General features: G+C 62.5%; 102 protein-coding genes, 2 tRNA genes, 2 pseudogenes and 1 riboswitch (1 of these 107 running past the window's edge). Of the genes and pseudogenes, 51 read left to right on the forward strand and 55 right to left on the reverse strand.

Going from position 1 to position 113,052, the window contains the following annotated elements; translation table 11 throughout:
- Positions 1–563: 563 nt before the first annotated feature.
- The 7 genes from QB898_RS00515 to QB898_RS00545 all read left to right on the forward strand — a co-directional run bounded on the left by QB898_RS00515 (position 564) and on the right by QB898_RS00545 (position 8,419).
- Complete coding sequence (locus tag QB898_RS00515) at positions 564–1,022, forward strand: hypothetical protein (RefSeq protein WP_279523368.1); 459 nt, start codon at positions 564–566, stop codon at positions 1,020–1,022.
- A gap of 287 nt (positions 1,023–1,309) precedes the next feature.
- Positions 1,310–2,539 (forward strand): phosphoglycerate dehydrogenase, encoded by a 1,230-nt coding sequence (gene serA / locus QB898_RS00520; protein WP_279523369.1) that lies wholly within the window; start codon positions 1,310–1,312, stop codon positions 2,537–2,539.
- 260 nt (positions 2,540–2,799) lie between these two features.
- The gene (locus QB898_RS00525) at positions 2,800–3,396 is read left to right on the forward strand and encodes a flavin reductase family protein (protein WP_102284423.1); all 597 of its coding nucleotides are present in this window, start codon (positions 2,800–2,802) and stop codon (positions 3,394–3,396) included.
- A complete protein-coding gene (locus QB898_RS00530) occupies positions 3,383–4,150 on the forward strand; it encodes a class I SAM-dependent methyltransferase (protein WP_279523370.1) in 768 nt (255 codons plus the stop codon). Before QB898_RS00525 ends, QB898_RS00530 begins: the two co-directional genes overlap by 14 nt.
- 342 nt (positions 4,151–4,492) lie before the next feature.
- Positions 4,493–6,331 carry a type IV pilus assembly ATPase TfpB gene (gene tfpB, locus QB898_RS00535; RefSeq protein ID WP_279523371.1) on the forward strand — a complete coding sequence of 613 codons (1,839 nt, stop codon included), beginning with the start codon at positions 4,493–4,495 and terminating at the stop codon, positions 6,329–6,331.
- Positions 6,332–6,437: 106 nt separating this feature from the next.
- Positions 6,438–7,562: a Dyp-type peroxidase gene (locus tag QB898_RS00540; protein ID WP_279523372.1), complete on the forward strand. Its 1,125-nt coding sequence runs from the start codon at positions 6,438–6,440 to the stop codon at positions 7,560–7,562.
- A 47-nt stretch (positions 7,563–7,609) separates the two neighbouring features.
- Positions 7,610–8,419 (forward strand): family 1 encapsulin nanocompartment shell protein, encoded by an 810-nt coding sequence (locus QB898_RS00545; protein ID WP_050715947.1) that lies wholly within the window; start codon positions 7,610–7,612, stop codon positions 8,417–8,419.
- Positions 8,420–8,740: 321 nt separating this feature from the next.
- Here the strand turns inward: QB898_RS00545 and thiD are convergent, their stop codons facing one another.
- On the reverse strand, positions 8,741–9,598 hold the full coding sequence (gene thiD, locus QB898_RS00550; protein WP_279523373.1) for a bifunctional hydroxymethylpyrimidine kinase/phosphomethylpyrimidine kinase: 858 nt from the start codon (positions 9,596–9,598) through the stop codon (positions 8,741–8,743).
- 183 nt (positions 9,599–9,781) lie between these two features.
- Complete coding sequence (gene scpC / locus QB898_RS00555) at positions 9,782–11,332, reverse strand: succinyl-CoA:acetate CoA-transferase ScpC (protein WP_102282900.1); 1,551 nt, start codon at positions 11,330–11,332, stop codon at positions 9,782–9,784.
- A 633-nt stretch (positions 11,333–11,965) separates the two neighbouring features.
- Between scpC and QB898_RS00560 the strand changes: the two genes are divergently transcribed.
- The 4 genes from QB898_RS00560 to QB898_RS00575 all read left to right on the forward strand — a co-directional run bounded on the left by QB898_RS00560 (position 11,966) and on the right by QB898_RS00575 (position 16,165).
- On the forward strand, positions 11,966–14,269 hold the full coding sequence (locus QB898_RS00560) for a tetratricopeptide repeat protein (RefSeq protein ID WP_279523374.1): 2,304 nt from the start codon (positions 11,966–11,968) through the stop codon (positions 14,267–14,269).
- Positions 14,270–14,278: 9 nt separating this feature from the next.
- Positions 14,279–14,665 carry a hypothetical protein gene (locus tag QB898_RS00565; protein WP_102282898.1) on the forward strand — a complete coding sequence of 129 codons (387 nt, stop codon included), beginning with the start codon at positions 14,279–14,281 and terminating at the stop codon, positions 14,663–14,665.
- A gap of 167 nt (positions 14,666–14,832) precedes the next feature.
- Positions 14,833–15,573: a hypothetical protein gene (locus QB898_RS00570; protein ID WP_279523375.1), complete on the forward strand. Its 741-nt coding sequence runs from the start codon at positions 14,833–14,835 to the stop codon at positions 15,571–15,573.
- 349 nt (positions 15,574–15,922) lie between these two features.
- Positions 15,923–16,165, forward strand: coding sequence for a hypothetical protein (locus QB898_RS00575; protein ID WP_050715952.1), 243 nt, complete (start codon positions 15,923–15,925; stop codon positions 16,163–16,165).
- A gap of 247 nt (positions 16,166–16,412) precedes the next feature.
- Here the strand turns inward: QB898_RS00575 and QB898_RS00580 are convergent, their stop codons facing one another.
- From QB898_RS00580 to QB898_RS13315, 6 genes are all read right to left on the reverse strand, one after another.
- A complete protein-coding gene (locus tag QB898_RS00580) occupies positions 16,413–17,501 on the reverse strand; it encodes a PstS family phosphate ABC transporter substrate-binding protein (RefSeq protein WP_279523376.1) in 1,089 nt (362 codons plus the stop codon).
- Between the two features lie 68 nt (positions 17,502–17,569).
- Complete coding sequence (locus QB898_RS00585) at positions 17,570–18,652, reverse strand: PstS family phosphate ABC transporter substrate-binding protein (protein WP_279523377.1); 1,083 nt, start codon at positions 18,650–18,652, stop codon at positions 17,570–17,572.
- A 223-nt stretch (positions 18,653–18,875) separates the two neighbouring features.
- Positions 18,876–20,150 (reverse strand): AbiH family protein, encoded by a 1,275-nt coding sequence (locus QB898_RS00590; protein ID WP_279523379.1) that lies wholly within the window; start codon positions 20,148–20,150, stop codon positions 18,876–18,878.
- A 157-nt stretch (positions 20,151–20,307) separates the two neighbouring features.
- Positions 20,308–21,351, reverse strand: coding sequence for a TonB-dependent siderophore receptor (locus QB898_RS00595; RefSeq protein ID WP_279523380.1), 1,044 nt, complete (start codon positions 21,349–21,351; stop codon positions 20,308–20,310).
- On the reverse strand, positions 21,282–22,454 hold the full coding sequence (locus QB898_RS00600) for a TonB-dependent siderophore receptor (RefSeq protein WP_279523381.1): 1,173 nt from the start codon (positions 22,452–22,454) through the stop codon (positions 21,282–21,284). Before QB898_RS00600 ends, QB898_RS00595 begins: the two co-directional genes overlap by 70 nt.
- Positions 22,455–22,647: 193 nt before the next feature.
- Positions 22,648–23,037 (reverse strand): hypothetical protein, encoded by a 390-nt coding sequence (locus tag QB898_RS13315; RefSeq protein ID WP_346429787.1) that lies wholly within the window; start codon positions 23,035–23,037, stop codon positions 22,648–22,650.
- 263 nt (positions 23,038–23,300) lie between these two features.
- Between QB898_RS13315 and QB898_RS00610 the strand changes: the two genes are divergently transcribed.
- The 6 genes from QB898_RS00610 to QB898_RS00635 all read left to right on the forward strand — a co-directional run bounded on the left by QB898_RS00610 (position 23,301) and on the right by QB898_RS00635 (position 27,976).
- Entirely contained in the window at positions 23,301–24,563 is a 1,263-nt protein-coding gene (locus QB898_RS00610) for a tyrosine-type recombinase/integrase (protein WP_279523382.1), read from the forward strand.
- A gap of 47 nt (positions 24,564–24,610) precedes the next feature.
- Positions 24,611–24,823, forward strand: coding sequence for a hypothetical protein (locus tag QB898_RS00615; protein ID WP_279523383.1), 213 nt, complete (start codon positions 24,611–24,613; stop codon positions 24,821–24,823).
- Positions 24,824–25,023: 200 nt separating this feature from the next.
- A complete protein-coding gene (locus QB898_RS00620) occupies positions 25,024–25,278 on the forward strand; it encodes a hypothetical protein (protein WP_279523385.1) in 255 nt (84 codons plus the stop codon).
- Between the two features lie 456 nt (positions 25,279–25,734).
- Positions 25,735–26,598: a hypothetical protein gene (locus QB898_RS00625; RefSeq protein ID WP_279523386.1), complete on the forward strand. Its 864-nt coding sequence runs from the start codon at positions 25,735–25,737 to the stop codon at positions 26,596–26,598.
- Between the two features lie 116 nt (positions 26,599–26,714).
- The gene (locus tag QB898_RS00630; protein ID WP_279523387.1) at positions 26,715–27,218 is read left to right on the forward strand and encodes a hypothetical protein; all 504 of its coding nucleotides are present in this window, start codon (positions 26,715–26,717) and stop codon (positions 27,216–27,218) included.
- A 359-nt stretch (positions 27,219–27,577) separates the two neighbouring features.
- Positions 27,578–27,976 (forward strand): helix-turn-helix domain-containing protein, encoded by a 399-nt coding sequence (locus QB898_RS00635; RefSeq protein ID WP_279523388.1) that lies wholly within the window; start codon positions 27,578–27,580, stop codon positions 27,974–27,976.
- A gap of 62 nt (positions 27,977–28,038) precedes the next feature.
- Here QB898_RS00635 and QB898_RS00640 read toward each other — a convergent pair whose 3' ends face one another.
- The gene (locus tag QB898_RS00640) at positions 28,039–28,503 is read right to left on the reverse strand and encodes a zinc-ribbon domain-containing protein (RefSeq protein WP_279523389.1); all 465 of its coding nucleotides are present in this window, start codon (positions 28,501–28,503) and stop codon (positions 28,039–28,041) included.
- A 99-nt stretch (positions 28,504–28,602) separates the two neighbouring features.
- On the opposite strand from QB898_RS00640, the gene QB898_RS00645 reads away from it, so the two are divergent.
- A complete protein-coding gene (locus QB898_RS00645; protein WP_279523390.1) occupies positions 28,603–28,887 on the forward strand; it encodes a helix-turn-helix domain-containing protein in 285 nt (94 codons plus the stop codon).
- A gap of 24 nt (positions 28,888–28,911) precedes the next feature.
- On the opposite strand, the gene QB898_RS00650 is transcribed toward QB898_RS00645, so the two are convergent.
- The 6 genes from QB898_RS00650 to QB898_RS00675 all read right to left on the reverse strand — a co-directional run bounded on the left by QB898_RS00650 (position 28,912) and on the right by QB898_RS00675 (position 33,713).
- Positions 28,912–29,352: a lysozyme inhibitor LprI family protein gene (locus QB898_RS00650; RefSeq protein WP_279523391.1), complete on the reverse strand. Its 441-nt coding sequence runs from the start codon at positions 29,350–29,352 to the stop codon at positions 28,912–28,914.
- Between the two features lie 224 nt (positions 29,353–29,576).
- A tRNA-Ser gene (locus QB898_RS00655) sits at positions 29,577–29,669 on the reverse strand.
- 54 nt (positions 29,670–29,723) lie between these two features.
- Positions 29,724–31,001, reverse strand: coding sequence for an aspartate kinase (locus QB898_RS00660; protein WP_279523392.1), 1,278 nt, complete (start codon positions 30,999–31,001; stop codon positions 29,724–29,726).
- Between the two features lie 259 nt (positions 31,002–31,260).
- On the reverse strand, positions 31,261–31,689 hold the full coding sequence (locus QB898_RS00665; RefSeq protein WP_102282884.1) for a DUF4149 domain-containing protein: 429 nt from the start codon (positions 31,687–31,689) through the stop codon (positions 31,261–31,263).
- Between the two features lie 21 nt (positions 31,690–31,710).
- A complete protein-coding gene (gene greA / locus QB898_RS00670; protein ID WP_050716003.1) occupies positions 31,711–32,187 on the reverse strand; it encodes a transcription elongation factor GreA in 477 nt (158 codons plus the stop codon).
- 1,187 nt (positions 32,188–33,374) lie between these two features.
- The gene (locus QB898_RS00675; RefSeq protein WP_279523393.1) at positions 33,375–33,713 is read right to left on the reverse strand and encodes a hypothetical protein; all 339 of its coding nucleotides are present in this window, start codon (positions 33,711–33,713) and stop codon (positions 33,375–33,377) included.
- Positions 33,714–34,261: 548 nt separating this feature from the next.
- Here QB898_RS00675 and QB898_RS00680 point away from each other — a divergent pair.
- Positions 34,262–34,417: a hypothetical protein gene (locus QB898_RS00680; protein ID WP_279523394.1), complete on the forward strand. Its 156-nt coding sequence runs from the start codon at positions 34,262–34,264 to the stop codon at positions 34,415–34,417.
- 110 nt (positions 34,418–34,527) lie between these two features.
- On the forward strand, positions 34,528–34,770 hold the full coding sequence (locus tag QB898_RS00685) for a hypothetical protein (protein WP_279523395.1): 243 nt from the start codon (positions 34,528–34,530) through the stop codon (positions 34,768–34,770).
- Positions 34,771–34,839: 69 nt separating this feature from the next.
- On the opposite strand, the gene QB898_RS00690 is transcribed toward QB898_RS00685, so the two are convergent.
- Together QB898_RS00690 and QB898_RS00695 are read right to left on the reverse strand one after the other, a co-directional pair.
- Positions 34,840–35,259 (reverse strand): ExbD/TolR family protein, encoded by a 420-nt coding sequence (locus QB898_RS00690; protein ID WP_279523396.1) that lies wholly within the window; start codon positions 35,257–35,259, stop codon positions 34,840–34,842.
- Complete coding sequence (locus QB898_RS00695; RefSeq protein WP_050716005.1) at positions 35,256–35,897, reverse strand: MotA/TolQ/ExbB proton channel family protein; 642 nt, start codon at positions 35,895–35,897, stop codon at positions 35,256–35,258. The genes QB898_RS00690 and QB898_RS00695 overlap by 4 nt, the downstream gene beginning before the upstream one ends.
- A 417-nt stretch (positions 35,898–36,314) precedes the next feature.
- Here QB898_RS00695 and xseA point away from each other — a divergent pair, with 417 nt between their 5' ends.
- The gene (gene xseA / locus QB898_RS00700; protein ID WP_279523487.1) at positions 36,315–37,709 is read left to right on the forward strand and encodes an exodeoxyribonuclease VII large subunit; all 1,395 of its coding nucleotides are present in this window, start codon (positions 36,315–36,317) and stop codon (positions 37,707–37,709) included.
- Here the strand turns inward: xseA and QB898_RS00705 are convergent.
- Together QB898_RS00705 and QB898_RS00710 are read right to left on the reverse strand one after the other, a co-directional pair.
- Complete coding sequence (locus tag QB898_RS00705) at positions 37,694–38,002, reverse strand: hypothetical protein (protein ID WP_279523397.1); 309 nt, start codon at positions 38,000–38,002, stop codon at positions 37,694–37,696. The genes xseA and QB898_RS00705 overlap by 16 nt on opposite strands.
- A gap of 60 nt (positions 38,003–38,062) precedes the next feature.
- Positions 38,063–40,990 (reverse strand): LysM peptidoglycan-binding domain-containing protein, encoded by a 2,928-nt coding sequence (locus tag QB898_RS00710; RefSeq protein WP_279523398.1) that lies wholly within the window; start codon positions 40,988–40,990, stop codon positions 38,063–38,065.
- A 388-nt stretch (positions 40,991–41,378) separates the two neighbouring features.
- On the opposite strand from QB898_RS00710, the gene QB898_RS00715 reads away from it, so the two are divergent.
- Positions 41,379–43,124, forward strand: coding sequence for a LysM peptidoglycan-binding domain-containing protein (locus QB898_RS00715; RefSeq protein WP_279523399.1), 1,746 nt, complete (start codon positions 41,379–41,381; stop codon positions 43,122–43,124).
- A 168-nt stretch (positions 43,125–43,292) separates the two neighbouring features.
- On the opposite strand, the gene QB898_RS00720 is transcribed toward QB898_RS00715, so the two are convergent.
- The 5 genes from QB898_RS00720 to QB898_RS00740 all read right to left on the reverse strand — a co-directional run bounded on the left by QB898_RS00720 (position 43,293) and on the right by QB898_RS00740 (position 48,708).
- The gene (locus QB898_RS00720; protein WP_279523400.1) at positions 43,293–44,492 is read right to left on the reverse strand and encodes an amino acid aminotransferase; all 1,200 of its coding nucleotides are present in this window, start codon (positions 44,490–44,492) and stop codon (positions 43,293–43,295) included.
- A gap of 378 nt (positions 44,493–44,870) precedes the next feature.
- Positions 44,871–45,665 (reverse strand): BPSS1780 family membrane protein, encoded by a 795-nt coding sequence (locus QB898_RS00725; RefSeq protein WP_279523401.1) that lies wholly within the window; start codon positions 45,663–45,665, stop codon positions 44,871–44,873.
- Positions 45,662–46,684 (reverse strand): homoserine kinase, encoded by a 1,023-nt coding sequence (locus QB898_RS00730; RefSeq protein WP_279523402.1) that lies wholly within the window; start codon positions 46,682–46,684, stop codon positions 45,662–45,664. The genes QB898_RS00725 and QB898_RS00730 overlap by 4 nt, the downstream gene beginning before the upstream one ends.
- Positions 46,685–46,696: 12 nt before the next feature.
- Positions 46,697–47,020, reverse strand: coding sequence for a hypothetical protein (locus QB898_RS00735; RefSeq protein ID WP_279523403.1), 324 nt, complete (start codon positions 47,018–47,020; stop codon positions 46,697–46,699).
- Positions 47,021–47,199: 179 nt separating this feature from the next.
- Positions 47,200–48,708, reverse strand: a complete 1,509-nt coding sequence (locus QB898_RS00740; RefSeq protein ID WP_279523404.1) for a mechanosensitive ion channel family protein — start codon at positions 48,706–48,708, stop codon at positions 47,200–47,202.
- 362 nt (positions 48,709–49,070) lie between these two features.
- Here QB898_RS00740 and QB898_RS00745 point away from each other — a divergent pair, with 362 nt between their 5' ends.
- From QB898_RS00745 to QB898_RS00755, 3 genes are all read left to right on the forward strand, one after another.
- On the forward strand, positions 49,071–49,238 hold the full coding sequence (locus QB898_RS00745; protein WP_279523405.1) for a hypothetical protein: 168 nt from the start codon (positions 49,071–49,073) through the stop codon (positions 49,236–49,238).
- A gap of 249 nt (positions 49,239–49,487) precedes the next feature.
- Positions 49,488–50,021, forward strand: a complete 534-nt coding sequence (locus QB898_RS00750; protein ID WP_279523406.1) for an Ivy family c-type lysozyme inhibitor — start codon at positions 49,488–49,490, stop codon at positions 50,019–50,021.
- 282 nt (positions 50,022–50,303) lie between these two features.
- Positions 50,304–50,762: a hypothetical protein gene (locus QB898_RS00755; protein WP_279523407.1), complete on the forward strand. Its 459-nt coding sequence runs from the start codon at positions 50,304–50,306 to the stop codon at positions 50,760–50,762.
- A gap of 311 nt (positions 50,763–51,073) precedes the next feature.
- On the opposite strand, the gene QB898_RS00760 is transcribed toward QB898_RS00755, so the two are convergent.
- A complete protein-coding gene (locus QB898_RS00760; RefSeq protein WP_050716015.1) occupies positions 51,074–51,535 on the reverse strand; it encodes a YbjN domain-containing protein in 462 nt (153 codons plus the stop codon).
- A 138-nt stretch (positions 51,536–51,673) separates the two neighbouring features.
- Here QB898_RS00760 and QB898_RS00765 point away from each other — a divergent pair, with 138 nt between their 5' ends.
- From QB898_RS00765 to QB898_RS00795, 7 genes are all read left to right on the forward strand, one after another.
- On the forward strand, positions 51,674–51,895 hold the full coding sequence (locus QB898_RS00765; RefSeq protein ID WP_279523408.1) for a hypothetical protein: 222 nt from the start codon (positions 51,674–51,676) through the stop codon (positions 51,893–51,895).
- A 57-nt stretch (positions 51,896–51,952) separates the two neighbouring features.
- The gene (locus QB898_RS00770) at positions 51,953–52,102 is read left to right on the forward strand and encodes a hypothetical protein (protein WP_279523409.1); all 150 of its coding nucleotides are present in this window, start codon (positions 51,953–51,955) and stop codon (positions 52,100–52,102) included.
- Complete coding sequence (locus QB898_RS00775) at positions 52,080–52,256, forward strand: type I CRISPR-associated protein Cas7 (RefSeq protein WP_279523410.1); 177 nt, start codon at positions 52,080–52,082, stop codon at positions 52,254–52,256. The genes QB898_RS00770 and QB898_RS00775 overlap by 23 nt, the downstream gene beginning before the upstream one ends.
- A 108-nt stretch (positions 52,257–52,364) precedes the next feature.
- Positions 52,365–52,583: a hypothetical protein gene (locus QB898_RS00780; RefSeq protein WP_279523411.1), complete on the forward strand. Its 219-nt coding sequence runs from the start codon at positions 52,365–52,367 to the stop codon at positions 52,581–52,583.
- Between the two features lie 501 nt (positions 52,584–53,084).
- Positions 53,085–53,678, forward strand: coding sequence for an Nmad2 family putative nucleotide modification protein (locus tag QB898_RS00785; RefSeq protein ID WP_279523412.1), 594 nt, complete (start codon positions 53,085–53,087; stop codon positions 53,676–53,678).
- 268 nt (positions 53,679–53,946) lie between these two features.
- A complete protein-coding gene (locus tag QB898_RS00790; protein ID WP_279523413.1) occupies positions 53,947–54,081 on the forward strand; it encodes a hypothetical protein in 135 nt (44 codons plus the stop codon).
- 346 nt (positions 54,082–54,427) lie between these two features.
- A complete protein-coding gene (locus QB898_RS00795; protein WP_279523414.1) occupies positions 54,428–55,180 on the forward strand; it encodes a TIR domain-containing protein in 753 nt (250 codons plus the stop codon).
- A gap of 1,536 nt (positions 55,181–56,716) precedes the next feature.
- Here QB898_RS00795 and QB898_RS00800 read toward each other — a convergent pair.
- The 8 genes from QB898_RS00800 to ybeY form a co-directional block, all read right to left on the reverse strand.
- Positions 56,717–57,493, reverse strand: a complete 777-nt coding sequence (locus QB898_RS00800; RefSeq protein WP_279523415.1) for an endonuclease/exonuclease/phosphatase family protein — start codon at positions 57,491–57,493, stop codon at positions 56,717–56,719.
- A 15-nt stretch (positions 57,494–57,508) separates the two neighbouring features.
- A complete protein-coding gene (gene aspS / locus QB898_RS00805) occupies positions 57,509–59,308 on the reverse strand; it encodes an aspartate--tRNA ligase (protein ID WP_279523416.1) in 1,800 nt (599 codons plus the stop codon).
- A 15-nt stretch (positions 59,309–59,323) separates the two neighbouring features.
- Positions 59,324–60,019, reverse strand: a complete 696-nt coding sequence (locus tag QB898_RS00810) for a DUF502 domain-containing protein (protein ID WP_279523417.1) — start codon at positions 60,017–60,019, stop codon at positions 59,324–59,326.
- Between the two features lie 20 nt (positions 60,020–60,039).
- Positions 60,040–60,366 (reverse strand): FmdB family zinc ribbon protein, encoded by a 327-nt coding sequence (locus QB898_RS00815; protein WP_279523418.1) that lies wholly within the window; start codon positions 60,364–60,366, stop codon positions 60,040–60,042.
- A gap of 549 nt (positions 60,367–60,915) precedes the next feature.
- The gene (locus QB898_RS00820) at positions 60,916–61,161 is read right to left on the reverse strand and encodes a hypothetical protein (RefSeq protein ID WP_279523419.1); all 246 of its coding nucleotides are present in this window, start codon (positions 61,159–61,161) and stop codon (positions 60,916–60,918) included.
- Entirely contained in the window at positions 61,161–61,805 is a 645-nt protein-coding gene (locus QB898_RS00825) for a sigma-70 family RNA polymerase sigma factor (protein ID WP_279523420.1), read from the reverse strand. Before QB898_RS00825 ends, QB898_RS00820 begins: the two co-directional genes overlap by 1 nt.
- A gap of 199 nt (positions 61,806–62,004) precedes the next feature.
- Positions 62,005–63,255 (reverse strand): branched-chain amino acid ABC transporter permease, encoded by a 1,251-nt coding sequence (locus QB898_RS00830; protein WP_279523421.1) that lies wholly within the window; start codon positions 63,253–63,255, stop codon positions 62,005–62,007.
- A complete protein-coding gene (gene ybeY / locus QB898_RS00835; RefSeq protein ID WP_102282864.1) occupies positions 63,255–63,722 on the reverse strand; it encodes an rRNA maturation RNase YbeY in 468 nt (155 codons plus the stop codon). Before ybeY ends, QB898_RS00830 begins: the two co-directional genes overlap by 1 nt.
- A gap of 587 nt (positions 63,723–64,309) precedes the next feature.
- Between ybeY and QB898_RS00840 the strand changes: the two genes are divergently transcribed.
- On the forward strand, positions 64,310–64,474 hold the full coding sequence (locus QB898_RS00840; protein WP_158241595.1) for a hypothetical protein: 165 nt from the start codon (positions 64,310–64,312) through the stop codon (positions 64,472–64,474).
- 19 nt (positions 64,475–64,493) lie between these two features.
- On the opposite strand, the gene QB898_RS00845 is transcribed toward QB898_RS00840, so the two are convergent.
- A complete protein-coding gene (locus QB898_RS00845; protein ID WP_050716024.1) occupies positions 64,494–64,751 on the reverse strand; it encodes a SemiSWEET family transporter in 258 nt (85 codons plus the stop codon).
- Positions 64,752–65,088: 337 nt separating this feature from the next.
- Between QB898_RS00845 and QB898_RS00850 the strand changes: the two genes are divergently transcribed.
- The 7 genes and pseudogenes from QB898_RS00850 to QB898_RS00880 all read left to right on the forward strand — a co-directional run bounded on the left by QB898_RS00850 (position 65,089) and on the right by QB898_RS00880 (position 76,562).
- Complete coding sequence (locus tag QB898_RS00850) at positions 65,089–65,961, forward strand: DNA ligase (protein ID WP_279523422.1); 873 nt, start codon at positions 65,089–65,091, stop codon at positions 65,959–65,961.
- A gap of 673 nt (positions 65,962–66,634) precedes the next feature.
- The gene (locus QB898_RS00855) at positions 66,635–68,971 is read left to right on the forward strand and encodes a DEAD/DEAH box helicase (RefSeq protein WP_279523423.1); all 2,337 of its coding nucleotides are present in this window, start codon (positions 66,635–66,637) and stop codon (positions 68,969–68,971) included.
- Between the two features lie 705 nt (positions 68,972–69,676).
- Positions 69,677–70,384: a sulfite exporter TauE/SafE family protein gene (locus tag QB898_RS00860; protein ID WP_279523424.1), complete on the forward strand. Its 708-nt coding sequence runs from the start codon at positions 69,677–69,679 to the stop codon at positions 70,382–70,384.
- A 398-nt stretch (positions 70,385–70,782) separates the two neighbouring features.
- Positions 70,783–74,310: a transcription-repair coupling factor gene (mfd, locus tag QB898_RS00865; RefSeq protein WP_279523425.1), complete on the forward strand. Its 3,528-nt coding sequence runs from the start codon at positions 70,783–70,785 to the stop codon at positions 74,308–74,310.
- Positions 74,311–74,427: 117 nt separating this feature from the next.
- A pseudogene (locus tag QB898_RS00870) lies at positions 74,428–74,608 on the forward strand (IS5/IS1182 family transposase); the annotation flags it as partial.
- A gap of 89 nt (positions 74,609–74,697) precedes the next feature.
- The gene (locus QB898_RS00875; RefSeq protein ID WP_279523426.1) at positions 74,698–75,546 is read left to right on the forward strand and encodes a creatininase family protein; all 849 of its coding nucleotides are present in this window, start codon (positions 74,698–74,700) and stop codon (positions 75,544–75,546) included.
- Positions 75,543–76,562: a Bug family tripartite tricarboxylate transporter substrate binding protein gene (locus QB898_RS00880; RefSeq protein ID WP_279523427.1), complete on the forward strand. Its 1,020-nt coding sequence runs from the start codon at positions 75,543–75,545 to the stop codon at positions 76,560–76,562. The genes QB898_RS00875 and QB898_RS00880 overlap by 4 nt, the downstream gene beginning before the upstream one ends.
- Before the next feature lie 343 nt (positions 76,563–76,905).
- Here QB898_RS00880 and thiC read toward each other — a convergent pair whose 3' ends face one another.
- Positions 76,906–78,798: a phosphomethylpyrimidine synthase ThiC gene (thiC, locus tag QB898_RS00885; protein ID WP_279523428.1), complete on the reverse strand. Its 1,893-nt coding sequence runs from the start codon at positions 78,796–78,798 to the stop codon at positions 76,906–76,908.
- A gap of 57 nt (positions 78,799–78,855) precedes the next feature.
- Positions 78,856–78,975, reverse strand: a riboswitch (TPP riboswitch).
- A 97-nt stretch (positions 78,976–79,072) separates the two neighbouring features.
- On the opposite strand from thiC, the gene QB898_RS00890 reads away from it, so the two are divergent.
- Positions 79,073–79,148 (forward strand) — tRNA-Asn (locus QB898_RS00890).
- Positions 79,149–79,202: 54 nt separating this feature from the next.
- On the opposite strand, the gene QB898_RS00895 is transcribed toward QB898_RS00890, so the two are convergent.
- Both QB898_RS00895 and QB898_RS00900 read right to left on the reverse strand, forming a co-directional pair.
- Positions 79,203–79,418, reverse strand: a complete 216-nt coding sequence (locus QB898_RS00895) for a hypothetical protein (protein ID WP_050716032.1) — start codon at positions 79,416–79,418, stop codon at positions 79,203–79,205.
- Positions 79,419–79,444: 26 nt separating this feature from the next.
- A complete protein-coding gene (locus QB898_RS00900; RefSeq protein ID WP_279523429.1) occupies positions 79,445–80,638 on the reverse strand; it encodes an FAD-dependent monooxygenase in 1,194 nt (397 codons plus the stop codon).
- Positions 80,639–80,744: 106 nt separating this feature from the next.
- On the opposite strand from QB898_RS00900, the gene QB898_RS00905 reads away from it, so the two are divergent.
- Positions 80,745–82,400 (forward strand): DUF1631 family protein, encoded by a 1,656-nt coding sequence (locus QB898_RS00905; protein ID WP_279523430.1) that lies wholly within the window; start codon positions 80,745–80,747, stop codon positions 82,398–82,400.
- 63 nt (positions 82,401–82,463) lie between these two features.
- Complete coding sequence (locus QB898_RS13535; RefSeq protein ID WP_279523488.1) at positions 82,464–83,273, forward strand: DUF1631 family protein; 810 nt, start codon at positions 82,464–82,466, stop codon at positions 83,271–83,273.
- Positions 83,274–83,647: 374 nt separating this feature from the next.
- Here the strand turns inward: QB898_RS13535 and rsgA are convergent, their stop codons facing one another.
- The 3 genes from rsgA to QB898_RS00925 are packed head-to-tail and all read right to left on the reverse strand — an operon-like array spanning position 83,648 to position 86,472.
- Positions 83,648–84,649 (reverse strand): ribosome small subunit-dependent GTPase A, encoded by a 1,002-nt coding sequence (gene rsgA, locus QB898_RS00915; RefSeq protein WP_279523431.1) that lies wholly within the window; start codon positions 84,647–84,649, stop codon positions 83,648–83,650.
- Positions 84,650–84,707: 58 nt separating this feature from the next.
- A complete protein-coding gene (locus QB898_RS00920) occupies positions 84,708–85,088 on the reverse strand; it encodes an ACP-like domain-containing protein (protein WP_102282853.1) in 381 nt (126 codons plus the stop codon).
- Between the two features lie 58 nt (positions 85,089–85,146).
- Positions 85,147–86,472, reverse strand: coding sequence for a M48 family metallopeptidase (locus QB898_RS00925; RefSeq protein WP_279523432.1), 1,326 nt, complete (start codon positions 86,470–86,472; stop codon positions 85,147–85,149).
- A 266-nt stretch (positions 86,473–86,738) separates the two neighbouring features.
- On the opposite strand from QB898_RS00925, the gene QB898_RS00930 reads away from it, so the two are divergent.
- Complete coding sequence (locus tag QB898_RS00930) at positions 86,739–87,974, forward strand: cobalt-precorrin-5B (C(1))-methyltransferase (protein ID WP_279523433.1); 1,236 nt, start codon at positions 86,739–86,741, stop codon at positions 87,972–87,974.
- Between the two features lie 297 nt (positions 87,975–88,271).
- Here the strand turns inward: QB898_RS00930 and hemN are convergent, their stop codons facing one another.
- Positions 88,272–89,660 (reverse strand): oxygen-independent coproporphyrinogen III oxidase, encoded by a 1,389-nt coding sequence (gene hemN, locus QB898_RS00935; RefSeq protein ID WP_279523434.1) that lies wholly within the window; start codon positions 89,658–89,660, stop codon positions 88,272–88,274.
- Between the two features lie 51 nt (positions 89,661–89,711).
- Positions 89,712–89,885: a hypothetical protein gene (locus tag QB898_RS00940; RefSeq protein WP_158241594.1), complete on the reverse strand. Its 174-nt coding sequence runs from the start codon at positions 89,883–89,885 to the stop codon at positions 89,712–89,714.
- Between QB898_RS00940 and QB898_RS00945 the strand changes: the two genes are divergently transcribed.
- Complete coding sequence (locus QB898_RS00945) at positions 89,884–90,603, forward strand: helix-turn-helix domain-containing protein (protein WP_279523435.1); 720 nt, start codon at positions 89,884–89,886, stop codon at positions 90,601–90,603. The genes QB898_RS00940 and QB898_RS00945 overlap by 2 nt on opposite strands.
- 149 nt (positions 90,604–90,752) lie before the next feature.
- Here the strand turns inward: QB898_RS00945 and QB898_RS00950 are convergent, their stop codons facing one another.
- Positions 90,753–91,277, reverse strand: coding sequence for a hypothetical protein (locus tag QB898_RS00950; protein WP_279523436.1), 525 nt, complete (start codon positions 91,275–91,277; stop codon positions 90,753–90,755).
- Here QB898_RS00950 and QB898_RS00955 point away from each other — a divergent pair.
- Together QB898_RS00955 and QB898_RS13365 are read left to right on the forward strand one after the other, a co-directional pair.
- A complete protein-coding gene (locus QB898_RS00955) occupies positions 91,271–92,635 on the forward strand; it encodes a hypothetical protein (protein ID WP_279523437.1) in 1,365 nt (454 codons plus the stop codon). The two genes, QB898_RS00950 and QB898_RS00955, sit on opposite strands and share 7 nt — an antisense overlap.
- Before the next feature lie 90 nt (positions 92,636–92,725).
- Positions 92,726–92,848, forward strand: a pseudogene (locus QB898_RS13365) (IS481 family transposase); the annotation flags it as partial.
- Between the two features lie 304 nt (positions 92,849–93,152).
- On the opposite strand, the gene QB898_RS00965 reads toward QB898_RS13365, so the two are convergent.
- From QB898_RS00965 to QB898_RS00990, 6 genes are all read right to left on the reverse strand, one after another.
- Positions 93,153–94,523, reverse strand: coding sequence for a hypothetical protein (locus QB898_RS00965; protein ID WP_279523438.1), 1,371 nt, complete (start codon positions 94,521–94,523; stop codon positions 93,153–93,155).
- Positions 94,524–95,337: 814 nt separating this feature from the next.
- Positions 95,338–97,506, reverse strand: coding sequence for a TonB-dependent receptor (locus QB898_RS00970; protein ID WP_279523439.1), 2,169 nt, complete (start codon positions 97,504–97,506; stop codon positions 95,338–95,340).
- A gap of 444 nt (positions 97,507–97,950) precedes the next feature.
- Positions 97,951–98,823, reverse strand: a complete 873-nt coding sequence (locus tag QB898_RS00975) for a metal ABC transporter permease (protein WP_050716050.1) — start codon at positions 98,821–98,823, stop codon at positions 97,951–97,953.
- 192 nt (positions 98,824–99,015) lie between these two features.
- Positions 99,016–99,918, reverse strand: coding sequence for a metal ABC transporter permease (locus QB898_RS00980; RefSeq protein WP_279523440.1), 903 nt, complete (start codon positions 99,916–99,918; stop codon positions 99,016–99,018).
- Positions 99,915–100,811 carry a manganese/iron ABC transporter ATP-binding protein gene (locus QB898_RS00985; RefSeq protein WP_279523441.1) on the reverse strand — a complete coding sequence of 299 codons (897 nt, stop codon included), beginning with the start codon at positions 100,809–100,811 and terminating at the stop codon, positions 99,915–99,917. The genes QB898_RS00980 and QB898_RS00985 overlap by 4 nt, the downstream gene beginning before the upstream one ends.
- Positions 100,808–101,797 carry a metal ABC transporter substrate-binding protein gene (locus tag QB898_RS00990; protein WP_279523442.1) on the reverse strand — a complete coding sequence of 330 codons (990 nt, stop codon included), beginning with the start codon at positions 101,795–101,797 and terminating at the stop codon, positions 100,808–100,810. The genes QB898_RS00985 and QB898_RS00990 overlap by 4 nt, the downstream gene beginning before the upstream one ends.
- Before the next feature lie 171 nt (positions 101,798–101,968).
- On the opposite strand from QB898_RS00990, the gene QB898_RS00995 reads away from it, so the two are divergent.
- Positions 101,969–102,364 carry a DoxX family protein gene (locus QB898_RS00995; protein ID WP_279523443.1) on the forward strand — a complete coding sequence of 132 codons (396 nt, stop codon included), beginning with the start codon at positions 101,969–101,971 and terminating at the stop codon, positions 102,362–102,364.
- Positions 102,365–102,623: 259 nt separating this feature from the next.
- Here the strand turns inward: QB898_RS00995 and QB898_RS01000 are convergent, their stop codons facing one another.
- A complete protein-coding gene (locus tag QB898_RS01000; RefSeq protein WP_279523444.1) occupies positions 102,624–102,866 on the reverse strand; it encodes a hypothetical protein in 243 nt (80 codons plus the stop codon).
- Between QB898_RS01000 and QB898_RS01005 the strand changes: the two genes are divergently transcribed.
- Entirely contained in the window at positions 102,859–103,347 is a 489-nt protein-coding gene (locus QB898_RS01005; RefSeq protein WP_279523445.1) for a hypothetical protein, read from the forward strand. The two genes, QB898_RS01000 and QB898_RS01005, sit on opposite strands and share 8 nt — an antisense overlap.
- Positions 103,348–103,666: 319 nt before the next feature.
- Here QB898_RS01005 and QB898_RS01010 read toward each other — a convergent pair whose 3' ends face one another.
- Complete coding sequence (locus QB898_RS01010) at positions 103,667–105,127, reverse strand: N-acetylmuramoyl-L-alanine amidase (protein WP_102282844.1); 1,461 nt, start codon at positions 105,125–105,127, stop codon at positions 103,667–103,669.
- A 3-nt stretch (positions 105,128–105,130) separates the two neighbouring features.
- Positions 105,131–105,736: a tRNA (adenosine(37)-N6)-threonylcarbamoyltransferase complex ATPase subunit type 1 TsaE gene (gene tsaE, locus QB898_RS01015; RefSeq protein WP_102284418.1), complete on the reverse strand. Its 606-nt coding sequence runs from the start codon at positions 105,734–105,736 to the stop codon at positions 105,131–105,133.
- 88 nt (positions 105,737–105,824) lie between these two features.
- Between tsaE and queG the strand changes: the two genes are divergently transcribed.
- Positions 105,825–106,937, forward strand: coding sequence for a tRNA epoxyqueuosine(34) reductase QueG (gene queG / locus QB898_RS01020; RefSeq protein ID WP_279523446.1), 1,113 nt, complete (start codon positions 105,825–105,827; stop codon positions 106,935–106,937).
- Positions 106,938–107,143: 206 nt separating this feature from the next.
- Here queG and pgi read toward each other — a convergent pair whose 3' ends face one another.
- A complete protein-coding gene (gene pgi / locus QB898_RS01025) occupies positions 107,144–108,715 on the reverse strand; it encodes a glucose-6-phosphate isomerase (protein ID WP_279523447.1) in 1,572 nt (523 codons plus the stop codon).
- Entirely contained in the window at positions 108,712–109,665 is a 954-nt protein-coding gene (tal, locus tag QB898_RS01030) for a transaldolase (RefSeq protein ID WP_279523448.1), read from the reverse strand. The genes pgi and tal overlap by 4 nt, the downstream gene beginning before the upstream one ends.
- A 280-nt stretch (positions 109,666–109,945) precedes the next feature.
- On the opposite strand from tal, the gene dnaX reads away from it, so the two are divergent.
- Positions 109,946–112,219 carry a DNA polymerase III subunit gamma/tau gene (gene dnaX / locus QB898_RS01035; protein ID WP_279523449.1) on the forward strand — a complete coding sequence of 758 codons (2,274 nt, stop codon included), beginning with the start codon at positions 109,946–109,948 and terminating at the stop codon, positions 112,217–112,219.
- Positions 112,220–112,790: 571 nt separating this feature from the next.
- Here dnaX and QB898_RS01040 read toward each other — a convergent pair.
- Positions 112,791–113,052: the 3' portion of an ABC transporter permease gene (locus QB898_RS01040; protein WP_279523450.1), read on the reverse strand. It continues 2,342 nt past the right edge of the window; only the last 262 of its 2,604 coding nucleotides appear in the window; its start codon lies beyond the right edge, outside the window; it ends in the stop codon at positions 112,791–112,793.

Here is a 113,052-nt window from a genome sequence, read left to right on the forward strand (position 1 = left end):
AGCTATGAAACTGACAATTTTAGTGTAGAGTTTTGACTTGGCAATGGCAAATTTGACACGCCTGTATGGCTGTCTATAATTGAAGTTACCTACGTTAAATTAGGAGGAGGCGCCTTGGAAGAGGGATATAGACGAAGGTGGCAAGGCAAGAGAAGCCATGCAGACGATCACAGGGGCGCGAGGTGATGGTATTTCTCGAGATCAAGCGTTTGCAATAGGGAAACCAAGAGTATTGAAGCGCGTGTCAGGCAAGCCTTGCAAGAAGGGCGCCCTGTTACTTTGCCAACAGACCTGGAATATATATCCAATTGGTTTTTCGTCGCTTATTTTGTGACAAGAACGCTCCACAGGATGATTTGGTGGATAACCATGTCTATGTGGTGGATGGAGTTCGTTTTGATCAAAATGACGAGGCTGTATTTCGTTTGCGGAATCCTTGGCAACGCAATAATTCGAGTCTTGTGAATGAAAATATACTGGTTGACAGTAGTGATTCTTTTGTTGAATGAGAATGAGAAATATGATAGGAGGACGGGGATTGAATATATCGATATGGGGTTGAAATGAATTGGTTGAAGAAATTTCTACGCAATGCTGGCGTGATGACTTGTTTATTTTTGGGTGCAGCAATCTGGGCAGCAGATATCGATACCATGTCAAATCCACCTCCCTTTTCTTTTCTGCAAGAGTCTGACGCGAGCCATTTTTCGGAAGCAGCCAGTCGTCTGGAAGATGAAGCAATGGCCTTTTTGGGCCACGCCTATGCCATCAAATCGCGCCGTTTTTTCTTGACCCCCGGCACTTGGGTGGCCTATGTCAAGCAGGCAGACGCTGCGGCCAGCGACTGGAACGGTACCCGACAGGAAATTAAGGGCCGCCGCGTAGGCAAAGACTTGCTGGAGCTTTGGCTGGATGGCAAAGGCCAGCGGGCCGAAGCCCTTGCCATGAGCGAGCAGCCGATTGATGAGAAAGGGCGCTATTTGCTGGGCTATTTCACCTTATCGCCTCTGGCTGGGCGCTGAGGGTCTGTTTTGTAATCTGCCCGTGGGCGTTGCAAACGCCTCGTCGGGCAGCAAACGGACAGTAAAGTCCATCAGCGGTTTGCACCTACCTTGCAGATAGCCCTGATCTGCGCTTTTGCCTCTCGCGGCCAGGCCATAAACGGAGTTTGAACGCAGAAGGGCTGGCGCGTGTCAGGGCTATTTCAGGCGTTGGTGCTAGCATCCCGCGCTTGTCTGCCGGGGCGGCGGTTCAGTTGAATCCGCCGCCCCTTTTTCGTTTCATCCCACTTCAAAGGCAAGGTCACATCATGAGCAAGACGTCGCTGGACAAAAGCAAGATCAAATTCCTGTTGCTCGAAGGCATACACCCTTCGGCGGTGGAGGTGCTCAAGAACGCTGGCTACACCAATGTGGAGACGCTGCCGGGCGCGCTGCAAGGCGATGAGCTGAAAGAAAAGATCGCCGATGCGCACTTTGTGGGCCTGCGCTCGCGCACGCAACTGAACGCCGAGGCGCTGGCGGCGGCGCAAAAACTGGTGGCCGTGGGCGCGTTTTGCATAGGCACCAACCAGATTGATCTGGAGGCGGCGCGCCACAAGGGTGTGGCGGTGTTCAACGCGCCTTATTCCAACACGCGCTCGGTGGCCGAGCTGGTGCTGGCCGAGGCCATCTTGCTGCTGCGCGGCATTCCCGAAAAAAACGCGGCGGCGCATCGCGGCGGCTGGATGAAATCGGCCACGAATTCGTATGAAGCGCGCGGCAAAACACTGGGCATCGTGGGCTACGGCTCCATTGGCTCGCAGCTTTCGGTGCTGGCCGAGTCGCTGGGCATGAACGTGCTGTTTTATGACGTGGTGGCCAAGCTGCCGCTGGGCAATGCGCAGCAAGTGGGCAATCTGCACGATTTGCTGGGCCAGTGCGACATCGTTTCGCTGCATGTGCCTGACCTGCCTTCCACGCGCTGGATGATTGGCGCCAAGGAGATTGCGGCGCTCAAGCCGGGCGCCATTTTCATCAATGCCTCGCGCGGCACGGTGGTGGAAATTGAGCCGCTGGCGCAGGCCATCAAGTCGGGCAGGCTGCTGGGCGCGGCGGTTGATGTGTTTCCGTCCGAGCCGAAGTCCAACAAGGACGAATTCCAGTCGCCCCTGCGCGGGCTGGACAATGTGCTGCTGACGCCGCACATTGGCGGCTCCACGATGGAAGCGCAGGCCAATATCGGCCTGGAAGTGGCCGAAAAGCTGGTGAAGTATTCGGACAACGGCTCGACCATCACCTCGGTGAACTTCCCCGAAGTGGCGCTGCCCGAGCACCCGGGGCGCGACCGCATCTTGCATGTGCACAAGAACGTGCCGGGCGTGATGTCGGCCATCAACCAGGTTTTCTCCGACGCGAAGATCAACGTGGCCGCCCAGTACCTGCAAACGGATGACGCGCTGGGCTACGTGGTGATTGACACGGACGCGGGCGCTTCCGCCAGCGTGATTGACAAGCTGCGCGCCGTGCCGGGCACGATGCGCGTGCGCGTGCTGTTCTGATCCGGCCTGCGCGCCTTGCCCCCGCGAGCTGCCCGCGCCTGTTTCGCCCTGGCGCGGGCAGTTTGTTTTTTGGCGCATGGCGGGCGGAAACAGGGCGCGGCGGCCAGGCGGGTTCCAGCGTTCAGAAGCGCCTGAAAACGTCCCAAAGCCCGCCAGCGCCCGCCAGTCCGGCGCAAGCCGCTCTCTTTTCCGCAGCGCCGGTCGCTTTGGCCCGCCAGCGCGTTCTTTTTCTTTCACGCTTCGCTCTTTCCATCACGGCCATGCCATCCGCCCCGCTTCCCCCTTTCATCGCCCCTGTGCCTTTGCCCAAGGCCGTGCGGCTGCTCAATCACGGCCCCACGGTGCTGGTGTCTGCGCGCAGCGGCGGCCGGCAGAACGTGATGGCCGCCGCCTGGGCCTGCGTGCTGGACTTTGACAAGCTCTCCGTGGTGATTGACAAAGGCGCGGCCACGCGCGCGCTCATTGAAGAAAGCGGCCACTTCGTCATTCAGGTGCCCACGGCGGCGCAGGCGCCGCTGGTGCGCTGGCTGGGCACGCACAGCCTGCATGCAGACGCGCAAAAGCTCGCCCACTCCGGCGCGCGGCTGTTTGATTTGCCTGGCTGCCCCGCGCCGCTGGTGGCGGGCTGCTCGGCCTGGCTGGCGTGCCGCGTGCTGCCGGAAAAGCGCAACGAGCTGCTGTATGACCTGTTCATGGGCGAAATCACGGCGGCCTGGGCGGATGAGCGCGCCTTTCGCCAGGGCCGCTGGCAATTTGAAAGCGCGCCCGAGTGGCGCAGCCTGCACTATGTGGCGGGCGGGCAGTTCTACGCCACGGGCGCATCCATCCAGACGGAGCCGGTTGATGACAGCGACTGATGCCATGACCGGCGGCCTGCCCGAAGTCAGCATTTCGGAAGATGGCCCGGTGCGCCACCTGCACCTGGGCACGCCCTGGGTGCAGGGCAGCATGAACCTGCGCCAGCCCTACGCGCTGGAGCTGGAATACGTGCAGCGCATGATGGGCTGGATGCTGCTCGCGCCCGATCTGGATGACGCCGTGCAAGGCCACGCCATGCAGCTGGGCCTGGGCGCAGGCGCGCTCACCAAGTTCTGCTGCAAGCAGGTGGGCATGTGCACCACGGCCATCGAGCTGAACCCGCAAGTGCTGGCCGTGTGCCGCCACTGGTTTCGCCTGCCGGAAGACGGCCCCACCTTGCGCGTGGTGCTGGCTGATGCCGCCGAGGAAATCCGCCGCGAAGAGTGGCTGGGCACGGTGGACGCGCTGCAAGTCGATTTGTATGACCACGAAGCCGCCGCTCCCGTGCTGGACAGCGCCGCCTTCTATGCCGACTGCCGCCGCCTGCTCACCGCCCACGGCGTGATGAGCGTGAACCTGTTTGGCCGCTCATCCAGCTACACGCGCAGCCTGGCGCGCATGGGCGAAGCCTTTGGCGCGCGCGCCCTCTGGGCCTTCAAGCCCACGCGCGAGGGCAACACCGTGGTGCTGGCCGAGCGCGCGCCCACACGCCCCGCGCGCGAGGCGCTGGCCGCGCGCGCCGAAGAAATCCGCCAGCGCTGGGGGCTGCCCGCGCCGCAGTGGCTCAAGTGGCTCAAGCCGGTGGAGAAGTAAGCTGCTGGCCTTGCTGGCAGGCGCGCATGGCTGGAGCGCGCCTTTTTTCGCTCCTTGATTGATAGCATGATGTCCTAGTAGATATTGCGCGAAAGCCGTTTTTGGACCCCTTGAATTTGCTCCTCTTTCTGCGAACCTGCCCAAAGCCTGCCTGCGGATGCGAAAAGCGCGGAGCCGGGCGCTCGCGGGCCTTGCAAGCCTCCAGCAGGCGGCAAGGCCCGTCTGCGGATTGCGCTTTGCAGCCCATCCCGATCCGCCGATCCGCCCGATCCGCCGCCCTTTGCGGCCAGATGCTGAACAGACTCTGATGCCCGCGCCGCGCGTTTTGCCCTGCCCATTGCCATGACCACCCCGCCGCCCGTTCCTCACGCACACCGCCATCACCACGCCCCGCACGCTTTTGCCGCCGCGCCAGACCCCGAGTACTACAGCGGCCCGCTGCAATGGCGCCACCTCATCGAGTGGATGCGCCAGGACGGCGTGATCACCAACGAAGAAGCCGAGCGCACCGTGGCCCGCATCGGCCAGGCCGAAAGCTCGCAGCACGCGCTGGTGCGCCTGGCCGCCATTGGCGTGACCGACGCGCAGGGCAACGTGATGGACGTGGAGCGCCTGACCGAATACCTGGCCGGGCGCGCGCGCCTGGGCTACCTGCGCATTGACCCGCTCAAGGTGGAAGTCGGCAAAGTGGCCGAAACCATGAGCGCCGCCTACGCCGAGCGCCACAAGGTGCTGCCCGTGCAGGTGACCAGCGGCGAAGTGGTGGTGGCCACCAGCGAGCCGTTCATCACCGACTGGGTGGCCGAAGTGGAGCGCCAGAGCAAGCGCATGGTGCGCCGCGTGGTGGCCAACCCGGCGGACATCCGCCGCTACACGGCTGAATTCTTCGCGCTGGCCAAAACCGTGCGCGCCGTGCAAAAGTCCAGCGGCGGCGTCTCGGCCACCGCCAGCTTCGAGCAGCTGGTGGAGCTGGGCCGCAGCAACAAGCAGCTCGACGCCAACGACCAGGGTGTGGTGCAGGTGGTGGACTGGCTGTGGCAATACGCCTTTGACCAGCGCGCCAGCGACATTCACCTGGAGCCAAGGCGCGACCAGGGCGTGATCCGCTTTCGCATCGACGGCGTGCTGCACCCCGTCTATCAGGCCCCGCTGGCCGTGCTGGCCGCCATGACCGCGCGCATCAAGCTGCTGGGCCGCATGGACGTGGTGGAAAAGCGCCGCCCGCTGGACGGCCGCATCAAAACCCGCAACCCCGCCGGGCAGGAAGTGGAAATGCGCCTCTCAACCCTGCCCACCGCCTTTGGCGAAAAGCTGGTGATGCGCATCTTCGACCCCGAATCGGCCTCCAAGTCGCTCGAAGCCCTGGGCTTTGCCCGCTACGACGCCGCCCGCTGGGAGGCGCTCATCGCCCGCCCCTACGGCATCATCCTCGTCACCGGCCCCACCGGCAGCGGCAAAACCACCACGCTGTATTCCACCCTCAAGCGCGTGGCCACTGAAGAAGTGAACGTCAGCACCATTGAAGACCCCATCGAAATGATCGAACCGGCCTTCAACCAGACGCAAGTGCAGCCGGCCATCGACTTCAGCTTTGCCGAGGGCCTGCGCGCGCTCATGCGGCAAGACCCGGACATCATCATGATTGGCGAAATCCGCGACCTGGAAACCGCCGAAATGGCCGTGCAGGCCGCCCTCACCGGCCACCTGGTGTTCAGCACCTTGCACACCAACGACGCCCCCAGCGCCCTCACCCGCCTGATGGAGCTGGGCGTGCCGGCCTACCTGCTCAGCGCCACCATCCTGGGCGTGCTGGCGCAGCGCCTGGTGCGCACCCTCTGCCCGCTGTGCCGCCAGCCCAATGAAGACCCGCACGCCGTCGAACTGCTCAAGGAAGCCATCCGCCCCTGGAAACTCAACGCCGAGCCGCACCTGTACAAGCCCGTAGGCTGCGTGGAGTGCCGCATGACCGGCTTCAAGGGCCGCCTGGGCCTGCACGAGCTGCTCACCGTCAGCGAGGAATTCCAGGCCAAGGTGCAGCACGGCGGCGTCCTTGCCGAGCTGCGCAAGCAGGCCGTGGCCGACGGCATGCGCCCCCTGCGCCTGGCCGGCGCCCTGCGCGTGGCCGAAGGCGTGACCACACTGGAAGAAGTGATGGCCGCCACGCCGCCCCTGAGCCAATAATCAAGGCGGGCGGCGAGCCAGCGGGGCAGGCCCCGCGCTCGCGTCCCGCTTCCATCACGAACCAACCGCCTTGAAAAACCGGCCCCGGCGGCCACATCATCCCGCCATGAACACACCAGACGCATCCCACGCCTCTTCTTCCTTTTCCATTCCCCAGCCCCAGGCCGTCACGGCTGGAGCGGGCGGCGCAGCGCACTATGTCGTGCTGAACATCGCCCCCGGCGAAGAAGCCGAAAACGCCGTGCGCGCCTTTTTCGGCAACGCCGCCGGACTGCGCCGCAGCGTGGGCCACCGCGACGATGCGCGCCAGCTCAATCTGGTGGTGGGCATCGGCTCCGACGCCTGGGACCGCCTCTTCGGCAGCCCCCGCCCCGCGCATTTGCACCCCTTCAAGGAACTGCGCGGCGCCAAGCACCACGCCCCCGCCACGCCCGGCGACTTGCTTTTGCACGTGCGCGCCGACACGGTGGACATGTGCCAGGAGCTGGTCATGCAGGCCATGCGCGCGCTCGATGGCGCCGTGCAGCCCGTGGACGAAGTGCACGGCTTTCGCTACTTTGACGCGCGCTCGATGGTGGGCTTTGTGGACGGCACCGAAAACCCCGAAGGGCAGGAAGCCTTCGAGGCCACCGTCATCGGCGAAGAAGACCCGGACTTTGCCGGCGGCAGCTACGTCATCGTGCAGAAATACCTGCACGACATGAAGGCGTGGAATGCCCTGACGACCGAAGAGCAAGAGCGCGTGATGGGCCGCACCAAGGCCGACGACATCGAGCTGCCCGACGAAGTCAAGCCCGCCAATTCGCACGTGGCGCTGAACGTGGTGGAGGACGAAGACGGCAACGAAATGGCCATCCTGCGCGGCAACCTGCCCTTTGCCACGCCCTCGCGCGGCGAATACGGCACCTACTTCATCGGCTACGCGCGCAACCCGGCCGTGACCGAGCTGATGCTGACCAACATGTTCATTGGCCGCCCCGAAGGCAACTACGACCGCCTGCTCGACTACAGCACCGCCGTCACCGGCACGCTCTTTTTCGTGCCCTCCGAACCCCTGCTGGAAGCCCTGGCCGAAGGCAACCCGCTGGCAGATGAAGCCAGCGCCGGTGACGCCGCCGCAGCGCCTGCTGATGCCGCCGCTGCCGCCGATACCGCCGCCAGCGGCGCGCTCGCCATCGGCTCGCTCAAAGGCCAGCCGCAAGAGCCGCCGCCCGCCCGGAAACGCGGCTGAAGCCGCCCCGCTTTTTTCCATTCACTCCACCCAAAGGAACCCATGCCATGAACAACCTTCACCGCGAACTCGCCCCCATCTCCAGCGCCGCCTGGGCGCAGATTGAAGAAGAAGTCGCCCGCACCTTCCGCCGCAACCTGGCGGGCCGCCGCGTGGTGGACGTCATCCAGCCCGAATCCGGCGCGCAGTGCCCGGCCGTGGGCACCGGCCACCTGGCCGCGCTCAAATCGCCGCAAGAAGGCGTTATCGCCCGCCAGCGCCAGGTCATGCCCATGATCGAGCTGCGCGTACCCTTTGAACTCTCGCGCGAAGCCATCGACGACGTGGAGCGCGGCTCGCAAGACTCCGACTGGCAGCCCGCCAAAGACGCCGCCGAACAACTGGCCTACGCCGAAGACCGCGCCATCTTCCTGGGCTACAAGGCAGCGGGCATCACCGGCATCAGCGAAGGCAGCTCCAACCCCGTGCTCGCGCTGCCCGCGCAAGCCGCCCAGTTCCCTGACACCACCGCTGCCGCGCTCAAGCAGCTCAAGCTCGCGGGCGTGGACGGCCCCTACACCGCCGTGCTCGGCGCCGACACCTACACCGCCTTGCAAGAAGCCAACGAGCAGGGCTACCCCGTGCTCAACCACATCCAGCGCCTGGTGGGCGGCATGGACAACATCGTGTGGGCGCCCGCCATCGAAGGCGCCTATCTGGTTTCCACGCGCGGGGGCGACTTCTCCCTGCACCTGGCGCGCGATGTCTCCATCGGCTACCTCAGCCACACCGAAAGCGCCGTGCGCCTGTATCTGGAAGAGGTCTTCACCTTCCAGCTGCTCACCGCCGAAGCCGCCGTGGCAGCGCTCAAGAAGTAAAGACGGGCGGCCCGCGCGGTCAAGGAGCAAGGCCGCGCTCTCAAAGCCCATTCGTGACCTGGCCGATCAGGCCCCCGGCTGGGGCCGCCTGTCTGAAGCCTCAAAAAAAGAAGCAAATTCAGACGGCGAAAAATGGCTCTCGCGCTCATTGCACCAAAAAACGATCCCTAAATCGGGCTGAATAGCCAAATTCCCTCATGTACCCAATGACATGAGCGGTATGCAGTGGCATGTGCTGGCCAAACATTTTGCTGAAATGAGCAAAATGACTTGTATTTGGCGCAAGACCAGACTTTGGGAATGATTTTTTAGGACGGTCTTTTAAAGCGCCAGCGTGCGCATGGGCAGCGGCGCGGCGCCGTGGTTCAGCGGGCCATTGCCGTGCCCTGTGCGCACGACTGCGCCAGCGGCAATGGCCTGGTGCACGAAATCGCAGCCGGCCTGCACGGCTTCTGCCAGCGGCTGGCCCTGGGCCAGAAAGGCCGCGATGGCCGATGACAGGGTGCAGCCCGCGCCGTGCAGGTTGCGCGTGGCAACGCGCGGGTGGCTGATGAGCAGGGGCGGCTGGCCGCTGGCGGTGAAAAGCAGGTCGTGCACGGCTTCGTTTGCGCCCAAATGCCCGCCTTTGAGCAGCACGGCCTTAGCGCCCAGGGCCAGCAGGGCCTGGCCTGCCGCGTGCATGGCGGACACGTCGGCGGGCGCGTCCGCCACGGGGCGGCCCAGCAGCATGGCGGCTTCGTCCAGGTTGGGGGTGATGACTTCGGCCAGCGGGAACAGCTCGCGCACCAGGGCCGCCACGGCGGGCGGCTCAATCAGCGGCGAGCCGGCGTTGGAGACCATGACGGGATCGAGCACCACATGCGCCAGCGCGTGCTGGCGGATGGCGGCGGCCACGGCCTGCACGGTTTCCACGGAGTGCAGCATGCCGACTTTGGTGGCGTGCGCGCCGATGTCGCTGACGACGGCATCAATTTGCGCGGTGAGGATGGCCGTGGGCGCGGCGTGGATGGCCGTGACGCCGCAGGTGTTTTGCGCCGTCAGCGCCGTGAGCGCGCTCATGCCGTAGCAGCCCAGCGCGGCGAAGGTTTTGAGATCGGCCTGGATGCCCGCGCCGCCGCCGCTGTCAGAGCCGGCGATGGTGAGGACGCGGATGTATTGGCGATCGGGTTGGGTGTTCATGGCAGGGCAGGGCGGATACGGAAAAACCGCCCAAAGGCGGTTTTTGGTCAAAAAAGAGGAGCGAATTCAGGTACTTAAAAAGCGTTTTGTCGCTTTGTTTACGGGGAGATCATGCTATTGGAAAAGGAGCGAAAGCGGCCAGCGGGCGGATGGTGCGCTGGCCGCCGTGTTTCGCGTGGCGCTTCAGCCTTTTTTGCGCATGTCGCCCGTTTGCACAAAGCGCTGGTGCCACGAGAGCGACTCTTGCAGCAGGTGTGGCGTGTGTTTGCCGGGCGCGCCGCCAGCCAGGGCGCGGTCCAGGTAGTCGGTGAGCGCGTCGCGGTAGTCGGGGTGGGCGCATTTTTCAATCACGCGGCGCGCGCGCGGCACGGGCGCCAGGCCGCGCAGATCGGCCAGGCCCTGCTCGGTGACGATGACTTGCACGTCGTGCTCGGTGTGGTCGGTGTGCGAGACCATGGGCACGATGCACGAGATGGCGCCGCCCTTGGCCGTGGAGGGCGACATGAAGAAGGAGATGTAGGCGTTGCGGGCGAAGTCGCCCGAGCCGCCAATGCCGTTCATGACGGTGCTGCCCATGAGGTGCGTGCTGTTCACGTTGCCGTAGATGTCGGCTTCGATCATGGCGTTCATGGCGAGCATGCCCATGCGGCGGATCAGCTCCGGGTGGTTGCTGATTTCTTGCGGGCGCAGCAGAACGCGGCCACGGAATTCGTCCAGGTGCGTGGTGAAGTACTGCGTGGCCTCGGGGCTGAGCGACAGCGCCGTGGCCGAGGCGAAGGTGAGCTTGCCGGACTTGATCATCTCCAGCATGCCGTCTTGCAGCACCTCGGTGTAGGCGGTCATGTTGTTGAAGGGGCTTTCGTTCAGGCCCGCCAGCACGGCATTGGCGATGTTGCCCACGCCCGATTGCAGCGGCAGCAAGTTGGCGGGCAGGCGGCCCGCCTTCACTTCGTGCTGGAAGAAGTCAATCATGTGCTGCGCAATGAGGCGCGAGTTTTCATCGGGCGGCGAGAAGGGCGAATTGCGGTCGTGCGCGTCGGTCTGCACGATGGCGATGATTTTTTCCGGATCGCAGTGCAGGTACGGCTCGCCAATGCGGTCATGCGGCGCGGTCAGCATGATGGGCTGGCGGTGCGGGGGCAGGCGCGTGCCGTAGTAGATGTCGTGCATGCCTTCCAGGCCTGTGCTCTGCCAGTGGTTCACTTCCAGAATCACGTGGTCGGCAATGTCCAGCCAGGTTTTGTTGTTGCCGACAGACGTGGTGGGAATCAGGCGGCCATCGGGCAGGATGCCTGCCACTTCAATTACGGCCACGTTCAGGCGGCCAAAAAAGCCGGCCCAGGCCATGGGCGCCACATGCGACAGGTGCATGTCTGAATAGAACATGCCCCCCGCGTTGATTTGGTTGCGCACCGTGGGGTCAGACTGATAGGGCAGCCGCATGCTGATGCCTTCGGCCTTGGCCAGCGCGCCGTCCAGCTCCGGCGCGGTGGAAGCGCCCGTCCACAGGCCCACGCGAAACGGCTTGCCCGCCGCGTGCGCCGCTTCCATTCGCGCGGCCAGCGCCAGGGGCACAGCCTTGGGATAGCCTGAGCCGGTAAAGCCGCTCATGCCCACATTGAAGCCTGGCTGGATCAGCTCCGCCGCCTGCTCGGCCGTCATGATCTTGCTGCGCAAGCCTTCGTGCTGAATGCGGGCCTGGGTTGCTTCGGGGGTAAACGCCTGGGTAGTCATATCCGGGTGCCTCGTGATAGTTAAACAAATAAAAAGGGAAACCGGGAGCGCCTTCCGGCAGGCTGGTCAAGCCAATCGTTGAATGCGTCCGAACGGTGTTTTGAGTGTAGGAGAGACAGCCTGTTTTCCGGCCTTGAAAACAATAGGGTTTTCCCTTCTGTGCAGAGGCTTTGTCCAGCCGTTTAGCGAAGGCATGCGCGCGCCCAGCCACTGCCTTGCACGGACTTTTGCCTTGGAAGCAAATCGGCCGCAAGCCCTAGTGAAATCAGCGCGGGCAGCTATGATTTGCATAGCGCCGCCCACTCTTTTCAGGGCTATCCCTTATGCCCACCCGCAAGCCTGCCGCTGCATAGGCGGCTGAACCGTCCGCCGCCACTGCTCCTGCGTTTTCTGCCCATGCCCAGCGCCAGCATGCCGGCAAGAACACACGGGCAATTTGGATTTGAAAAACTGCACTGCTCGCCGCAAAGACGAACACAGGGCTTCCTTCGTGGCAGCCAGGTGCGCACTACCGCAATGAAGCAACTGCCAAGTATTTCTCGGCAGTTGGGAATCACAAAGAAATTCTGATGGATTGCGTGAAATGCAAGGTAATATCTCAATTCTGTCTGATCATTGAATTGGAGAATAATGATGAAAAAAATTAGTGCAGATGAAATCCTTCAGCGGGGAATTGATCTGATGAAGAAGAAAAGGTTCAAAGAAGCAGAAAATGAGTTTGAAAGCATAAATCAATGCGATACTGTGCAATATTTCAAGGCGCAGTGTTATTTGATTGATATATATATCGTAGAAGAGCAGTGGATCGATGTGATAGAGGTTTCGATGTGGATTCTTGAAAAATACTGTTCTGATATATCCAAAGAAGAAGCAGAAAAGATTCGATTTAAATTGGGTTACTCTTATTTAAGGACTGGAAGATGGAAGAATGCGGTTAATATATTAATCCTCGTTGAAGAGCACGGTTGTAAATTTTATGATGCGGTGCGAATTGGATTGGCTAGTGCTTATATTGAATTGGACCGACCGCAAGAGGCGGTGGAATTATTGCTGCAAGTTTCGGGCGATAACCAAAAACGCTTTGATGAAGCAAGAAATCTGCTCGGGGCATGGTGCTTGCAAAAAGGATTGGGAATACAGGCCATCAAGGCCTTTGAGAGTGTTTCGATTAAAAATTATAGGCTATATCTTGGCTCCAGAATAAGTCTAGGTTTCTTGTATTTCCGGTCCAATCAAAAGAGTAAGGCCATCAAGATATTGAAAAATATCAGTAAAGAAAATGATGCCGATATCTTTGACAAATTATATATTGAGGCAATATTTGAAAGCAATGGATTGTACAAAGAAGCAGTGCAGTGTTGCGAAGATGTGCTTAATGCAGCGAAAGGTGAATCAGATGTTTGCGCTCTTGTTCAATATATTCTTGTAGAGATTCTTGCAAAGAGGGAGGTTTGGGAAGATGAGTTATTAAGGCAGAAAGTAAATGGTTTAATTGAAAATATAATAAGCTTCATGCCTCAATTTGATAAGGATGAAGCTTTTCTTCATCATGCAAATCAGTTAGCAACAGGCAAAATGCATTTGATAAATAATAATTTCACTAAGGCCGAGGATTTATTTAAAAATCAAGAGAACGTTTCTTACCATGACTCGACATGTTTTTTGGAGTTGGCTAGGCTTCTGGGAAAAATTGGGCCGGAAAAAGTGGAGGGAATTAAATGGAATTTAATTGAATTTTTGGGAATAATAGATAAAATTGAAGCTAAATTACTTTGTGCGCAAAATATGAATTATCATGATAATGATGTGCTTGATGCAAGTTTGGAGAATTTCAAGGAGGCTGGTTCTGAAGATGTCAAATTGGAAGATTTCGAGTTTGCCGAATACCATGGTTATGAACATAAATTTGCTCATTATAGCCGTTGCGAGACTGCTTTTAAATTAATTGGCAACTCACAAACGGGTTCACCTTCTGCATTTCGGCTTGGTTCTATTGGCAATGTGAACGACCCTAAGGAGGGTGTTGTCCTAGGGCAATATTTAGGAAAATGTTGTAAGCTGGCTTCAGATATCTTCATTGACAATGAACCTTATGCAACGTTCGTTGGTTGTTTTACATTCAATCACGATAGCTTGAACCAATTCCGCCTTTATGGAAAGGAAAATAATCAGGAGGCGTCAGGCGTGAGTCTGGTTTTCCTAAGCGATTTCTTTGGTCGAAGCAACCGTGCCATGCATATTAATAACCCTATGCGTGTGGACGATCAGGATCACAAGTTGAAAGATGAAGATGATGAAGCAAATGAGATTCTGAAAATGCCAGAGTTTTCAATGAACGCAAGAGGCGACAAAGCAAATAAAGATAAACCAATAAAATACAATCTGTACAGATGTATATATATTGACCCGGAGACAGGCTATCTGTCATTGGCGCGCCGCGATAAGGCGACTTTTTATCAAGAATGCGCCAACAGTATGAATTCGAAAAATTTGGATTCAATCCGAAAAATGGCCGAAGCCCGATGGGAAAATTATTCCAAAATCATAGAACGAAAGGAAAATGGTATTCGTGATTTGATGGGAAAGCTTGCGCGTCTGATTAATGAAATCTATGAGGACGGCGCAAAAGCGAAAGAGTTTGTCGATCGGTTCATGCGGATTGGGTTATTGAAATTGCAATATCTGGTCAAACATGCCGCCTATCAGGAAGAGCAGGAGTGCCGAATGATATATGTTACCGGCTGGAAAGACGAAAAAATTCAGTCCGACTACAAGTTGAAAACCATATATGTGGAATGCGATGGGTCCGTCGTTGAACATTTGGATGGAATCTATTTGTCACCGGGGGCAAAAGATGCCAAGGATCATTTTCGAGTTCTTTTGAGGGACACAGAAATCAAAATCCGGGAATCCAGAAATCCTTTCCGCCATAGATGATGATTTTTGATGTGCCTGCTGCTTTTCCGCCTCGCCATTCTTGGTCGCTGCCATAGCTCCGCCTGCGCCAAACTGGCGGCGCATCTGATCGCACGGCTGCTGCCAGTGGTGTTGATGGAAAGGCCGGGCGCTTTCAAGGCCCGCATGAGGTTTATTTGCTTTGCGCCTTGCAGCCCATTCCGATTGGCTTTTTTGCCTTCGCGGCCAGATTCTTTGAACAGGCTCTCACTGGCGATGTCCGTGGCGCGCTGGCGGCCGCCTTCTGGGCGTGACGGCCCGCACACCTTGCGCGAAGGCCGGGCCCTCTACCTTCAGGCCTGCCAGATCGGCCACATCGCAGCGCAAACTGTGATCTGGTGCGATGAATGCGGGCTGACGGATGGGCTGCGTGAATAATCGCTCCCTCGCGCCTTGTCTGTAAGAGCCTGTTCAAAGTGTTCGTCCACGGAGACAAAAGTGTGGATTCGGGCGGTCTGCGGCCCCCTTGCAGCCAGACTCTGAACAGGTTTCTGAAAACACAAGTGCCCGCTTTTGTTCAACCCATTGCCCCCAAGGAGCCAGCCATGCCCGCCATCCCAGCCGCCGCCCTCGCCTGGTGGGAAAAAACCGTCGAATACGCCTTTCTCCAGCAAGCCTGCCGCAAGTGGGGCGTCAATTTCCTTGCGCCGCTGGGCGTCATCACCTTGCAGGCGGGCGATGAGCCGCCCCGGCAAACCAGCCCCGCCCTGCACTCGGGCGCGTACAAATGGCTGCTCATCGAATTCAGAAAAGACAAGGCCGCTCTTGAAGCCGAAAAAGAGCGCTTCTACGACTACGGCGTTTCCCTCAACGTCATTGAAGACATGGAGCGCGCGGGTGAGCTTCAGAGCCACTTTCATCGCGTGGTCTATGGCAAGCAAAACGCCCAGGGCCGCTTGTGCCTGGGTTCCGCTCCCTACTGGCCCACGCCCCTGGCGCAGCGGGGCAGCAAGGCGGCTTTTCTGGAAAACGGCGTCGGCCTGCCCGCTTTCATCAACTACGTTGAAATCCTCATGCCCATGAAAAAGCCGGGGGAGTGCGGCGCGGCTTCCGCAATCGTTTTCGGCATCCATCGCCACGACCGCACCTGCTTTTGCATGACGCTGGATGAGTTTTTCAGGCAAGTGCGCCTGCTTGCCAGCCCGGTGGAGCTTGAACCCGAACCTGAACTCGAACTCGAACCTGAACCTGAACCTGAACCTGAACCTGAACCTGGCTCTGAACCACCCCAGACGCCAGCCAGCGCGGAAGCTGCGCCTGAGCCTGCGGCGCAGACCATGACGTAGTCGGCCTGATTTGCTCCATCGACTGACAGTTGTAGTCCGCCTTGGGTGCGTTGTTCGCTGACCAGCAGACAGACGGCGAGCCACCACTGCCGCAGAAAGGCCTTGATCGGCGGCGTACGCCGTTGGGCGGCTTGCCAGTCATCGCCCAGAAAGGCCAGCGTGGTGCAAGAGAGTGGGTCGTGACAGACGAACATGGGCACTCCTGACGCGCAAAGCAGGTTGTTGCGGGCAATTCAAAACATTACGCAACAGATAGACAACAATAGAATCTCCAAGGCTGTCCAAAAGAACACGACATTGCGCATCGCGCAGGTTGTTTCAGGCTTGGTTTCTCACGGCGATTTCTTCCATGCGCATTGCCTTTGGCTTGATTGGCCTTCTCATTGCCTTGTTCATCGTGGCCAAACTGGCAGGCCGCTCTGCCCAGGTGCTGACGCAGCCCGTGGCTGTGCCCGGCGCGCCCGCTGCCAGCCAGCCGGCGGGCAACGCGCGGCAGCAGGCGCAGCAGATTCAGCAGCAGGTGCGCCAGCAGTACGAACAGGCCATGCAAGAGATGCAAAAGCAGCGGCAGGCGCTGGAAGAGGCTCAGTGACGAGGCAGGTCTTTTGCGGGAAGCAGAAAGGCCGCCTGCTGGCTTTATTTGCTCCTTGTTTAATAGCAATGTGTCCTAGTGGAATGAGCGCAAGTGCTGTTTTTCACCCCCATTTATTTGCTATGAAAAATGATTGATGCGGAAGCGAAGGGGCGTGATCATCTGGCCTTGTTGATCTGGCTGCGTGGCGGGGCTTGAAGCGCTGTTCAGGCCGGCAGGTTCTTGTAGCCAGAAGACAAACAGCTTTTCAGGGCGCCGCCTGCAATTTGCGCCGTTCGGCGGCCAGGTCGTCTGCGCTCAGGGGCACGTAGCCTTCGGCGCTGCCTTGCTGGCTGGCGACGATGGCCTGGCCTTCGCTGGAGAGGGCGAACAGCAGGTATTGGCGCGCGAGTTCGTCCAGCGGCTGGCGCGCGTAGAACTGCACGTGGTGCGAGAGCGGGTAGCGCCCCTGGCGCACGGATGGCAGATCGGGGCCGTAAAAGGGCTGGCCGGGCTGGGCGGCCAGGGGCAGCGGCCGCACGTTGGCGGCCACGGCGCTGGCGTTCATCCAGCCGATCAGGCCGATGCCGTAGGGGTCTTGCGAGACGGCGCGAATCACGTCTTGCCGCGAGGGCAGCGGTTCGTATTTGACGGAAAAGGGCCGCCCGCCCAGGCGGGCCGTGCGCACGCCGGTGGCAAAGCCGCCGTCATCGCGCAGGCCGTAGGCGTGGATGCGGCGGCTGGCCCAGCCGGGCTGTGTCAGGCCCAGCTGGCCCCAGGTGTTGAGGTCGCCGCCGGGCTGGCCGTCGGTGAAGATGCGGGCCACTTGCGCCATGTCCAGCCCGGCCAGCGGGTTGCTGGCATTGACATAAACGGCGGGCGGCGTTTTGTGCGGCGGGCGCGGGCCGTAGCCGCTGTAGCCGATGCGTACGGCCAGCGGCTCTTGCGAGCCTTGCGCTCCTTGTGATCTTTGCAATTGCCGCCAGGCGGCGCGGTCGCCGGGCCACATGTCGCGCGTCATGGGCGCCAGCAGCGTGGCGTTTGCCGCCAGCGCGGGCATGCCGGTGGATGAGCCTTGCAAGGTGGCGGCAAAGCGCACGTTCGGGTGATGGCGGCTGAAGGCGGCGTTGAGCGCGTCAATGAGCGCCTGCATGCCGTCGTTGCCGATGATGTGAACGCGCCCGTCGGGCAGCACATAGCCGGCCTGCGCGGGCACGCTGACGGGCCGGGGCGCGTAGGCGGGCGCGCCGTTGTCCGCCGGTGACGGGCTGACGGGCGTGGAAGTGGCGCAAGCGGCCAGCAGGCAGCAAGCCAGAAGAGAGCAGGCCAGGCGCAAAGGGTGTGGGCAAGCGGGCATGGGTTGAACCGGAGAGATGGGGGAAAGCGCGAAATCCGAAAGCAAAAGGGGCGCGGCCGGGCGCAGCATCAATCGCCCTTTTGGGCAGCGGGCGCGGCTTCGTCCAGCTTGCGCAATTCGGCCTGCGCCTGTTCGGGCGTGAGCGGCAGGTAGCCGCCAGAGCGCGCCGCCACCAGCGCCTGCCCCTGGGGCGAGAGCAGAAAGCGCAGATAGTCGCGCGCCAGCGGATCGGCGGCCTGGCCGGGCAGCCGCCGCACGTAAACCAGCAGGGGGCGCGCCAGCGGCCAGTCTTGCGCGGTCACTTCTTGCGCCGTGCCTTGCAGCGGCTGGCCGCTGGCCAGGCCCAGCAGCGGCACGGCGCGCACGCCTTCGCGCTGCATGCCCAGCGCGGCCACGGCCACGCCGCCTGCGTTTTGCGCCACGCATTCCAGCAGCGCGGCGCTGTTGCTGCGCTGCTGTGCGTAGGCAGTCAGCGGACGGCCTTGCAGCACGTGCTTTTGCAGCCAGTCGCCAAAGCCCGTGTATTCGGGCGTGGCGCAAATGGCAATGCGCTGCTGGCCTTGCGGCCCCGTTAGCCCCAGCTGGCTCCAGTGCGAAAAATCGCCCAGCGGGTGGCCCGTGGACAGCATGCGCGCCAGCTGCTCCACGCTCAATGCGGGCAGCGGATTGCCGGCATGCACGTAAACGCCCAGATGGGTGGCCAGGCCCCCGGCAGGGCGCAAGGCGGCATGCGCCACGCGCACGGCCAGCGGCTCTGCCCCCACGGTTTTGCGCCAGGGCACGCGCTCGATGTCGTTCATGGCCCGCCCCATCACGGCCAGCAGAACGCGGCCATGCATCAGCAGCGGCACGGCGCTGCTGGTGCCTTTGCCGTCAAACGCCAGCCGCACGCCCGGGTGCTGGCGCATGAAGGCGGCGTTGGCCGCTTCCATCAGGGCGCGCGCGTGTTCAGCGCCGCCTATCAGCGCCGCGCCGCTGGCGTTGCGATAGCTGTCTTCGGGTTGCGATGGCGCGGGCGGTGCGCTGCCTGCCGCGCCAGCCGCCAGGGCCGGGCCGGTCAGCAGGCAAAGCAGCGCCAGGGCAGGGCGCTTTTTCAGAAAAGAGCAAAGGGCAGGGCGCTTTTTCAGAAAAGAGCAAAGGGCAGGGCGCATGGGCAGCAATGGAAGGCAGAGGTGGATAGGACGGCCTGATTCAAGAGCATCTAAAACAGGAGCGAATATGAGGGGTGGAAAATAGGCTTCTGCGCCCGTTTGACTAGGACCTATTGCTATCAAACAAGGAGCGGAAATAAAGCGTGAAAATCCAGTGCCGCGAGGCCGCTGGCCGCTGCTTCTTTTCGTCTGGAGCGCGCTCCGCCTTTCTGGTGAGCCTGATTCACGATGCCTTGGGGGGCCAGAAAGGTGGAGGCGGCAAAACGCGTGGGCTTGGCACGGCGCCAGCTTTTTGCATGGCGTCATCTGGCTTGGCAGTAGCGTAAAAATGAGCTGTTTGATTGAATTCAAATGCGCGCGTATTCAGCCAGACGCGATCCATTGTTGAATCATCATACAAAACAACGTGTATTTGGCTTGCGAGCATCTTTTGCACCTTCTGGTCAAAAGCGAGGCCGGCCGCTTTTGCGAATCTCGATCGAAGATTTTCTGCGGTCAATTGGGCCTCTTTGCTTCCTTTTCGCCAGTAAAGAAGCAATTCGGGCTTTTCTTGATCTTCCGTTTCCTTCAAAAGGGCATCGGCAATGGATCTCCACCACCACCGGTCCGTATGCCCGAGCGAACACCCGAAAATGATGAACAAATCGGTTTCAGGGAAGAGATCCTTGTATCGCAATTCATTCTGGGACCAATAAGGTTTGGAAAACCGTTCCGCAGGCCCTGTCGTTTCGTCTATTCCGAAAAGAAGCGACCTTGGCGTGTACAGAATTCCATGCGGATGCACGATATTGCAGGCAAGATAAATTTTAAACCATGCATCATGGATGTCTTTTTTATATTCCTCCAGGCGATAAGAAAATGTCTTGTGCTCGCGGGGATTGGCATAAAAAGTCGCATTCCTGTCAGAATGCTCATAAGGATGCGGATCAAATTGCTTCTGGTCGAGGTAGATGAAATCATCCAGAAGGGTTGTGAAGTTGAAATTGATGAATTGAAAGTTGATGGCATGGCAGTGTTTCATCCGCCTCGGGAATCGTATTCTTCCGAAGTCTGTTGCGTTTCTGATGTCACCCAAAAATTTCATGAGGCTTGTGATGGCCCATTTATTCTTCATGGATGATTCGCCCAGGTTCGTGAGAATATCAGGGGTTACAACCTGGTTGAGAAAATTCGCGAATTCCCGTTGTATTGCTCCCAGGTCTTCAGACAGTTTCTCGGGGCTGATTTCCCTGCGGGTTAGCAGGGATTCGATGGCGAATTCGACATCGCACCAGTTTGTTTTCCCTTCCGAGAGGAGAAACTCCATTTCCTGAAATATATGGTTGTCTGGGCTGAATCTGCGATACTTCAGATAATGAAAGAAGGACTCATATCGCGTGTCAGAGGGCGCTCCGAGATCGGATAATGCCTGGATGTCGAAGCCGTTGCCCACCAGGGCCATGATATTGTGCTGCCGCTTGACGTCGTTGAATTTCTCTTTCAGGTTATCGTATGGCATGGATCAGCTCCTGTTTCTGTCAGCGGGCAAGGTAATGACTGAAAAGGCGGTCGAGATTCGACGGTATTTGCGATCATCAGCGCGGCTGATGCCATTGCCATTCAAGCCGTGCGATGAATTATGACGAATTTTCCGGAAAGGGTTTCCGGGCAGGTTTTCAGAAATCCACTTTCAGCGCCAGCTTCACCGTGCGCGGCAGGCCCGCGCTCAGGCGGTTGCCGCCAGCAGCCCAGTAGCGCTTGTTGGCGGCGTTGTCCACGTTGAGCTGCCAGGTGTAGGCGTTGCCGCCCATCTGGTGGCGGTAGCGCGCGCCCAGGGTGTAGAGCGTGTTGCCGCCCAGCCAGCCCTGGTTCAGGTCGTCCATGGGGCGGCGGCCCGTGTAGTACGCGCCCGCGTTGAGCGACAGGCCCTGCAAGGCACCATCAAAGGCATAAGTCAGAAACAGGCTGGCGGTTTTCTTCGAGGCGTTTTCGGGCAGCTTGCCGTTGTAGGCGGCGTTGATGTCGGCAAAGCGCGGGTTCAGCCACTGCCAGGCGGTCTGCCAGCCCAATTGGCGCGTGATTTGCCCCTGGTCCGATAGCTCCAGGCCCGTGTAGAGCTGCCGGCCATCGGCGGTGTAAACGTTGCTGGCGTTGGTGTAGTAGTCGGGGCGCTCGATGTCGAACACGGCCGCTGACAACAGCGTGCCCCAGGGGGCCTGCCAGCGCGCGCCGATTTCCTTTTGCTTGCTCACGCCGGGGGCCAGGCGCTCGTTCTGGTTGGCGGTGCCCGCCGGGGCGGCTTCGCCTTCTTCCAGCCCTTGCGCGTAGGAGGCGTAGAAGGACAGGTCCTCGCGCAGCTTGTAAACAACGGCCAGCATGGGCGTGGTTTTGCGGGCGTTATAGAGATTGGCGGCTTGCGTGCTGCGGTAGCGCGAGTGGCGCAGGCCCGCAATCAGCTGCCACTGCGGGCCCAATTGCATGCGGTCCACCACATACAGGCCCTGGTCGCGCGTTTTCAGCAGCGCCGATGTGGGCGTTGTGGGCACAGGCTCGTAAGTGACGCGCGTGATGGGCACGGGGGCATACAGGTTCTGCGACGAAATGTTGTAGTTGCGCTGGTAAATGGGGTCTTGCTCTTTGCGGGTGTGGCTCAGGCCCAGGGTGAGGCCGTGCTCCACAAAGCCGCTTTTGAAGCTGCCGAACAGCTCGGCGCGCCCCATGTCGGATTCAACCTGATGGTTTGCATGTTGCCCCGGATGAAGCCTTGCCCCGTGGCCACGTCAGCCGCCCGCGCAAAGCGGAAGATGGGCAGCCGCCGGTCGCGCTCCATTTCCGAGTGGCCTGCCTCCACGGTGAGCGCCCAGTTGTCATTGAGGGCGTAGTCGGCGCGCAGCAGCGCGTTGATGGTGGTGGCCTCGAAATCAGCCCAGGCCGGGCCGACCAGTCGCGTGGGATCCACGGGGCGGGGCAGGGTGATGCGGCCATTGACGGCGGCGGGCAGCCCCACGGCGGCCTGCTCGGTGATGCGGCGCTTGTCGTATTCAAAGTCGGCCTTGAGCAGCAGGCGGCTGCTGGCGCGCCAGTCGAAGGCGGCAGAAAAGAAGGCGCGCCGGCCTTTGCGCACGCCATCCAGATGCGAGCCGAGCACGCCGCCAGCGGCATTCACGCGCAGGCCAAACTGCTCTTGCGCGCCAAAGCGGTGCCCCACATCCACTGAAGCGACGGCGCTGCCGTGTTCATTCACGCGCAGCCCCAGCGAAGTCACAGGCGCTTTGCCCGCGCGCTTGGTCACGTAATTGACCACGCCGGCAGGCGAAGTAAAGCCGTAATACAGGGCCGATGCGCCCTTGAGCACTTCCACGCGCTCTTTGTCTTCCATCGGCACTTGCGAGAAATTCATGATGGGCATGGCGCCGTTGAGGCGGTAATTGGTGCGGTTTTGCACTTCCATGCCGCGAATCACGATTTGGTCATACGTGTCGCCCGCGTTTTGCTGGCGCGTCACGCCGGCGGTATTGCGCACGGCTTCATACAGCCCCTCGACGGCCTGCTGCTCCAGCGCCTCGCGCGTGATGACGTTCACCGTGGAAGGCACTTCCATGATGCTGGCGCCGCGAAAAGTGCCCGCCTCCACCGTCTGCGGCGCCAGCCCCTGGGCGCGGGCGCTGGTCACGGCCACGGTTTGCAGCGTGGCTTCATCGGCGCTTTCCTCCTCTTCATCATGGGCCTGCTGCGCATGCAGCGGCGCGCACAGGCTGGCGGCGGCCAGCGCCAGGCAGGAAAAGCGAAAGGTGGAGCGGGAAAAAAGAGGAGCGGGGTTCATGGCGCAAGGCGGAATCAAAAGAGAACAATTCTCGTCAAATTGACTGTTTTTTTGCGAGCCTTGCGTTTCTTGTGAACTTGAATCCCGCGCGCGCCGGGCCAGGCGACGTTAAAAAAGGAGCAAATCTGAAGGGCAGGAAAACCGCCTTCGCGCCCTTTGTTCTAGGACCTCATGCTATTGAAAGAGGAGCTGATCAGGCGCTGCCTGCGAATTGGCGCATGCCTACTTCATCGCTGGCGGCCGTGCCCTGCCCGCCTTCATGGATGGCCTGCGGGCCGGCTCCTGGGGCCTGTTTGGCGCCAGCGCTGGCAACGACAGCACTGGCGCTTTCGGGCGGGTTGATGTGCAGCACCCGCTGCGGGTAGGGAATGTCCACGCCCGCGCCGCGCAGGGCATCCAGAATGGCCAGGTTCACTTGCGAGCGCACGCCGCCCAGGCCGCCGTTTTCAGGGTCGCCCAGCCAGTAGCTCAGGGTGAACTCCAGCCCGTCGGCGCCAAAGTTGTTCAGCAGCGCGGCTGGCGCAGCCCGGTATGGGCTGCATTGGCCTGCTTGCAGGGGCTGTTCTAAACGTCGGAATTCCAAAGAAAAACCCGCTTGCGGCTTGATCCGCAAGCGGGTTCGTTTCTGGCGGAAACGGAGTCCGCCTCCGTAGAACTTTTGGAGATTTCCAGTCATCTCCCATGGTTACGATAACTTGTTGTCAAACAAGGAAAAATACCCAAAAACATATCTCCAGACGTTTACGGAAATCTACCCTCTAGCGTAAAATTTTGGGCGGGTGTTTGGGCGGGTGGCTACGGCCCTCCGCTGCAATCAATTGCAGAACGCATATGGGAGGGCAGAGCATGCCGAAGGTAGCCAAGGAACTGTCAGCGCTGGAAGTGAAGAACCTTCCGCCCGGTAGCCACGCGGTGGGCGGTGTTGCTGGCCTGATTCTTGAAGTCACACCCACAGGCGGGAAGACCTGGGTTCTTCGTGTCAGGACGGGCACCAAGCGCCGGGAAATCGGTTTTGGGGGCTACCCGTCAACCTCCCTTGCGGAAGCCCGCAACAAGGCCAGAGAGACACGGGAAGCCATCGGCAAAGGTGTTGACCCGGTTGCAGAGAGGCAGGCAGCAAAGGCCGCATTGCTGGCACAACAAGCCAGCTTGAAGACCTTCGCATGGTGCGTTGATTCCTACCTTGCTGGCATGGAAGGCCAGTGGAAGAACGCGAAACACGCCGCCCAATGGCGTAGCACGCTGGAGACCTACGCCAATCCGATCATTGGCAAACTGCCCGTGCAATCAATTGCATTGCCGCATGTGTTGGAAGTGCTGAACCAACCCCAGCCCGATAAAGCCAATGCGGCCCTATGGGACAGCAAAAACGAGACTGCTTCACGCTTGCGCGGGCGCGTTGAAAAGGTGCTGGACTGGGCGACAGTCCACGGCTACCGCGATGGCCTGAACCCTGCCCGCTGGAAAGGACACCTTGACGCCATCCTGAAGAACCCCGGCAAGGTACAGAAGACCGAGCACCATAAATCAATCCCTCACGGGGAAATGCACGCCTTCATGAGTGCCCTACGCCAGCAGAAGGGCACAGCAGCAAAAGCCCTCGAATTCGCCATCCTGTGCGCCAGCCGTAGCGGAGAGGTACGCGGGGCAACGTGGGCTGAAATCGACCTGAAGAAGGGACTATGGACTATCCCCGGTGAACGCATGAAGGCAGGTAAGCCGCACACCGTGCCGCTGTCAAAGCAGGCCCTGCAATTGATTGCAGCGACTGAGCCCACGGCGGGGACCGACCTCGTTTTCCCAAACCCACGCGGCAAGGTGCTGTCCGACATGACCCTAACCGCAGTCATGCGCCGCATGCAACTTGATGCCGTGCCTCACGGGTTCCGGTCAACCTTCCGCACCAGGGGCGGGGAGCAGACAGCCTACCCCCGAGACCTCCTGGAGACTGCCCTCGCCCACACGTTGGGAAGCAAAGTGGAAGCGGCGTATATGCACGGCACCCAAATTGAAAAACGCAGAAAACTAATGCAGGAATGGGCTGATTATGTGGATTTGGCACAGGCACAGGGAAATAATGTAGTCCCACTCAAAGCGGTTAGTCATTAGTTATTGACTGTCGTAGAGATGTTGATATAATCCGACCGTCCCACGCAATGGAGTGCACCGGGAAAGCCGCAAGGGCTTTTTCGCGTACTCTTTTTTTGCGCCATAAGCCTTTGCATTTGAATGCAGACACGCTAGAAGGTGCAAAAAATGGCAATTTCGTTTGTGAAGAAAGCGGCGGCGGGAACCGCAACAGCAGAAAAAGAAAAGGCCGTAACCACGGCAAAGAAGAAGCCGGGACAGGCAAAGAAGCTACCCATTGACGGGTTGAACTTCAACCAGCCGCAACGGTTGCGAGTTGGACACCTGCTAACCCTTCTCCAAATCAGTGCGCCGCAACTGTACAAAATGCGTGCCGCTGGAAAACTCCCAGAACCAGCGGGTCACTTTGGCACTGGCACAAGGCCAACACCATATTGGCTAACTACCCAAATGCTTCCCTACATCACGGGGGAAGCAAGCAATGGATAAGCCAACCACAAAGCCTCTTCGCCGCCTACAGGGAAAGATCGTGGCACGCCTTTGCAATCAATTGCTGGAAGGCAGCGGCTTGATCGTGAGGGACTGGCAGCTACCGGGCACAAACCCATTGCCAAAGCATCGCCGCTTCACGCTGGAAACGCTGGATGGCGACGACTGGGACGAAATACCGTGCATCTATGAACTGCACCAGGAGCTACAGCACGACGAAGAAGAGAAGACGCAGGCAACCGGATAAGGAAGAAAAAAATCCCCTCGACCATTACTGACCGAGGGGTAATTCCGATCCATCAATTGAGGGACGCCGGGCGAGCAAACCCGGCACCTGAATTGTGGTCTCCCCAGAACCTCCGAGCAACCGCGTCAGCATTTGAAACATGTCCCTGAAATGTCCCCCTTCCGGGACGAATGTCCCCTTAAAAAGGTAGGCACATCAAACCTTCAAAACGTATGGTTTTGAGCTTGTGTAGCGAGAAAAATTAGCTTTTCAGAAATCTAACAACAGCCCCAGTCCCAGCATGTCCCCCAGAGTGGAAGGAGGTAGGGATATATAGGGGCTAGATAAGCAGGATTGAGCCATGGAACCCCATACTTTCCCAGTTGAGCGAGCCTACAGGGCATCCCTACAGCAGCGGGAGCTATACGAAGGCAAAGCCCTTGCGGCAGATGCTTACCGGGCATCCTGCCATGCCCTATGGGCCTTGTTGGACAAGGAGGCAAGGCCCAATACCCTGAAGGGCACGCCCTTTGCTTTGAATACCTCGCACGGAAATTCAATAACCTACGGGAAGAAGCAAAGAAAAAGCCTGGAAAGCTAGACCCTGCTTTTAGGGACTGGTACACCTTCGCCTACCACGTAGGCCCCCGACCCTTAGATAAACATCAGCTAGACCGAATCAACGATTCCGATAACTACCGCGTGGGCAATGTCCGATGGCTTCATGCTACCCGCCAAAACTCGAATAAGCGGGGCAACAGGCACCACCTATACAGGGGAAGAAGATTCACCGATGCCGAGCTTTCCACTCTGCTTGCAAAGAACTTCAAGGACTACTCACCCGAGGCTATAAAGAAATACCGTCAACGCAGAGCAAAAGAGGGTTTCTCCAATGAGGACATCACACGGGAGATTTTCAAGCGCCACGGCTTGCCCTATGAGTCTTCAGGCAACCCGCTGGAAGATGCCGATTTTTCACCAAAATACTACAAAAAACTATCGGAAGCCTACCGCACCTCAAGCAGTGAACTAACCCGCATTGCCTTTGAAATCGCATGGCTAGAGGGAAAAATCATCACTCTTAAGACAGATCGACAGAATGAAATGGATGGCCTTGTTACCCTCAACAAGGAAGATAGCTACAAACTTTTGTGTCGAATATCTGACCTAGAAGACGACCTTCAGAAAGCGAGAAATCGTGCATCAAAACTCGGAGTGCAGAAGATCAAACAGGACATAGAGAGCACAGAGCCGGAAACAGACTGCGGAACACTCACAAAGGCAATGAAGCAACAAATCCAATGGGCAGAGGACGCAAAGACCCTGAGTGCCAACCTATAAATGGTTAGTCAGATCAATGTCCTGCAATCAATTGCAAACGACATATAGATTGAATTTCTCATAACAATTTCATATAATGAAATTCATCCATCAACTTCCACTGACGAGGCCCAGCCGTGAGAGTGAAAACGACTATGCGCCAGATGAAAGAAGCGAAAGTTGCTTTCATTTCTCTGGTTACCCGTGGTGCAAATCGCATCCCCTTCCGCGTCCTCAAATCCGACAAAGGAGAAGACAACATGCTCGACCTGACCCAACTGCGCCACGTATTCAAGGGAGATGCGCCCGCCCAGTCCAAGCCCACCGGCCTGGGGTTCGCTGAAATCCTGCGTGGTAGTGAGCCCGCGCCGCAGACCGTGGCGAAGGCGGCACCCGTCCTGCAATCAATTGCAAAGGCAGCGCCCGTGCAATCAATTGCAAAGCCGAACCAGCCGCAGCAGCGCCAGCAAGTGGAAGAGGAACGCCAGCGGCAAGGACTCGCACCGAATCAACCTCAGCCCACCGCATTAGCACCGCGCCGCGCCGCGGACACCCCCCAAGGTGCCCGCCAAACCCTCCCGCGATACCGTCACCCTGAAGGAGTTGCGGGGCGAAATCGACAACGCCCTGGCCCGCAGTAAGAAGCAGGACGAACAGGAGCAGTTCAACGCCAAGCGCAGCGCCTTTGCACAGATCGCACCGACCCGACAAGATCAAGTTCCACAGGGTGGCCGTGGGGATGCGTGGAGCCTCCGCAATCATGGTGCTCAACTGGCTGTGCAGCTTCTGGGAGGCACTGACAAACCCTTGCCAGCGAACACCGCTTTCCGACCCTTCAGCGCTGCGGGCACCAAGGCATAACCAAGACGCCCAGGGGTAGACACCTTCAACGCCATACGCGCCTATCCCTGACCTCTTCCAGAGTGACAAACAGCCGCGCTATTCCAAGGTAGGGGAACGCTATTCCACAGGTTGAAGTACCCAGAACAAAGGTGAAGCTATGACCGTCGCCTATTCCAAGCCCAGCCCGCAAAAACTCTTGTCAAATCGACAGATAAAAGCCATCATTGCACTGGCGGAAGGCATGACTCAGGCAGCAGCAGCCGAGTTTGTGGGCACCAGTCCCCAGACAGTCACAGCATGGATGCAAGACCCCATATTCCATGCCCGCCTGGAAGACGAGATTTACTCCCGTAGCCTGGACGACGCGGCATTCCACAAGCACTTACGCCGCAAGGCACTGCGAGTGTTCACGGATGGCCTCTCCTCCCCGAACCCATCGCAACGCATGTGGGCAGCGAAGGAGGTGCTGGCCCGCATCCCTGCCGATCCAGAAGAGGAAGAAGCCGCCTTGAACAGGTCTATCTTTGAATCTGTAATGGCGACCGAAAGGCCGTAGCCACTCGCCCCAGCAATGGGGCTTATTGCTGTTTGCAATTGATTGCACGCAGTGCAGCCCTACTACTTGAAGGCCGTTCGCGCCTCTTGCTTGAATCCAATCTCGCAAGATCGAACACAGGCATCACCCGTCTTCTGTTCCTCTGCAACTTTATCGCAGCCCTCCCGCATGACATCGGATGCCATCACGTCAGCACTCGCCATCTTTGAGAAGTTCGCAAGGTACACACCGGCCAGCGCCTTACCTCGATAAAAACATTGATCCGTATTGGGTGCTTCGGCCTTCGCCTCTGCCTTCTTTTCCTTGGGCTGTACCGCCACAGCTTTCGGCGCTGCACTCGATGCGGCAGCCTTGTCGTTCTTCGGTAAGACGGCGGCGACAACGCCGATAGCGAAAACAATCAGCAGCCACTTGCCCATCCCTCCCTTGGCCTTCTTCTTCGCGGGTGCCGCTGCCCCGCAGTGCGGGCAAGCCTTCGCCTCTGTACTGACCTGCTTCCCGCACTCTTTGCACGTTGTCATTGCCATACCGCCTCACTCCTCATAGTTGCTTCACAAAATTCTAACTATAGGTGGAAGACCAGCGCGCGACAAAACTAGATGCTTTGCTCACTTTAGTGGGCATAAATGGCAGGACTGGAAAAGGCTTTTGGTAGTGCGTTGCGCGAGTTGCGCAATCAGCGGGCGTTGTCTCAGGAGGCGTTGGCCTTCGAGGCTGAGCTTGCCCGCAACTACATCAGCCAACTTGAGCTGGGCAGCAAGTCCCCGAGCCTGCGAACTATCTTCAAGCTATGCAAGGTATTGGATGTCAGCCCTAGCCACATGATCGACACAGTGCAGCACATGCTAAGCGTGACAGAACCGACTGCCGACATTGCTCGAACATCGAACAGCACAAAAAAAACCGGCTAGTACGCCGGTTTTTTTCTTTACGGATTAGCTGCCTTCAGGGCGGTTTTCCAAATCTTTCAGTTCCTTAAGCTGGCGTCCATACTCGCCATTTAGGCAGACACCGATCACAAGGCCCTGCATGCTTCCGCCTGCATAGCGCTGCCCCTCAACTTCACACATGGCATCCGCATAGGCATCACTAGCCTTGAACCACTTGTTCATGGATTTACGCATGTCTTTGTCGGCGGCTTTCAGCATCTTTTGCCGTTGCGCTTTCAATTCCTTCTCTGTCTTGGCAAGCTCACGTCCCGCGCAGACCTTCATGCCCAACATCGACTCCTGCTCTTTAGAGCAGTCGATGTCAGAAAACTGGTCTGATTGAGGCGCAGCAGATACCGTCGTCACACCTCCGGCACAACATGCCGCAATCAATGTGGTTGCCAGGACTCGCTTGAACGTCCCGTTCGCTGACTTCATGATGGCCATAGCTCTTCCCTCCATGGAAACACGGGACAACCCCGCGCATGTGAAGTATGGATGAAAACACAGTTTTCAAGGGAAATCTTCGTGCCTTTCCTCAACAGATAGCTGTGCAATCAATTGCAGAAGACCAGGAAGCCCTAGCGGGTAACTTTTGGGTGGATGTTTGGGCGGGAAGTCCAATCGCCAAAGAAAAAAGCCAAGTGAAATCAATCACTTGGCTTCGATCTTGGCGGAGACGGAGGGATTCGAACCCTCGATGAGGCTCTACACCCCATACTCCCTTAGCAGGGGAGCACCTTCGGCCACTCGGTCACGTCTCCTAGGTAAGCGGCGGATTCTAGCAGAGAAAAGGGCGCTTTCGGCCGTTTGCGGCGTCAGGCCGGCGAGGATGCCGTTTGGTCCAGGCCGAAGGCACGGTGCAGCGTGCGCACGGCCAGTTCCATGTACTTTTCGTCGATGACTACGGAGGTTTTGATTTCGCTGGTGGAAATCATCTGGATGTTGATGCCTTCTTCGCTGAGCGTCTGGAACATCTTGGCGGCCACACCCACGTGGCTGCGCATGCCGATGCCGACGATGCTGACCTTGCAGATGTGCGTGTCGCTCACCACTTGCGCTTCGCCCAGCCGGGGCAGCACTTCGTTTTTGAGCAAGTCCAGGGCGCGCGCATGGTCGTTGCGGTGCACGGTGAAGGAAAAATCGGTTTTGCCGTCCTTGCTCAGGTTCTGGATGATCACATCCACCTCGATGTTGGCCGCCGCCACCGCGCCCAGTATCTGGTAGGCGATGCCGGGCTTGTCGGGCACGCCCAGCACCGAAATCTTGGCTTCATCGCGGCTGAAGGCTATGCCGGAAACAAGGGCTTTTTCCATTTTTTCGTCTTCCTCGAAAGTGATGAGGGTGCCGGAGCGGGCCTCTTCGTTGATGTCGATGTCCCAGGGCGTGAAGCTGGAGAGCACGCGCACGGGCACTTTGTATTTGCCGGCGAATTCAACCGAGCGGATTTGCAGCACCTTGGAGCCGAGGCTGGCCATTTCCAGCATTTCTTCAAAGCTGACGGTCTGCATGCGGCGGGCCTTGGGGGCCACGCGCGGATCGGTGGTGTAAACGCCGTCCACGTCGGTATAGATCAGGCATTCGCTGGCCTTGAGGGCGGCGGCCACGGCCACGGCGGAGGTGTCAGAGCCGCCACGGCCCAGCGTGGTGATGTTGCCGTCCGCATCCACGCCCTGAAAGCCGGTAATGATGACCACCTTGCCCGCTGCCAGATCGCGGCGCACGCGCTCCTCGTCAATGCTTTCAATGCGGGCTTTGGTGTAGGCGTTGCTGGTTTTGATGGGCACTTGCCAGCCAGCGTAGCTCACGGCGGGCACGCCTTCGGCTTGCAGGGCCAGTGACAGCAGTCCGACGGAGACCTGCTCGCCTGTGGAGGCGAGCATGTCCATCTCGCGCAGGCAGGCATCGGTCAGCTTTTCGGGGGCCAGCTCCTTGGCCAGGCCCAGCAGGCGGTTGGTTTCGCCGCTCATGGCGCTGGGCACCACCACCATTTGGTGGCCGGCGCGCGCCCACTTGGCCACGCGCTTGGCGACGTTGGCGATGCGCTCGGTCGAGCCCATCGACGTGCCGCCGTATTTGTGAACGATCAATGCCATCGGGAAATCGGTATGGGTGAAGGATGAAGAAGCAGGGCGGGCATCACGCGCTCACCCCATGTGCGAAAGGGGCGAATTCTAGGAGGAGCGCAGACCTGCCCGTCTGCGTTCTTTCTGGCCAAGCCAGGCGCGGCCCAAGAGTTCAGGAGTAGAAGGGTGGCGTATTTCTGCTCTTGTTATGAGAGCATTGGGTCCTGGTGGAAAGGGCGCAGAAGCCATTTTTTCACCCTTCAAAATTGCTCTTGTTTTTGATTCTGGCTCAGCGCCGCGCCAGCCGCCACAGCACGACAGTGGCGCACAGCCACTGGCCCGCGTAAAGGAGTGTGCCTGCCGTGTGCCACAACGGCAGGTTGATGCGGGCTGCAATGCGCGGGGCGGCAACGTGCTGAACCAGCAGCGCCAGCAGCATCCCCAAGGCGGTCAGGCTGATGAGCGCCGTGTCTTGCCGCTGCGGCTCACGGGGGCGCGTGAGCAGCAGTACGGCGCCGCAGCCCAATGCCAGCCAGGTTTGCGCGGCAAAGAGGTGAGGCGTGATGCGCGCGGCCAGCGCCACGCTGCCCGCGTGCTGGAACACCAGCGGCACGGCGACGAAGCCCAGGCAGATGCCGCTGCTCCACCACAAGGCGGCGGCCATCAAGGGCAGGCGCGCGCTCAGGGCGCTGGCGAAAGCACTGAGAACGCTGGGCATGGGCGTTTCAGAACAGACGACTCAGATGTAGGCAACGCTGATGATCTCGTAGTGCTTGAGGCCGCCAGGGGCCTGCACTTCGGCGCTGTCACCTTCTTCCTTGCCAATGAGGGCGCGCGCGATGGGGCTGGAGATGTTGATGAGGCCCTGCTTGAGATCGGCCTCGTCTTCGCCCACGATCTGGTACTTGACCGTCTCGCCCGTGGCTTCGTCTTGCAGCTCGACGGTTGCGCCGAAGACCACGCGGCCTTCGGCGTGAATGGCGGCAGGGTCGATGATTTGCGCGCTGGCAAGCTTGCCTTCCACTTCCTTGATGCGGCCTTCGATGAAGCCCTGGCGGTCCTTGGCGGCTTCGTATTCGGCGTTTTCGCTCAAATCGCCCTGCGCGCGTGCTTCAGCAATGGCGTTGATGACTTCGGGGCGGTCTTTGGTTTTGAGGCGGTGCAGTTCGGCCTTAAGCTTTTCTGCGCCGCGCTTGGTCAGGGGGGTGGTGGCCATGAGGGTTCCTCCAAAAGCAAACCGCCGCGCATTGCTGCGCGGCGGCCGGTCAAGAAATTTCGGGCGGATTATGCCTGCGCCCGCTTTTTTGCCAAGCCTTGACGGGCAGGCTGAAAGCTGCTGGCGCATGCCGCGCAGCCGGTTGCGGACGGCGTGGAAATCCCGCTGGGTGGATGCAGGCCGGGAGCAGCGCGCGAAGCGCGTTCGCGCCGACGCGCCCATCCTTTTTTCAGTTGCCGCCAGCTCTTGCTACCGGTAGCCTGCGCTCAGCGTCACGCGGCGCCCTTGACCCAGAAAACGGGAAAAGTCGCCAGCGCAGGAAGCCACGTAGCGCCTGCCAGCGAGGTTTTGCGCGTTCAGCTGCACGAAGCTGCCGCACAGGGCGGGAAAGGGCTGGTTGGGGTTCCGGTCGAGCCAGGCGTTGATCAGCGAAAAGCGGACACGCGGAAGGTGCTGGCGTTGTCACCCCACTGGGCAGGCGCATCCTCCTCTTCGAGCGAGGCCTGCGGCGCGCCTGGCACGAAAGCGGCCCCTGCGGCGGCGGGCAGCGGGGCCTGGGTTCTGCGACGGCCCCTGGATGGATTGGGTTTTCATCACGCTCAAAACTCCTTGGTAGTGGATGGAGAACTGCCCGCATGCCGAGTGCGGACGGGCGGACGAGGCGATGAAGGGCAATGGCGTGGCAAAGCGATGGCACCGTGCACAAGCAGACAAGCTGCCTCGTGTCAGGGGCATGAATTTGCTTCTGCTTTGATAGCGGGGGGTCTTAGTGGAATCAGCGCTGATGGCATTTTTAATGGCTTGAATTTGCTTCTATTTTTGATGCGAGGCGTGCCTGAATGCGCCGGTGGGAAACAGACGGAAAAACGGGCGGATCATGGCGCGTCAGGGCCGGGTGGCAGAGGGTGCGCCCGCATCGGCCTATCGGCTATTTGCAGGTTTTTTCATGGTGCGCCTCGCGGCCCGCCGCCTCATCTGCCGCCAGCAGGCTTGGCAGACCCGGCGGCACTTCCTCACTCCAGGCGTAGTAGCCGTGGCCGCTGGCGTATTCAGCGTGCGATCACGGGCAGGCCGCGCGCTTGCTGCACGTGTTGGCTGCGGTTGTTGTTTGTCAGGCCCTCCATGCCATTGGCGGATTGCTCCAGCAGGCCCGGGGCGGCGTTGCACAGTGAGCCAACGGCGGAATGTCAAACAGCGAACGCCAGGCGCGGCGGGGCCGCATCGCCTGAAGGCGCGGGATGGCGGGTGGTGATTGGCTTTGGCTCACCCGCTGGCAGGCGGACGCCGCGCGGGCCGCTGGTCAGCAAGCGCCAGACCGGGGCGCTGACGGCATTGCACGCTTCATCAGCCACGGGGCAGGCCAAAGCAGCCCCCAGCCGGTAAATGCCTTCCTCGCGCGCGATCCATCCAGTCCAGTCGTCGCTCCAGCGTGTGCCTAGCCAGCGGCAGACCGAACGGCACAGACGGTTTGAGTGGCCAGTCCGCCGCAGGCGGCCAGCGTGCGGCCAAGCCGTGGGCGTGTTCATGAAAACAGAAGTAGATTCAAGGGCATGGAAACAGCCCTTGTCGCAATAAATACGGGGAGTTTTCGCTATCAAACAAGGAGCAAAAAGGTGGAGCAAGAAGCTTCGCTTCTCCCTTTCACGTCCCCCACAGCGTTCCCCTTTTCGCCCCCTTCCCACGCTGCCGCTTCAGCAGAGAGCCAGCGCAAATCAATCCTGGATGTCAAGACGCTCGCGTCTTTGCCGCCCTCGCGCGCAAACGGCCATGCCTGGATTGCCGCTGCTTTTTCTTCTCCGTGAACAGCTTTACGCCCGCTTGGCTCGTGCTGCGCGCGCCGCCGTCATCGCCTTCACCTGCGCCAACTGCTTCACGCGCCCCGGCGATGACCGAGTAACTGCACGACAGCTTGCAGCATCAAAAACAGAAGCAAATCCAATGGGGCAAAAATATCCTTCTGCGCCCGTTCTACTAGGACATATTGCTATTGATAGTAGAGCGAAAAGATCCCTTGGAGCCTGCTTGAAATCTGCTTGTGGGAGGGCGGCGGATTGAATGGGCAGCAAGACGCAGAATGAAATCCGGCGAAAGCGTGTTATCTGGCCGCACCGCCAATGCATTGGCCCAGGCTGAACGGACCTTTGACGGGAGGGCCGCTGAAAAAGTCTGCCATCAGCATTTTGGGAATGATTTGGCAGAAGCGGGCGCCGTCGGCTGGCTGTGGATATAGAGAAATTCATGGGTTTCATCCGGGCCTGCATACGGCGCACGCGGAAACTGGAAACGCTGCCGTAAATGGCGGTGTTTTCATGCGTCCATTGCCTTTGCGCGTGATGAACGATGGGCCGCGCCAGCTTGTGGTTGAAAACGCCGCAGCCCGGCAAAAGCGCGGCTGCCAGCACGATTGCGGCCATTGTTTTTTATTTCATGGCCTGTTTTGGAAACGCGCAATTGGAAAACTTCTTTCCAATTAAAGCCAATAAGGCCATGTCTGCCAAAGCCTGGATGGCGCGGTTCCTTCTCACCCGCCGCGCTTGCATCGTGAAGGCGGCAGGCCAAAGCGCTGGTGCAAGGCGGCAGTGAAGCTGGGTGGAAAAGCCGCGCAAAAGCCGCGCGGTGCTGCGGCCGCCTGCCGTCTGGGCGGCCTGGCGGCTATTGCCCGCCGGTTTGCGCGGCGAAGGTCAGCTGCGTCAGGCCCTGGCGGCGGGCGGCTTCCATCACGGTGATGACGGACTGGTGGCTGGCCTGTGCGTCGGCGCTGATGACGATGACGCTGCCTTGGCCCGCCGCGCTGGCGGCGCGGCTGAGGGCTGCGGCCACGGTGTCGGTGTCGCGGGCGAGCAGCTCCTGGCCAGCAATCATGTAGCGGCCATCGGCGGCGACGGAGACAACGACTTCCTTCGGCCGTGTCTGCGAGGCGTCGGCGCTGGCCGAGGGCAGGTTCAGTTGCAGCTCGGTGAATTTGCTGTAGGTGGTGGTCAGCATCAGGAAGATGAGGATGACCAGCAGCACGTCGATGAAGGGGATGAGGTTGATCTCTGGATCGGCGTGGGGGCGGGGGTTGAATTTCATCGCTTGCTGCCTTTGCAAAGCGGCTCCAGATGGTGGGCGAAGCGCTCGGCGGCCAGCTCCAGCGCGAGCACGTAGCCATCAACCCGGGCGCGGAAGTAGCGCCAGAAGATGAGGGCTGGAATGGCGACGATGAGGCCAAAGGCCGTGTTGTAGAGCGCCACCGAAATGCCGTGCGCCAGCTTGGCCGGGTTGCCGCCCGCAAGCGAGCCGGCAGGCGCTTGCGAGCCGAAGATTTCAATCATGCCGATCACGGTGCCCAGCAGGCCCAGCAGCGGCGCGGCCGAGGCGATGGTGGCCAGCGCGGGCAAGAAGCGCTCCAGCTTGTGCGCGGCGCTGCGACCAGCGGCTTGCAGCGCCGCGCGCATTTCTTCAGGGCTGCATTGCGGGTTGCTGTTGAGCGCGCGCCAGCCTGCGGCCAGCACTTCGCCCACGGTGGAATGCTGCGCGAGCTGATTGACGGTGTCAGGCCCAGGCACGCCACGGTGCGAGACCTTGATGGCTTCGTCCACCACGCTGGGCGAGTAAATGCGCGAAGGCTTGAGGCTGATGAAGCGCTCGATGATCAGCGCCAGCGCGATGATGGATGCCAGGATGAGGGGCCAGATGGGCCAGCCGGCCGCTTGTATGATGGAAAGCAAAACGGTTCTCCGTTGCAAAAATACTGTATGAAAAAGCAGAAACCGGCTGTGCCAGAGCCTGCGAAGCGTGATAAGGGGCAATTATTACCCACGCATTACCCGCGTTTCAGCCTGTTGCACGGCCCGAAGCGGCGGGCCGGGGGCTGGCTGGCATTCATCCACACGCTCTGTGGACAACTCTGTGAAAAACCGGGTGGAAAAGCCTTCGCAAAGCCTGATTTGATGCGGTTTTGGGCGCGTCGATGAAATTTTTGGCATGAAAAAATCATTTCAAATCAAGCAGTTGCTACGCCGGGTCGTCATTTGCGCGGAGGCGCGCCGCGCCTGCCCCGGGAGCGCGCTTTCTGTGGAAGAACGGCAGGTGTGGCCGTGGCAGTGAGCGTTCGCGCCGGTTTTTCCGCTGCTGCGCAGGGTGGTTTGCAAGCCGCCCTGCCTCAGTCCGATGTGTGGCCCGTGGGCCAGCTGTGCCAGGCCATCGCGCAGGTGCTGGATGCGCGGCTGAACCCGGTGACGGTGCAGGGCGAAATCACTGGCTTTTCGCGTGCGGCCAGCGGGCATTGCTACTTCTCGCTGAAAGACGAAACGGGGCAGCTGCGCTGCGCCATGTTCCGCCGCGCGGCCAGCGGGCTGGATTTCGCGCCGCGTGATGGCGAGCAAGTGCTGGCGCGCGGCCGCTTGGGCGTGTATGAGGCGCGGGGCGATTTGCAACTGGTGGTAGAGACCATGCGCCGCGCCGGGCAGGGCGCATTGTTCGAGCAGTTTTTGCAGCTCAAGGCCCGCTTGCAGGCCGAGGGATTGTTTGACGCTGCCCGCAAACGGGCGCCGCCCGCGCAGCCGCGCGGCATTGGCGTGGTCACTTCATTGCACGCCGCTGCCTTGCACGATGTGCTCACGGCCCTGCGCCGCCGCGCGCCGCACGTGCCCGTCATCGTCTCGCCCGCTGCTGTGCAGGGCGCGGGCGCGCCGGCCGAACTCATCCATGCCATGAACGCGCTGGCCCGGCTGCATCGCCGTGCGGCGGCGTCAGAAAAACGGCAGTGGCCGCCCGTGGACGTCATCTTGCTTGTGCGCGGCGGCGGCTCCATTGAAGACCTCTGGGCTTTCAACGACGAAGCATTGGCCCGCGCCATTGCCGCCAGCCCCATTCCCGTCATCAGTGGCGTAGGGCATGAAAGCGACTTCACCATTGCCGACTTCGTGGCCGATCTGCGCGCGCCCACGCCCACTGCCGCCGCCGAACTGGCCTGCCCTGACCGCACCACTTTGCTGACCGCCTTGCAAACGCAAGCCGCGCGGCTGGCCCGCGCCGCGCGCCACCGCATCGATACGCAAGGCCAGCGGCTGGATCACCTGGCGCTGCGTCTGGGCCGCCCTGCCAGCGCCTTGGCCGCCGAACGCCTGCGGCTGGAGCGCCATCAGCAACGCATGCTGCATGCCCTGCGCCTGCGGCTGGAGCGCGAAACCGCCCGCCTGGCGCACGCCTGCCAGCGCCTGCCCGCCGCCAGCGCCCCCGCGCTGCAAAGCGCCCGCCAGCGCCTGCAAAGCCTGGCGCAGGCATGGCCTTTGGCTGCTGCCCGCGCCCTGCAAGCCGAACGCGAGCGCCTGACCCGAGCCGCCTTGCGGCTTGACCTGCTTGACCCGCGCCACACCTTGGCGCGCGGCTACGCCCTGCTGCAAACCAGCGGCGGTCTGCCCCTGACCCGCGCCGCCCAGGCACAGCCCGGCCAGCCCGTGCGGGCCACGCTGGCCGACGGCGCGCTGGCGCTGACCGTGCAGAGCGCGGAGGTTTCGCCTGTTCAGCGAGGCAGCTGATCGCCCTGATCCTGGCCGCGCGCCCTGGCCACGGCGCGTGGATCAGTCAGTTGCGTCCTGATCAGCGGAACAGCCCACAGGTGCAGCACAAAAGAAATCGACAAGGCCACAACGCCCAGCATGATCATGAGGGCAGGATCGCGCACCCAGCGCAATGTGACCGCCAGCACCACGGCCATGCTTGGCAGCATGGCTGCTACGGCAGGCAAGGGTGAAACCGAAACCCGCAGCCCGCACGCCTTGCAGGGCACGCTGCGTGCCCAGCCGAGAGCGAGCTTCTTCAATGAAGACATGGCGGGTTGCCCGCAGTGGGGACAGGTAGTGGCTGACATGTGCGATGACTTTGTTTGCCGTCAAGGAGTGAGCACGGGCAGACCCAGGTGGGTGAGCACCTTGTCCATTTGCGCGGCGGAGCTGGGGGGTATATTGACATCCATTGTTCCGTAACCAGGGCCTCCTGTTGGCACTTTCTGGACGGGCTTCCAGCGATCGTCGCCCTCCTTGGCCGCCGGGAATTTCTCCATGTTTCCGTCGTTGTAGTCAAGCGTTTGGTGCAGGCGGTCACGCAAATTGACCAGCTTGTCATGAGGCATGTGGTTGAGCCAGTCAACGAACTTTTTCTGGTCTTCCGGTTTTTGCATGTCCAAACCCTTGTGTTCGGCATAACGCAGCAGCAGCGGCACCGGGCTGTGGCCCTTTCCGTTCTGATTGACCAGTTCCTGGGCCGCTGCTTCGGAAATGCCTGCGTTTTGCAGGAACCGCAAAGATGCGCCGCCGTCACTGCCGGGTTCGTGCTTGTTGGCTTCTTTCACGGAGTTCCATATGCCAAGGCCAATCACGGAGACCACCACCAGCCCGATGCCGATGGGGCCGGCCATGCTGCCTGCGCCAAACGTGGCCATCAGGCCGCCTGCGGCGCTAGTGCCGTACAGCACGCCGGAAGGAATATCGCCAGAGGCAAACGATTCGCCCATGCTCCAGACGTCAAGGGCGGCACCTACAGCCCCCAGCACCTTGCCTGCGGTTTTGCCGCCCAGCTTGCCCAAAGCCGAGTCGGCATCCACCTTGCCTATGGCCACCAGAAGCTCACTGCCGCGTTGGCCCAGACCAGCAGCGCCCACGATGGCCTGCAGGCCATTTTTGACGGTGGGGTCATTGATGGCCTTGCCTGTGGAAGCCAGGAAGCTCACGCCAGAAAGCGCTATGCCCAGCCCGCGTATCAGCCGCCCGGCTGCCGTGGAACCATTCAGCCCCTTGATGCCGTTGAGCTTGGTGTCCAGCGCGCTCGTGCGCTTTGCGATGTCATCAGCCGATTCGCCTGCCTTGGGAATGGTGTTTTCCAGCGCTGAGACAACTTCGTCCATCTGCGAGGGCGAAAGCCCCAGCAGTTTGGCAAAGCGTGAGTCTTTCAGACCGGTCAGCGCTTGTTTGGCGCTGGCCACGCTGGCGGCATCGCTGGGGTCCAGGTTGCCAATCTTGTCCAGAACGACGCCCTTGGCATAGGCCGAGGCCAGTTCATTAACCAGCTTGCGCCCCTGATCGCCCAGCTTGGCCTGCACGCCCGGATTGGAGAAGAAGTTGGCGACTTTCTCGCCCTGCGCGCCAGCCAGAAGTTCCGGGTTCGACTGCACGGCGGAGCTGAACGCCAGCTGCGCCGAAGGATTGCTGAGGATTTCCTTGGCGATTTCCGCGCCGCCGCCTTCCGGATCCAGATCGGCGATCTGTCCTGCCAGTTTTTCGCCATGCGCGACCAGGCGGGCTTTCAGCTCATTGCCCTTGGCTTCCCATTCAGGGCCTTTTTCTTTGGCGTATTGGGCAATGGCCTGCTCAAGCTGCTCAGGCGTCATGGCGCCGCCATGATTGGCCACCAGCCAGCCCAGCTCGCTCATGTGTTCGGCGTACGCCTTGCCTGTCTGGTCAATGCTGCTGGCATACGTTTTCATGGCGGAACGGATGTCCTGCTTTACGGCGTCAATGTCCACGCCTTGCTGCTTGGCCCATTCAAGCGCATAGGCGGGACGGCCTCCTTCCGCAATGTGCTGATGCATGGCCGTGCGGTCCCATACGTTCTGCGCAGCCAGTTTTTGCATGTTGATCTGGCCCTGCGGGGTATCGATACCGCGGTCCATTGCCTTCATCAGGTTCTGGAAGCCATCGTCTGTGAAAGGCGAGTGCAGCGTGGAGTAATGTTCCTTGAAGCTGCCACTGAAGGCTTCGATCGTGGGCATGGCCTTGCCCGTGAACTGCGCGGCCATGTCAGGCGGCAGGCCTCTTGTGACTTGCTCCAGGCGCTCTGCGCTTTGGATGCCTGCGGCCAAAGGGGTGCCGTGGTCGCGTTCAGCCTGCTGGGCATCACCGCCTGCCAGCGGTTCTGTCGCCCAGTTGGCTGCGTCCTGCAACATTTGCTGGCCCTTCGGGCTGGCTGCCACGGCTGACTTGACTTCGGGCGGTGCATCTGCCAGGCGTTTGGACAGCTCCTGCATTTGCTGCTCTGGTGACTTGCCTGCCGCCGTGGCCTGAGTGACGATTTCTTCCGCCTGGCCTGCGGGGCTGGCGCGATAGCGTTCATTTGCCAGGGTTTGCAAAGCCGTGTCCAGCTGCTTGGTGGCGCCTGCGTCAGCCTGATAGCGTTCCTTCAGCTGTGCGCCAGCAGCGGCGTAGCGTTCTTCATCATTGCTCCAGGCGCCTTCTGGCGGGGTGGCGTCTTTGGCGCGCAGGTCCAGCTCTTCGCGCACAGCCTGGTTCAGATTGCCTTGCGCCGTTTGCACGCTGCGGTGTGCGTCTTCACGGACAGCAGGGTGGGCGTCAGGCGGCAGCGAGTCATAGCGCTGCTGGGCATGGTCCAGCGAAGCCTGGGCCTGGTCGGTGGCCTGCACTTTCTGCTCCAGCGGCGAAGCATCTTTCTGCGCGGGCACCCACAGCTCCTGGCCAGCCTGCACGCGGTTGCTGTTGGGCACGTTGGAGCGGTTGGCGCGGGCGATGTCACGTGCGCTCACGTTTGGGTGCTCACGCGCCATGTCGGTCAGCGTCTGGCCGGGCTCCAACACATCGCGCGTGGGTTCGGTTCCGTAATTGGCGCCGATAGGCACATTCAGTTTTTGTCCTATTTCCAGCGCATCAGGATTGTTCAGCTGCGGATTGGCTGCCTCCAGCATGGGGGTGGAGGTTTGGTAGCGGTGGGCGATTTCAGTCAGGTTTTCGTTTTTTTGCACTTCGTGCTGCACGTAGCGCTCTGGCGGGGGCGCATCGGACTTTCCTGCATGCAAGTTTGGCTGGCGCACGGCGTTATCAACCTCTTTGCGGGGCGGTGGCGGAGGTGGGGGCGGAGGTGGGGGCGGAGGCGGCACAAACTTGGTATGGGAAATGAGATTGGTACCATGAATACCGGAAGCCATAACAGGACCTTTCAAAGATGGAGGGGGTGATACCAGCCGGACGGCTTGCTTTGGATTCGCCTTAAAGCCAGCTGAACTTGCGCTTCCAGTCTATTGAGCGCGATATCTGCTGCCTAGCTGGGGTGTTTTCCTAGGGGTATCTTTGTATAGGAAGACGCAAAACCCAGGGGCTTGTGTCTGCCCGACTGGTAATCACCCCAGCTATCGCTATGACGTCCAAGCTTCTAAAGTGTTGAAGTCCGCTTTTGTGCAACCACCCAAAGGAGATTCAGCCATGAGCATTGCCCCCTTGAACGCTAGCCTGTTGCCGCGAGTGCAGCCGCCGCAGGAGCAAAAAACCTACACCGTCCAGCATGGCGACACGATTGGCGGCATTGCCAGCAAGCAGGGCGTGAGCACGCAGGACCTCATCGCGAAAAATCCGCAAATCAGCAATCCCGATGCGCTCTATCCGGGCGATGTGCTGAACATTCCCGAAAAACAGCCGAAAGCAGCCCAGCCGGGCAAGGGCAGCGTGACGGTGAATGACGACCAGTCTGCTTCCGCTCCAGGCGTGCCGCAGGGCGGCGCCACAACAGAAAAAACCAGCAAGACCAACACCCATACCGGGGTGGATACCGATGGCAAGGTTTCAGTTGGCGGCAAACAGACGGACACCACCAAGACCACGAATCTGGACGGCAGCGAAAGCTCATCCTCTTCGTCACGCAGCCTGGATGCGTCTGTGGACCCCAGCAAAGGCACATTCAGCGTTTCGGCTGGCACGGGCTTTACGGAGAGCGTCAAAACTTCAAAGGGCTATGGCATCAGCTTTGGCGTGAATACCAATGCCACGGTGGTCAGCGGCCTGAACACCAAAAACGGCGTTACCACCTTCACTTCGTCTGGCGATGTGTCCGTGAGTTTGCAGGGCGGCGCCAGCGGTGGCCACGTCGGCCTCAGCGCGGGGCATACCAGCGGCATCAAGAGCAGTTTTGAAGTGTCCATGCCGGAGCAGGCCGCCAAAAGCACGGCGCCGCGCACCGTCAGCCCGTTTTCGCCTGATTCCATGCCGACCGGAACCGTGGTCAAAATGGACGGTTCTTCGTATTCCACCAATGAATTCAAGGCGACGTTCAAGCATTTGGCCACACAGACCAAAGTCACGGATGAAAGCGGCGTCAGCCTGCTGGTGGAGAAAACCGATACCAACAAGGTGCGCGTGACGGCAGGCCCGAAAGAGGCCATTAACGCGTATAACGGCGTGGGCATTGATTTTGAAGTGGCCAGCATCATGCTGGGGCGCAATGACAAGCTGGAAACTGCGCATTTGAAAACCGCCGAATTCGATCTGTCCACCCCGGAAGGAAAGGCCGCCTATAACGACTTTCTTGCCAACGGCAATATGCCGGAAAACAATGGAACGGGTATCTCGAGCGTAAAGACCATCGAGAAACTCGATTTCAGTTCGCAATCAAGGCTGGATCTCAAGCTGGGACCGGTCAATCTTGGCCTGGAAGGCGCCAAAAATACTGGCAATACCGTCATCACGAGATTCCCGGATGGTACGGCGCAAGGCACGGTCACCCTTCAATATTCGGGCAATGTACCCATGACCGTCACGCAGAAGTTTGATGCCAGCGGCAAGGAAGTGGCCTCGGAGAGGCGTTATTCCTACACCGTGAAGGTAGATGAAAACAGCGCCCAGCTGCTGAATGTTGCGCAAACGGGAGATTTGAACAAAGCCACCAGCGGCCCCGTCAAGGCAGGCCAGACTGTTACGCTGACTTATACCAGCAGCGAAATGAAAACCCTGCTTGATCAAACCGCGAAAGCTGGCGAGCGCAACCCGGATTTACGGGCGCTGGCTACCACATTGGGCGGGCAAGCTGCTTCGGTTGAAGATTTTGCAATCAGTCTGGCGCGCAACCTGAATGGCGATGATTACAACACATGCTATCGCTTGTTTAATATTTCAGATGGCTTCGATGTCGGCGACAAACAATATGCCAAACTGCCAGGGCAGCTAACCATTGGCTGATTTGCAATGATGGCCTGAAGACCATTTTAGGAAAACACGAAGGCGGCAGGCATTTGGCCTGCCGCCTTTTTCATGCCGGGCGCATGGGAACGCGTATGCCCGAATGCAAACGGCGCTTTGCAGCGCCGTTTTTGCCGGATGCGGCCAGGCCGCGAGAGGACAAAATGACTATTTCATAACCGCCGCAATAGCCTGGCAAACATGGTCAATATTGCGGCTGTTGAGCGCGGCCACGCACAGGCGGCCCGAATCGGTGCCGTAAACGCCGAATTCGCTGCGCAGGCGCTGCATTTGCTCTTTTGACAGGCCGGAATAGCTGAACATGCCAACTTGATTGACGATGAAGCTCATGTCTTGCGTGACGCCCGCAGCTTTCAGGCCATCGGCCAGCGCTTGGCGCATGGCCTTGATGCGCGTGCGCATTTCGCCCAGCTCTTTTTCCCACAAGGCGCGCCATTCGGGGGTGTTCAGCACGGCGGAAACCACGGCGGCGCCATGCGTGGGCGGGTTGCTGTAGTTGGTGCGGATGGTGAGCTTGAGCTGGCTGAGCACGCGGGCGGCTTCATCCTTGCTCTCGCACACCACGGAGAGGGCGCCCACGCGCTCGCCGTAGAGACTGAAGCTCTTGCTGAAAGAAGTGGAGACGAAAAAGCTCAGGCCAGCGGCCGCAAATTTGCCGATGACGGCGCCGTCTTCCGCCAAGCCCTGACCAAAGCCCTGGTAGGCCATATCGAGGAACGCAGTTAGGCCCTTGGCCTTGACGGCGGCAATGACCTGATCCCACTGCGCGGCGCTGAGGTCATAGCCCGTGGGGTTGTGGCAGCAGGCGTGCAGCACAACGATGTCGCCTGCGGCAGCGGCGTTCAGGTCGGCCAGCATGCCCTCAAAGTCCACACCGCGCCGGGCGGCATCGTAATAACGGTAGGCGGCAACTTCAAAGCCAGCGCGGGAAAAGAGGGCCTTGTGGTTGTCCCAGCTGGGGTTGGATACCAGCACCTTGGCCGAAGGCGTGAGCTGCCTGAGAAAGTCCGCCCCGATTTTCAGCGCGCCGGTGCCACCCAGCGTTTGCACGGTGGCCACGCGGCCATCCTGCACGGCGGGAGCCTGCGCGCCGAAAACAAGCGCCTTGACGGCGCTGTCATAGGCCGCCAGGCCGTCAATGGGCAGATAGCCGCGCGGGGCCTGCTTGCTCATCAGCGCCTGCTCGGCTGCCTGCACGCATTGCAGCAGGGGCAGCTTGCCGCTGTCGTCAAAGTAAACGCCAACGCCCAAGTTGGCCTTGGCGGGGTGGGTGTCAGCGGCGAATTGCTCGTTCAGACCCAGGATGGGGTCGCGCGGAGCCAGTTGGACAGCGGAGAACAGGGACATGCGGATGCTTCCAGAGGAGTGAGAGATGCGCCGATTGTAAGAACCGGTTCACAGTCCGCCCCGCGCACCGGTTTCGCGCCGGGGCCTGACGCAGCGGCCAGGGTGCATCAAAAAGAGGAGCGAATTCAAGGGGCAAGAATGTACGTTCTGCGCAGTCTGCACTAGGACATATTGCTATGGATAGAGGAGCAAAAACATGCCATGTGCCCTGAACCTGTTTGCCATCTGGCCGTGAGGGGCTAAGCGCGGAGCGGGATGGGCCACAAAGCACAAACCGCAGACAGACTGCCTTGTGATCCGGTGAGGCAAAGACTTGCAACGCAGCAGACCGCCCGAGACCGCGTTTTTCGCTCCCGGGAACAAATCGCCAACAGGCTCTCAGCCTTGCTCCGGCGGCGCGTCCTCGAAGCAGCCGCAGAAGCTGAACCACACCGAGGCGGAGAAGATGGCCGCCATCACCAGCCCCAGCAGCGCCACGCCGTGCGCCGCCAGCGCGGGCGCGCCCAGCAGCAGCACCAGCAAGGTCAGCGCCAGGGTGGCGCTGGCCATCAGGGCCGCTGCCGCCAGGCCATAGAGGGTGAAGGTGCGCCAGTTGCGCAGCACGGCCACCGCGCTGAAAAACAGGCTTTTGACGGGCGGCACGCCGTGCCAGTGCGTGAGCGCCGGGGCATGCCAGAAGGCCAGCGAAAGCGGCGCGAAAAGCAGCAGATGGCCCAGGTTGTAGCGCATGGCGGCGTGCGCCTGCTCCAGCGTGGCAGGGTCGGCCAGCTTCTCTTGCGACAGGTTCACTAGCGCGGTCATGTCGGGCGGCGCACCCAGCAGCAGCCAGGCCAGCCCTTCCGCTGCCGCGCCGCACAGGGCATACAGCAGGCCCAGCAGCAGTATTTGCCGCACGCCTTGCGGCGCGGTGCGCAGCGCCGTCAGCAGCACGGCAGGCGACGGAAAGCGCCCCTGCGTGGCTTGCCGCGCGGCCTCCATCAAGCCCACCGTGCCGGCCGGCAGCAGCGCCAGCGCCAGCAGCGGGCCGGCCAGCGGCAGCATGCCCGCAAAAGCCAGCAGCGCCGCCAGCATGAGCGGCAGCCCGATGAGCGCCACGGGCTGGCGGGCAAAGGCGCGCGCGCCGCTGCGCAGCCAGTCAATGCCCTCGCGGGCCGCAGCAATGCGCAGTTTCATGATTCAAGCGCCGCCATCGTGAGCGGCTGCGCCAGCCGCTGGCGCAGCACGCGCTCGAAATGCGCGGGATCGTGCGGCTTGAGCAAGCTGGCCTGCCGGGGCAAGTGCCAGTCCCACAGGCGCGAGAGCCAAAAGCGCAGCGCCCCCGCGCGCAGCATGGCGGGCAGCAGATCGCGCTCGGCCTGCGTGAGCGCGCGTTCGGCCTGGTAGGCCGCCACCAGCGCGCGTGCGCGCGGCAAATCCAGCGCGCCCGTGGGCAAATCAGTGGCCCAGTCGTTGAGCGTCACCGCCAAATCGAACAACCAGGCGTCCACGCCCGCAAAGTAGAAGTCGAAAAAGCCCGTCAGGCGCGGCGCATCCGGCGCGCCCGCTTCATCGTCAAACATCACGTTGTCGCGAAACAGATCGGCGTGCACCGGCCCGCGCGGCAAAGCAGCCCAGGCGCTGCTGGCGGCCACGTGGTTCTGATACGCCAGCTCGGCTTGCAGCAGCGCGGCTTCGCCTGTGGCCAGATGCGGCAGCACCACCGGCACGGTTTCATTCCACCAGGGCAGGCCGCGCAAATTGGGCTGGCTGCGCCCGTAGTCGCGCCCGGCCAGATGCATGCGCGCCAGCATGCCGCCCACGGCGGCGCAGTGCGCGGGCGCGGGCGCCAGCACGCTCTTGCCGCGCAGGCGGTTCACGATGGCCGCCGGCTTGCCGCGCAAGGTGTGCAGCAGCTCGTCTTCGCCGGGGCGGCGGCGCATGCCTTCGGGCTTGGCTTGCGGCTCGGGCACGGGAATGCCGCGCTGCGCCAGGTGCTTCATCAGGTGCAGATAAAACGGCAGCTGCGCGTGCGTCAGCCGCTCGAACAGCGTCAGCACCCATTCATGCTCTGCGCCCTCGCGTTCGGTCGTGGCAAAGAAATTGGTGTTTTCGATGCCGCCCTCAATGCCCTGCAACGCTTTGAGGCGGCCCAGGCCCAGCGCCTTGAACAGCGGCGCGGCATCGGTTTCAGGAACCGGGGTAAAGACAGCCATGCGCCGCGCGGATCAGAAATTGCCAATCTTCCACACGCGATCGCCCTGCTGCTGCCCCTGGCGGGCGGGCCGCACGTCATAGGCAGGCAGCTGCGTCACCTTCGGCTGCACGGAAATGCTGCGCGTTTGCCCGCCTACGCGCACCTCGTCAATGCGGCTGCCGCCGTCTTCCACGCGCAAATGCTCCACGCGCTGCCCGCTCTCATTCACACCCGGCTGCGGCGCGGCAGCTTCCACAGGCGCGGCCTGCCCAGCCACGGCCTGCGCAAGCGCGGAAACAGAAACAAAGGCTGGCGCAGCAGCCAGCAGGGCGGTGGTCAGGAGTGCTTTGGACATAGGCGGCAGATTGTAGAAGCTGCTCCTTCGCATGCCCGGCCTGGATACCCTTCTGTTCCTCGGAACAAGGCTTTCCAAGAAGCGCTCAATTCATTAAAAACAAGAGCGAATCTGAAGGGCAGAAAAACCGCCTTCGCGCCCTTTGTTCTAGGACCTCATGCTATTAAAAGAGGAGCTAATTAAGCACTGCCTTCGCATTGGCGCATGCCTGCTTCATCGCTGGCGGCCGTGCCCTGCCCGCCTTCACGGATGGCCTGCGGGCCGGCTCCTGGGGCCTGTTTGGCGCCAGCGCTGGCAACGGCAGCACTGGCGCTTCCGGGCGGGTTGATGTGCAGCACCCGCTGCGGGTAGGGAATATCCACGCCCGCGCCGCGCAGGGCATCCAGAATGGCCAGGTTCACTTGCGAGCGCACGCCGCCCAAGCCGCCGTTTTCAGGGTCGCCCAGCCAGTAGCTCAGGGTGAACTCCAGCCCGTCGGCGCCAAAGTTGTTCAGCAGCGCGGCTGGCGCGGGCTGGCGCAGCACGCGCGGACATTGCAGTGCGGCCTGCTCCAGCAGGCGCTGCACCTGGGCGGCGTCGCTGTCGTAGCCCACGGTGATGGTTGTGCTCTGGTTCAGGCGCGAGTCTGAAAACGACAGGTTTTCCACCGTGCTGGTCATCAGTGTTTCGTTGGGCACCAGCGCCTCGGAGCCGTTGGCGGCGCGAATCACGGTGTAGCGCGTGCGAATGTCGGCAATGCTGCCTTCAAAGCCGCCCACGCGCACCAGATCGCCTATGCGCAGGCTGCGCTCGGCCAGCACCAGAAAGCCGCTGATGTAACTGGCCGCCAGCTTTTGCAGCCCGAAGCCGATGCCCACGCCCATGGCGCCGCCCAGCACCGACAGCGCCGTCAGGTCGATGCCCACGGCCGACAGCCCCAGCATCAGCCCGAGAAACAGCATGAATGCCCGCGTGGCCTTGGCCACCGCCTTGCGCACCGACAGCGTTGCGCCCGTGGCCCGGCGCAGCAGGCGCTCTTCCAGATACGAAGACGCCCACAGCGCCAGCAGCATCAGCGCCCCGGCGGTGAGCGCGCCCTCAATCAGATCGGTCACCGACATTTGCGTGCCGCCCATCTTCCAGGTGATGGTGTCCAGCTGTCGCATTACCGCTGGCAGCACACCGCTGACCCACAGCAGCATGCCCATCCACGCCGCCCATGACACCGTGCGCTCCAGCAGTCGCACCGCCGCCACGCCCGGCAGCGCCGCCCGCAGCACCGTCGCCACGCTGCGAATGAGCAGCAGCGCCGTCAGCGCCGGCAGCGCTAGCCGCAGCAGCGGCGCGTGCCCCACCCAGTGCAGCAGTGCCATGCGCTCCAGATACGTCAGCCCCAGCCAGAACAGCGGAAACAGCGCCCCGTCAACCTGCCGTGTGCCAAACAGCACCGACAGCCGCGACTGGCCCGCCGCGCCACTGCCTGCGCCATCGGCCTCATTGCGCGCGGCCCGCAGCTGCCCGGCCACGCGGGCAGCCCACGCGCCCAGCCAGCGCACCAGCAGCCAGGCCAGCAAAGCGCCCAAGGCCAGCGCCAGCGCGTCCAGCCAGGTGGTGCGCTGGGCAAACGCGCTCCACCACTCAGCCCAGTTGTCAATTTGCAGCGTGCCCGTGCGGGGGGTGATTTCAAGAAGGCGGCTGGCGTCGTTCATGTCGGCTCAGGAAGCGGTGGATGAAAAAGGGCAAGGCAAAAGAGGGGCGATTTTGCTGTTTGACAGCTGCCAGCGCCTGATTCACGGGCGTTTGCGGCCGATTTGGTGAATCTTCGCTTTTGCTGGGCGCTTTGGCTGCTTGCTCGAACACATCAAAAACAGAAGCGAATTCAAGGGCCTTAAATGCCGCTTCGCGCTGGTTTCACCAGGACATGACGCTATGAATAAAGGAGCGCAAATCCTGCTTGCGGGCAGCCACGTCTAACCCGTTCTTTCCGCATTTCCGCTTAGGTGGAGAACAGACTCCGGAGCCGCAGGGTCTGGCCTCTCCCATCAGGAAAAAAACGGTCGCATGCGTGCATATGAATGAATTCACGCGCAAAGCGCCGTTGCTTTCCTGCCAGTCGCTTTTGGGCATTCATCATGAGCATGGTTTTTTCTCCGCCACTACGCATGCGCAGCAGCGTTTTCAGCCAACCTCGCTGCACAGGAAATGGCGGCGCGTTTGGGCGGCAGGTTGCAACTTTTGAAGACGAATAACAGCGTCAGCCGCAGCACACGCTCTGCACAGAGGGTGATTCGTCAGAGCGGCGGGTTTTTCTCCCGAACACATCAACCTCATATCTTTCCATCTCAAACTTTGGGAGCCGATGAAACTTGGGGCCTTTGCGTATTGCTGCGCCTGAATTCGTTTCTCTTTCTCCCGCTGCGAAACAGCTTTTTCCAGCCTGCCCGGCCTACACTCGCGCTTTCTTCAACTTCATGAAAGGCATCACCTCATGAAAACCCGCCTCGCCACCCTCACGGCCTGCGTTGCCGCCATCGCCCTGCTGTCGGGCTGCTTCGGATCGGCTGAAAAAGCCCCGGCGCCCCAGCCTGAAGCGCAGCCAGCCCAGACGCAAAGCGCGCCAGAGCCGGCTGCCGAGCCAGCTGCCGCCGAGCCTGAAGGCCCCTACCTTTACAACCTGCTGGAAGATCAGCCCGCCAAAAAGGCATGGGCACGCATGACTGCCAGCCGCAAAGGTGCGCCCGCCTGGATCCGCAAAGGCGAAGGCCCCACCTCGCCCGCTGAAGAAGCCCTCATCAATGGCAAGCGCTACTGGCAAGGCTCCGTATGCGAGCAGCACAACTGCCCGAACACCTTCTTCTTCCTGCTGGGCGAAACCAAAGCCTATGGCCTGCATGCCAACTTTGCGAACGACAAACCCGCCAAGGTCCGCCCCGTGTACTACGGCGCGCCGCCCGCCGCTGAGAAGGCCGCCTTGCGCGAAGCCTTTGAAGCTGAACGCGAGCGCCAGATGGCCGACGAATAAGAGCCATCTTCCTGCATAAAGAAAACCGGTCTCGCGCCGGTTTTTTCATGCCCTCTTCAAGCATTGGCTGAGCAGCCAGGCCATGCTGGTCATGAACGCCCAGCGGTCAAACCGCAGGCGCGCGGGCAAGCTCCGGCAGCCCAGCGTGGGTTATGCGCCACATCAGCCCGCCCTGGGCCAGGCCGCTTTGCGCCGCCACGCTTGACAGCCAGCTCAGGCGCGGCAAACATGCCGCTCTTGTAAACTTTGTAACTCCAACCCGTTCAGCCGCGAAAGACCCGCATGAAAAAATCCAAAGTCTTTGCCATCGCCCTCGTCGCAGGCGCTGCCGCCCTGGCCTCCATCTCCGCCCAGGCTTCTTGCTACATCGTGCGCAACGCCAAAGGCCAAATCATTTCCGAATCGCCCAACCCGCCCGTGGACATGTCGCAGCCCTTGCACGACACCGTGCCGCGCAAGTTCGGCGCTGGCGCCACCATGAGCTTTGGCGTGGCCGACCCCGACTGCGGCAAGGAAATCGACACCTGGGACAAATCCTCTTCAGCCAGCGCCCCGCGCGCCAAGGCAGGCAAAAAGAGAACCGCTCGCCGCAGTACAGCCGTGCGCGGCAAAAGGAGCGCACGCCGCGCCGCAGGCTCCGTGCCCGTCACCCCGGCCAAGGGCGGCGGCATTCGCACGAAGGTCGAGCGCATCGAGCAGCCTGCCCAATCGGCTGCGGCATCAGCTCCCGCCAGCGAGTAACGCGGCAGACACCCGGAAACCGGCTGCGCACCATGCGCCAGCCGGTTTTTTTCATGCCCGCTTCTCTCAAAAACCGTTCGCGGCCCCTCCAGGAGAGGTAAAAAAGCAGCCTCATGGCGCTCTTTTATTCATAGCATGATGTCCTAGTGGAATCTGCGCAAAACGGCATTTCTTTCCCTTGAATTTGCTCTTTTTATTGATGCGTTCTACCCGCCGTGGTCAGTACCTGCGTCGCGCGGACGGATGCCAGACAAAAAGGCCAGCCTCCGCAAAAGGAGACTGACCTTTTTCTTGCAGCAAAAGATGCTGAGTCAATCGAGCACTTCGGCGCGCCACTTGCCGAACATGTCGCGGCAGGTGATCAGAAAGTCGATCAGACGCTCCTTGGTCACGCCGCCGGTCAGATCAATGTCCAGCTCCAGCTTGAGCAAATCAGCGTTTTCGGGGCGCTTCTCGTAGTAGGTGCGCGCGAAGCGGATACCGCGATGCCACTGGTTGATGCGCTGAAGCAGCGCGGCCTCGTCTTCGTCGCCGCACTGAAAGCCCGTTTGAAAAGTGATGATGCGCCCGCTTTTGGATATGAACAGGTAGGTGGTGTAGCCGTCCATCTTCCAGAGCAGGTCGCCGTCTTCGTCAAGGGAGCAGGAATAGCCCTCTTCGCGGGCCAGGTTCATGAGCTGCCCCGCGCTGATCTTGGAGATGACAAGGGGCATGTCCTCAATGATGGACGCGATGGAATCGGGCAGCTTGCCTTCCGGCAGGTGGTCTGTCATGGAGATCTTTCGCTTGGATTGCGTTCGCAGGGGCTGGAATGTACTGCGGACGGCCCGCCTGCCAGGCATCACACGCTCTTTTCCAAAGAAGAAAGAGCTGATCAGGATGGGCTACAAGGCGTAAACCGAAGATGGGTCATGCAACCCGGTGAGGATTTGCAACGTCGCAGGCCTTCCGATTTCACGCTTGCTGTCCCCGGACAGGTTGTGAACAGGTTTTTAAATGGCCACCGCCCGCGCGCCGATTTTCAAGGCCTTGGCGAAATGACCGAAGCGTGCCTGAAACGCAAAATCCGCGACTGCCAGCAAGGCAGCAGCGAGAGCACTTTTGTGCCATCGGATAAAAAACAGACTGCATAACCAGCCTTGCCAACCACGCAAAAGACAAAAATGCTGGCTTGAGCGCGAACGCGTTCAATGCCCAAAAAAGCCAACAAAGACGACATTGCCAAACAAGCCTGCGGAAAATGGCTGGGCGTGCGCTGCTTCGTACAAGTCTTCGCATTCGGCGGCGAAGACGACGGCACGAAAAAGCTCCGACACCATGGGCATGAAACACCGCGTTGATCACGGTGTGCATATCGCTTTTGACGCCAAGTCGCCGCAATTTGCCAAGCGCACCGGTTTTTCAGATGACGATGCCGAAAAAATCAAAACCGTATTAACCAAACTCTTTGAGGGCGACGCATCATTCGCCTGCCAGAAGGCAACGTGGAAGTGATGAAACTCATTTGATCGGAACATAACTGCAAAGCAGGATAATACTCTTCCACCAAAGTGCACGGCAGTCTGAAAGAGGATGAAGATAGCAGCTACGAACCGAAAAACCTTGAAGACTTGGTTTCGCAACAAATCGACGGCCTCTAAAACGTTCAAGGAAATGGCCGTATTTTCAACCGAAAGCCAAAGGGCAATTCAGGATACGCGCCTGATTCCCTTTTCCGCCCTGCAACACTACATCTTCTGCCTGCATCAATGTGCGTTGATTCATAACGAGCAGGCATGGGCGGAGAACTATTTGACCGCGCAGGGAAAAAGCGTTGTATGAGCGGGGGGATTCGGGCGAGCTAGAAACGTGCAAGGACGTGCGCTTTGAGCGGGCAGTGCATGTGTTAGCGGAGAAGCTGGGTATTCGGCAGCGTGCTGGACTGGGTGGAACTGGTAGCGAAGGCAACCAGTGAAATGCAAGCGCGGCAAGCCTGAAGCCGATCCGATGGGCGAAATCTAGTTCTGCGTCCAGAGCTTGTGCTTGCAAGAAATGACAGGAAATAGCCAGCGAAGATGCGTCATGGCATAGGCAAACTCGCCACTGCGCCCATCGCGGTTTCAGACGATTGCGAGTCAAAACATCTGCTAACATTGCTGCCGCGCGCGAACGCCTGAACAGCGGCTAGACCCCGTCGCCGGACTGCGGCAAACGCTGCAAGGCCTACTGGTTGGCAGAGATTTATCAGCTGGAGTTGTCGGGGGAAATGGAATAGGGCGGTGGAGTAGATCGCCGGTTTGTCTTACAAATGGCAGTTTTAATTTGTTCGATCGAGGTGAGATTATGAAGATGATGAGTTATATTATTAAGGATGATTATGGTTTTGCCCCCAATCCCTATGGTGGTTTTTTAACCCTTGCCACTTGCAAGCCGGCAATAAGAAGTAGTGCAGGCGTAGGGGATATCCTTGTTGCAACAGGTTCCAGCACTGGCGATTACGAGAATAGATTGATTTATGCGGCAAAAGTATCCCGGTTGATAGATATGAATGAATATTTCGAAAACCCCATGTATCAAGTTAAGAAACCAAGTAACGAGAATAAAAATGGGGATAATATCTATCATGAAGAAAATGGAATTTGGATTCAGTTGCACAATAATCTCCATAACAAGGATGATATGGATCATGATTTGGAATCCACAAATGTCTTGATATGTGATGATTTTTGGTATTTTGGAGACAAGGCGCCATTGTTGCCTGAGAATCTTCTTGGAATTGTAAAAAAAGGGCGTTGGCATAAAAATATAGATGACGGCGCTTTAATTTCCAGTTTTCTGGATTGGTTGAAAGCATATGAAAAAGGAATTATCGGTAACCCGATTGGTTCGACAGAAAAGACAGGAAAACGCGCATGTGAAAACTTTAAAAAATGCTGAATTATCTGCATAAGGAGTAAGAAACGCTGGCAATGGATCAGGAGCGCAGAAAGGTGCGCAACTGCCAGTGCATTCCATCAGGCTTTTTCTATTTTTGGAATGCACTGGTGTCAGCGTTTCTGCTGTTTTTTGTGGTGGCAGCTCCACAATGATGGCGTGAACGCGATGATTCAAGGTGCGGTTGATGCTTTCAATGCTTCACTGCGGTAGTTAAGGGCGGCGAATCTGGATGTGGTGTGCGGTTTGAGCGCGGGCAATACACGTTTCGATGGAGAAACCGAGTTTCAGCGGCGTGCTGGATTGGGTGAAAGTCGAAACCAAGACAAGCAGCCTGAAACCCGTGGAATACAAACACGGCAAGTCCAACCCCGGCCTGATGGACGAGATCCAGCTTTGTGCCTAAGGTTGTTTGCAAGAAATAACAGGAAAACCATTAGTGAAGGCGCACTGTGGTATAGGCAAATCCGCCAGCGCGTCCCCATCGTGTTTCAGGCGAACTATGCGCCAAAATACTCGCAGCCATTATTGGCGCGCGTGAACCATAAATAGCGACTTAACCCGGCGCCTAACTAAACTATAATAATATAATAAATGCTGCGGAGCCTGCTCTCTGGTGGAAATTTGTCATCTGAAGTTCTTGGGAAGATGGGCTCAGGGGTATATGGCGGGGTTGTTTAGGGAGTGATGTAAAATTCCATATTAGTGATGTATTGTTGGTACATGTTTAACTTCTATGCAAAGGGGTGTAGATGAAAATGAAATTCACAGGAAATATTGATGAATTGAAGAATAAGTTAAATGAAAAAGGCTTTTCACCTTACAAGGAAGAGGAAGCTAATGGTTGTCATCGTTTTAGATTTTCAAATGGAGCTATATTAAATTTTTGGCCTAGCAGAGGAACTGTAAACTTGCAAGGACAAAAATGTGAATCGTTATCTCAATTCATTCATAGGTTATGTGGCGACAATATACAGAACCCAAATATAATTAGTAATGATCCTGTAACACCCGCTCAAGTGGAGGCTAAAGGAAAAGTTTTTGTCGTCCATGGACACGACAATGCGGCAAGAGAACAGTTAGAATTGGTTCTCCATAAATTAGGAATTGAACCTTTTGTATTGCAGAATACAAGTGGCAGCGGATTAACTATAATTGAAGCTTTGGAAAAAGAAATTGGACGGATCCCTTCTGAAGTTGCTTTTGGTATTGTTTTGTTAACTCCAGATGATATGGGGTATCCCAAAAATTCAAGCCCAGAGGGGGCAAAGCCTAGGGCTAGGCAAAATGTTGTTCTAGAAATGGGGATGTTATTATCATCTATTGGTAGAAGTAGGGTTGCAATCTTAAAGAAAGGTTCTTTGGAAGTGCCCTCTGATGCCAGTGGAATTCTATATATACCTTTTGAAGATCATATAAGAGAAACTGTTCCAAAGCTTGTGGAGAGGTTAAACGAAAGCGGTTTTAAAATGACGCCTGAGAATATTTCTAAAGCATCATTTTAATATGTAAGGGCTACAGGCTTAGATTAGATTTGGGTGAATAAACCTACAGTTTTTCAGATGGACTAAACCCATTAGCTGCTAGAAACTACGGTCAAGATCCAAGGAGTTCTACCCATACGCAAACTCCAAAACAAGCTGTATATTATCCACCTAAGACAGCTATTGGTATAAGAGAAGCGGGGGAGCCTGCTGGTGAAAAAGGAGCGCAAGAAACTGGTGCAGTTGCCGGTGCGCCTTGTCGGGTATATTTTTCCGTTGAGAATGCACTGGTATCGACATTATTGTTTGAATTTCACTTCGAAATAATGTGAATTTAGCATCTTATACTAAAAACGAGTGCTATTTGGGGCGACTTCAGGGACGGTAAAGCGGCAATTTGCTGTTACGTCCGGTGCAGTATCGGAGTCGGAGCAGAATTCTGTGCCGATTGCGCGTAATACTATTGCAGCGAAGATTCAGACGGGCAAGCGGGTGCTGTAGCGACAGATTTGCAATGATGGGGGGAATGCGGCGACTTAAGGTGTGATCAAAGCTTTGAATATTTCGCTGCGGTAGTTGAAGGATGCGGAGCGTCTGGATGTGGAGCGTGGCATTGAAGGCGACGCGGCTGCGTCGTTATTTCGGCGTTCCCGTGCGGTTTTCGAGCGAGAAAAGCGGCTTTACTTTTAATGGGCGCAACCGCCGTCTGCCCAGAGACGGCGGTGAATGCGCTGCTGTCTTTTATATACAGTATCTTAAGCAAGGATATCAACGGTGCGCTGCAAAGCAGGTTGGTTCTGCAGGTTGTTTTTGTGCGTCGATCAGCTGGGGCACAGTAGTTTGACGCAAGATATTCTGGAAGAATTTTGCGAGTGGTGGACGAATAGGCTGGTGCTTTGGCTGACTAACTAAGAACTGATCAAGCCGCCAGATTTTGCGGCTGCAGTGGGTAGCGCGGTGATTTTGAAAGCTGATGCACCCAAACTGCTATTTCAGACTTTACAGACGAAGAGCAGGAGAAAATCGCTCATTCGTTTTCGAATGGATGAACCAGATAGATTATTTGACGCTTGTTTTGATTTTGGCTGCCAGACTGAATGAGTGGCTGGTTTGATGCCTAAGAGCAAGCCAGATGTGCTTGAGGCAGTCTTGTTTCACTCTGCTTTTGAGAGCCAATTCAGACGCCCGGAGACGCTTCTATCGCACGGTTTGACGGGATTGATTACTATCAACTCTATAGAGAAATAGCCGGGCAGGGCGGTCTAGCTTGATGGCAGCTATCAACAGGCGCATCTTGCAAGTTATTCGGGCGAGTGAGTGCTGGCGATGGGCTGGCACAACGGGCATTCAAGTGCTGTTTGCGCGGACTTGGCTTGCTGTTTTTGCGCTGAGAGTGATGGGTTTTGCTACTGTTTTAATAGCGGTAAAGCCCGTTAAATTGTGCGATAGAGGCGTTCTTTGGGCCTTTTATTTGCTCCCAAAAACAGAGCGTATGTAGCAAGCCCGGGCTGCATCCGGCTTGCGCTTTCGCGCCCACGGATGGATTTGAACGGCGCTTCAAGGCAGCACGAATTCGGCTACCAGTGGCAAATGGTCGGAGAGACTGGGCCAGTTGTGGCTGCCCGCGTGCCCGTGCGCGTGTTGGGGCACGAACTGGCGGGCGCAGTGCAGGCCGCGTGCGTAGACGTGGTCTAGCTGCGCCAGGGGCAGGCGCGAGGGGAAGGTGGGGCAGCCGGGGGTGTTGCGAAGGCCGGACTGGGCCAGGATGGCTTGCAGTTTCTGGCTCCAGTCGTTGAAGTCGCCCGCAACCAGCAAGGGCGCGCTGGCAGGCACCTGGCGTGCAATGAACTGTTGCAGCTGGCGCGCCTGGCGCACGCGGCTGGCGCCGAGCAGGCCCAGGTGAACAACGATGACGTGGACGTGGTGGCCCTGCACGTCAATGACCGAGTGCAGCAGGCCGCGCTGCTCGAAGCGGTGGTCTGAAATGTCCTGGTGCTGGTGGCTGAGCACGGGCCAGCGCGAGAGCATGGCGTTGCCGTGTTCGCCGTGGGCGGTGACGGCGTTGGTCATGTAAACCGACTGGTAGCCCGCCGGGGCCAGGTATTCGGCTTGTGGCTGGCGAGGCCAGCTGGCAAAGCGCCGCTCGGCTTTGCGGTTGAGCTTGCGCACTTCTTGCAGACACACCACGTCTGCGTGCAGGCTGGCGATGGCGTGCTGGAGGTTGTGGATTTCCAGCCGCTGCGAGGGCCAGACGCCTTGCACGCCTTTGTGGATGTTGTAGGTCACTACCCGCAGAGAGCGGGCGTGGACGTGGGCGGCGCCGCTGGCGCTCATGGGGCAGGGCGCGTGTCAGTGGCTGGCAGGCTGCGGGTTGCGCAGGCGGATGTGCAGCTCGCGCAGTTGTTTTTCGTCTACGGGCGAGGGCGCTTGTGTGAGCAGGCACTGCGCGCGCTGGGTTTTGGGGAAGGCGATGACGTCGCGGATGGATTCGGCGCGGGTCATGAGCGTGACCAGCCGGTCCATGCCGAAGGCCAGGCCGCCGTGCGGGGGCGCGCCGTATTGCAGGGCGTCGAGCAGGAAGCCGAATTTGGCCTGGGCGTCTTCGGGCGTGATTTTGAGGGCGGAAAACACTTTGCTTTGCACGTCGGCGCGGTGAATGCGGATGGAGCCGCCGCCCAGCTCCCAGCCGTTGAGCACCATGTCGTAAGCCTTGGCCAGACACTGGCCGGGGTCGCTGTCCATGAGGTTTTCGTGGCCGTCTTTGGGGCTGGTGAAGGGGTGGTGCATGGCGTTCCAGCGGTTTTCTTCTTCGTCGAACTCGAACATGGGGAAGTCCACCACCCACAGCGGCGCCCAGCGGTCTTCGAAAAGGCCCGCCTTTTTGCCGAATTCGCTGTGGCCGATCTTCAGGCGCAGTGCGCCGATGGCGTCGTTGACGATCTTGGCTTTGTCGGCGCCGAAAAAGAGGATGTCGCCGTTTTGCGCGCCGGTGCGCTCCAGCACGGCGGCCAGGGCCTTGTCGTGCAGGTTTTTGACGATGGGCGATTGCAGGCCCTCGCGGCCTTTGGCGGCGTCATTGACCTTGATCCAGGCCAGGCCCTTGGCGCCGTAAATCTTCACGAAGTCGGTGTAGCCGTCGATTTCGCCCCGGCTGATTTCGCTGCCGCCGGGCACGCGCAGCGCCACCACGCGCCCGCCGGGCGTGCTGGCCGGGCCGCTGAAGACTTTGAAGTCCACATCGCCCATCACGTCTGTCAGTTCGGTGAATTCGAGCTTCACGCGCAAATCGGGCTTGTCGGAGCCGAAGCGGTGCATGGCCTCGGCGTAGGGCATGACGGGGAATTCGCCCAGTTCCACGCCCAGCGTTTGCCTGAAAACCTGCGTGATCATTTCCTGGAACAGGCTGCGGATGTCTTGCTCGTCCAGAAAAGAGGTTTCGATATCGATTTGCGTGAATTCCGGCTGGCGGTCGGCGCGCAGGTCTTCGTCGCGGAAGCACTTGGTGATTTGGTAGTAGCGGTCAAAGCCGGCCACCATCAGCAGCTGCTTGAAGAGCTGGGGCGATTGCGGCAGCGCGAAAAAGTGCCCGTCATGCACGCGGCTGGGCACCAGGTAGTCGCGCGCGCCTTCAGGCGTGCTCTTGGTGAGCATGGGCGTTTCGATGTCGATGAAGCCGTGCTCGTCCAGAAACTTGCGCACGGCCATCGCCACGCGGTAGCGCAGCATGAGGTTGCGCTGCATCACGGGGCGGCGCAAATCCAGCACGCGGTGCGTCAGGCGCGTGGTCTCGCTCAGGTTCTCGTCGTCAAGCTGGAAAGGCGGCGTGACGGAAGGGTTGAGCACCTTCAGCTCGTGGCACAGCACTTCCACCTTGCCGCTTTTGAGGCTGTCGTTCGTGGTGCCTTCAGGGCGGGGGCGCACCAGGCCCGTGACTTGCACGCAGAACTCGTTGCGCAGGTCTTCCGCCGTTTTGAACATGGCGGGGCGGTCGGGGTCGCAAACCACCTGCACATAGCCTTCGCGGTCGCGCAGGTCGATGAAGATCACGCCGCCGTGGTCGCGCCGGCGGTTCACCCAGCCGCACAGGGTTACGGTCTGGCCGTTCAGCGCCTCGGTTACGAGGCCGCAGTAGTGGGTGCGCATAGACATGATGGACTTTCTTTGTTACTTGCCAGAATGGGAAACAGGGTTGCTGATGGCGGGAGCGGCAGGGGCCGACTGCGCGCGGGCGGGCGGGGCCACCACGCCCATGGAAATCACGTATTTGAGCGCCTCATCCACGCTCATGGCCAGCTCCACCACGTCGGCGCGGCGCGCCAGCAGGAAGTAGCCTGAAGTCGGGTTGGGCGTGGTCGGCACGTAAACGCTGACCAGCTCATCGCCCAGGCCGCGCGCGGCCAGATGCGCCGCCACCTCGCCGCCGGGCCGGCCCGTCAGAAAGGCCACCGTCCACGCGCCCTGGTGCGGAAACTGCACCAGCACCGCCTTGGAAAACGCCTGGCCGGAGCCGGAAAACAGCGTGTCCGACACCTGCTTGACGCTGCTGTAGATGCTGCGCACCACCGGAATGCGGGTCATCAGCGCGTCCCAGCGGCGCAGCCACCACTGGCCCACCATGTTCGCCACGAAAACGCCCGTGCCGAAGATGATGACCGTCACCAAAATGACGCCCAGCCCCGGCACGCGCCGAAGCTGGCCGCCCACGGTAACCATGCCGGGAATCACGGCCTCCAGCGCGCTCAGCACGCTCAGAAAAATGCCGTTGAGAATGCCCATTAACCACAGCAGCACCCAGGCCGTAATAGCCGCTGGCAGCCAGACCAGCAGGCCCGTAACGAAATATTGACGCAGCCGGTGCATGACGCGAGCGCTCGAACTGCCTAGTCCGCCGCAGCTGCGCTGCCCGGTGAAGCTGCCACGCTACTGGCCGCAGCCGCATCGCCAGAGGTGCCGGAAGAAGCGCCCGCTGCCGCGCCGGAAGAAGGCGCATCCGAAGCCGGCGCTGAAGAGGCGTCTGCCTTGCCTTCGTTGCGAAAGTCCGTGACATACCAGCCCGAGCCTTTGAGCTGAAAGCCCGCTGCCGTTACCTGCTTGACAAAAGCAGGCTGGCCACAGGAAGGGCAGACCTTCAATGGCGCGTCAGACATCTTCTGCAACACATCCTTGGCAAAGCCGCAATGGCTGCACTTGTAGGCATAAATCGGCATGGAAAAACAGATTGGGCGGCAAGCACATGCGCCTGCCGCCCGCAAAAAGCTTGTAATTATAGTTTTCCGGCTTATTCAGCGGCGAAGCGCCTGAACGCATGTCCAATCGGCTTCTGGCCTGGAAAACTGCCTTGCCCACTCCAGTTCGGCGTGCGCTAGTTGCCAGCGCTTCTACTGAACATCAGAGCAAGCCGCGAGGAAGAAAACGGAGCATGGCGAGCCAAGCGCAAGCAACCGGTGAGCGGATGGAGGGCTTTATTTTGCTCCTCTATTTATAGCTATATGTCCTAGTGAAATCAGCGCAGAACATCATTTCATCCGCCTGAATTAGCTCCTGTTTTTGATGCGCCTGGCAAGCCATCAACACGCCGCTCAATACCGCGCTTCGCTCTTTTGACGCTGGCGGAGACGCCCTCTTCAGCAAAGTGCTTGCCAGCACTTGCCACTACATGCCGGTCATGTCGCTTGGGGACCTTGGGGACATGGGGAATTTTTGCTATTCACTTTGGGTTTGAGGACAGATTTTTAGGGGCATGGGAACTGAAAAGTTCACCCCGCTGAATCTGCTCCTGTTTCTGATGCCTTTGGGCCATCAGGCGGCGGGCTGGCCCCGGGCGCTTGCAGGCTTTCGCGCCAGCCTTGCAGCAAGGCGGTGAGGGCGGCGTCGTTGCGGGCGAAGCGGCGGCAGTGCGCGCAGATGAGCGTGTGGCAGGCGGCGCGGGCGCGCAGGGGCCAGGGCGCGCGCGGGCCGAGCTGGCCGCTGGCGAGCAAGGTGGTGTATTGCTGGCAGTTCATCAGGGGCGTTCCTTGCGGGGCGCAGGGGGCGGGCTGGCAAACCAGTTCTGGCCCAGGCACAGTTGCAGTTGCTTGCGGGCGCGGCTCATGCACTGCCAGTAGTCGGCGCGGGTGATGGCGAGCGTGGCGCAGATTTCATCGGCGTCGCAGTCGAGCAGCTCTTTCATGCTGAACACGCGGGCGGGCTTGGGCGGCAGTTTGCTCACGCAGGCTTCGAGCACGGCGAAGAACTGGCTGTTTTGCAGCTGGCTTTCGGGGTCGTGCCAGAGGGCGGGGCCGGCGCCGGTTTGCCAATGGCCCCGGCTATCGAAGAGTTCGGCGTCGAGCGCGTCAGCGCCCCCGGCCGTGGCGCTGGCCGCAGGCGGCGTGCCGTGGCGGTAGCGGGCGCGCAGGCGGTCGGTGATTTTGTGTTTGAGAATGCCAAAGAGGTAGCCGCGCGCGTCGCCCTGCCGGGGGCCGCCGCCGCGCGGCGGCGCAGCGGCGGGGGCGGCCAGCACGGCCAGCAGGGTGTCTTGCACGGCGTCTTCGGCTTCTTCGTCGGGTTGCAGGTGCAGGCGGGCAAAGCGCAACAGGGGCGCGCGCCAGGCGCGGGCCAGGGCGCCGGCATCGGTCCAGGCGCTGGCGGGGTCAGCGGAGGCGGTCATGGGTGGGGATTATTGGAGCGGCGCGGGCCGAAGCGGCGGCCTGACGGCGCCCCGCCGCATTCGCTCCTTGATTCATAGCATGGCCTCTTGGATGAATCTGCGCGAATGCCATTTTCAGCGCCCTGATTTCGCTCTTGTTTTTGATATGTTCCCGCGCCAGCGGCCCGGCTGCGGGCCGGTTTTTTTGGGGCCGCGCCGCCTATTTGCCGCGCCGCATGACTGCAATGGCCGCGCCGCCCGCTGCGGCCACGGCGGCGGCCAGCAGCCAGGGCAGCGGCTGGCGCGCGTTCACGCTGATGCCCGCCAGCGCCCAGCCGCCTTGCCCCGCCGGGGCCAGCTGCAAGCGGTAGAGCAGCTCCACCAGCGCGATCAGCCCCGCCAGCAGCGCGGCCCAGGCCAGCGCCAGCGCTGCATGGCGCGCCTGCGGGCGGCGCAGCGCGCCAGCCAAACCGCGCCGCATGCCGGGCAGCAGGCTGGCCAGGCCGCCGGGGGCATACATGACCATCAGCAAAAAAGTCAGGCCCATGTAGAGCGTCCAGGCCGGGGTGATTTCAGACAGCCACACCGTGGCCAGCACCATCAGCACGCCCCCCAGCATGGGGCCGGTGAACGCACCCGCGCCGCCCAGAAAGACGAACAGCAGATACGCGCCCGAGCGCTGCGCGCCCAGCGATTCGGGCGTGACGATTTCAAACAGCAGCGCCGCCAAAGCGCCCGCCACGCCCGCAAAAAAGCCCGCCACGCAAAAGCCCAGCCAGCGCACGCGGTGCGGGTTGCAGCCAATGAACTCGGCGCGCTCGGCGCTGTCGCGCACGGCGCTCAGCAGCCGCCCCAGCGGCGTGTGCGTGAAGGCGTACATCAGCGCCGTGCAGGCAAAGGCGTAGGCGGCCGCCAGCGCGTACATCTGCGCGGGCGGCCCGAAGCTGATGCCCCAGACTTCGCCCGTGACGCGGTCGGCCGGCACGCCCGCCTCACCGCCGAACACCGCCGGAAACATGAGTGCGATGGCCGCCACCATCTCGCCCATGCCCAGCGTCATCATGGCGAACACGCCGCCGCCGTGCCGCGCGCACACCCAGCCCAGCGCGGCTGCGGCCGCCAGCGCCGCCGCGCCGCCAGCCAGCGGCAGCAGGCTCACCGGCACGCCCCAGCCCGCCGCCAGCAGGTGAATGGCCGCATACGCGCCCAGCCCCGTGTACACCGCGTGCCCGAAACTGAGCATGCCGCCCTGCCCGAGCAAGATGTTGTAGGAAAGGCAGGCAATCACGGCAATGCCCATCTGCGCCAGCAAATTGAGCGCGTAGCCGCCGGGGAAAACCAGCGGCAGCAGCGCCAGCAGCAGCGCGTAGGCCAGCCAGGGCAGAGCGGCGTTCACATGGGGCGCGAAAGACTCCACCGGCCTGGCGCGGGCGGCCAGGCGGGCGGCCAATTCAGGCGGCGGCCAGGCCATCAGCCGCGCTCATACGGATTGGGCACGCCCAGCGCGGCGAGGATGCGCGTTTCCTGCGCCTCCATCGCCTCGGCGTCGGCCTCGCTGGTTTCGTGGTCCCAGCCCTGCGCGTGCAGCGCGCCGTGCACCAGCAGATGGGCGTAGTGATCGGCCAGCGGCTTGTCCAGCGCGGCGGCCTCGCGGGCGAGCACGGGCGCGCACAGCACGAGATCGGCCTGCAAAACGGGGGCATGGCAGTAATCGAAGGTGAGCACGTTGGTGGCGTAGTCCTTGCCGCGAAAGTCGCGGTTGAGCTGGCGGCCCTCGTCTTCGCCCACAACGCGCACGGTGATTTCGGCGGCTTGCAAGGCTTCGTCCAGCGCCGCGCGCAGCCAGCGGGCGGCGCGGTGGCGGGGCAGGGCGGCGCGGTGCAAGGCGGCATCGGGCAGGCGGCGGGCAAATTGCAGGCTCAGGGCAAGTTCAGGCATGGCGGCAGGCGGGAAAGCGTGGGCGGAAAAAGCGGAAAAAGCGGAAAAAGCGCGGGCGCGGCTACGGCCGGGCAAAAGCGGGAACAAAGGCGGGAACAAAGGCGGGAACAAAGGCGGGAATCATGGCGCGAATGACGCGATCGGCCACGGCAGGAATAAAGTCATTTTATTTCCAGCCTGCCCAGGGCGCGCTTGCCTTTCAGAGGACTGTTTTTGGGATTGAAGATGCCGGCGTGGTTTTGCTTCCGTTCAAAATGCCGGCATGTTGCTTTTAATCATTGCGCCGCCGCAAAACGTATAAATATCAGCGGCCGTGTCCGTTCTTGATTCTGGCCTCGCGCAAATTCAAATCTGCGCGGCCAGATACCGCCGCCATTGGGGTGCCGTCATTTAATCGCTGTCATTTAATCGCTGTCATTTAATCGCTGTCATTTAATCGCTGTCATTTCATCGCTGTCATTGAGCCGCCGTTGCCATCGCCTTTCGCGCGCGGCTTCGCTTCGCGGGCGGGTTTGCCCAGCTTTCCGGCCGGGGCTTGATAATGAAGGAATGAGTGAGGGAATGAACAAGGATTTTCGCTGCAAGAAATGAATGGTTTGCAGCGCATTGCGTTTCTGCCGCTGAAACGGGCTGCCAAGTCTGCCGGAAGCAGGCAGCGGCGCTTCTGGCGGGGAAAAGGCGTGCAAAAAGAGGATTGGGGCGTTTCCAAAAAGCGTTCAGGCAGCCTTGCGCACGGGCAAAAGGCTGCCTGAAAAAGCGGCCTGAAAAGGCTTACAGCGCAGTGAAAAACGCGGCCAGGCCAAGGAAGATGCCCGGCACATTGGCCACCACAATCGGCCAATCGCGCTGTTTTTTGAACAGGCCGTAGCAAGTCCATAGCGAGCAGTTCACAAAAGCCACGAAAGGCTGCACCGGATTGCCCTTGTGGCCAGAGAGGTTGTCGGCAATCTGCGGGATATAGGCCACATACATGCCGACCGACATGATGCTGGCGATAGTGCCCAGAATTTTGATTTGTTTTTCGGTCATTGCTTTATCCCTTGAGGGGAGTTGAGTAGAACATGCAACCGGCTTGAGACGCGCCGGCTGCCGGTTTCGGACAACAGGCCGCCCGAAACCATTCAATTATAAAATCGGGCCAGCCTGCTGGCGCTTGAATCCAATCACCATCTGGTTTGCAGGTTTTGAGAATCTATTTGTGGTTTTCTGCACGGCAAAGGTTTGAATATCACCCTGAAAGCGTGCAGTTGCCGCAGTTGCGGCTACGGCGGCAAGCCTTGCGCCCGAAGCTGCGCTTTTGCACCACGGACAGATTGCGAACAGGTTCTGCAAAAACGGCCCGCCACGCTCACGCCGCCCGCCCCGTATGCTTTGGCCCATGCGCCGCCGCCGCTTTTTCCGCCTGTTCGCTCTGCTGGCCGCGCCGCCTTGGGCGGCCGCGCAGGGCGAAGCGCCGCCCGCGCCCCAGCTGGCCCGCAGCTACCGGGGCGGTCTGCATCTGCCTGACTGGCTGGTGAGCGAAAAGTACGACGGCGTGCGCGCCTGGTGGGACGGGCAGGCCCTGTATTCACGCACGGGCCGCCGCCTGCCCGCGCCCGCCTGGTTCACCGAAGGCTGGCCGCGCATGGCGCTGGACGGCGAGCTGTGGGCGGGCCGTGGCGCTTTCGAGCAGGCGCAGTCCGCCGCCGCGCGCCAGCAGCCAGATGACGCGGCCTGGCGCGGCCTGCGCTTCATGGCGTTTGACGCGCCCCGGCACGGCGGCCCGGCCACTCCGTTTGCCGAGCGCCTGACGGCCTTGCAGGCAGCCATTGGCCGCGCGGGCCGCCCCACCTTGCAAGCCGTGCCGCAGCGCCGCGTGGCCACCGAAGCCGAACTGCTGGCCTGGCTGCGCGAAGTAACGCGCGGCGGCGGCGAAGGGCTGATGCTGCACCGCGCCAACGCGCCCTGGCAAAGCGGCCGCAGCGGCCAGCTGCTCAAGCTCAAGCCGCATGAAGACGCCGAGGCCCGCGTCATCGCCCACCTGCCGGGCAAGGGCCGCCACGCGGGCCGCCTGGGCGCGCTGCTGGTTCAAACGCCCGAAGGCCGGCGCTTTCGCATCGGCTCGGGCTTTACCGATGCCCAGCGCGAAGCGCCGCCGCCCGTGGGCGCCTGGGTCACCTACCGCTACCGTGGCCTGCACGAAGGCAGCGGCCTGCCACGCTTTGCCACCTTCTTGCGCGTGCGCGAAGAAGGCTTGTAAAGGAACCCGTTCAGCGTCTTTGGGCAAGGAACGCCTGGGGCATTGCCTTGAAGGTGTGAAGTTCGCTTCTCCTGCCTATCTGCACCGCCACATGCGCGCCAATGTGTTTTTGACGCCCTGGACGAAGGGCCGGCTTGCGTAGCCGCCATCGCACAGCGGACGTGCATCCGGCACAGGCTGCTCTTGCTGCGCTTCAGCGCCAGCGTCCCTTGGCGATCGTTTACGTTGGCTGTTTATGGCCACAGCGTGCGGCAGGCCTCAGGAGGGGCTGCCCGCCAGCGCGCTGACGCTTTTGCGGCGATAATCCGCCGTTTTTTCCGGCGCGCCTTTTTTCCGCCTTTTTCACGCAGGGCGCGCCGGAGCCGATTGCATCCGCCCTCTCGCATCGCACCGCAGGTGCGGCTTTTGAAAGCATTCAAGAGCCGCCCTGGCTTTCTGGCCCCGCCCTGTTTTTCTGCGGGGCCGCGCCTTTGGCCACCGCTTGCGCCCCCGCTTGCGCGGCCAAAGGCAGAAATTGAACGACAAGCGCTGTTGGAAGGTTGGTGTTTGTCCTGCCGCCGGGCCTTTTTCGCCTGGTGTTTTGCGGCAGGTTCTTCCACACGCGCGCTTGGTGATCCCGCTGGTTTTTGCCCGCCGGATTGGCGCCGTTTTTTTGACAAGAAAGCCTTTAGCGATGAACCCCTTCGCCTCTTCTGCCCTGCCTGCTTCTGACTGCGCCACGGATGCCGCCAGCGCTGCGCCCGCTTCCGAACCCGCTGCCGCGCCTCTGGATGAGGCCAGCGCCCAAGCGCCCGGCCACGAAACCGCCGCCCGCACGGCTGACGCCGGCGAAACGCCGGAAAACGGCGCCAGCGAAAGCGCCAGCAGCGAAACCGCCAACGACGAACCCGCCGACACCGGAAACGCCAGCGGCGAAAACGCCTTCGCCGCCCTGGGCCTGGCCCCGGAGCTGGTGCAGGCCGTGGCCGACATGGGCTACACCGCGCCCACGCCCGTGCAGCAGCAAGCCATTCCGCTGGCCCTGCCGCAAGCGGGCAGCGACGCCTTCATTGACCTGATGGTGTGCAGCCAAACGGGCAGCGGCAAAACCGCCGCCTTCCTGCTGCCCATGCTGCACACGCTCATCGGCATGCAGGCCGAAGCCGCCGAGCGCGAAAAAGCCGAGTGGCAGGCCCGCGTGGCCCAGGCCCTGGCGCGCGGCGAGCCGGCCCCCAAAAAACCCCGCCGCAAAAACCCCACCGACCGCCGCAACTTCAAGCCCGCCGTGCCCGGCGCGCTGGTGCTGTGCCCCACGCGCGAGCTGGCGCAGCAAGTGGCGGGCGACGCCATCGAGCTGGTGCGCCACGTGCGCGGCCTGCGCATCGCCACCATCGTGGGCGGCATGCCCTACCAAATGCAAATCGCCCGGCTGCAAAACGCCAACCTCGTTGTCGCCACGCCGGGCCGCCTGCTGGACTTGAGCGCCAGCGGCCAGGTGCGGCTGGACGGCGTGCGCTTTCTCGTGCTTGATGAAGCCGACCGCATGCTCGATCTGGGCTTTGCCGACGCGCTGGCCGAAATCCACCTGCAAACCCAGCAGCGCCAGCAAACCATGATGTTTTCGGCCACCTTCGCCCCGCGCATCCAGCAGCTGGCCATGCGCGTCATGCGCGAAGGCGGCGCACACGCAAAGCGCATCGAAATCGCCTCGCCGCAAGAGCGCCACGCCAACATCGAGCAGCAGCTTTACTGGGCCGACACCCCGGAACACCGCCGCGCCCTGCTCGACCACTGGCTGCGCAGCCCCGAAATCGACCAGGCCATCGTCTTTGCCTGCACGCAAGTGGAATGCGAGGAACTGGCGCAAGACCTCCAGCAATCAGGCTTTGCCGCCGTCTCCCTGCACGGCGCGCTCAGCCAGGCCCTGCGCAACCGGCGCCTGAAAGCCCTGCGCGACGGCCGCGTGCAAATCCTCGTGGCCACCGACGTGGCCGCGCGCGGGCTGGACGTGCCCACCCTCTCGCACGTCTTCAACTACGGCCTGCCCATGAAAGCCGAGGACTACACCCACCGCATTGGCCGCACGGGCCGCGCCGGGCGCGACGGCCTGGCCGTCACCCTGGCCGAAATCCGCGACCGCCGCCGCCTGGCCGACATCGAGGCCTACACGCGCCAGCCCTTTGCCGTCCACACCATCGCGGGCCTGGAGCCGCAGAAATACTTCCCGCCCGTCACCGCTCCCCGCCCCGCTGGCGGCGCCAAAGGCAAGCACGGCCAAGGCGGCCGCAAACAGGGCAGGCAGCAAGACTGGCAGCCGCGCTTTGAGCGCGGCGGCCGCAAGTTCGAGAGCCGCTTTGACTCCCGGAGCGGCGACCGCTTTGAAGAACGCTTCGATAGCCGACGCCCCGCTGGCGGCCGCCGCTTTGACGAACGATTTGGCGAGCGCTCCGACGCGCGCTTCAGCGACCGCGACGCGGGCCGCTTTGAGCGGCGCCCGCGCGATGGCGAGCGCTTCGCGCCTCGCGGCAACTGGCAGGAAGGCGGCTGGAGCGGCGGCAGCGAGCGCCGCGAGCGCTTTGCCGACCGCGCGGCCCCCTTCGCCCCGCGCGCTGGCCGCCGCAACGAGCGCTTCGAGTCTTTTGACCGCCCTGAGCGCCCCGCCCGCAGCCCCCGCGCCGACCGCTTCGAGCGCCCCTCCGAGCGTTCATTCGAGCGCCTGCCCGAGCGCGACGGCCGCCGCGCCCCGCGCGAAGCCGGCCAGGGCGAGCGCTTCAAGCGCTTCGAGCGCCGCAACGAAGCTGCGGACGGCCAGCGCCCCCGCCACTTTGAAAAAGACGCCCAGCCCGCGCGCAAAGGCAAGCCTGAAGGCAAATTCGCTGGCTCATATGAAAGCAAGCCCGGCAGCCGCGCGCCCTATGGCGGCGTCAGCACCCTGCGCCGCTGGGACGCCACCGCCGGCCGCCCCGCCCGCAGCGAAAGCGCCGGAAACAGCGAACGCCCGGCCCGCCGCCCCTACACGCCGCGCGGCTGAAATCCCGCTGGCATCTGGGCCGCAAAGAGCGGATCCGCGCCCAACTCTGGCGCGGACTCGCCCTCCCTGGCAGCGCCCTGTATTTGCTCCTGAATACATAGCGTGATGTCCTAGTGAAACGGGCGCGAAGGCCGTTTCAAGCTCCCCTGAATTTGCTCCCGTTTCTGAACCTCTCCCGCCTTGTTGGCGCGAGCCGGACGGAACTGCAAAAGCCGGGCGCTTTGCACCCGTCCAGCGCCTGGCCGTAAAGGGCCGCAAGGCGCAAACCGCGCCTGACTTGGAAACTGTCCGCTTGCGGCCCGGCAAGGCATTCGCCAAGTCGCAGCCAGGCCCAATCCGCGCTTTTCGCTCCGCAAATAGCTGATCAGGCTCTTGAAGCGCTAACCCAAAAGCGCCGCGCCCGCCGCTTGCGGCGGGCCATTCACCTTTGGCGCGATCGGCCATTGCGGGGCGGCTTCCGGCGAAAGCGCTCCTTGCCGGATGATCTGCGGCTCGCGCGCCTTGCGTTTTTTTTCCGCCGCGCTTTTTCCTGCCCTTGCCGTGACAGGCTCTGGAAACCTGTTCATCGCCTGGCCGCAAGGGAACGCAAACCGCAGACGGCTTCATGACTTTCTTGCCGCTCATCAAGGATTTGCAGCGCCGCAGGCCGCCCGAAACCGCGTTCTGGCATCCACTGAACAACCGTGAACCGATTCTGAAAGCCACATGCAAACCGCCATGCTGATCAACGCCTTGCTGCTGGGCCTGACGGGCGGGCCGCATTGCATCGCCATGTGCGGGGCGGCCTGCGCGGGCATTGGGCAGGCGGTGGTTGTGGGCATGCCAAGGCAGCCAGGCCGCCCCGCGCGGGCGGCGCGGGCGATGGCGCTGTTTCAGCTGGGGCGGCTGGCGGGCTATGGCGCTTTGGGCGCGCTGGCGGCTGCCTCCGTGCAGGGCCTGGGCTGGCTGGCCACGCACGCGGCGGCGCTGCGGCCCGTGTGGAGCATGCTGCATATCGGCGCGGCGGCCATGGGCCTGATGCTGCTGATCTGGGCGCGGCAGCCGCTGTGGCTGGAAACGGGCGCGCGGCGCGTGTGGGCGCGGGTGCGCGCGGCGTCGGGCCGCTGGGGGCTGGCCGCGCCGCTGGCCATTGGCTTTGTGTGGGCGCTGCTGCCTTGCGGGCTGCTGTATTCGGCGGTGCTGGTGGCGGCGCTGACGGGCGACGCGCTGCAAGGGGCTGCGGCGATGGCGCTGTTTGCCGCAGGCTCGGGCCTTTCGCTGCTGGCGGGGCCGTGGCTTTTGCTGCGCCTGGGCGTGAACGGGCGCGGCCCCTGGAGCATGCGGCTGGCAGGGCTGGCGCTGATGCTGACGGCCCTGTGGGGGCTGTGGCATGGGCTGGTGTATCAGCAAGCGCCGTGGTGCGTGGCGCCTTGAAGCTTGCCCAAAGCCTGGCCGTGAGGGCGACAGGGCGACAGGGCGACAGGGCGAATCAGGATGGGCTGCAAGAAGCAGGCAAGTCTTGTGGCCCGGTGAGGATTTGCAAGGCCGCAGGCCGGCGGATCACTTTTCGCACCTGCGGCGCAGGCGTTGAACAGGGCTTTTTAGCTCCTCTATCCATAGCATGATGTCCTAGTGGAAACTGCGCCGGATGGCATTTCTGACCCCTTGAATCCGCTCCTCTTTTTTTTAAGGTTTCCGGGCGGGCAGGGCCAGCTTCGCGGCGGGGTATCCGCCCCCCAGCGCCGGCGCGCCGCCTTTTTACAATTTGCCGCTTTGCGCCCCCGCCCCGTTTGTGGCCGGGGGTTTTTGTCGTTTCTTTCTGCCGCCCCGCCATGCCATTGCCCAAGCTCGTTCCTGCCAAACGCCATACGCTGCCGCGCCCGCCGGGCAGTGCGGATGCGCTGCTGCTGGCGCGGCTGGGCGAGCGGGAAAAGGCGCAGGGGCGGCTGCTGGCCGTGGTGTGCGCGGATGCGGGCGATGCGCGCAGGCTGCTGGACGAATTGCCGTTTTTCGCGCCGGGCTTGCGTGCGGCGCTGTTTCCGGACTGGGAGACGCTGCCTTATGACCGCTTTTCGCCGCATCAGGATTTGATCAGCGAGCGGCTGGCCACGCTTTGGGCCATACGCCAGGGCGCGGCGGATGTGGTGCTGATGCCAGCCACCACGGCGCTGTACCGGCTGGCGCCGCCTGCTTTTCTGGCGGCCTACACCTTTCACTTTGAAACGGGGCAAAAGCTGGACGAGGCGGCGCTGAAAGCGCAGCTGACGCTGGCGGGCTACCAGCACGTCACGCAAGTGGGCAGCCCGGGCGAATACGCGGTGCGCGGCGGGCTGATTGACCTGTACCCGATGGGCAGCGCCGAGCCGTACCGCGTGGATTTGTTCGACGACGAGATTGACTCCATCCGCGCGTTTGATCCCGACAGCCAGCGCAGCCTGCACGCGGTGCCGCAGGTGCGGCTGCTGCCCGGGCGCGAGTTTCCGATGGACGAGGACGCGCGCGCCAAATTCCGCCACCGCTGGCGCGAGCTGATGGAAGGCGACCCCACGCGCAGCCGCATTTACAAGGACATGGGCGCGGGGCTGGCGACGGCGGGCATTGAGTACTACCTGCCGCTGTTTTTTGACGAGACGGCGACGGTGTTCGACTACCTGGGCGCAGAGGCCACGCTGGCGCTGCATGGCGATCTGGAGGCGGCTTTTTCGCGCTTTTGGCAAGACACGCGCGAGCGCTGGCGCATGGCGCAAAGCGACGCCGCGCACCCCGTGCTGGCGCCGCAAGCGCTGTTTTTGAGCGCCGAAGACTTTTACGTGGCGGCCAAGGCGCATGCGCAGCTGGCCTTGCGCGCGGCTCCGCACACGCAAGCGCCGCAAGGCGATGCCGACGCCGACGCTGCCAGCGGCGCCGAATTTGCGCCGCTGCCCGCGCTGGCCGTGGCGCGCGGCGCGCCCGATCCGCTGGCGCGCTTGCAGCAGCACATGGCGGCGGCCCGCGCCGCAGGCGGCCCGCGCCAGTTGATATTGGCCGAAAGCGATGGCCGCCGCGCCAGCTTGCTGGACTTTTTGCGCGCCAGCGGGCTGAACCCGCCCGCGTTTGACTCGCTGCAAGACTTTCAGCAGGCCACGGGCGAGCCGCTGGGCATCGCCACGGCGGCGCTGGCGCAGGGCTTTGCGTGGCGCGAAGGCGGCATCGACTTCATCACCGAAACCGAGCTGTTCGCCACGGCCGCCGGCGCGCGCCGCCGCAAACGGCAAGAGCAAGTCAGCGATGTGGACGCGCTCATCCGCGACCTCTCCGAGCTGAAAGTGGGCGACCCCGTGGTGCACGCGCAGCACGGCATTGGCCGCTACCGGGGCCTGGTGAACATGGACATGGGCGCAAAAAACCCCGACGGCACGCCCGCCTTGCAGGAATTTCTGCATCTGGAATACGCCCAGCAAGCCGTGCTGTATGTGCCCGTGAGCCAGCTGCACCTGATCGGCCGCTACAGCGGCGTGGGCGCTGACGAAGCCCCCCTGCACAAGCTGGGCAGCGGCCAGTGGGAAAAGGCCAAGCGCAAGGCCGCCGAACAAGTGCGCGACGCCGCCGCCGAGCTGCTCAACATTTACGCGCGCCGCGCCGCGCGCGAAGGCCACGCCTTCCGCTTTGACGCGCGGGACTACGAGCCATTTGCCGCCGACTTCGGCTTTGAAGAAACCGCCGACCAGCAAGCGGCCATACACGCCGTGGTGCAAGACATGATTTCGCCCCGCCCGATGGACCGCCTGGTGTGCGGCGACGTGGGCTTTGGCAAAACGGAAGTGGCGCTGCGCGCGGCCTTCATCGCCGTCACTGGCGGCAAGCAAGTGGCCTTTCTGGCGCCCACCACGCTGCTGGCCGAGCAGCACTACCACACGCTGGCCGACCGCTTCGCGCGCTGGCCCGTGAAAGTGGCCGAGATGAGCCGCTTTCGCTCCGCCAAGGAAACCAGCGCCGCGCTCAAAGGGCTGGCCGAAGGCAGCATCGACATCGTGGTGGGCACGCACAAGCTGCTTTCCGAAAAAACGAAATTCAAAAACCTGGGCCTGCTCATCATTGACGAAGAGCACCGCTTTGGCGTGCGCCACAAAGAGCAAATGAAGCAGCTGCGCGCCGAAGTGGACGTGCTCACGCTCACCGCCACCCCCATCCCCCGCACGATGGGCATGGCGCTGGAAGGCCTGCGCGACTTGAGCGTGATCGCCACCGCCCCCCAGCGGCGGCTGGCCATCAAAACCTTCGTGCGCGAAGAAAGCCAGGGCGTCATCCGCGAAGCCGTGCTGCGCGAACTCAAGCGCGGCGGGCAGGTTTACTTTCTGCACAACGAAGTGGACACCATCGAGCGCCGCCGCGAAGCGCTGCAAGCGCTGCTGCCCGAAGCGCGCATTGCCATTGCCCACGGCCAAATGCCCGAACGCGAGCTGGAACGCGTGATGCGCGACTTCGTCGCCCAGCGCCACAACCTGCTTTTGTGCTCCACCATCATCGAAACCGGCATTGACGTGCCCAGCGCCAACACCATCGTCATCAGCCGCGCCGACAAATTCGGCCTGGCCCAGCTGCACCAGCTGCGCGGGCGCGTAGGCCGCAGCCACCACCAGGCCTACGCCTACCTGCTCGTGCCCGAAATGCAAAGCCTGACCAAACAGGCCCAGCAGCGGCTCGAAGCCATCCAGCAAATGCAAGAGCTGGGCAGCGGCTTTTACCTGGCCATGCACGATCTGGAAATACGCGGCGCGGGCGAAGTGCTGGGCGAAAGCCAAAGCGGCAACATGATGGAAATCGGCTTTCAGCTCTACAGCGACATGCTGGCCGAAGCCGTCAAGGCCCTGCGCGCAGGCAAAGAGCCAGACCTGCTCGCCCCCATGCAGGCCACCACCGAAATCAACCTGCACGCCCCCGCCCTGCTGCCCGCCGACTACTGCGGCGACGTGCACCTGCGCCTGTCCTTCTATAAAAAACTCGCCACCGCCCAAAGTGGCGAGCAAATCGACCGCCTGCTCGAAGAAATCGTGGACCGCTTCGGCAAACTGCCCCCGCCCGCGCAAACCCTCATCGACGTGCACCGCCTGCGCGTGCTCTCGCAGCCCTACGGCGTGCAGAAAGTGGACGCCGCCCCGGGCGTGACCGCCATCAGCTTCCGCCCCAACCCGCCCGTGGACCCGATGGCCATCATCCAGCTCATTCAGAAAAACCGCCACATCAAACTGGCCGGCAACGACAAACTGCGCATCGAACGCGAACTGCCCGAAGTGCGCGACCGCGCCCAGCTCGTGCGCGACGTGCTGCGCAGCCTGGGCCAGCCTGTCGCTCAGAGCGCCGCAGCGGCACAAGCCCGCTGAATGCTTGAAAGCCAGCCCGAATCAAAAACAGCAGCGAATTGAAGGGCAAGCACAAAAGGCATTCGACGCAATAGCGGCGAGCAGCTCGAACTCATCCGCCCTCTGCAGGAGCGCGCGAGCAAGAAAAAAAGCAGCCTGGGCCGGGTGCAAAGCCTGCTGTGCGATGGCGGCTACGCGGGCCAGCCCTTCGCGCAAGGCGTCAAAGTCATCCTGGGTGAGCATGTGACGGCGCAGAGAGCCAAGAAAAGCGAACTTCACGCCTTCAAGGCGACGCGCCGAACGCTGGAGCGTTGAGCGCAGGCCCTTCCCCGCCATTTGCGCGTTTGCCCTGAGTTTGCGGCGTGGGCGCAAAGGTAAGATTTCGCGCTTGCTTTCCAACTGCCCGCCATGCCTGCCTTGCCCCGCTTCTGGTCTGCGCTGACCACCGCTGACTTTGCGCAGATCGATACGGCCCGCGCCATTGCCGTGCTGCCCGTGGGGGCTACCGAGCAGCATGGTCCGCACTTGCCCCTGTCGGTGGATGCCGACATCGCCCACGCCATCGTGCAGGCCGCAGCGCCCCTGGTGGCTGATGAAGTGCCCGCCTTTTTTCTGCCCGTGCAAGCGATTGGCTACAGCCCGGAGCACGCCCACTTTGCGGGCACGCTCACCCTGCGCCCCGAGACTGCCTTGCGCCTGTGGAGCGATATCGCCGAATCCGTGGCCGCCAGCGGCGTGCGCAAGCTGGTGCTTTTCAACACCCACGGCGGCAATGCCGGTTTGCTGGACGGTCTGGCGCGCGAGCTGCGTGCGCGGCTGAGGCTGCTCATTTACCGCTGCAACTGGTTCGATCTGCCTCTGCTGGATGAAGACGGGGGCGATCTCATGGCCCGCTTCAGCCCGCAGGAGCGGCGCTTTGGCGTGCATGCGGGCCAGGTGGAGACGGCTTTCATGCTCGCTGCCGCTCCGCACGCCGTGCGCAGGGAGCGCGCCGAACATTTCCGCTCCAGCAGCGAGGCGCGCGCGCGCGGCTTCGCCCTGCTGGGCAACGGCAAGAGCGCCCGTTTCGCCTGGGCCGCACAAGACCTTCACCCCAGCGGGGCCGCAGGCAACGCCCGCGCTGCCACCACTGGGGATGGGCAGGCCCTCATTGCCGCCGCTGCCCGCGCTTTGGCGGACCTGCTGGCTGAAATCGACCGCCTGCCGCCCGAACTCACCCTGCACGACAACCCACACTTGCCCACGAGCCAACCATGAAACGCCGCTATTTCGTCAAACGCTTCGCCGCCAGCGCGCTGGCCGCCGCCTTGCTTCCAGCCGCACGGGCTGCCGAACTTGCCGCTGAGCCTGCGCCCGTGCCCGGCGCGCCCATCGCGGGCGGCAAGCCTGTGCATGTTCTGGTCGGCTTTCCGCCCGGCGGCGGCACCGATACCGTCGCGCGCCTGCTGGCCGACAAGCTCGCTGTTCAGCTGGGTCAGCCTGTGGTTGTGGATAACCGCCCCGGCGCGGGCGGGCAGATTGCCGCGCAATTGCTCAAGAACGCCCGGCCTGACGGACTGACACTCTTTTTCTCGCACGATCACACCATCTCCATCCTGCCTCTGGTTGTCAGGCAGCCGGGCTTTGATCCCGTGAAAGACTTCACGCAGGTCGCTGGCGTTGCCAGCTTCGCCAACACTTTCGCCGTCTCCGCCGCCACTCCCGCCAACAGTCTGGACGAATACATGGCCTGGGCCAGGCAGCAAGACGGGCGCGGCAGCAGCGTTGGCATTCCCGCGCCCGCCTCGGTGCCCGAATTCCTCGTCAAGGTGCTTTCGCAGAAATACGGCGCAGACCTGCTGCCCGTGCCCTACCGTGGCACCGCGCCCATGGTGGCTGACATGCTCGGCAACCAGATCAGCGCCGGCATTGGCTCCGTGCCTGAATTCATTGAGAACCACCGCGCTGGCAAGCTGCGTGTGCTCGCCACTCTTGGCCCGCAGCGCCAGAAAACCCTGCCTGAGGTGCCCACCTTCGCCGAGCTGGGCCTGCGCGGCTTTGAAGATTTGCCTTATTACGGTTTCTTCGCCCCGAAAGGCACGCCGCAGGACGCGCTTGATGCGCTGTCGGAAGCCATCCGCCGCGTCATGGCCGACCCCGGCGTGCAGGACCGCCTGGATCGCATCGGCCTGACTCCCGAGTACATGAGCGCCGCGCAGCTCACTGCCCGCGCACGCGCCTACGAGGGAACCTGGAGCCGGATCATCCGGGAAAGCGGCTTTCAGCCGCAATGATCGGGCGGCCTCGGCTGCCCAAATGGCTTTTTTCGCTTCTAAAACGATAGCGTAATGTCCTAGTGGAATGGGCGCAAGGGCCGCTTTCGGCCTCTCAAATTTGCTCCTGTTTTTGATGCTTTTCAGCATTTCTCATGGTGTGCCCGCAAGGGGCGGGCGGCATGGCGGCGGAGCGAATCAGGGCCGGGCTGCGCTTTCGTCTCTTGCGGCCAGATGGCAAGCAAGCGTGGGGGAACCCGGCCCTCGCGCGGCCATGACGCAGCGCAAAGGCCGGCTGCGCTTTCGGCCCGATCGCTTGCCATGAGCCGCGCGGCCTTGCGACTGGCCGGGCTGCGGGGCGGGTTTATCCGTTCTTCTGGATGGGGATGTAGACCTGCCCGCCGCCGGCCTGGAACTGGCGCGATTTTTCCGCCATGCCCGCTTGCAGGGCGTCGGCTTCGCTCAGGCCCTTGGCGGCGGCGAAGTCGCGCACTTCCTGCGTGATCTTCATGGAGCAGAACTTGGGGCCGCACATGCTGCAAAAGTGGGCGCTTTTGCTGCTTTCGCGCGGCAGGGTTTCGTCGTGAAATTCGCGGGCGGTGTCGGGGTCCAGGCTCAGGTTGAACTGGTCGTACCAGCGGAATTCAAAACGGGCCTGGCTGAGTGCGTCGTCGCGGGCGCGCGCGCCGGGGTGGCCCTTGGCCACGTCGGCGGCGTGCGCGGCGATCTTGTAGGCAATCATTCCCTGCTTGACGTCGTTGCGGTCGGGCAGGCCCAGGTGCTCTTTGGGGGTGACGTAGCAGAGCATGGCGGTGCCCATCCAGCCGATCATGGCCGCGCCAATGGCCGAGGCAATGTGGTCGTAGCCGGGCGAGACGTCGATGGTCAGCGGCCCCAGCGTGTAAAACGGCGCTTCGCCGCAGTGCTTGAGCTGCTCGTCCATGTTGGCCTGAATCAGGTGCATGGGCACGTGGCCGGGGCCTTCGATCATGGTTTGCACGTCGTGCTTCCAGGCGATTTGCGTGAGTTCGCCCAGCGTGCGCAGCTCGGCAAACTGGGCTTCGTCGTTGGCGTCGGCGCAGCTGCCGGGGCGCAGGCCGTCGCCCAGGCTGAAGGCCACGTCATACGCTTTCATGATGTCGCAGATGTCTTCAAAGTGCGTGTAGAGAAAGCTTTCCTTGTGGTGGGCGATGCACCACTTGGCCATGATGGAGCCGCCCCGGCTGACGATGCCGGTGCGCCGGGGCACCGTGAGGTGAATGAAGGGCAGGCGCACGCCCGCGTGGATGGTGAAGTAGTCCACGCCCTGCTCGGCTTGCTCGATGAGGGTGTCGCGAAAGATTTCCCAGGTGAGGTCTTCGGCGATGCCGCCCACTTTTTCCAGCGCCTGGTAAATGGGCACGGTGCCAATGGGTACGGGGCTGTTGCGGATGATCCAGTCGCGCGTGGTGTGGATGTTTTTGCCGGTGGACAAGTCCATCACGGTGTCGGCCCCCCAGCGGATGGACCAGACGAGTTTTTCCACTTCTTCCTCGATGCTGCTGGTGACGGCGCTGTTGCCAATGTTGGCGTTGATCTTCACCAGAAAGTTGCGCCCGATGACCATCGGCTCGATTTCGGGGTGGTTGATGTTGGCGGGGATGACGGCGCGCCCCCGCGCGACTTCATCGCGCACGAATTCGGGCGTGATGCGCTGCGCCATGCTCGCGCCCAGCGGGTTGCCGGCCAGGCGGCGCTCGCGGCTTTCGTCGTTCAGATAGGCGGCTATCCATTCGCGGCGGCCGTTTTCGCGCAAGGCGATGTATTCCATCTCGGGCGTGACGATGCCTTTGCGCGCGTAGTGCATCTGGGTGACGTTGCCGCCGCCCACGCCGCCCCTGGCGCGGCGCGGCTGGCGTTGCAGCCCGGCGGCTTCGCGCCGCAGCTGCTCGATGCGGGGCAGATCGCGCTTTTCGTGCTTGCCGCCGTCATCCAGGATGTGGGCGATGCGGCCCGCGTAGCGCTCGGTGTCGCCGCGCTCGTCAATCCAGCCTTCGCGCACGGTGGGCAGGCCCTGGCGCACGTCAATCGGCGCATCCGGGTCGGTGTAAGGGCCGGAGGTGTCGTAGAGCGACACCACTTCGTCGTTGGTGAGCGTGACATCGCGCACGGGCACGCGCAAATCAGGCCGCGAGCCTTGGATGTAGCCCTTGCGCGAGGCGGGAAAAGGCTCGCGCGTGAGGGTGAGCAGCTGCTGGAATTTGTCGGGGGCATTCATCGGAGAGTCTCCTGCGAAAGGTGGCGAAAACTCCGGCGCCCGCCCGGTGCGCCAGACGGATGAAATGCCCTCTTCTCCTTACGCCGGTATGAGCCGGATCAAGTTGAACGGGTTTGGCGCTGCGCCATCTCAGCCGCGTGGCCTGTTTCAGACGCCGCGACACCCCGGAGTGGAAGCGGCCATGCTAACACCCGGTGAGCCTTCGGCAGGCCGTAGAAATTTTCCGCTGAACTTGCGCGCGCTGCGTTTTTTGCTATACAATGCGCAGCTTCATTCCCCGATAGCTCAGTCGGTAGAGCGCCGGACTGTTAATCCGTAGGTCCCTGGTTCGAGCCCAGGTCGGGGAGCCAAAAAAAACGGCAAACGCCTCAGTCGAAAGACTGGGGCGTTTTTCTTTGCCTGCTTCAGAAATGAACCCAGAGCCAATGCACGATGAGCACGGCTGCCAGCACGCCCGTGGCAATGAGCGCCTTTCTGCGGTAGTTGCGCACTTCGTCTTTCAGGTCGTCGGAAGGCTGCTCTTTTTCCAGCCGGCTGATGGCAAAGGCCCGTAGCAGGGCCAGGATGATGTAGAGCACTGCGCCAGCGGCCCAGAGCAGAGTGACATGATCGATGCGCATGGGTCATTGCCTTTCTTGATGTGAATTCAGTACGCATAAAGCCAAGGCGCATCCAGCAACCGCGCGCCCAGCAAGCGCATGGCGGCACTGCGCGCCAGGCGCACAAGGCCGCTGGCATGAAAGATCTCGCCATTGCGCACGGCACGGGCTTGCACCCGGGCGCAGCGCGCCCAGCGGGCTTGCGCGTAGCGCGCCAGCTGCTGCGGCGCTGTGCCGGCGTCAGCCTGCTGCAGGCAGCGGCCCAGCATGTCTGCGTCTTCCACCGCCATGCCCGCGCCTTGGGCCAGATAGGGGCGCATGGGGTGTGCGGCGTCGCCCAGCAAGGCCACGCGGCCGCGCGCCATTTCGCCTGCCGCACGCACCGGAGCGCGGTCGCACAAGGGCCACAAGCGCCAGACACAGGCATTGACTGTCGCCTGCGGGGCGGCGTGCAGCAGGTCGCGCAAGGGCGCGCACGCGCCGCCCATCCGCGCCATCAATTCATAGGCATTGGCCTGATGGTCCCAGCCGTGCGGGTTTTCAGGCGGTGCGCCTTCAGTCACCACGATCAGATTCAGCCACTCGCCGCGCCGCACGGGGTACTGCACGGCGTGCATGCGCGGCCCCAGCCAGACCGTGACGCACTGGCTGCGCAAGGCAGCGGGCAAATCTGCCTGCCGCAGCATGGCGCGCCAGGCCAGGTGGCCTGAAACACGGGGCGCGCCGTCTTTCAGCAGGCCCTGGCGCACCTCGCTCCACAGGCCGTCCGCGCCAATCAGCGCATCCGCCTGCCAAGTCTGGCTGACCGAAAAAGCCTGTACGGCCGCCCCTTGGTCTTCATAGCGCGCCAGCGCCTGCCCGGCATGCACCTGCACCTGCGATTCAGCCTGCGCGGCCGCAGCCAGCGCCTGGTGCAGATCGGCGCGGTGAATGGTGGCGTAAGGCGCGCCATACAGCCGCTGCGCGCGCTCGCCCAGTTGCATGTATCCAAGCTCCGCGCCAGAAGCGGCGTCCCGCACCAGAAGCGCATCCGGGAAGGCCGCCACGGCCCGCAGGGCCTCCTGCAAGCCCCAGGCATGCAGCACCCGCGTGACGTTGGGGCCAATCTGCACGCCCGCGCCCACCTCGCTGAAGGCGCTGGCGCGCTCCAGCACCTGAACCTGCCAGCCCGCGCGCGCTGCCGCCAGCGCGGCGGCCATGCCGCCAATGCCGCCGCCTGCAATCAGAAGTTTCTTGCTCATCACTCGCCAGATTGTGACTTCTTTCCGCATAAAACCCCTCTCTGGCGGGGTTGGACGCAGCTGACTTGCCATAAGCTATCCGTCTTCATTCTTTCATCCGGCAACAATGCAACTGCCCAACCAGCACAGCACATTGCTCAGGCGCAGCACGCACGAGGCTGTGTTCCTGGCGTCGTCCATGATCGACCGCTGCGCCGAAGCTGCGCGTGTGACGCTGGAAGAAGCAGAAAACAAATCCACGATTCCCTTGCAACGCCAGCAGCTGGCCGACGCCATGGTGGCGCTGGCCCGTCATCGCGCCAAGATGCGCACGCGCTTTCCATCGCGCATTGAAACGGCCATCAACCACGCGCTGGAAGCCATCAAGGACACGGACCTCAACCCCGCTCCCCGTCCCTCCAACCTGGCTTCGCTCGAATCAGTCACGCTCATGGCCGAAGCAGAGGTTTCGCAGTTTGTGGAAACCTCCCGCTTGCAACAAACCGTGCTGCCCGTGGTGGAAGACCGGCTCACACGGCTGGACACGCTGATGAGTTCCGCCCTGGGCCTGCCCGTGGTGCGCGCCGACCTCAACCCCATGCGGCCCGAAGTGCTGTGCGGCGCGCTCATGGAAGTGATTGAGGAGCTGGGCGAGCCGCCCGAAGCGCGCAACCTGATGCTGCGCCACCTCACCCGTCCGTTCGCCGACGAACTCAACCGCCTCTACGAAGTCATCATCAGGCTGCTGGAAGAAAAAGGCATCCAGGAAGCGCGCTACCGCCTGCGTCTGACCCCAGGCGCTATGCAAACGGCCAGCAACATCATGCCTTTGCAGGCCATGACCGGCCCGCTGGGCCAGGGCATGGCCAACCTCGCCGCAGGCGCTCCCATGCAAGGGCAGGCCCAGGCTTTCCAGATGCCCGCCATGGCCGATCTGGCCAGCGCCGAACCCGCCGTGCCCTACAGCATGGTGCACGACTTCCTCTACCAGCCCCAATGGGTGGCTCATCACGACGCGCCCCTGCCCCCCAGCTACTACGAAGCCGTGCGGCGCGAAATGCAGACCTGCGCCGCTGTGGCCGCCTCCACCCCCATGCCCAGCGACCGCGAGCTGTACGCCGCCCAGCAAGAGCGCCGCGCCCTGCCCGTGATGGAGCGCCCCCCGCAAGAGCTGGACGTGCAGGCCGTGCTCCCGCAAAAAGTGTGGGGCGAAGTCGCCTCGCCGCAGGCGCGCACGCAAACGCTGGTGCAGCTCAAATCGCAGGCCAAGAAAGTCAGCCAGGTCATCGGACTGGACGCCGTGCGCGCCCTCATCGACCAGGTGGCGGGCGATGTGCGTGTGCTGCCCCCCGTGCGCGAAGCCTTCGTGGCGCTGGAGCCTGCCCTGCTGCGCCTGGCCATGAGCGATCCGCGCTTCATGGGCGACGAAACCCATCCGGCGCGCCGCCTGGTGGAAAGCATCGCCCAGCGCAGCTTCAAATACAACGACGAATTCTCAAAGGAATTTGCCCAGTTCATCGAACCCGTGCGCCGCGTGGTGCGCGAGCTGGACGCGCAAAAAGACGCCACCGCGCACGACTTTGACAACCACCTGCAAGACCTGGAAAGCCGCTGGGAAGAAGAAGACCAGAGCGACAGCGCCAGCCACAAAAACGGCCTGCAATCCATTCACTTCGCGCATGACCGCCAGGCGCTGGCCGACAAAGTAGCCTGGGGCTTCAGCCTGCGTTCAGACGTAGAGGGCGCGCCCAAAATCGTGCTCGACTTTCTCTACAACACCTAGGCGCTGGTCATCGCCCACGCGCAGCTCACCGACACGCGCGGCCAGCTCGATCCCGGCGGCTATCTGGCCGTCGTCACCGACTTGCTGTGGAGCGTGAACCACGAAGCGGCCATGCGCCAGCCCGCGCATCTGTTTGAAATCGTGCCGCACATCGTGCAAACCCTGCGGCGCGGACTGGAAATGCTGGGCCACGACCCCAAAGACTCCAACCGCTTTTTCGACGCCCTCATGCGCTACCACAAACCCGTGCTGCGCCTGCGGCGCGTGCGCTCGGCGCTGGACGCCGAAGCCTCCGGCGCGCCCACATCCAGCATGATGGACCTGAACGATGACCTGCCCGACGCGGCCGAAGTCGGCCAGGGCGGCTCCTCATTCGCCGAACTCAAGGCCGACACTTCCGAGCAGCCCTGGCTGGCCCAGCGCGAGCTGGCGGCAGCCGGCTTCATGCCCAGCAGCAGCCCTGAACTGGAACCGGCTGCAGCCGCCACGCCCGGCAAGGCCAGCGCGCCCAGTCCCGCGCGCGACCAGGCGGGCGCCGCCGCCACGACGAACGCCGCCGCGCCGGGTGCTGATGACGACGAGCAGCAAGCCCGCCACCGCGCCGACCTGGCCCGCCTGCGCGAAGACACCTGGGTCGATCTGTTCTCGCACGGCGAGTGGCTGCGCGCCAAGCTCACCTGGACCAGCGGCAACGGCTCGCTGTTCATGTTCGTCAGCCACGGCGGCCAGCCCCACACCATGACGCGCCGCAGCTGCGAGAAACTGCTGCGCAACGGCCACCTGCGCCTGGTCGATTCCAGCGAAGTGGTCAACAAGGCGCTCAGCGAAATGAAAGACCGCAAAAAGCGCCGCCGCGCCACCGCCGCAGCCTGAAAAACGCCGCAGACGTGCGGCGGCAAGGCGCTTTTCAAGCCCGCCCCGGTTCAATAAGGCCTGGTTTCGCTCCTCGTTCCATAGCATGATGTCCTAGTGGATACAGCGCGAAATGGGTTTTTTGCCCCTTGAATTCGCTCCTCTTTCTGAATCCAGGCGAGAAGCCATGCGGCGCAGGCGCGGCTCTTCCGGCAGACCGCTTTGCAAACGCCGCCAGGAAAACACGGCAGAGCAAACGCACAGCGGCCCAATCCGCCCGCCACCCTCGTCCAGAAACTGTGCGGAAACGTGGTTTTCGCCTCCTTGAATTCGCTTCTGTTGCTGGTTCCATCGGGCGCGCGTCTGAAGGGCTTGGCGGGCAGCCTGCCAGCGCTTCACGCCTTGCCGCGCGCCTGCCAGGCTTGCTGGTCCAGCTCGGCGGACAGATCGGCATAGATGCGGTAGCGGCTGGGGCTGATGGCCTGGCTTGCGCTGCCGTCATCCGCGCCCTCGTCATGCACGGCGGCGCGCACGCCGCAGCCGGGTTCGTGCAGGTGGGTGCAGTTGTAGAAGCGGCATGCGCCCAGGTGAGGGGCGAAGTCGGGCATGAGGCCGGCCAGCTGCGCGGGGGCGATGTGGCGCAGGCCGAATTCCTGAAAGCCCGGGGAGTCGATAAGCGCACTGGTGCGGGCGGCGTCCAGCCAGTACCAGGTGGTGGCGGTGGTGGTGTGGCGGCCGCTGCCCAACGCCTGCGAAATTTCGCCCGTGGCGGCGCGGGCATGGGGAATGAGGGCGTTGATGAGCGTGCTTTTGCCCGCGCCGGAAGGGCCAAGCACGAGGGTGACGCGGCCTGCCAGATGGGCGGCGGCCAGGGCTTGCGGCGTGAGGGCGTGCATGGCGGCCGCGCCGGGCGCCGCGGCTGGCGCGGCCGCCAGCGGCAGCACGGTGCAACCCATGCGGCGGTAGGGAGCCAGGCGCAGCCAGGCGTGGGAGAAGGCGGCGGCCAGATCAGCCTTGTTGAGCGCGATGAGAGGGGTGATGCCTGCGGCCTGGCAAGCGATGAGGGCGCGGGCGAGCTGGTGCTCGGAAAAAGCCGGCTCGGCGGCCAGCAGGATGAGGGCCTGGTCAATATTGGCGGCGAAGGACTTGGTGCGCATCTCGTCCTGCCGGTACAGCAGGTTGCGGCGCGGTTCGATGCGCTCGATGCAGCCTTCGTCTTGCGAGGCTTGCCACAGCACGCGGTCGCCCGCCACGGCCTGGCTTTTCTTGCCGCGCGGGTGGCAGATGACGCGCTGGCCGTCCGCCGTTTCCACAACGCAGTGGCGGCCGTGGCTGGCGATGACGAGGCCGCTTTGCAAGGCGGCGGAGCCGGCAGGCGGACTCTTGCGAGGCTTCATGAAACAAAATGCCCGCCGGGCAGGCGGGCGTCAGAGCGTTTTTTCGCAGTGGGTTTTATTACTTGCGGCCCTTTTTCTTTTGCGCGGGAGCGCATTCCTTGAACAGGATTTCGTCTTGCGGCGAGGTAATCATGATGCCGTCCGTCTTTTTGTATTCCTTGATGGTCAGGGCGGGCGCCGTCAGGCGCCAGCCTTTGGCGGAGACGAAAAATGAATCCACGTGGTCAGACTTGGCGTCGTCATAGGCCAGCGTTTGCCGCTGGCCTTTCACGGCGAATTCGGCCTTGACGGGAAAGCCCGTTTCATCATTGAACACGTAGGAAACACTGATTTTCTTGCCGCCCTGGCAAACGTAAGGCACGGAGCCGGATTCAGCATGGGCGGATGCAGCCGCCGTCAGGGCGCAAATGGCCGCAAGAATGAATTTGCATGGTTTCATGGTTTGAACTCCTTGGACATGAATGAACAGAAAAAGCGGAAAACCGCCGTTTTGAAAATCAGGCGGACGCTGCCGCCTGCGCCGCCCGCTCCATCAGGCGCTCCAGATGGCCGATACGCTCGCTGGCGGGCGGGTGCGAATAGTAAAAGCGAACATACAGCGCGTCTGGCGTGAGCGTGCTGGCATTGTCTTCATACAGCTTGACCAGTGCGCTGACGAGGCAGGCGGCGCTGCTGTGGGCGGCGGCGAAGGCATCGGCCTCGAACTCGTGCCTGCGCGAGAGGGCTGCCATGAGCGGCGCGGCAAACAGGCCAAAGACCGGCGCAGCCAGCATGAACAGCAGCAGCGCCAGCGCGTGATTGGGCACGCTGCCGCCCAGCGCGGGCGGCAGGTTGGGCGTGACGCCCAGGCCCGCGTAAAACCAGCCCTGCTGCATCAGCCAGCCCAGCAGCGCCAGCGCCGCCAGGCTCAGCGCCGCCACGCAGGCCATGCGCTTGGCGATGTGGCGGCGCTTGCAGTGGCCCAGCTCGTGGGCCAGCACGGCCTCCACTTCATCTGGCGTGAGCTGGCTCAGCAGCGTGTCAAAAAACACCACGCGCCGCGCCGCGCCAAAGCCCGTGAAGTAGGCGTTGCCGTGCGCGCTGCGGCGGCTGCCGTCCATCACGAACAGACCGCTGGCGGCAAAGCCGCAGCGCTGCATCAGGCCGGTGATGCGCGCCTTCAGCTCCTCATCGGCCAGCGGCTCGAAGCGGTTGAACAGCGGCGCAATCAGCGTGGGGTAAATCACCATCATCAGCAGGCTGAAGGCCAGCCACAGCGCCCACAGCCACAGCCACCACAGCGGCCCGGCCTGCGCCATCAGCCACAGCGCCAGCGCCGCCAGCGGCAGGCCCAGCGCCGCGCCCACCAGGGCCGATTTCACGTGATCGGCCAGCCACAGACGCAGTGTGCTTTTGTTGAAACCAAAGCGCTGCTCAATCACGAAGGTCTGCCAGGCGTCAAACGGCACGTCCAGCAGGGCATTGATCGCCATGAACGCCGCCAGCAGCGCCAGCGGCTGCAAAAGCGGGCGCGGCCCCAGCCACTGAAGCAGCAGGGCGTTGAGCGCGTCCAGCCCGCCCAGCAGCGTCCAGCCCAGCAAAATGAGTGCGGCTGCGCCGCCTTCCAGCACGCCAAAACGCAGCTTGGCCGCCGTGTAATCCGCCGCCCGCTGGTGCGCCGCCAGCGTGATCTTCTGCGCAAAGCGCGGCGGCACCGCGCCGCGCCGCAGCGCCACCGCCCGCATCTGCCGCAGCGCCAGCCAAAAGCGCAGGGCCAAGTGCAGCAGCACGGCAGCGGCAAACACATAAGTCGCCGCCAGGGCGGGCGTGAGATCGGCAAACACGGCGTGGGAAAACTTGTAGCGCGAAAAGAAAAGCGGCGAGTGTAGGGCGCGCCGCCCGGCCTTGCTGCCCGGCCAGGCGGCCCTGCGGGCAAACGCCGCAGAAAGCGCGGCTACAGCTCGCTGAAGAAATTCGCTCGCCACCTTCATCGCATTCAGCGCGTGAAAAGCGTCTGTCTTTCGCGTCTGTTTTTCACCCGCCTTTCCGTGCGGAAAACCTTTGTGCGCGCCAGGCGCCAAATGCGTGCCGGCGCTTATCCTCGGCAAATATGACCGAACCCCCTGCCGCCGAATCACCCGATGCCCCACAGCCCAGGCGCGGCACGCGCACCGGCTTTACCACGGGCGCGTGCGCCGCCGCCGCCGCGCGCGCCGCCGCGCTGGGGCTGGCCGCCGGCCAAGTGCCCGCCGAAGTGCAAAGCCTGCTGCCAAACGGCAGCCGCGTGCGCTTTGCCGTGCGCGACGGGCGCTGCGATGCAAAGGCGCAGACGGCGCATGCCGCCATCACCAAGTTCGCAGGCGACGACCCTGACTGCACCGACGGCGCCCTCATCACCGCCGACGTGCGCGTGCTTCCCGGCCAGGCCGGCGCCATCATTTACCGTGCGGGCGCGGGCGTGGGCACCGTCACCATGCCCGGGCTGGGGCTGGAAGTGGGCGGCCCGGCCATCAACCCCGTGCCGCGCGCCAACATTGCCGACAACCTGCGCGAAGCGGCCCCCGCCCTGCTGGCCGAGCATGGGCTGGAAGTGACCATCAGCGTGCCCGATGGCGAAAAAATGGCGCGCAAGACCACCAACGCGCGGCTGGGCATTCTGGGCGGCATCAGCATCCTGGGCACATCCGGCATCGTCAAGCCTTTTTCCACCTCCGCCTGGCGCGCCAGCGTCGTGCAGGGCGTGCAGGTCGCGGCCACGCTGGGGCACAGCCTGGCCGTTCTCACCACCGGCGGGCGCACCGAAACATTCGCCATGCGCATCTTGCAAGCCGAGCGCCCCGGCCTGCCCGCCGCCTGCTTCATCCAGATGGGCGACTTTCTGCGCTACGCGCTGGATGAATGCGTGGCCCAAGGCATCCGGCAAGTTGTGCTGGCCGTCATGGTGGGCAAGCTCACCAAGATCGCGCAAGGCGAAACCATCACCCATGCCAACCGCAACATCGTGGACACCGCATTGGTTGCCCGCGTCGCCCGGCAGATTGGCGCCAGCCCGGCCGATTGCGAGGCCATCGCCGCCGCCAAGACCGCCCGCTTCGGCGCTGATCTGCTCACTGAACGCGGCCTGGGCGCCGCCTTCCACATGGCGCTGGCGCAAGAAGCCATCCGCACCCTCACCGCCCCCGCACGCTATGGCCGCGCCTTCCAATTGCGGGTGCTGGTCTCCGACCCTGAAGGCCGCCTGGTGGCCGACGCGCTCTCCGCCCCCGCCGACGACCGCCCCCTGCCCGCCACGGCAGGCCGCACCGGCATCGGCCATACCCACAGCGCGGATTTCGACACGGAGTAGGAAGCGCAAGCGCGGCCCGCCAAAGCCTTCCCAAGCCTCTCTTCAGGAAAACAGTTTCCAGCCCGGTTTCGGGCATCAGGGGCAAGACCGACCGCAAGGCGAGAAGGCTGCCGCTGAAAAACGGCAAGGGGGCCAACTCCCGCTGACACGGGTGCATCAAAAACAGAAGCAAATTCAATGGGGCAAAAATGCCGTCCTGCGCAGTCTGCACTAGGACATATTGCTATAAATAGAGGAGCAGAATGGCTGCCTGTCCATTCCTCTTTCTTCGCCTGCGGGCAGGTTGTGAACAGGCTTTCAGATGATTTTGGAAAAGCGCGCGCGCGTGCGGTCGGCTTGCAGGTATTTGTCGAACACCATCGCCACGCCGCGCACGAAGAACCAGCCCAGGGGCGTGACCTGGATGCTGCTGTCGCTGATGCTCACCAGCCCTTGCTGCTGCATCTCGCGCATCTGCTCCATTTCGGCGGCGAAATACTGGCGGAAGTCGATGAGGTGAGCCAGTTCGATGGATTCAAACAGCACTTCGCCTTGGCACATGAGGGCCATGATGACGGAGCGGCGCAGGATGTCGTCGCGCGAAAGGGCCAGGCCGCGCGCCACGGGCAGGCGGCCCTGGTCGATGAGGTACTGGTATTCGTCCAGCGTTTTCACGTTCTGGCTGTAGGTGGCGCCCACTTTGCCTATGGCCGAAACGCCCAGGCCCACGAGATCGCAGTCTGGCTGCGTGCTGTAGCCCTGAAAGTTGCGGTGCAGGCGGCCTTGCCGCTTGGCGATGGCCAGCGCGTCTTCCGGCAGCGCGAAGTGGTCCATGCCGATATAGACGTAGCCGGCCTGCATGAAGGTTTTGAGCGCGCTGGCGAGCATGGACACCTTGGCATCGGGCAGCGGCAGGTCAATCATGATGATGCGCCGCTGGGGCTTGAAGCGCTCGGGCAGGTGCGCGTAGGCATACAGCGCGATGCGGTCGGGCCGCAGCTCGCATACCTGCTCCAGCGTGCGGGCAAAAGACTGCGGGTTCTGTTTGGGCAGGCCGTAAATCAGATCGACGTTCACCGAATCAAAGCCGATGCGCCGGGCGCTGGCAACCAGTGCAAACACTTGCTCGGCGGGCTGCACGCGGTGCACGGCTTTTTGCACGTCGGGGTCAAAGTCCTGCACGCCGAAGGAAAGGCGGTTGAAGCCCAGCTGGCGCAGCGACTCCAGCCGTTCGGCGGTGACGGTGCGCGGATCGACCTCAATGGAGTATTCCCCGCCGTCCTGAAAAGTGAAATGGCTGCGCAGCAAGTCCATCAGCCAGGCCAGCTCTTCGTCGCTCAAAAAAGTGGGCGTGCCGCCGCCCAGGTGCAGCTGGCTGACGGCCGCGCCCCGGCCCATGTGCTGCACATGCAGCTCCACTTCGCGGCGCAGCAGGGCCAGATACGGCGCGGCGCGCTCGTGGTGCTTGGTGATGATCTTGTTGCACGCGCAGTAGTAGCACAGCGATTCGCAAAAAGGCAGATGCACGTAGATGGACAGCGGCCGCGCCAGCGCCAAAGCCGCCGGCCCCTGGCGGCGCTGCTCGAGCGCGCGTACGTAGTCATCCATGCCGAACGCCTCCACGAAACGGTCTGCCGTGGGGTAGGAGGTATAGCGCGGGCCGGAGACGTCAAAGCGCCTGATCAGCTCCGGAGTGATGGCTTGCATCGCGGGAAATCCTTTTTTTCTTGTCTGAACGCCGTGCAAAACGGCAAGCGGCTACTGTGCCTTGATGCTGTTTTCCGCGCCTTGACTGCGGTCAATCCGCTCCAGCGCCGTACCGCTTTTGGCAAAAGGGTGAAAAAAGGTGCGAAAAGAGTGAAAAAAGCCCGCCATAAAATCGCGCGCTTTCAGGATTTGACCGCCGCGTGGCGGTTTGCTGTTGTCCCACATGCCGCCGCCCCCTTACAAAGTCGCCTGCTCCAACTGCAATTTGCGCGAGCTGTGCCTGCCCAGCGGCTTGTCAGAGGCAGACGCACGCAAGCTCGACGAGCTGGTGGCCACGCGCCGCAAGGTCAAGCGCGGCGCGGCGCTGTTCAACAACGGCGCGCCTTTCATGGCGCTTTACGCCATACGCACCGGCTTCTTCAAAACCTGCATCCTCACTGAAGACGGGCGCAACCAGGTCACTGGCTTTCAGATGGCGGGTGAAATCATCGGGCTGGACGGCATCGTGGGCGACCGCCACACCTGCGACGCCATTGCGCTGGAAGACGCCGAGGTCTGCGTCATGCCCTTTGACCGCATTGAGGCGCTCTCGCGCGAAGTGCCAGCCTTGCAATCGCACGTGCACAAAATCCTCAGCCGCGAAATCGTGCGCGAACACGGCGTGATGCTGCTGCTGGGCAGCATGCGCGCCGAAGAGCGCCTGGCCACCTTCCTGCTCAACCTGGTGCAGCGCCTGCACGCGCGGGGCTTTTCGCAAAGCGAGCTGGTGCTGCGCATGACGCGTGAGGAAATCGGCAGCTACCTGGGCCTGAAGCTGGAAACCGTCAGCCGCACTTTCTCGCGCTTCGTGGAAGAGGGGCTGGTGCAAGTCAAGCAGCGCCACGTGCGCATCCTCAACACGGCGGGTCTGCGCAGCATCGTCAATGCATCAGCCTGCCGGTGAGGCAGGCTGCGCCCGCCCTGAGAAAAGAGCGAATCCGGATGGCTTGGCAAGGCATACCCCGTTCGATAGTCACTGAAAGTGGCTATCAGAAAAAGAGATCAATGAGTGATTAGCCATCACGGACGAAAAGTGCTGGCCCATGCGGTCGCCTACAGCGGCTGGATGCCGCCTGCATAGCTGATGGCAAAGCCGCGCTTGCGGTAGAAGGCGGCGTAGGTATAGATCTCGCAGGACTCGGGCCCCGTCTTGCGGTAGTAAAGAGGCCAGCGGATTTTTCCTTCGATGCGGTATGTTTTCCCTGCGTACACGCTGCCGTCACTGATGTTGGGGATGGATTCAGGAAAGGGGCCTGTGCGCGCCCACAGCATTTCGGTAAGAGGCACGAATTGCGCGTCTATTTCCCGCTGCGAGAGATGGATGAAATGCCGGGCGCACAACACCAGTGCCACGCTGATCCAGCACACGGCGGCAATCTCCGTCAGTCGCCGCTCGCGTATCGGGATGTAAATGCCTGCGAAAATGGCCCCTAACGACAGCCATCCCGTCACGACCAGCCAGGTGGCCACCAGCGGTCCGTCCGCCACCCATTCCGTATCCGTGTAGCGGGGAATCCAGGCCCAGCCTATGAACGCGACAGCCAGTCCCAGTGTTTTCAGGAATTTGCGCCATGACATACCGTGCAGACCCTCGTACGAAACATGATTTGAAGAGTAACCCGAGTCGCAGCTCAAAACGCGCTTCCAGCCTCAGCGACGATGAAAAAACACCGCCTGTGCTGGCTTTGCTGCTGACGGGCGGCATTCTGATTTTGATGGCCATTGGCTATTCCTTCTGGATTCAACAGAAGGCAGAGACGGCAGAAGGCCCGGAAATTTTCTGGCACACGCCGCATGACGATGAGTTTTTCAAGAAACTGGAATTCAAGGATCTTGGGGAACGTGTCGTTTTCACTTCGCCCAGCTTTCCGGAAGGCATATCGATTGACCGCGTGGAGCTTGCCTTTGCGGATGAAGCCAGTTTTTACGGAATGCCGGCGGTGGACGTGAAAAAACGGACAGGTTCTTTTCCCGGCCTCAGGCTGTCATGGCCAGCCGAGCAGGATTTTCCGGGCGAGCGTGTGAAAAACACCTGCGGTTTGCAACATGGCAGCTCCCTCGTGGAGGTTTTGCAACCCGTTTGTTTGCACGCGGACTACTCAGTTTACGAAGGCAACAGCGATGACGCAGTCGTGGAAGCCATCTACACGGGCGGCCGCACGACGCTAGGCATACGCAAAGACAGGGACGAGCAAGGCGAAGCCTACCGCGTGGCCAGTCATTTTTATCAATGGGGCCGTTTCGTTACTGCTGAAATCAGGGGGCAGCGGCAGTGGCTGGGCTGGATTTGCAATCCGAATATCCTGAAGAAACTGAACCGGGAACACGGCATCCCTGATGATGGAGAAGGCGTGGCAATCTTGGATGCAGGCAATGCGCATTGCATGTCGCCGCCAGGCTTTTGGCAAAACCTTTTTTCCGACCGGAACCATACGCAATACCATGACGTGGTATTCCATTGCAGGGTTTCCATGAGAAACCGCTCATATTTAAATTGCATGGCCAGCTTTCTGTTCGGCGGCGAAGTGCTGACAGTTTATTTCCCTTCTGAATATCGCGGCGGCCGGATTCATACAGGCGGTCGTGCCAATGCTGCAGTCTATTACCGTCCGCGTATTGTGGAATCGGCATGGAAACGCTTGCAGCAAATGCAGCAGGAAGGCGCTTCTTCTGAACTGGCGGCGCAGGGCACGCAAAGGCGTTTGCAATGGAGCCAGCGCCACTGCCAGCTCATGATGGAGAGCGTTGGGGCATTGCCACGCCAGCGATATAAACCCATTGAAGACGTGGAGTCCCGCTGCCAGCGCACCCGCCAGCGCTTGATAGCCGCCTGGCACAACGCGGCGGGCAACCAGGCCGCGCGCGAGCATTACAAAAGCCAGGTGCAGGAGCTGGATTCGCAATTGGCAGCGCTGATACAGGCTTCAGAACATTGAGAGAGGCCGTTGCGGCTTCATCCGCCAACAGGCGGATCCAGACGGCGGGCGTCTTGTTCACTATTTGTCTGGGCGAGATTCATTTAGGCATTGCACAAGGCCTGCCCGATCAAGCTCAACAAGCTGCTGAGCGACAACGACAAACAGTTCACCGACCGGCTGTGCCAAGCGCTGGGCATGGCGCATCGGCTCATCAAAGGTCAGTGCTCAAGAGCAAAACGCCGATGCAGGCCATGAAACACTGACTTCAGACGCATCCGCATCTATTCCACAGGCGGCCTACGATCGTCCAAGGTACGCCAGGTAGGCGCTCACAGTGCGGATCCGATGCGCGCTGCCAGGAATGCTGCTTCCTGCCCAGATACATCAAAAACAGGAGCGAATTCAAGGAGCTTAAATACCGCTTTGCGCTGGTTTCACCAGGACGTAATGCTATGAATAATGAAGCAAAAACACAGCCTGCGCCGCGCCCGCTCCGCTTGTTCCGCCTTTGCGGCGCCAGATTGCGGGCGAGCTTTCAGCGCCCGGCGCTGCACCCGGCCACCGGGGCTTCGCGGTCGGGCAGCAGGCCGCCTTCAGTGAAGAAGCGCCACTGGCCGTCGCGCAGCACGCGCCATGCGCCGCAGCCTTGGTCTTCAAAGCCGTCAAAGCCAACGGCGTCGGGCATGGGCGTGCCGCTGTCGTCGTAGGCCATGTAGCGGGGGGGGCTGTTGGCTGCCTCGTCTTCGCCGCTGGCGTCCAGCCGCAGCATGAAGTGGTTGGCGTTTTGCGCCACGAGCGCGCCTGGCAGCGGCTCGCCCAGCGGTGTGAGGCCGTTTTGCGGCGTGTAGCTGTAGCGCAGCGTGCGGCCTGCGGCATCGGTAAAGCGCAGGGGCTGGCCTTCGCGCAGGGCAGGGCAGGGCTTGTCTGCCGCAGCGGGCACGCCGCCCGCCAGCAGGGGTTGCAGCGTGGGCGAGAGGTAGTGGCACGTGCCGCCCGTGCGGTCTTGCAAGGCCAGGTAGCGGCGCTGGCCGTCTTGCCTGCGGGCGTCATGCACATCTTGCGCGGCGGGCAGGGTGGTGATGGGGCGGCCATCGGGCAGGAAAAATTCGATGAGGCCGCTTTCTTTGCTACTTTTCTCGCCGCTTTCTTCCTCACCGCTTCCGGCAGGGCGCTGGGCCAGCAGCAGCCAGATTTTTTGCGGCTGCCCGCTTTCAGGCAGTGCTCCCACGGCGGCGTAGCGCATGGGTACGGTTTCGCGCAGGGTTGCCAGCGCCAACAGGCCCGCCGCGCCTTGCTCGTTGGCCACCGGTTGCAGGCCAGACGCCGCAGGCACGGGGTGGCTGCGAGCCAGGCCGCTTTCAGCCGGTGCGGCCAGCCAGGCGCTGCGGGCCACCACGCGGCCTTGCTGCACGCGCATGAAAACCGTGCCCCGCCGGGCGTCACCCAGCGCCAGCGTGAGCGCGGCGGGCGGCTGCCCCTGCCCGGCATAGCGGCCGTTTTGCCAGGCGCTGGCGGGCAAGGCCGGCAGTGCAATGCGCAGCGGCTGGCTGTAAGACTCGCCCAGCAAATCCTGCCCATGCGGACTGAACAGGCGGCGCTGGCCGTCCCGCACGGCCTCAAAACCCATTGCCGCGCCGCCCAGCGGCACGGGCGCGATGCTGTCAAACACCCCCGCGCGCGGCGCGGCGCGCAGCACGTAGCGCAGGCAGCCCTGTGCCGTTGGTTCAGCCCGCACGCGGCGGTACCAGCTCAGATCGGCAGCGCTGCCGTTGTGCGAGCGCAGTTCCTTACCCGTGTAGGCATCGGCCGCGCAGGGTGCAAGCTCCTGCGCGGGCGCTTGCGCCTGGGCTTGGGCGGCGCAAAGCAGGGGAGCCAGTAGCAATAGGGAGCGAAGAGAAATGGGCATGACGCAAAAAGAGCGCTGAATGACGCGAACGAGCATACCCGCATCAAGATAAGCGCCAAAGCCGTGCAAACCACAGTCAAAAAGCCATGAATCGCGAAAAAACGCAATTGACACGAGCGTCTGCGCTTATTGCCGCACTTTTTGTTTTGGAAAAACGGGAATGATCCGCGCCCAGAATCAAAAAAGCGGATTGCCGCGCGGTCAGAAATTTTGAAAACAATTTCTCCGCGCAAATTTCTCCGTACGAAACAAATGGCATCACCCGCGCCGCAGTGCGGCACCAGTTCTCGCAGGCAAAGACATGCGGAACTCAAGCGGCGGCCCACGCTTGCCGTCTGTCTCTGTTTTCGTTTTCTCGTATCAGAACGAGAGCGGATTTGGGGGGCAGAAATGCCTTCTTGCGCTGATTGCTCCAGGATATCCAGCTATGAATAAAGGAGCGAAATACGGCGCGAAACGAAATGCGAGGTCATGAGGCGAGGATTGGACGTCTCGCAGCCGGAGCGCCATGCGGCCCAGCGTTGCTTGGGCGTATTGAAAACAGAAGCGAATCTAATGAGACAAAAACTTCGTTCGCCTCCGTTCCAGCAAGAGTTTGTTCAAAGTCCGGCCGTGGAATCGGAAAGCGCGGTCTCGGGCGCTTTTGCAGCTTGCCGATTTCAGCATGCTGCAAGGCTTGCCTGTGCCTTGCAGCCCATTCCGATTGGCTCTTTCACCCTTCATGGCCAGATCATGAACGGGTTCTTGACACCAGCTTGCGGTTCATCCCCTTGGCTTTCCAGGCCCTCATGAGCAGAAGGCGCTGAACGGGCTTTCAGAACTCGTAGCTGGCCTTGAGCATGACGGCGCGCGGCGAGCCGGGCATGGCATTGGAGCGCCAGTATTTTTTGTTGGTCACGTTTTGCAGGGCCAGGGTGAAGTTCCAGGGCGCGGCGCTGTAGCCGAGCAGCGCGTCCAGCCGGGTGAAGGCGGGCAGGCCGTGTTCTTCGTTTTTGTCGTAGTAGTAGCGCTTGCCGATGTGCGTCAGGCCCGCTTCGGCGAACCAGGGGCGCGGGGCGTAGCGCACGAACAAGTTGCCATTGACGCGGGCGGTGTTGGTCAGGTAGCGGCCTTCTTCGGCGCGGTTTTGGCGGTTTTCAACGATCTTGGCGGACATTAGGCCCAGCGAGCCGCGCACGAACCATTGCGGGTGCACGCGGCCCATGACGTTGAGTTCGACGCCGCGCGAGCGCTCTTTGCCGCGTACGGCCCAGCGGGTGAGGTCGTTGGGGGCGGGGCGGTAGCGGATGTTGGTGTGCTCCAGGTTGTAGAGCGACAGCGTGGTGCTGAGCTTGCGGTCCAGCCAGTCGCTTTTGACGCCCACTTCAATCTGGCGCGATTGTTCGGGGTCGGTGTTGAAGGTGGCGGGGTTGGCGGTGGCGTCCACGGTCAGATAGCCGTTGCCGCCGTAAGGGGCGAAGCTGCGGTTCCAGGCGGCATAGACGGTGTGGTCGGCGTTGATGTCCCACACCACGCCGACGTTGGGGCTGAAGGTGCTGCCGTCGTATCCGCTGCTTTGCTTGCGGATGTTGGTGGAGCGGAATTTGTAGCGGTCGTGGCGGCCGCCTACGAGCACTTTCACGTCGGGGCGCAGGCTGATGAGGTCTTGCACGAACAGGCCGGAGGAGTGGGCGCGGTGGTGGTTGTCCAGGGTGGCGGCCGGGCGCGGATTGAGGCGGCCCCAGGTGCCGGGCGCGGCGAAGGGGTTGATGGGCTGGTCACGCCGGGTGCTCAAGAGCGGGTCGCGTTTTTCGCGCGACCAGTCCAGCCCTGCCGTGAGCTTGTGCTCGATGGCGCCGGTGGCAAAGCGGCCGTTGAGCGTGAGGGCGCTGCTGAGGGTTTTGTTGGCCGTTTCCTGCCAGGCGTAGTTCTGGCCCAGCAGGCGCGTGGCGGCGTCGTATGTGCCGCCAAAGTAGTGGTCGAAGTCTTGCGAGGCGCTGCGGTGCGCCAGCTGCCAGCGCAGGTCCCAGCTGCCGTTGATGGCCCAGGCCAGGTCAGAGCGCAGCACGCTCAAGTCGTCTTTGACGAAGTCGCCCGGGCGGGCAAAGCCCCGCCGCCAGGACAGGCCCATTTGCTCATACACGTGGCGGTCGGGGTTGCGGTCGGGCACGCGGCGGGCGCTGTCCCAGGTGTATTGGCCCGTCCATGAAAGATTGCCCGCGCGCACGGTGACACTGGGCGAGAGCATGCGGCCGCGCGTGTTCACGGTGGAGCGGAAGGAGTTGGCTTCGCTGGCTTCGCCCGTCAGGCGCACGGCCACGTTCGGGTTGATGACCTGGTTGATATCGACCGTGGCGCTGCGGTTGGCCCAGGAGCCGTAGGCCAGGCCCACGGTGCGCCGCTGCGTGAAGTTGGCGAACTTGCTGACCATGTTGATCACGCCGCCGCCGCTGCTGCGGCCATACAGCACGGAAGAGGGGCCTTTGAGAATTTCCACGCGTTCGATGTTGGCCGTGGAGCGGCGCACCTGGCCGCTTTCGCGGATGCCGTCGCGGTAGATGTCGCTGGCGTCGGCGGAGAAGCCGCGAATCTTGATGCTTTCGCCGCGCATGTCATACGTGGCGTCAATGCCCGCGTTGCCTTCCAGAATGGAGCTGAGGTCGTTGGTGCCGTAGTTCTTGTTTTTCTGGATGTCCAGCACGTCCACGGCCTGCGGCGTTTCCTTGATGGTGAGCTGGTTGCGCGTGACTTCGGCCTGGTCATAGCCGATATAGCCCTTGGTCACGCTGTTTTCCGATGTGCCCGTGACATACACCGTGGGCATGGTGGCTTCGTATTCGTCTTCGGCCGGTTCGTTTTCAGTGAGAGCGGCCTGGGCTGCCGCGCGCGCCTTGCCGGCAGGTTCTGCGCGCTGCGCCTGCTGCGCTTGTGCAGAGGCGGCCATCAGCGCCAGCACGGCCAGCGTCACGCCCGAAAGGCGGGAAAAAAGAAGCGAAGAGTTCATATGCATGAGCGAATGAGAGTGATTGAAAATTTGAATCATATTTTTTCTTGATGTAAATCTGACGTGCAAGGTTATTTTTTGTGTTGCTGGCGCGGCGCGGACAGCGTCAGCGGCTCGCTTAATGCTTGATGGCTTGATGAATGGCCTGATTGGCGGCCAGCAGGGCTGCCGTGGGGTCAGCGGCGTACAGGCTTGTTCCTGCAGCGCGCCAGCACGGCTTGCGTCAAGGGTCGAATTCGGATGGCAGATTGCATCAAAAAAAGGAGCGGATTCATGGGGCCAAAAATGCCATTTACCGCAGTTTCCACCAGGACCTCCTGCTATGAATCGAGGAGCTAATCCAGAGGCGAAATCAGGAGAGAAATGAGCGCGGCCGTTCAGCCCCGCCTACCCGGCGCGCATTTCAGGCTGGCTGACCCTCATGGCCAGAACGCGGCCAGGTTCTCAAACGCCTTGGCGGGCCGCGCTGGCCGGGGCGTTGCCGCGCCGGGCGGCGCGGGCCTGCCAGAGCGAGCGGGCAAAGGCGGCCGTGAAGGCCAGGCCCAGCAGCACGGCAATGGTGGGCGCGGGGGCGCTGTCGAGAAAGAAGCTGAGATACACGCCCAGCACGGAGCAGAGCACGGCGGCGGCGCACGAGAGGCACAGCATGCGGCCAAAGGTGCGCGCCAGCAGCAAGGCGGTGGCCCCCGGCACGATGAGCAGGGCGATGGCAAGAATCAGCCCCACGGCTTGCAGCGAGGCCACGACGGTGAGCGAGACGGCGGCCAGCAGGCCGTAGTGCAGCGCGGCGGTGTTCAGGCCGCTGACGCGCGCCTGCACGGGGTCAAAGGCGTGCAGCAGCAGATCGCGCCACTTCAGCGCCAGGGCGGCGGCCACGAGCAGGGCGACGGCGGCGCTTTGCAGCAGCTCCGGCGCGGCCGCACCAAGCAAGTCGCCCAAAAGAATGTGGTCCAGATGCACGCTGCTGCGTATCCACGCATGCAGCAGCAGGCCCAAGGCAAACATGCCGGAAAACACCACGCCCATGAGCGTGTCCTGCCGCACGCGGCTGCGGGTGTGCAGGTAGCCGGTGAGCGTGGCGCACAGCAGCCCGGCCACGAAAGCGCCAGCGGCCACGGGCAGGCCGAGCATGTAGGCGATGACCACGCCCGGAAAGACGGCGTGCGAAATGGCGTCGCCCAGCAGCGCGTAGCCCTTGACGACGAGCAGGCACGACAGCAGCGCCGCCGGCACGGCGGCCAGCGCGGCCAGCAGCAGCGCGTGCTGCATGAAGTCGTATTGCAGGGGAGCGAGCAGGAAAGAGAAAGTGGCGGTCATGACGGATGCCGCAGGCGCGGCGCGCGCGGGCTGCTGGCGGCCTTGCCGTGGGCAAAGCCAGTGAAAGAGACAGAAAAAGGGGCAGGCGGCGGGGCTTTTATCGCTCCTTGATTCATAGCATGGCCTCCCCGCCAAATAGGCGCAAAAAGGCTTTTTTGACCCATCAAATCTGCTCCCTTTTTTGATGCGTTTTCATGAGCAGCTGCGGGCTGCCGCCGGCGCATCCGCCTTTGAAGCACTGGCGCGGGCGCGGCGGCGCGCAGCCAGCAGGCCGTGGCGCGGGGCAAAAACAAACGCCAGGGCAAAAAGCGCGGTTTGCAGCAGCACGATGACGGCGCCGGTGGCCCCATCCAGAAAGTAGCTGGCCCAGGCGCCGATCAAACCGCTGGCAACGCCAATGGCGGTGGCAATGGCGGCCACGCGGCCAAAGCGGTCGCTCAAAAGCCAGGCCGTGGCCCCCGGCGTGATGATGAGGGCGATGACGAGAAAGGCCCCCACGGCCTGCATGGCGGCAATGGTGCAGGCGGCCAGCATGGCGAAAAAGCCCGCCTTGAGCGCCGTCACGTGCAGGCCCACGCTGCGGGCGTGGCTTTCGTCGAAAAACACCGCCAGCCAGTCGCGCCACTTCAGCAGCAGTGCCAAAAAAGTGAGCAGGCTGATGGCCACCAGCTGCGCCAGATCGAGCGGCGTGATGGCCAGCACATTGCCCAGCGCAATGGTCTGGATGCTGATGCCCGCCGGCGCCAGCGAGATGATGAACAGGCCCAGCCCCAGAAAGGTGGAAAACGTCACGCCTATGACCACGTCCTGCTTGAGCCGCGTGCGGCTGTTGATGAGCAGCATCACGCCCGCCGCCAGCGCGCCGGAGAAAAAGGCCCCCAGCGAGTAGGGCAGCCCCAGCAGATACGCGCCCGCCACGCCGGGCACGATGGCGTGCGAAATGGCGTCGCCCATGAGCGACCAGCCGCGCAGCATGAGAAAGCACGAGAAAAAGGCGCACACGCCGCCCGCCAGCGCGGCGGCCAGCATGGCGTGGCGCATGTAGGCGTAGCCCAGCGGCTCGGCCAGCAGGGCGCAGACGGCAGCCAGGCTCATGGCGCGCCCCCTGTGCCCGCATCAGGCTGGCCGCGCACGGATGAGCGCCCGTGCAGCAGCACCAGCGGGCGCTCGTCGTCGGTGACGATGCCCACGCCTTGCGCTTGCGGCAGCTCGAAGTGGCGCAGCACGCCGCCGAAGGCGCGCTCCAGATTGGCGCGGGTGAACACCTCTGCCGTGGGGCCGCAGGCCAGCACCGTGCCCTGAATGAGGGCGGTGCGGTCGCAAAACTCGGGCACGCTGCCCAGGTTGTGCGTGGACACGAGGATGACGCAGCCTTCATCGCGCAGCTGGCGCAGCAAATCGATGATGGCGCTTTCGGTCTTCACATCCACGCCGGTGAAAGGCTCGTCCAGCAAGATGACGCGGGCCTGCTGCGCCAGCGCGCGCGCCAGAAACACGCGCTTTTTCTGCCCGCCGGAAAGCTCGCCAATCTGCCGCCCGGCCAGCTCAGACATGTCCACCCGCTCCAGCGCCTGCCGCACGGCGGCGCGGTCGGCCTGGCGCGGCAGGCGCATGAAACCCATGTGGCCGTAGCGGCCCATCATCACCACGTCTTGCACCAGCACGGGAAAGTTCCAGTCCACTTCCTCGCTTTGCGGCACATAGGCCATCAGGCGCTGGCGCATGGCCTGCGCCACGGGCAGCCCCAGCACCTGCACCTGCCCGGCCGAAAGCGGCACAAAGCCCATGACGGCCTTGAACAGCGTGGATTTGCCGCTGCCATTGATCCCCACCAGCGCGGTGATGCTGCCCGCAGGCGTTTCAAAGCTGGCGTCGCGCAAGGCCGTGTGGCCGTTGGCATAAGTCACGGTCACGCCCCGGGCGCAAATGCCGCTGCTGGCGGTCCTGTTGCTGGCGGCAGGGGCGGCGGCGCTGGCGGCTTGCGTCATGGCTGGCCGCCCTGCTGCTTTTTGAGGCCCTCGGCCAGACCCTGGGCGATCGTGCTGCTGGTCACGCGCAGCAAGTCCAGATACGTGGGCACGGGGCCGTCTGCCGTGGTGAGCGAATCCACATACAGCACGCCGCCGTAGTGAATGCCCGTCTCGCGCGCCACCTGCTGCGCGGGCTTGGGCGAAATGGTGCTCTCGCTGAAGATGGCGGGCGCCTTGTGCTGGCGCACCATCTCGATCATGTGGCGCACCTGCTGCGGCGTGCCTTGCTGGTCGGCATTGATGGGCCACAGATACAGCTCCCGAAGGCCAAAGTCGCGCGCCAGATAGCTGAAAGCGCCCTCGCTCGTGGCCAGCCAGCGCGCGCCGGGCGGCAGCTTCTCCAGCTCGGCGCGGATGGGGGCGATGGCCGCCTGAATGCGCTGCTTGTATTGCTCGGCATTGGCGCGGTAGGCATCGGCGTGCGCGGGGTCGTGCGCGGCCAGCGCATCGCGGATGTTGTCCACGTAAACCAGCGCGGCGGCGGGCGACATCCACGCATGCGGATTGGGCTTGCCCTCGTAGGGGCCGGCGCCAATGCCGATCGGCTCCACGCCTTGAGACACCACCGCCTGCGGCACGTTTTTCACGCGGCGGAAGAACTTTTCAAACCACGTCTCCAGATTCAACCCGTTCCACAGCACCAGCTGCGCGCCTTGCGTGCGCGCCAAATCGCCCGGCGTGGGCTGGTATTCGTGAATTTCCGCGCCGGGCCTGGTGATGGACTCCACCTGCGCCGCATCGCCCGCCACATTGCGGGCCATGTCGGCAATCACGGTGAACGTGGTCACCACCTTGAATTTGGGCGCTGGCTGCGCCGCCGCTGGCGGCAGCCCAAGAGCAAGGGCCGCCGCGAAAGCCGCCGCGAAAACCCTTGCGCCAGCGGCAGTCAGCGCGGCGCGGCGGCCAAGGCGTGAGCGGCGCAGGAAAGCGGAAGAAGTGAACATGCATTTGCCTTTCTTTGTTTGTACAGATGAGAACAGATGTCAATTTATCTTAGGCTCAAATGAAATGCCGCCACTGGCGGCGCCAAGGGCGCTCAGCCCTTTTCCTCCGTGGTAAAAGCGCGGTCTTGCCGCCGTGCATTTTTCCACTTCACTCTCCAAAGGGGCTTTTTCATGACTTGGCTTTCCCGCTTTCAGCCGCAGCTGCTGGCCCTTTTGCGCATCACCGCCGCCTACATGTACTTCTGGCACGGCACGGCCAAATTCTTCGGCTACCCCACGGCGATGGGGCATGTGGAGCTGCTGTCGCTCATGGGCGCAGCGGGCGTGCTGGAAATTGGCGGCGGCCTGCTGCTCATGCTGGGGCTGTTCACGCGGCCCGTGGCCTTTTTGCTTTCCGGCCAGATGGCCGTGGCCTACTTCATGGCCCACAGCCAGCCCAGCATGTGGATGCCGCTGCTCAACAAGGGCGAATCGGCGGCGCTGTTTTGCTTCATCTTCCTGTACCTGGCCGCCGCAGGCGGCGGCGCGCCCTCGCTCGATGGCCTGCTGCGCCGCAAACGGGCTTGAGCTGTTCCTGAGAGTTTTCACAATCTGCCAGTGGTGCGAAAAGCGTGGACTTAAGGCGCTCTGCGGCATTGCAAATCCCCAGCAGGTCAGCGCTGTTTGCGGTTTGTTGCTTTGCAGCTCATCTCGATCTGTGCTTTTTGCCCCTCACGGCCAGATTCTGAACGGGTTCTAAAAGCGATCGGCATTTCACGACTGGTTTGTGGGCGGCAAAGTCAATAAAAGCGTGCGGCGGAGGCGTTTCGAGGGCCTGAATCTGCTCTCAAAATAAGGAAAAATGCGCCAGGCTCGGCCGCGCTGCGCCTTTGCGCCTGCAAGCAGGCCGGTACGCATTTTCCGGAAAACCGGAATATGAGAAGCTTGAAAAGTGTGGAAATATTTTCGCGGGCAGGTTGCAATGAATAGGGTTATTTGAGCTGCCGGTGCCATCGTTGACAAGCTTGCCGCCTGTGAGCGGTTTTATTGACAGGAAAAACAAAATGATTGGACTGATCGCCTTGTTCACGCTCATCGTCCTTTTCAGGACTTTGATTGCCGTGAGCAAATGGCTGACTCGCGGGATGACGGGGACGCCTGCCGCGATATTTTTCACGCGCCTGGCCATTATTTTTGGCTTTTTTCCGCTGGCGCTGTCCGACGAGATCATTGGCGCCATGCAGCATGCGTATTGGTGCAAAGCATATGGCGTCAAGAGCGCCGATTTGTCAAGGGCGAAGGGAAAAGAAGTCATCATGTATTACGATTTAGATAGCAAATCCATGCCATTTTCAGCGATTTCAATTGAAAGGTACAATATTGTTCTGAAGGATGCAAAAACAAATGAAGAGCTTGCGAAATACCATACATATGGCGCCACTTCTGGCGGGTGGTTCAAGAAATATATAGTGTGGACGGACAGCCAGCCGATATTTGCCGGATCCAATTGCAGCGAAAAGCGTTTATTTTCCCGCGAACAAATCACGGTTGTGAAGTGGGAATATGATTGAAATGCGGCATTTGCCGTTCGCCTGCGTGAATTCATGGCCGCTTGCGCAAAAAACATTCAAAAAGCCTTGCTTTTCGGCCATCGGCAAGGAAAGTATTTTTTCGGGGAATGAAGCCTGAATGGCCCCCGGCTCATTGAAACCGCCAGCAAACTGCAATCAGGGGCTTTTCAGCCCCTGTTTTGCTTTGGTCGGCCCATGAATGGCTTGCGCCAGCGCCCCGCAAGCCTTTTTGCTCCTGCTTTGATAGCAGCCAAGCCCGTGAAACCGTGCGATGGAGGCGTTTTTTGGGGCTTTGATTTGCTCCTAGAAAAAAGAGCGTTCAGGCCAGCGGCGGGTTGGCGGCGAAGTAGTTGCGCACGCCCACGAGCAGGGCGTCGGCCAGGCGGCTTTGGTAGGCGGCGGTGCGCAGCTTGCGCTCTTCTTCGGGGTTGCTGATGAAGGCGGTTTCGACCAGCACGCTGGGGATGTCGGGCGCGCGCAGCACGGCAAAACCGGCGCGCTCCACTTGTTTTTTGTGCAGGTGGCCGACTTTGTCCATTTCGCGCAGCAGGGCATGGCCGAGCTTGAGGCTGTCGGTGATTTGCGCGGCGGTGCTCATGTCCAGCAGGGCGCGTTGCAGGTGGGGGGCACGGCTGGCGGCGGCAATGTTGATGCCGCCCACGGCGTCGGCCTGGTTTTCTTTTTGCGCAAGCCAGCGCGCGGCGTTGCTGCTGGCGCCGCGCTCGGAGAGGGCAAAGACGCTGCCGCCGCGCGCGCCGGGGTTGGTGAAGGCGTCGGCGTGGATGCTGATGAACAGGTCGGCGCCCACGCTGCGGGCCTTGTGCACGCGGGTGTTCAGGGGCACGAAGTAGTCGGCTTCGCGCGTGAGAAAGGCCCGCAAGGGGTAGCGGCCGGCGGTGCTGGCGTTGAGGCGGTCGCGCAGATACAGGGCGATGGGCAGGACGACGTTTTTCTCGTTCGTGCCCGCCGGGCCGGTGGCGCCGGGGTCTTCGCCGCCGTGGCCGGGGTCGATGGCCACGAGCAGCATGCGGCGTGGGCCGCCGCGCGAAGACGGGGCGCTGCCGCGCGCGGGCGGGCGGATGCCGGGCGCGCCCGCGCTGGCGACGGTGCGGTCAGGCTCGGGCCTGGGCGGCGGTTTGATGCCGATGCCGTCTGCCGAGGCCACGGCGGTGGAGGGAGCGCCGGGTTCGCGGTATTTGCTGGTCTGGCGGGCGATGAGTTCGGCCAGGGGGTCGTGCTCGTCGGCCTGCGCCACGTGCACGCCCGTGGCCGGCGGCGTGGGCTGGCCGGGCGGCGGGGCGGGAATGGGCGGCTGCGCGCCGCCCTGGCCCAGCTGGGCGAGCAGCATTTCCATGGGGTCGGGCGGGTTGGCCGGGTACAGGTCGAACACCAGGCGGTATTTGTAGGCGGCCACGGGGGTGAGGGTGAACACTTGCGGTTCGGTGGCGCGCTTGAGGTCGAACACCAGCCGCACCACGTCGGGCGTGTATTGGCCTACGCGCACGCCGGCGATGTTGGGGTCGTCGCTGCGCACTTTGCCCACCAGCTGCTGCAAGGCGGCGTCGAGTTTGAGGCCGTCAATGTCCACGGCCAGGCGCGGCGGGTCTTCCACGGTGCGGTGGCTGGCTTTCAGGGGCGCGTCAGACTCGATGGTCACGCGCGTGTAGTCCTGCGCGGGCCACACGCGCACGGCGATGATGCCCGCGCCTTGCGCCAGTTGCGGCGCGCCCAGCAGCAGGGCCAGGGAGCTGCCTTTTTTGAGGAGTTCGCGGCGTTGCATGGCTCAGAAGCTCTCCAGGGTGTGCGAATCAAGGGTGTTCAGAAGCCGCCGCCCCAAAGGGGTGGCGGCGGTGAGGGTGATGCGGCGCGCTTGCAGGGCGCCGTCTTCGACGGCGCTGCCTTCTTCGGGGGCGATGAGCACATCCAGATCGGGCACGGGCAGCAGGCCGCCCGCTTGCTGCGGCCACTCGGCCAGCTTCAGCGCGGGCGCGGCAAAGGCGTCGCGCAGGCCCGCGTCTTCCCACTCGGCGGGGTCGCTGAAGCGGTAGAAGTCAAAGTGAAAAACGGCCAGTCCTGACGGCGTTTCATGCGGCTCCATCACGGCGTAGGTGGGGCTTTTGATGCGCCCGGCCACGCCCAGGGCGCGCAGCAGGTAGCGCGTGAAAGTGGTTTTGCCCGCGCCCAGGCCGCCGCGCAGGGCGATGAACGCGCCTTGCGGCGCGGCCTCTTGCAGCCCGCGCGCCAGGCGCTGTGCCAGCGCGGCGGTGCCGGCTTCGCTGCGGCAGGCCAGTTGCAGGGCAGGGGGGGTATCCGGGGCGCTGTTTGCGGCGCTGTCCGGGGTGTTTTTCTGCAAGGCGGAAGGTGAAGGCGCTGCTTGCAGGGCGGTCATGGCGTGTTCATGGATATGGACGGGGCGGCGGCGGGCGGGCTGTTTTGGCAACAATCCGGCCCCTTTGCGGAAACGACAAATACAAATCATGCCCACCGATCAAGACCCGCAGGCCCGGATCGACCCTGTTGCACTGCTGGAGCGCGTGCGCGCCTGGGCCAAGGAGCTGGGATTTTCCCAAATCGGCGTGGCGGGCGTGGACCTGTCCAGCGCCGAGGCGGGCCTGAGCCAGTGGCTGGCGCAAGGCTTTCACGGCAGCATGGACTACATGGCCGCGCACGGTTTGAAGCGCGCGCGCCCTGCCGAGCTGGTGCCCGGCACCGTCAGCGTCATCACCGCCCGCATGGACTACCTGCCGCGCAGCACGCCCCAAGGCTGGCAGCGCGTGGAGTTCGAGCGCCTTCAGCGCCCGCAAGAAGGCGTGGTGTCCGTCTATGCCCGTGGGCGCGATTACCACAAGGTGATGCGTGCGCGCCTGCAAAAGCTGCAAGCGCGCATGGCCGCCGAACTCGGCCCCTTCGGCCACCGCGTCTTCACCGACTCGGCCCCCGTGCTGGAGGCCGAGCTGGCCGCCCGCAGCGGCCAGGGCTGGCGCGGCAAGCACACCCTCGTGCTCTCGCGCGATGCAGGCTCCATGTTCTTTCTGGGCGAAATCTATGTGGACATCGCCCTGCCGCCCAGCGAGCCTGTCACCCACCACTGCGGCACATGCACCGCCTGCATGGACGCCTGCCCCACCGGCGCCATCGTCGCGCCCCACCGGCTGGATGCGCGGCGCTGCATCTCGTATCTGACCATCGAGCTGCACGGCGCCATTCCCGAAGACATGCGCCCGCTCATTGGCAACCGCATCTACGGCTGCGACGACTGCCAGCGCGTATGCCCCTGGAACAAATACGCGCACGTCAGCGCCTTGCCCGACTTTGACGAGCGCGAGGGCCTGACGGACGCGCCCTTGACCGCCCTGCTGGCCTGGAGCGAAGAAGAATTTCTGCGCCGCACCGAAGGCAGCCCCATCCGCCGCATCGGCCATGCCCGCTGGCTGCGCAATGTGGCCGTCGCCCTGGGCAACGCCCTGGCCCGCCTGCCCGCAGACGACCCCGCCCGCGCCCCCTTGCTGGCCGCGCTGGCTGCGCGGCGCGAACACCCCGACGAAATGGTGCGCGAGCACGTGGCCTGGGCCATGGAGCAAAAAGCCTGAGAACCGCCTGCGCCGTCTGGCCATTCGCTCCTCGCGGCAGGGTTTCATTCTTCAAGAAGAGGAGCAAATCCGGCGGCATGAAAACTGGCTCTCGCGCAATGTGCACTAGGACATCATGCTATCGATCCAGGAGCTGATTCAGACGGCCAGTTGGCTTTCATGAACAGGCTCCGGGGCGGCTTGCGCCTGCCCTGGCCCGGGCAGCGCTAGCGCAGCCGCGCCAGCAGCCCGGCTGTGGAAGCGTCCATGCCTTGCGCGTGGCCTTGCAGCAGGCAGGCTTCGATGTCGCCCGCGTGGCGCTTGCCCAGCTCCACGCCCCACTGGTCAAAGCTGTTGAGGCCCCAGATGGCGCCGCTGGTGAACACGCGGTGCTCGTGCAGCGCCAGCAGGGCGCCGAAGCTGGCCGGCTCCAGCCGCTCCAGCAGCAAGAAGGTGCTGGGGCGGTTGCCGGGAAAGTGCCGGTGGCCGTCTTCGCCCGCCTGGCCCATCATGAGCGCGCGCGACTGGGCCAGCGCGTTGGTGAGCAGCTTGGCGTGATGGCCGGGCAGCTCGTGCGCGGCTTCGCGCGTGACGATGAAATCGACGGGAATGACTTGCGTGCCCTGGTGCAGCATCTGAAAGAAAGCGTGCTGGCCGTTGCTGCCCGCTTCGCCCCAGACGACGGGGGCGCTGTCAAAGGCCAGGGGCTGGCCGGCGGCGTCCACGCGCTTGCCGTTGCTTTCCATCTCAAGCTGCTGCAAATAGGCGGGCAGGCGGCGCAGGCCGTGGTGGTAGGGGGCGATGCAGCGGCTGGCAAAGCGGTGGAAGTTGCGGTTCCACACATCCAGCAGGCCCAGCAGCGCGGGCAGGTTGGCGTGCAAGGGGGCGCTGGCGAAGTGGCAGTCCATGGCATGCGCGCCCGCCAGCAGCGCCTTGAAGCCTGCCGCGCCCAGCGCAATGGCCACGGGCAGGCCAATGGCCGACCACAGCGAGTAGCGCCCGCCCACGCCGTCGGCAAAGGTGAGGCACCGGCCCGCGCCAAAGGCGCGCGCGGCTTCGGGCCGGGCCGTCAGGGCGGCAAAGTGCGCGGCCAGATCGCTTTCCTGCCCGCCGTTCTGCAAAAACCAGGCGCGCGCGGAGCGGGCGTTTTGCAGCGTTTCGGCGGTGCCAAAGCTCTTGGAGGCAATGACGAAAAGCGTACGCGCCGGTTGCAGCGCAGCCAGCGCGGCGGCCAGCTCGTGCCCGTCCATGTTGGCCACGAAGTGGATGCGCGGCCCGCCGGGGCGCGCGTGATCTTGCAGCGCCTGCAAGGCCAGGCGCGGGCCGAGGTCAGAGCCGCCGATGCCGATGTGAACCACGTCGGTGAAGCGCCCCTGGGCGCGGATGCTTTCAGCCAGCGCCAGCATGGCGTCAAGCTGCTTCATGCACTCGCGGTGTTCGGCTTGCAGCGCGGCGGGCGCAGCGCCGGGCGGGCAGCGCAGCAGCGGGTGCAGGGCCGGGCGGCCTTCGGTGTTGTTCACGGCCTGGCCGCCCAGCATGGCGTCGCGGTAGCTTTCAAGCTGGCATTGGGCGGCCAGTTGCAGCAGCAGCGCCAGGGCGCGCTCGTCAAGCAGGTTTTTGGACAGATCGGCGAAAACGTGCGGCGCTTGCAGGCTCAGGCGCTCAAAGCGCCGGGCGTCTTCGGCAAAGGCGCGGCGCAAATCAAACGCATCCGCCCCGTCAAAGCGCTGCCGGTGGTGTGCGGCCAGGGCGGCCCAGGCGGGCGTGGCGTCGCAGCGCGGGCGGCTGGCAAGGCTCATTGCTGCAACAGCGCGTCGAGCTTTTTCGCGTCGGCCACGAAGGCGCGGATGCCTTCGGCCAGCTTTTCGGTGGCCATGGCGTCTTCATTGAGCGCAAAGCGAAAGGCCGCTTCCTCATCGGCGCCAAAGCTGGCGGCGGGCAAGTCAAGCTGGCGGGCGGCTTCGGCGTCCAGTGCGCGCGGCAGGGGCGCGCGGCTTTCGGCCAGCTGGGCGAGCAAATCGGGGCTGATGGTGAGCAAATCGCACCCGGCCAGCGCGGCAATCTGGCCCGTGTTGCGAAAGCTCGCGCCCATCACTTCGGTGGCAATGCCAAAGCGCTTGTAGTGGTTGAAGATGCGCGTGACGGACTGCACGCCGGGGTCATTGGCGCCCGCGTGCGCCGCCTCGTCCCACGCGCTGCCCGCGCGCGCCTTGTGCCAGTCATAAATGCGGCCCACAAAAGGCGAGATGAGCCGCACCTTCGCCTGCCCGCAGGCCACGGCCTGGCAAAAGGCAAACAGCAGCGTGAGGTTGCAGTTGATGCCGCGCCTTTGCAGCCGCTCTGCGGCGCGGATGCCTTCCCACGTGGCGGCAATCTTGATGAGCACGCGCTCTACCGGCACGCCCTCGGCCTGATACAGCTCGATCAGGCGCTCGGCGCGGGTGTAAGTGGCGTTTTCGTCAAACGACAGGCGCGCGTCCACTTCAGTGGAAACGCGCCCCGGAATCAGCGCCAGGATTTCGCAGCCAAAGCGCACCAGCAGCCGGTCGGCCACTTCGTCCAGCGGCCGGCCGCGATGCGCCGCCACGGTTTGCGCCAGCAGCGGCGCGTATTCGGGCTTTTGCACGGCCTTGAGAATGAGCGAAGGGTTGGTGGTGGCGTCTTGCGGCTGAAACTGCGCCAGCTGGCGAAAGTCGCCCGTGTCGGCCACCACGGCAGTGAACTGCCTGAGAGAGTCGAGCTGATTCATGATGGGCGCGGATTATCAGCGCTGCCCGCCTGGGCCTGGCGGTGAAAACAGGCGCAGAAAAGAAGGGCCAGGCGCAGGCTGCGGGCAGGCAAGGTATTTCGCTCCTTTATCCATAGCATGAGGTCCTAGTGAAATCTGCGCGAGATGGATTTTTTGCCTGCTTGAATTTGCTCCTGTTTCTTGCTGGCAAGCAAAGGGTCATGCCGCGCTCGCTCCATCCGTATTCCGCCCCCGGCCATGCCCCTGCGCCGCATGGGGCGGCCCATAGAATCCGCGCCCTATGTCCTATCTCGTCCTGGCCCGCAAATACCGTCCGCGCAACTTTTCAGAAATGGTGGGCCAGGAGCACGTGGTGCAGGCCCTGGGCAACGCGCTCACGCAGCAGCGCCTGCATCACGCCTATTTGTTCACCGGCACGCGCGGCGTGGGCAAAACCACGGTTTCGCGCATCCTGGCCAAGTCGCTCAACTGCACGGGGCCTGACGGGCAAGGCGGCATCACCGCCACCCCTTGCGGCCAGTGCGCGGCCTGCACGGCCATCGACGCCGGGCGCTTTGTGGACTACACCGAGCTGGACGCCGCCAGCAACCGGGGCGTGGACGAAGTGCAGGGCCTGCTGGAGCAAGCCGTCTACAAGCCCGTGCAAGGGCGCTTCAAGGTCTTCATGATTGACGAAGTGCACATGCTCAGCAACACGGCGTTCAACGCCATGCTCAAAACGCTGGAAGAGCCGCCCGAATACCTGAAATTCGTGCTCGCCACCACCGACCCGCAGAAAGTGCCCGTCACGGTTCTTTCGCGCTGCCTGCAATTCAACCTGCGGCCCATGGCCCCCGAAACCGTGCTGTCGCACTTGCAGCGCGTGCTGGCGCAAGAAAACGTGCCCGCCGAAGCCGCCGCCTTGCGCCTGCTGGCGCGCGCCGCGCGCGGCTCCATGCGCGACGCCCTCAGCCTGACCGACCAGGCCATCGCCTTCGGCAGCGGCCAGATTGCCGAAGCGGGCGTGCGTCAGATGCTCGGCAGCGTGGACGGCAGCCTCGTCTTTGCCCTGATTGACGCGCTGGCCGCCGCCGATGGCCGCGCCGTGGTGCAAACCGTGGACCACCTGCGCGCCCACGGCCTTTCAGCCGCCACCGCGCTGGAAGACATGGCCAGCGTGCTCCAGCGCATGGCCGTGCACCAGGCCGTGCCCGGCATGCCCGTGGACGAAGCCGACCCCGATGCGCAGGAAACCGCCCGCCTGGCCGCCCTGCTGCCGCCCGATGAAACGCAGCTGCTCTACAGCCTGTGCATTCATGGCCGCGCCGAACTGGGCCTGGCCCCCGACGAATACACCGGCCTGCTGATGACCCTGCTGCGCCTGCTGCCCTTCAAACCATCTGCCGCCCAACCCGGCGGCAGCGGCCGCGCCGCGCCAGAAAAAAAAACACTGAAAGCGGATGAGGCCGCCGCATCGACCCCCGCTGCGGCAACACCGCCGCCCGCCAGCGCCGCAGCCCCCATCACACCTGCCGCAGACCCTGGCGCCGCGCCCAATGAAGCCCGGCAGCCCGCCCTAGCCGCCCAGCCCGCCCTAGCCGCCCAGCCCGCCGCCGGTTCCCCGGCGGCCTCCGCGCCCGGCGTCTCGCAAGCGCCTGCTGCCCGCCCGGCCCCATCGCCCGCCCACACGGCTGATGCGCCCCCCGCGCCAGCCGCTGCCGCCCTGCCTGAAACAGCCCAAACCGAAGAAGCCTCAACCGAAGAAGCCCAAACAGCAAAAGCCGCAGCCTTCGCCCAGCCCGCCTTCCCTGCGCCGCCAAACAGCGCCAGCGAGCCGGATGACGACGGCTGGTTCGACGCCCTCATGGCTGAAGGCGACCCAGACGCTCCCGGCAGTGCCCCGCCCTGGCATGACGCCGCCGAACCCGCCCGCCAGCTGCCGCGCCCGCCAGCCGTGCAGGCCCTGCCCGTCATCGCCGCGCCTCACGCCCGCCACACCACGCCGGATGTGGCCGCGCCGTCCGCCCCTGAAGCGCGTGGCGCAACCGGCGAGCCAGACGCGGTTCAAACGCCTTCCGCCGCCAGCCTCATCGCCATTCCCGTGCGCGAAACCTCAGCGCACGAAAGCCCTTCCAGCGCGCCCGCCGCTTCCTCCAGCGCCGCGCCGCCCGCCCTCACCCCCTCGCCCGAAGGCAGCTTCTGGCACGCCCTCGTGCAAGAACTCATCGCCCGCGAAGCCATCACCGCCCTCGCGCGCGAACTCGCCTTGCAATCACAACTCATCGCCCGAGGCGAAGGCGTCTGGACGCTGCGCACCGCCAATGCCACCCTGGCCCAGCCCGCCACCGCCGCCCGCCTGCAAGCCGCCTTGCAAGCCGCAGGCCACGCCATCACGCTGCAAGTGCAAACCGGCGAAACCGCCGACCTCACCGACACCCCCGCCCGCCGCAATGCCCAGCACGCCGCCGCCCGCCTGCAAGCCGCCCGCGAGCTGCTCATGGCCGACCCCTTTGTGCAGCACATCACCCGCGAGCTGGGCGCCCGCCTTGTTCCCGGCAGCCTGAAAGCGCTTTGAGCGCGCCAGGCAACCAGCACGGCCCCGGAGCTTGTTCAGGGTCTGGCCACGAGGGGGGTGAAAGAGCAGATGAGAGCTTGGGCAGCCAGCGCAAGCCGCAGACGGGCTGGCTGACCGGCCAGCCAATTGCGACGCAACAGGCCGTCGGGGTCGTTTTTTAGCGCCTGTAGGCGAGCGTTGGAAGGTCTATTTTAGCTCCCTTATTCATAGCATGATGTCCTAGTGGATACTGCGCAGGCCGGTGTTTTGGCCCCCTCAAATTTGCTCCTGTTTCTGAGATTCTGCCCAGAGTTGAGCCGTGAGGGGAAAAGAGTGAATCGGGATGGACCGCAAGGCGCAAGGCCTGACTGTCCGCCTGCTGCCTGACAAGGCGTTTGCAACGCCATGGACTGCCCAAGTCCGCGCTTTCTGCGTTCGCGGACTTTGAACAAGCGTTTCAGCATGGGCTGCGTGTTGCCGTTGCGTTCATTCCCGCTGGCGAATCAGCCGCCGCAAAACGCCTGGCGCCACCGCGCCGCAAGGAGCACGGGTTGGCCGTGAGCGTGAAAAGAGGCAGCGGCATTCGCTCCGGTTATTCGCCCGCCTGCCGCAGCGTTTGCGCCACGGGGCGGCGCAGCACTTCGCGCAGGCTCCACCAGCCGGCGGCCAGGGCCAGGGCCGCCCCCGCCAGGCTGCCCAGCAAAGGCGTAGCCAGGGGCGCAGTCCAGTCAAATTCAAAGACGTGGCGCGCCAGCCCCCAGCCCAGCACGCTGGCCACCAGGCTGGCGAGCGCACCGGCCAGCAGGCCCACGCCGGCCAGTTCGGCGCGCTGCACCTTACCCAGCAAGGCGGCA

The organism is Ottowia cancrivicina (assembly GCF_029813755.1).
GTDB lineage: Bacteria > Pseudomonadota > Gammaproteobacteria > Burkholderiales > Burkholderiaceae_C > Ottowia > Ottowia massiliensis.

Coding starts and splice junctions, on each gene's coding strand:
- QB898_RS00515 (WP_279523368.1), top strand. CDS start 564: ATGAATTGGTTGAAGAAATTTCTACGCAATGCTGGCGTGATGACTTGT.
- serA (WP_279523369.1), top strand. CDS start 1,310: ATGAGCAAGACGTCGCTGGACAAAAGCAAGATCAAATTCCTGTTGCTC.
- QB898_RS00525 (WP_102284423.1), top strand. CDS start 2,800: ATGCCATCCGCCCCGCTTCCCCCTTTCATCGCCCCTGTGCCTTTGCCC.
- QB898_RS00530 (WP_279523370.1), top strand. CDS start 3,383: ATGACAGCGACTGATGCCATGACCGGCGGCCTGCCCGAAGTCAGCATT.
- tfpB (WP_279523371.1), top strand. CDS start 4,493: ATGACCACCCCGCCGCCCGTTCCTCACGCACACCGCCATCACCACGCC.
- QB898_RS00540 (WP_279523372.1), top strand. CDS start 6,438: ATGAACACACCAGACGCATCCCACGCCTCTTCTTCCTTTTCCATTCCC.
- QB898_RS00545 (WP_050715947.1), top strand. CDS start 7,610: ATGAACAACCTTCACCGCGAACTCGCCCCCATCTCCAGCGCCGCCTGG.
- thiD (WP_279523373.1), bottom strand. CDS start 9,598: ATGAACACCCAACCCGATCGCCAATACATCCGCGTCCTCACCATCGCC.
- scpC (WP_102282900.1), bottom strand. CDS start 11,332: ATGACTACCCAGGCGTTTACCCCCGAAGCAACCCAGGCCCGCATTCAG.
- QB898_RS00560 (WP_279523374.1), top strand. CDS start 11,966: ATGAAAAAAATTAGTGCAGATGAAATCCTTCAGCGGGGAATTGATCTG.
- QB898_RS00565 (WP_102282898.1), top strand. CDS start 14,279: ATGTGCCTGCTGCTTTTCCGCCTCGCCATTCTTGGTCGCTGCCATAGC.
- QB898_RS00570 (WP_279523375.1), top strand. CDS start 14,833: ATGCCCGCCATCCCAGCCGCCGCCCTCGCCTGGTGGGAAAAAACCGTC.
- QB898_RS00575 (WP_050715952.1), top strand. CDS start 15,923: ATGCGCATTGCCTTTGGCTTGATTGGCCTTCTCATTGCCTTGTTCATC.
- QB898_RS00580 (WP_279523376.1), bottom strand. CDS start 17,501: ATGCCCGCTTGCCCACACCCTTTGCGCCTGGCCTGCTCTCTTCTGGCT.
- QB898_RS00585 (WP_279523377.1), bottom strand. CDS start 18,652: ATGCGCCCTGCCCTTTGCTCTTTTCTGAAAAAGCGCCCTGCCCTTTGC.
- QB898_RS00590 (WP_279523379.1), bottom strand. CDS start 20,150: ATGCCATACGATAACCTGAAAGAGAAATTCAACGACGTCAAGCGGCAG.
- QB898_RS00595 (WP_279523380.1), bottom strand. CDS start 21,351: ATGGGGCGCGCCGAGCTGTTCGGCAGCTTCAAAAGCGGCTTTGTGGAG.
- QB898_RS00600 (WP_279523381.1), bottom strand. CDS start 22,454: ATGAACCCCGCTCCTCTTTTTTCCCGCTCCACCTTTCGCTTTTCCTGC.
- QB898_RS00610 (WP_279523382.1), top strand. CDS start 23,301: ATGCCGAAGGTAGCCAAGGAACTGTCAGCGCTGGAAGTGAAGAACCTT.
- QB898_RS00615 (WP_279523383.1), top strand. CDS start 24,611: ATGGAGTGCACCGGGAAAGCCGCAAGGGCTTTTTCGCGTACTCTTTTT.
- QB898_RS00620 (WP_279523385.1), top strand. CDS start 25,024: ATGGATAAGCCAACCACAAAGCCTCTTCGCCGCCTACAGGGAAAGATC.
- QB898_RS00625 (WP_279523386.1), top strand. CDS start 25,735: ATGGGCCTTGTTGGACAAGGAGGCAAGGCCCAATACCCTGAAGGGCAC.
- QB898_RS00635 (WP_279523388.1), top strand. CDS start 27,578: ATGACCGTCGCCTATTCCAAGCCCAGCCCGCAAAAACTCTTGTCAAAT.
- QB898_RS00640 (WP_279523389.1), bottom strand. CDS start 28,503: ATGGCAATGACAACGTGCAAAGAGTGCGGGAAGCAGGTCAGTACAGAG.
- QB898_RS00645 (WP_279523390.1), top strand. CDS start 28,603: ATGGCAGGACTGGAAAAGGCTTTTGGTAGTGCGTTGCGCGAGTTGCGC.
- QB898_RS00650 (WP_279523391.1), bottom strand. CDS start 29,352: ATGGCCATCATGAAGTCAGCGAACGGGACGTTCAAGCGAGTCCTGGCA.
- QB898_RS00660 (WP_279523392.1), bottom strand. CDS start 31,001: ATGGCATTGATCGTTCACAAATACGGCGGCACGTCGATGGGCTCGACC.
- QB898_RS00665 (WP_102282884.1), bottom strand. CDS start 31,689: ATGCCCAGCGTTCTCAGTGCTTTCGCCAGCGCCCTGAGCGCGCGCCTG.
- greA (WP_050716003.1), bottom strand. CDS start 32,187: ATGGCCACCACCCCCCTGACCAAGCGCGGCGCAGAAAAGCTTAAGGCC.
- QB898_RS00675 (WP_279523393.1), bottom strand. CDS start 33,713: ATGAACACGCCCACGGCTTGGCCGCACGCTGGCCGCCTGCGGCGGACT.
- QB898_RS00680 (WP_279523394.1), top strand. CDS start 34,262: ATGAAATCCGGCGAAAGCGTGTTATCTGGCCGCACCGCCAATGCATTG.
- QB898_RS00685 (WP_279523395.1), top strand. CDS start 34,528: ATGGGCCGCGCCAGCTTGTGGTTGAAAACGCCGCAGCCCGGCAAAAGC.
- QB898_RS00690 (WP_279523396.1), bottom strand. CDS start 35,259: ATGAAATTCAACCCCCGCCCCCACGCCGATCCAGAGATCAACCTCATC.
- QB898_RS00705 (WP_279523397.1), bottom strand. CDS start 38,002: ATGTCTTCATTGAAGAAGCTCGCTCTCGGCTGGGCACGCAGCGTGCCC.
- QB898_RS00715 (WP_279523399.1), top strand. CDS start 41,379: ATGAGCATTGCCCCCTTGAACGCTAGCCTGTTGCCGCGAGTGCAGCCG.
- QB898_RS00720 (WP_279523400.1), bottom strand. CDS start 44,492: ATGTCCCTGTTCTCCGCTGTCCAACTGGCTCCGCGCGACCCCATCCTG.
- QB898_RS00725 (WP_279523401.1), bottom strand. CDS start 45,665: ATGAAACTGCGCATTGCTGCGGCCCGCGAGGGCATTGACTGGCTGCGC.
- QB898_RS00730 (WP_279523402.1), bottom strand. CDS start 46,684: ATGGCTGTCTTTACCCCGGTTCCTGAAACCGATGCCGCGCCGCTGTTC.
- QB898_RS00735 (WP_279523403.1), bottom strand. CDS start 47,020: ATGTCCAAAGCACTCCTGACCACCGCCCTGCTGGCTGCTGCGCCAGCC.
- QB898_RS00740 (WP_279523404.1), bottom strand. CDS start 48,708: ATGAACGACGCCAGCCGCCTTCTTGAAATCACCCCCCGCACGGGCACG.
- QB898_RS00745 (WP_279523405.1), top strand. CDS start 49,071: ATGAATGAATTCACGCGCAAAGCGCCGTTGCTTTCCTGCCAGTCGCTT.
- QB898_RS00750 (WP_279523406.1), top strand. CDS start 49,488: ATGAAAACCCGCCTCGCCACCCTCACGGCCTGCGTTGCCGCCATCGCC.
- QB898_RS00755 (WP_279523407.1), top strand. CDS start 50,304: ATGAAAAAATCCAAAGTCTTTGCCATCGCCCTCGTCGCAGGCGCTGCC.
- QB898_RS00760 (WP_050716015.1), bottom strand. CDS start 51,535: ATGACAGACCACCTGCCGGAAGGCAAGCTGCCCGATTCCATCGCGTCC.
- QB898_RS00765 (WP_279523408.1), top strand. CDS start 51,674: ATGCAACCCGGTGAGGATTTGCAACGTCGCAGGCCTTCCGATTTCACG.
- QB898_RS00770 (WP_279523409.1), top strand. CDS start 51,953: ATGCCCAAAAAAGCCAACAAAGACGACATTGCCAAACAAGCCTGCGGA.
- QB898_RS00775 (WP_279523410.1), top strand. CDS start 52,080: ATGGGCATGAAACACCGCGTTGATCACGGTGTGCATATCGCTTTTGAC.
- QB898_RS00785 (WP_279523412.1), top strand. CDS start 53,085: ATGAAGATGATGAGTTATATTATTAAGGATGATTATGGTTTTGCCCCC.
- QB898_RS00790 (WP_279523413.1), top strand. CDS start 53,947: ATGGAGAAACCGAGTTTCAGCGGCGTGCTGGATTGGGTGAAAGTCGAA.
- QB898_RS00795 (WP_279523414.1), top strand. CDS start 54,428: ATGAAAATGAAATTCACAGGAAATATTGATGAATTGAAGAATAAGTTA.
- QB898_RS00800 (WP_279523415.1), bottom strand. CDS start 57,493: ATGAGCGCCAGCGGCGCCGCCCACGTCCACGCCCGCTCTCTGCGGGTA.
- aspS (WP_279523416.1), bottom strand. CDS start 59,308: ATGTCTATGCGCACCCACTACTGCGGCCTCGTAACCGAGGCGCTGAAC.
- QB898_RS00810 (WP_279523417.1), bottom strand. CDS start 60,019: ATGCACCGGCTGCGTCAATATTTCGTTACGGGCCTGCTGGTCTGGCTG.
- QB898_RS00815 (WP_279523418.1), bottom strand. CDS start 60,366: ATGCCGATTTATGCCTACAAGTGCAGCCATTGCGGCTTTGCCAAGGAT.
- QB898_RS00820 (WP_279523419.1), bottom strand. CDS start 61,161: ATGAACTGCCAGCAATACACCACCTTGCTCGCCAGCGGCCAGCTCGGC.
- QB898_RS00825 (WP_279523420.1), bottom strand. CDS start 61,805: ATGACCGCCTCCGCTGACCCCGCCAGCGCCTGGACCGATGCCGGCGCC.
- QB898_RS00830 (WP_279523421.1), bottom strand. CDS start 63,255: ATGGCCTGGCCGCCGCCTGAATTGGCCGCCCGCCTGGCCGCCCGCGCC.
- ybeY (WP_102282864.1), bottom strand. CDS start 63,722: ATGCCTGAACTTGCCCTGAGCCTGCAATTTGCCCGCCGCCTGCCCGAT.
- QB898_RS00840 (WP_158241595.1), top strand. CDS start 64,310: ATGAATGGTTTGCAGCGCATTGCGTTTCTGCCGCTGAAACGGGCTGCC.
- QB898_RS00845 (WP_050716024.1), bottom strand. CDS start 64,751: ATGACCGAAAAACAAATCAAAATTCTGGGCACTATCGCCAGCATCATG.
- QB898_RS00850 (WP_279523422.1), top strand. CDS start 65,089: ATGCTTTGGCCCATGCGCCGCCGCCGCTTTTTCCGCCTGTTCGCTCTG.
- QB898_RS00855 (WP_279523423.1), top strand. CDS start 66,635: ATGAACCCCTTCGCCTCTTCTGCCCTGCCTGCTTCTGACTGCGCCACG.
- QB898_RS00860 (WP_279523424.1), top strand. CDS start 69,677: ATGCAAACCGCCATGCTGATCAACGCCTTGCTGCTGGGCCTGACGGGC.
- mfd (WP_279523425.1), top strand. CDS start 70,783: ATGCCATTGCCCAAGCTCGTTCCTGCCAAACGCCATACGCTGCCGCGC.
- QB898_RS00875 (WP_279523426.1), top strand. CDS start 74,698: ATGCCTGCCTTGCCCCGCTTCTGGTCTGCGCTGACCACCGCTGACTTT.
- QB898_RS00880 (WP_279523427.1), top strand. CDS start 75,543: ATGAAACGCCGCTATTTCGTCAAACGCTTCGCCGCCAGCGCGCTGGCC.
- thiC (WP_279523428.1), bottom strand. CDS start 78,798: ATGAATGCCCCCGACAAATTCCAGCAGCTGCTCACCCTCACGCGCGAG.
- QB898_RS00895 (WP_050716032.1), bottom strand. CDS start 79,418: ATGCGCATCGATCATGTCACTCTGCTCTGGGCCGCTGGCGCAGTGCTC.
- QB898_RS00900 (WP_279523429.1), bottom strand. CDS start 80,638: ATGAGCAAGAAACTTCTGATTGCAGGCGGCGGCATTGGCGGCATGGCC.
- QB898_RS00905 (WP_279523430.1), top strand. CDS start 80,745: ATGCAACTGCCCAACCAGCACAGCACATTGCTCAGGCGCAGCACGCAC.
- rsgA (WP_279523431.1), bottom strand. CDS start 84,649: ATGAAGCCTCGCAAGAGTCCGCCTGCCGGCTCCGCCGCCTTGCAAAGC.
- QB898_RS00920 (WP_102282853.1), bottom strand. CDS start 85,088: ATGAAACCATGCAAATTCATTCTTGCGGCCATTTGCGCCCTGACGGCG.
- QB898_RS00930 (WP_279523433.1), top strand. CDS start 86,739: ATGACCGAACCCCCTGCCGCCGAATCACCCGATGCCCCACAGCCCAGG.
- hemN (WP_279523434.1), bottom strand. CDS start 89,660: ATGCAAGCCATCACTCCGGAGCTGATCAGGCGCTTTGACGTCTCCGGC.
- QB898_RS00945 (WP_279523435.1), top strand. CDS start 89,884: ATGCCGCCGCCCCCTTACAAAGTCGCCTGCTCCAACTGCAATTTGCGC.
- QB898_RS00940 (WP_158241594.1), bottom strand. CDS start 89,885: ATGTGGGACAACAGCAAACCGCCACGCGGCGGTCAAATCCTGAAAGCG.
- QB898_RS00955 (WP_279523437.1), top strand. CDS start 91,271: ATGACATACCGTGCAGACCCTCGTACGAAACATGATTTGAAGAGTAAC.
- QB898_RS00950 (WP_279523436.1), bottom strand. CDS start 91,277: ATGTCATGGCGCAAATTCCTGAAAACACTGGGACTGGCTGTCGCGTTC.
- QB898_RS00965 (WP_279523438.1), bottom strand. CDS start 94,523: ATGCCCATTTCTCTTCGCTCCCTATTGCTACTGGCTCCCCTGCTTTGC.
- QB898_RS00970 (WP_279523439.1), bottom strand. CDS start 97,506: ATGAACTCTTCGCTTCTTTTTTCCCGCCTTTCGGGCGTGACGCTGGCC.
- QB898_RS00975 (WP_050716050.1), bottom strand. CDS start 98,823: ATGACCGCCACTTTCTCTTTCCTGCTCGCTCCCCTGCAATACGACTTC.
- QB898_RS00980 (WP_279523440.1), bottom strand. CDS start 99,918: ATGAGCCTGGCTGCCGTCTGCGCCCTGCTGGCCGAGCCGCTGGGCTAC.
- QB898_RS00985 (WP_279523441.1), bottom strand. CDS start 100,811: ATGACGCAAGCCGCCAGCGCCGCCGCCCCTGCCGCCAGCAACAGGACC.
- QB898_RS00990 (WP_279523442.1), bottom strand. CDS start 101,797: ATGTTCACTTCTTCCGCTTTCCTGCGCCGCTCACGCCTTGGCCGCCGC.
- QB898_RS00995 (WP_279523443.1), top strand. CDS start 101,969: ATGACTTGGCTTTCCCGCTTTCAGCCGCAGCTGCTGGCCCTTTTGCGC.
- QB898_RS01010 (WP_102282844.1), bottom strand. CDS start 105,127: ATGCAACGCCGCGAACTCCTCAAAAAAGGCAGCTCCCTGGCCCTGCTG.
- tsaE (WP_102284418.1), bottom strand. CDS start 105,736: ATGACCGCCCTGCAAGCAGCGCCTTCACCTTCCGCCTTGCAGAAAAAC.
- queG (WP_279523446.1), top strand. CDS start 105,825: ATGCCCACCGATCAAGACCCGCAGGCCCGGATCGACCCTGTTGCACTG.
- pgi (WP_279523447.1), bottom strand. CDS start 108,715: ATGAGCCTTGCCAGCCGCCCGCGCTGCGACGCCACGCCCGCCTGGGCC.
- tal (WP_279523448.1), bottom strand. CDS start 109,665: ATGAATCAGCTCGACTCTCTCAGGCAGTTCACTGCCGTGGTGGCCGAC.
- dnaX (WP_279523449.1), top strand. CDS start 109,946: ATGTCCTATCTCGTCCTGGCCCGCAAATACCGTCCGCGCAACTTTTCA.